This is a genomic window from Vibrio sp. STUT-A11 (genome assembly GCF_026000435.1).
Lineage (GTDB): Bacteria > Pseudomonadota > Gammaproteobacteria > Enterobacterales > Vibrionaceae > Vibrio.
On sequence record NZ_AP026763.1, the window covers coordinates 575,356 to 690,698 of the forward strand.

At 45.7% G+C, this 115,343-nt stretch carries 87 protein-coding genes and 2 tRNA genes (1 of these 89 running past the window's edge); 55 read left to right on the forward strand and 34 right to left on the reverse strand.

Going from position 1 to position 115,343, the window contains the following annotated elements; genetic code table 11:
• Positions 1 to 98: 98 nt before the first annotated feature.
• From pdhR to lpdA, 4 genes are all read left to right on the forward strand, one after another.
• Complete coding sequence (pdhR, locus tag OO774_RS02810; protein ID WP_264904476.1) at positions 99 to 866, forward strand: pyruvate dehydrogenase complex transcriptional repressor PdhR; 768 nt, start codon at positions 99 to 101, stop codon at positions 864 to 866.
• Between the two features lie 49 nt (positions 867 to 915).
• Complete coding sequence (gene aceE, locus OO774_RS02815; protein WP_264904478.1) at positions 916 to 3,576, forward strand: pyruvate dehydrogenase (acetyl-transferring), homodimeric type; 2,661 nt, start codon at positions 916 to 918, stop codon at positions 3,574 to 3,576.
• A gap of 19 nt (positions 3,577 to 3,595) precedes the next feature.
• On the forward strand, positions 3,596 to 5,482 hold the full coding sequence (gene aceF, locus OO774_RS02820; protein ID WP_264904480.1) for a pyruvate dehydrogenase complex dihydrolipoyllysine-residue acetyltransferase: 1,887 nt from the start codon (positions 3,596 to 3,598) through the stop codon (positions 5,480 to 5,482).
• Between the two features lie 277 nt (positions 5,483 to 5,759).
• Positions 5,760 to 7,187: a dihydrolipoyl dehydrogenase gene (lpdA, locus tag OO774_RS02825; protein WP_264904481.1), complete on the forward strand. Its 1,428-nt coding sequence runs from the start codon at positions 5,760 to 5,762 to the stop codon at positions 7,185 to 7,187.
• 376 nt (positions 7,188 to 7,563) lie between these two features.
• Here the strand turns inward: lpdA and OO774_RS02830 are convergent, their stop codons facing one another.
• Positions 7,564 to 8,175, reverse strand: coding sequence for a LuxR/HapR/OpaR family quorum-sensing transcriptional regulator (locus OO774_RS02830; RefSeq protein WP_264904483.1), 612 nt, complete (start codon positions 8,173 to 8,175; stop codon positions 7,564 to 7,566).
• Between the two features lie 318 nt (positions 8,176 to 8,493).
• Between OO774_RS02830 and hpt the strand changes: the two genes are divergently transcribed.
• A complete protein-coding gene (gene hpt, locus OO774_RS02835) occupies positions 8,494 to 9,024 on the forward strand; it encodes a hypoxanthine phosphoribosyltransferase (RefSeq protein WP_014232942.1) in 531 nt (176 codons plus the stop codon).
• Between the two features lie 125 nt (positions 9,025 to 9,149).
• Here hpt and OO774_RS02840 read toward each other — a convergent pair whose 3' ends face one another.
• Entirely contained in the window at positions 9,150 to 10,025 is an 876-nt protein-coding gene (locus tag OO774_RS02840; protein ID WP_264904484.1) for a LysR family transcriptional regulator, read from the reverse strand.
• 99 nt (positions 10,026 to 10,124) lie between these two features.
• Between OO774_RS02840 and OO774_RS02845 the strand changes: the two genes are divergently transcribed.
• Together OO774_RS02845 and OO774_RS02850 are read left to right on the forward strand one after the other, a co-directional pair.
• On the forward strand, positions 10,125 to 11,492 hold the full coding sequence (locus OO774_RS02845) for an NADH-quinone oxidoreductase subunit L (protein ID WP_264904485.1): 1,368 nt from the start codon (positions 10,125 to 10,127) through the stop codon (positions 11,490 to 11,492).
• Positions 11,492 to 13,897, forward strand: a complete 2,406-nt coding sequence (locus tag OO774_RS02850; RefSeq protein ID WP_264904487.1) for a DUF2309 domain-containing protein — start codon at positions 11,492 to 11,494, stop codon at positions 13,895 to 13,897. The genes OO774_RS02845 and OO774_RS02850 overlap by 1 nt, the downstream gene beginning before the upstream one ends.
• A 231-nt stretch (positions 13,898 to 14,128) precedes the next feature.
• On the opposite strand, the gene can is transcribed toward OO774_RS02850, so the two are convergent.
• A complete protein-coding gene (gene can / locus OO774_RS02855) occupies positions 14,129 to 14,797 on the reverse strand; it encodes a carbonate dehydratase (protein ID WP_176291548.1) in 669 nt (222 codons plus the stop codon).
• Between the two features lie 280 nt (positions 14,798 to 15,077).
• On the opposite strand from can, the gene OO774_RS02860 reads away from it, so the two are divergent.
• The 3 genes from OO774_RS02860 (at position 15,078) to OO774_RS02870 (ending at position 18,731) form a co-directional block, all read left to right on the forward strand.
• On the forward strand, positions 15,078 to 16,748 hold the full coding sequence (locus OO774_RS02860) for a SulP family inorganic anion transporter (protein WP_264906048.1): 1,671 nt from the start codon (positions 15,078 to 15,080) through the stop codon (positions 16,746 to 16,748).
• Between the two features lie 291 nt (positions 16,749 to 17,039).
• Positions 17,040 to 17,951, forward strand: a complete 912-nt coding sequence (locus tag OO774_RS02865; protein WP_264904490.1) for an ABC transporter ATP-binding protein — start codon at positions 17,040 to 17,042, stop codon at positions 17,949 to 17,951.
• 9 nt (positions 17,952 to 17,960) lie between these two features.
• On the forward strand, positions 17,961 to 18,731 hold the full coding sequence (locus tag OO774_RS02870; RefSeq protein ID WP_264904491.1) for an ABC transporter permease: 771 nt from the start codon (positions 17,961 to 17,963) through the stop codon (positions 18,729 to 18,731).
• 79 nt (positions 18,732 to 18,810) lie between these two features.
• Here OO774_RS02870 and panC read toward each other — a convergent pair whose 3' ends face one another.
• The 7 genes from panC to sfsA all read right to left on the reverse strand — a co-directional run bounded on the left by panC (position 18,811) and on the right by sfsA (position 24,730).
• Positions 18,811 to 19,713, reverse strand: a complete 903-nt coding sequence (panC, locus tag OO774_RS02875) for a pantoate--beta-alanine ligase (RefSeq protein WP_264904493.1) — start codon at positions 19,711 to 19,713, stop codon at positions 18,811 to 18,813.
• Positions 19,714 to 19,724: 11 nt separating this feature from the next.
• Entirely contained in the window at positions 19,725 to 20,519 is a 795-nt protein-coding gene (gene panB, locus OO774_RS02880) for a 3-methyl-2-oxobutanoate hydroxymethyltransferase (protein WP_264904494.1), read from the reverse strand.
• 24 nt (positions 20,520 to 20,543) lie between these two features.
• Positions 20,544 to 21,029 carry a 2-amino-4-hydroxy-6-hydroxymethyldihydropteridine diphosphokinase gene (gene folK, locus OO774_RS02885; RefSeq protein WP_264904495.1) on the reverse strand — a complete coding sequence of 162 codons (486 nt, stop codon included), beginning with the start codon at positions 21,027 to 21,029 and terminating at the stop codon, positions 20,544 to 20,546.
• Positions 21,026 to 22,390 carry a polynucleotide adenylyltransferase PcnB gene (gene pcnB / locus OO774_RS02890; protein ID WP_264904497.1) on the reverse strand — a complete coding sequence of 455 codons (1,365 nt, stop codon included), beginning with the start codon at positions 22,388 to 22,390 and terminating at the stop codon, positions 21,026 to 21,028. Before pcnB ends, folK begins: the two co-directional genes overlap by 4 nt.
• A gap of 100 nt (positions 22,391 to 22,490) precedes the next feature.
• The gene (gluQRS, locus tag OO774_RS02895; protein WP_264904499.1) at positions 22,491 to 23,354 is read right to left on the reverse strand and encodes a tRNA glutamyl-Q(34) synthetase GluQRS; all 864 of its coding nucleotides are present in this window, start codon (positions 23,352 to 23,354) and stop codon (positions 22,491 to 22,493) included.
• 76 nt (positions 23,355 to 23,430) lie between these two features.
• Positions 23,431 to 23,877: an RNA polymerase-binding protein DksA gene (gene dksA / locus OO774_RS02900; protein WP_264904501.1), complete on the reverse strand. Its 447-nt coding sequence runs from the start codon at positions 23,875 to 23,877 to the stop codon at positions 23,431 to 23,433.
• Between the two features lie 124 nt (positions 23,878 to 24,001).
• Entirely contained in the window at positions 24,002 to 24,730 is a 729-nt protein-coding gene (gene sfsA / locus OO774_RS02905) for a DNA/RNA nuclease SfsA (RefSeq protein WP_264904502.1), read from the reverse strand.
• A 67-nt stretch (positions 24,731 to 24,797) separates the two neighbouring features.
• Here sfsA and hrpB point away from each other — a divergent pair, with 67 nt between their 5' ends.
• The 10 genes from hrpB to OO774_RS02955 all read left to right on the forward strand — a co-directional run bounded on the left by hrpB (position 24,798) and on the right by OO774_RS02955 (position 41,302).
• Entirely contained in the window at positions 24,798 to 27,281 is a 2,484-nt protein-coding gene (gene hrpB, locus OO774_RS02910; RefSeq protein WP_264904503.1) for an ATP-dependent helicase HrpB, read from the forward strand.
• Positions 27,274 to 29,646 (forward strand): penicillin-binding protein 1B, encoded by a 2,373-nt coding sequence (mrcB, locus tag OO774_RS02915; RefSeq protein WP_264904504.1) that lies wholly within the window; start codon positions 27,274 to 27,276, stop codon positions 29,644 to 29,646. Before hrpB ends, mrcB begins: the two co-directional genes overlap by 8 nt.
• A gap of 137 nt (positions 29,647 to 29,783) precedes the next feature.
• Positions 29,784 to 32,102 (forward strand): patatin-like phospholipase family protein, encoded by a 2,319-nt coding sequence (locus OO774_RS02920; protein ID WP_264904506.1) that lies wholly within the window; start codon positions 29,784 to 29,786, stop codon positions 32,100 to 32,102.
• Between the two features lie 267 nt (positions 32,103 to 32,369).
• Positions 32,370 to 34,967, forward strand: a complete 2,598-nt coding sequence (acnB, locus tag OO774_RS02925) for a bifunctional aconitate hydratase 2/2-methylisocitrate dehydratase (protein ID WP_264904508.1) — start codon at positions 32,370 to 32,372, stop codon at positions 34,965 to 34,967.
• 164 nt (positions 34,968 to 35,131) lie between these two features.
• Positions 35,132 to 35,500 carry a YacL family protein gene (locus OO774_RS02930; protein WP_264904509.1) on the forward strand — a complete coding sequence of 123 codons (369 nt, stop codon included), beginning with the start codon at positions 35,132 to 35,134 and terminating at the stop codon, positions 35,498 to 35,500.
• A 189-nt stretch (positions 35,501 to 35,689) separates the two neighbouring features.
• Positions 35,690 to 36,028, forward strand: a complete 339-nt coding sequence (locus tag OO774_RS02935) for a P-II family nitrogen regulator (protein WP_005386570.1) — start codon at positions 35,690 to 35,692, stop codon at positions 36,026 to 36,028.
• Between the two features lie 28 nt (positions 36,029 to 36,056).
• On the forward strand, positions 36,057 to 37,286 hold the full coding sequence (locus tag OO774_RS02940) for an ammonium transporter (protein ID WP_264904565.1): 1,230 nt from the start codon (positions 36,057 to 36,059) through the stop codon (positions 37,284 to 37,286).
• A gap of 154 nt (positions 37,287 to 37,440) precedes the next feature.
• Complete coding sequence (locus OO774_RS02945; RefSeq protein ID WP_264904567.1) at positions 37,441 to 38,454, forward strand: Fe(3+) ABC transporter substrate-binding protein; 1,014 nt, start codon at positions 37,441 to 37,443, stop codon at positions 38,452 to 38,454.
• Between the two features lie 191 nt (positions 38,455 to 38,645).
• Positions 38,646 to 40,271, forward strand: a complete 1,626-nt coding sequence (locus tag OO774_RS02950) for an iron ABC transporter permease (protein WP_264904568.1) — start codon at positions 38,646 to 38,648, stop codon at positions 40,269 to 40,271.
• On the forward strand, positions 40,271 to 41,302 hold the full coding sequence (locus OO774_RS02955; protein ID WP_264904569.1) for an ABC transporter ATP-binding protein: 1,032 nt from the start codon (positions 40,271 to 40,273) through the stop codon (positions 41,300 to 41,302). Before OO774_RS02950 ends, OO774_RS02955 begins: the two co-directional genes overlap by 1 nt.
• 105 nt (positions 41,303 to 41,407) lie before the next feature.
• Here the strand turns inward: OO774_RS02955 and OO774_RS02960 are convergent, their stop codons facing one another.
• From OO774_RS02960 to hemL, 14 genes are all read right to left on the reverse strand, one after another.
• Positions 41,408 to 42,820 carry a phosphoglucomutase/phosphomannomutase family protein gene (locus OO774_RS02960; RefSeq protein WP_264904570.1) on the reverse strand — a complete coding sequence of 471 codons (1,413 nt, stop codon included), beginning with the start codon at positions 42,818 to 42,820 and terminating at the stop codon, positions 41,408 to 41,410.
• A gap of 122 nt (positions 42,821 to 42,942) precedes the next feature.
• Positions 42,943 to 45,351 (reverse strand): N,N'-diacetylchitobiose phosphorylase, encoded by a 2,409-nt coding sequence (locus OO774_RS02965; RefSeq protein WP_264904572.1) that lies wholly within the window; start codon positions 45,349 to 45,351, stop codon positions 42,943 to 42,945.
• 85 nt (positions 45,352 to 45,436) lie between these two features.
• The gene (locus OO774_RS02970; RefSeq protein ID WP_264904573.1) at positions 45,437 to 47,356 is read right to left on the reverse strand and encodes a family 20 glycosylhydrolase; all 1,920 of its coding nucleotides are present in this window, start codon (positions 47,354 to 47,356) and stop codon (positions 45,437 to 45,439) included.
• Positions 47,357 to 47,364: 8 nt separating this feature from the next.
• The gene (locus OO774_RS02975; RefSeq protein ID WP_264904575.1) at positions 47,365 to 48,255 is read right to left on the reverse strand and encodes an N-acetylglucosamine kinase; all 891 of its coding nucleotides are present in this window, start codon (positions 48,253 to 48,255) and stop codon (positions 47,365 to 47,367) included.
• 5 nt (positions 48,256 to 48,260) lie between these two features.
• Positions 48,261 to 49,982 (reverse strand): glycoside hydrolase family 9 protein, encoded by a 1,722-nt coding sequence (locus OO774_RS02980; RefSeq protein WP_264904576.1) that lies wholly within the window; start codon positions 49,980 to 49,982, stop codon positions 48,261 to 48,263.
• 62 nt (positions 49,983 to 50,044) lie between these two features.
• Complete coding sequence (locus tag OO774_RS02985) at positions 50,045 to 51,040, reverse strand: ABC transporter ATP-binding protein (protein WP_264904577.1); 996 nt, start codon at positions 51,038 to 51,040, stop codon at positions 50,045 to 50,047.
• 48 nt (positions 51,041 to 51,088) lie between these two features.
• A complete protein-coding gene (locus tag OO774_RS02990) occupies positions 51,089 to 52,072 on the reverse strand; it encodes an ABC transporter ATP-binding protein (protein WP_264904579.1) in 984 nt (327 codons plus the stop codon).
• A 2-nt stretch (positions 52,073 to 52,074) separates the two neighbouring features.
• Entirely contained in the window at positions 52,075 to 53,100 is a 1,026-nt protein-coding gene (locus OO774_RS02995; protein WP_264904581.1) for an ABC transporter permease, read from the reverse strand.
• A gap of 2 nt (positions 53,101 to 53,102) precedes the next feature.
• A complete protein-coding gene (locus OO774_RS03000; RefSeq protein ID WP_264904583.1) occupies positions 53,103 to 54,089 on the reverse strand; it encodes an ABC transporter permease in 987 nt (328 codons plus the stop codon).
• 135 nt (positions 54,090 to 54,224) lie between these two features.
• The gene (locus OO774_RS03005; RefSeq protein WP_264904585.1) at positions 54,225 to 55,901 is read right to left on the reverse strand and encodes an ABC transporter substrate-binding protein; all 1,677 of its coding nucleotides are present in this window, start codon (positions 55,899 to 55,901) and stop codon (positions 54,225 to 54,227) included.
• Between the two features lie 872 nt (positions 55,902 to 56,773).
• Positions 56,774 to 60,160 carry a response regulator gene (locus OO774_RS03010; protein ID WP_264904586.1) on the reverse strand — a complete coding sequence of 1,129 codons (3,387 nt, stop codon included), beginning with the start codon at positions 60,158 to 60,160 and terminating at the stop codon, positions 56,774 to 56,776.
• 227 nt (positions 60,161 to 60,387) lie between these two features.
• Positions 60,388 to 61,413, reverse strand: a complete 1,026-nt coding sequence (gene rsmC, locus OO774_RS03015) for a 16S rRNA (guanine(1207)-N(2))-methyltransferase RsmC (RefSeq protein ID WP_264904588.1) — start codon at positions 61,411 to 61,413, stop codon at positions 60,388 to 60,390.
• Between the two features lie 76 nt (positions 61,414 to 61,489).
• Entirely contained in the window at positions 61,490 to 62,575 is a 1,086-nt protein-coding gene (locus OO774_RS03020; RefSeq protein ID WP_264906049.1) for an AI-2E family transporter, read from the reverse strand.
• A 342-nt stretch (positions 62,576 to 62,917) separates the two neighbouring features.
• Positions 62,918 to 64,210 (reverse strand): glutamate-1-semialdehyde 2,1-aminomutase, encoded by a 1,293-nt coding sequence (gene hemL, locus OO774_RS03025; RefSeq protein ID WP_264904590.1) that lies wholly within the window; start codon positions 64,208 to 64,210, stop codon positions 62,918 to 62,920.
• A 242-nt stretch (positions 64,211 to 64,452) separates the two neighbouring features.
• Between hemL and erpA the strand changes: the two genes are divergently transcribed.
• The 3 genes from erpA (at position 64,453) to OO774_RS03040 (ending at position 69,209) form a co-directional block, all read left to right on the forward strand.
• Positions 64,453 to 64,794 carry an iron-sulfur cluster insertion protein ErpA gene (erpA, locus tag OO774_RS03030; protein ID WP_014232903.1) on the forward strand — a complete coding sequence of 114 codons (342 nt, stop codon included), beginning with the start codon at positions 64,453 to 64,455 and terminating at the stop codon, positions 64,792 to 64,794.
• A gap of 216 nt (positions 64,795 to 65,010) precedes the next feature.
• Positions 65,011 to 66,093 (forward strand): efflux RND transporter periplasmic adaptor subunit, encoded by a 1,083-nt coding sequence (locus OO774_RS03035; RefSeq protein ID WP_264904592.1) that lies wholly within the window; start codon positions 65,011 to 65,013, stop codon positions 66,091 to 66,093.
• 11 nt (positions 66,094 to 66,104) lie between these two features.
• Positions 66,105 to 69,209: an efflux RND transporter permease subunit gene (locus OO774_RS03040; protein WP_264904593.1), complete on the forward strand. Its 3,105-nt coding sequence runs from the start codon at positions 66,105 to 66,107 to the stop codon at positions 69,207 to 69,209.
• 250 nt (positions 69,210 to 69,459) lie between these two features.
• Here OO774_RS03040 and OO774_RS03045 read toward each other — a convergent pair whose 3' ends face one another.
• Entirely contained in the window at positions 69,460 to 70,752 is a 1,293-nt protein-coding gene (locus OO774_RS03045; RefSeq protein WP_264906050.1) for a peptidoglycan DD-metalloendopeptidase family protein, read from the reverse strand.
• Positions 70,753 to 70,881: 129 nt separating this feature from the next.
• Here OO774_RS03045 and tyrS point away from each other — a divergent pair, with 129 nt between their 5' ends.
• Complete coding sequence (gene tyrS, locus OO774_RS03050; RefSeq protein ID WP_264904594.1) at positions 70,882 to 72,069, forward strand: tyrosine--tRNA ligase; 1,188 nt, start codon at positions 70,882 to 70,884, stop codon at positions 72,067 to 72,069.
• A 90-nt stretch (positions 72,070 to 72,159) separates the two neighbouring features.
• On the opposite strand, the gene dacB is transcribed toward tyrS, so the two are convergent.
• The gene (dacB, locus tag OO774_RS03055) at positions 72,160 to 73,581 is read right to left on the reverse strand and encodes a serine-type D-Ala-D-Ala carboxypeptidase (protein ID WP_264904596.1); all 1,422 of its coding nucleotides are present in this window, start codon (positions 73,579 to 73,581) and stop codon (positions 72,160 to 72,162) included.
• Positions 73,582 to 73,773: 192 nt separating this feature from the next.
• Positions 73,774 to 74,793 carry a porin gene (locus OO774_RS03060; protein ID WP_264904598.1) on the reverse strand — a complete coding sequence of 340 codons (1,020 nt, stop codon included), beginning with the start codon at positions 74,791 to 74,793 and terminating at the stop codon, positions 73,774 to 73,776.
• Between the two features lie 537 nt (positions 74,794 to 75,330).
• Here OO774_RS03060 and greA point away from each other — a divergent pair.
• A complete protein-coding gene (gene greA / locus OO774_RS03065) occupies positions 75,331 to 75,804 on the forward strand; it encodes a transcription elongation factor GreA (RefSeq protein ID WP_264904600.1) in 474 nt (157 codons plus the stop codon).
• Between the two features lie 76 nt (positions 75,805 to 75,880).
• Here greA and yhbY read toward each other — a convergent pair whose 3' ends face one another.
• A complete protein-coding gene (gene yhbY / locus OO774_RS03070; protein ID WP_140121999.1) occupies positions 75,881 to 76,177 on the reverse strand; it encodes a ribosome assembly RNA-binding protein YhbY in 297 nt (98 codons plus the stop codon).
• Positions 76,178 to 76,315: 138 nt separating this feature from the next.
• Here yhbY and rlmE point away from each other — a divergent pair, with 138 nt between their 5' ends.
• From rlmE to nlpI, 15 genes are all read left to right on the forward strand, one after another.
• The gene (gene rlmE, locus OO774_RS03075; RefSeq protein ID WP_264904603.1) at positions 76,316 to 76,945 is read left to right on the forward strand and encodes a 23S rRNA (uridine(2552)-2'-O)-methyltransferase RlmE; all 630 of its coding nucleotides are present in this window, start codon (positions 76,316 to 76,318) and stop codon (positions 76,943 to 76,945) included.
• Between the two features lie 108 nt (positions 76,946 to 77,053).
• Entirely contained in the window at positions 77,054 to 79,033 is a 1,980-nt protein-coding gene (gene ftsH / locus OO774_RS03080) for an ATP-dependent zinc metalloprotease FtsH (protein WP_264904605.1), read from the forward strand.
• A gap of 52 nt (positions 79,034 to 79,085) precedes the next feature.
• Positions 79,086 to 79,919, forward strand: a complete 834-nt coding sequence (folP, locus tag OO774_RS03085; RefSeq protein WP_264904606.1) for a dihydropteroate synthase — start codon at positions 79,086 to 79,088, stop codon at positions 79,917 to 79,919.
• 20 nt (positions 79,920 to 79,939) lie between these two features.
• Positions 79,940 to 81,280 carry a phosphoglucosamine mutase gene (gene glmM / locus OO774_RS03090; RefSeq protein ID WP_264904607.1) on the forward strand — a complete coding sequence of 447 codons (1,341 nt, stop codon included), beginning with the start codon at positions 79,940 to 79,942 and terminating at the stop codon, positions 81,278 to 81,280.
• A 225-nt stretch (positions 81,281 to 81,505) separates the two neighbouring features.
• The gene (gene secG, locus OO774_RS03095; protein WP_264904609.1) at positions 81,506 to 81,844 is read left to right on the forward strand and encodes a preprotein translocase subunit SecG; all 339 of its coding nucleotides are present in this window, start codon (positions 81,506 to 81,508) and stop codon (positions 81,842 to 81,844) included.
• 16 nt (positions 81,845 to 81,860) lie between these two features.
• Positions 81,861 to 81,944 (forward strand) — tRNA-Leu (locus tag OO774_RS03100).
• A gap of 56 nt (positions 81,945 to 82,000) precedes the next feature.
• Positions 82,001 to 82,077, forward strand: a tRNA-Met gene (locus OO774_RS03105).
• Between the two features lie 226 nt (positions 82,078 to 82,303).
• On the forward strand, positions 82,304 to 82,759 hold the full coding sequence (gene rimP, locus OO774_RS03110; protein WP_264904610.1) for a ribosome maturation factor RimP: 456 nt from the start codon (positions 82,304 to 82,306) through the stop codon (positions 82,757 to 82,759).
• A 36-nt stretch (positions 82,760 to 82,795) separates the two neighbouring features.
• Positions 82,796 to 84,283: a transcription termination factor NusA gene (gene nusA / locus OO774_RS03115; RefSeq protein ID WP_264904612.1), complete on the forward strand. Its 1,488-nt coding sequence runs from the start codon at positions 82,796 to 82,798 to the stop codon at positions 84,281 to 84,283.
• Positions 84,284 to 84,303: 20 nt separating this feature from the next.
• Entirely contained in the window at positions 84,304 to 87,021 is a 2,718-nt protein-coding gene (gene infB / locus OO774_RS03120; RefSeq protein WP_264904614.1) for a translation initiation factor IF-2, read from the forward strand.
• Positions 87,022 to 87,135: 114 nt separating this feature from the next.
• Complete coding sequence (rbfA, locus tag OO774_RS03125) at positions 87,136 to 87,531, forward strand: 30S ribosome-binding factor RbfA (protein WP_014232884.1); 396 nt, start codon at positions 87,136 to 87,138, stop codon at positions 87,529 to 87,531.
• Complete coding sequence (gene truB / locus OO774_RS03130) at positions 87,531 to 88,475, forward strand: tRNA pseudouridine(55) synthase TruB (RefSeq protein WP_264904617.1); 945 nt, start codon at positions 87,531 to 87,533, stop codon at positions 88,473 to 88,475. The genes rbfA and truB overlap by 1 nt, the downstream gene beginning before the upstream one ends.
• 148 nt (positions 88,476 to 88,623) lie before the next feature.
• Positions 88,624 to 88,893, forward strand: a complete 270-nt coding sequence (rpsO, locus tag OO774_RS03135; protein WP_005380094.1) for a 30S ribosomal protein S15 — start codon at positions 88,624 to 88,626, stop codon at positions 88,891 to 88,893.
• A 353-nt stretch (positions 88,894 to 89,246) separates the two neighbouring features.
• Complete coding sequence (gene pnp, locus OO774_RS03140; protein WP_264904627.1) at positions 89,247 to 91,382, forward strand: polyribonucleotide nucleotidyltransferase; 2,136 nt, start codon at positions 89,247 to 89,249, stop codon at positions 91,380 to 91,382.
• A 197-nt stretch (positions 91,383 to 91,579) separates the two neighbouring features.
• A complete protein-coding gene (gene nlpI, locus OO774_RS03145; RefSeq protein WP_264904629.1) occupies positions 91,580 to 92,497 on the forward strand; it encodes a lipoprotein NlpI in 918 nt (305 codons plus the stop codon).
• Positions 92,498 to 92,580: 83 nt separating this feature from the next.
• Here nlpI and OO774_RS03150 read toward each other — a convergent pair whose 3' ends face one another.
• The 3 genes from OO774_RS03150 to OO774_RS03160 form a co-directional block, all read right to left on the reverse strand.
• Entirely contained in the window at positions 92,581 to 93,459 is an 879-nt protein-coding gene (locus OO774_RS03150; protein WP_264906052.1) for a U32 family peptidase, read from the reverse strand.
• A 20-nt stretch (positions 93,460 to 93,479) separates the two neighbouring features.
• The gene (locus OO774_RS03155) at positions 93,480 to 94,493 is read right to left on the reverse strand and encodes a peptidase U32 family protein (protein ID WP_264904631.1); all 1,014 of its coding nucleotides are present in this window, start codon (positions 94,491 to 94,493) and stop codon (positions 93,480 to 93,482) included.
• Positions 94,494 to 94,611: 118 nt separating this feature from the next.
• On the reverse strand, positions 94,612 to 96,651 hold the full coding sequence (locus tag OO774_RS03160; RefSeq protein WP_264904632.1) for a bifunctional diguanylate cyclase/phosphodiesterase: 2,040 nt from the start codon (positions 96,649 to 96,651) through the stop codon (positions 94,612 to 94,614).
• A gap of 352 nt (positions 96,652 to 97,003) precedes the next feature.
• Between OO774_RS03160 and OO774_RS03165 the strand changes: the two genes are divergently transcribed.
• The 4 genes from OO774_RS03165 to rimI all read left to right on the forward strand — a co-directional run bounded on the left by OO774_RS03165 (position 97,004) and on the right by rimI (position 99,236).
• Positions 97,004 to 97,531: an SCP2 domain-containing protein gene (locus tag OO774_RS03165; protein WP_264906053.1), complete on the forward strand. Its 528-nt coding sequence runs from the start codon at positions 97,004 to 97,006 to the stop codon at positions 97,529 to 97,531.
• Entirely contained in the window at positions 97,515 to 98,018 is a 504-nt protein-coding gene (locus OO774_RS03170) for an N-acetyltransferase (protein WP_264904634.1), read from the forward strand. Before OO774_RS03165 ends, OO774_RS03170 begins: the two co-directional genes overlap by 17 nt.
• Before the next feature lie 291 nt (positions 98,019 to 98,309).
• Positions 98,310 to 98,708: a DNA polymerase III subunit psi gene (locus OO774_RS03175; protein WP_264904636.1), complete on the forward strand. Its 399-nt coding sequence runs from the start codon at positions 98,310 to 98,312 to the stop codon at positions 98,706 to 98,708.
• A 72-nt stretch (positions 98,709 to 98,780) separates the two neighbouring features.
• Complete coding sequence (rimI, locus tag OO774_RS03180) at positions 98,781 to 99,236, forward strand: ribosomal protein S18-alanine N-acetyltransferase (RefSeq protein WP_264904638.1); 456 nt, start codon at positions 98,781 to 98,783, stop codon at positions 99,234 to 99,236.
• Here the strand turns inward: rimI and OO774_RS03185 are convergent, their stop codons facing one another.
• Complete coding sequence (locus OO774_RS03185; RefSeq protein WP_264904640.1) at positions 99,237 to 99,365, reverse strand: hypothetical protein; 129 nt, start codon at positions 99,363 to 99,365, stop codon at positions 99,237 to 99,239.
• On the opposite strand from OO774_RS03185, the gene prfC reads away from it, so the two are divergent.
• From prfC to deoD, 8 genes are all read left to right on the forward strand, one after another.
• Positions 99,364 to 100,953, forward strand: coding sequence for a peptide chain release factor 3 (gene prfC, locus OO774_RS03190; protein WP_264904642.1), 1,590 nt, complete (start codon positions 99,364 to 99,366; stop codon positions 100,951 to 100,953). The two genes, OO774_RS03185 and prfC, sit on opposite strands and share 2 nt — an antisense overlap.
• A 153-nt stretch (positions 100,954 to 101,106) precedes the next feature.
• The gene (locus tag OO774_RS03195; protein ID WP_264904644.1) at positions 101,107 to 101,304 is read left to right on the forward strand and encodes a DUF5363 domain-containing protein; all 198 of its coding nucleotides are present in this window, start codon (positions 101,107 to 101,109) and stop codon (positions 101,302 to 101,304) included.
• The gene (locus OO774_RS03200) at positions 101,291 to 102,064 is read left to right on the forward strand and encodes a TatD family hydrolase (RefSeq protein WP_264904646.1); all 774 of its coding nucleotides are present in this window, start codon (positions 101,291 to 101,293) and stop codon (positions 102,062 to 102,064) included. Before OO774_RS03195 ends, OO774_RS03200 begins: the two co-directional genes overlap by 14 nt.
• 204 nt (positions 102,065 to 102,268) lie before the next feature.
• Positions 102,269 to 103,552 (forward strand): NupC/NupG family nucleoside CNT transporter, encoded by a 1,284-nt coding sequence (locus tag OO774_RS03205; protein WP_264904648.1) that lies wholly within the window; start codon positions 102,269 to 102,271, stop codon positions 103,550 to 103,552.
• 551 nt (positions 103,553 to 104,103) lie between these two features.
• Positions 104,104 to 104,880, forward strand: a complete 777-nt coding sequence (deoC, locus tag OO774_RS03210) for a deoxyribose-phosphate aldolase (RefSeq protein WP_264904650.1) — start codon at positions 104,104 to 104,106, stop codon at positions 104,878 to 104,880.
• 237 nt (positions 104,881 to 105,117) lie between these two features.
• Positions 105,118 to 106,446, forward strand: a complete 1,329-nt coding sequence (deoA, locus tag OO774_RS03215; RefSeq protein ID WP_264904652.1) for a thymidine phosphorylase — start codon at positions 105,118 to 105,120, stop codon at positions 106,444 to 106,446.
• A gap of 80 nt (positions 106,447 to 106,526) precedes the next feature.
• Positions 106,527 to 107,747 carry a phosphopentomutase gene (locus OO774_RS03220; protein ID WP_264904653.1) on the forward strand — a complete coding sequence of 407 codons (1,221 nt, stop codon included), beginning with the start codon at positions 106,527 to 106,529 and terminating at the stop codon, positions 107,745 to 107,747.
• Between the two features lie 102 nt (positions 107,748 to 107,849).
• The gene (deoD, locus tag OO774_RS03225) at positions 107,850 to 108,569 is read left to right on the forward strand and encodes a purine-nucleoside phosphorylase (RefSeq protein WP_264904654.1); all 720 of its coding nucleotides are present in this window, start codon (positions 107,850 to 107,852) and stop codon (positions 108,567 to 108,569) included.
• A gap of 224 nt (positions 108,570 to 108,793) precedes the next feature.
• Here the strand turns inward: deoD and OO774_RS03230 are convergent, their stop codons facing one another.
• Entirely contained in the window at positions 108,794 to 109,399 is a 606-nt protein-coding gene (locus OO774_RS03230; protein WP_264904655.1) for a YtjB family periplasmic protein, read from the reverse strand.
• A gap of 91 nt (positions 109,400 to 109,490) precedes the next feature.
• Between OO774_RS03230 and serB the strand changes: the two genes are divergently transcribed.
• Positions 109,491 to 110,471, forward strand: coding sequence for a phosphoserine phosphatase (serB, locus tag OO774_RS03235; protein WP_264904657.1), 981 nt, complete (start codon positions 109,491 to 109,493; stop codon positions 110,469 to 110,471).
• A 268-nt stretch (positions 110,472 to 110,739) separates the two neighbouring features.
• Here the strand turns inward: serB and OO774_RS03240 are convergent, their stop codons facing one another.
• The gene (locus OO774_RS03240) at positions 110,740 to 113,088 is read right to left on the reverse strand and encodes a PilZ domain-containing protein (protein ID WP_264904659.1); all 2,349 of its coding nucleotides are present in this window, start codon (positions 113,086 to 113,088) and stop codon (positions 110,740 to 110,742) included.
• A gap of 122 nt (positions 113,089 to 113,210) precedes the next feature.
• Between OO774_RS03240 and radA the strand changes: the two genes are divergently transcribed.
• Positions 113,211 to 114,590 carry a DNA repair protein RadA gene (gene radA / locus OO774_RS03245; RefSeq protein ID WP_264904661.1) on the forward strand — a complete coding sequence of 460 codons (1,380 nt, stop codon included), beginning with the start codon at positions 113,211 to 113,213 and terminating at the stop codon, positions 114,588 to 114,590.
• A gap of 205 nt (positions 114,591 to 114,795) precedes the next feature.
• A protein-coding gene (gene fusA / locus OO774_RS03250; RefSeq protein WP_264904662.1) for an elongation factor G crosses the window boundary here: on the forward strand, positions 114,796 to 115,343 show its beginning. It continues 1,540 nt past the right edge of the window; the window shows 548 of its 2,088 coding nt (coding positions 1-548); it begins with the start codon at positions 114,796 to 114,798; the stop codon falls past the right edge of the window.

Sequence of the window (115,343 nt, forward strand, 5' to 3'; positions counted from 1 at the left end):
ATTTTTGGCTGGACAGTGACGTTTTAATTATGTTAATTTCTGCACCAACTTAAAATTGGTATTACCAATTACCTGCAAGAGTAGAAGAATAATAAATTATGGCTTATCAAAGGATTCGTCAGCCAAAGCTCTCTGATGTTATTGAACAAGAGTTAGAAAGGTTGATTGTGGAAGGAACATTGTCTCCGGGGCAGCAGTTGCCACCAGAGCGCGAACTGGCAAAACAGTTTGATGTTTCTCGTCCGTCGATCCGTGAGGCAATTCAACGCCTTGAAGCTAAGCGTCTTCTTACTCGCCGTCAGGGTGGTGGCACTTTTGTTAGCGACAACATCTGGAAAAGTTTTTCCGATCCTCTGCTAAATTTATTGTCTAGTCACTCTGAAACTCAGCTGGATTTACTGGAAACGCGTCACGCGATGGAAGGTATTGCCGCTTACTTTGCAGCTGTTCGTGGTACCGAAGAAGATTTTGCTCGAATTCAAGCCTGTCTTGAACGAATCAGCCAAGCGCAGTCCAATGATGATGTCGCAGCTGAATCGGCGGAAGTAATGCAGTTCTTAATTGCTTTAACGGAAGCGGCTCACAACGTAGTACTCCTACATATTGTGCGCAGTCTGGCACCTTTGCTTGAGCAAAATATTCTACAGAATTTTAAATTATTGCATCGCCGCCCTGAGGCGGTCGAGAAAGTAAGTAAACACCGAGCTAACATCGTGGATGCGATCGTATCTGGTCAGCCAGAAAAGGCGCGTGAGATGTCACATTCACACTTAGCTTATATTGAAGAAACATTGTTGGATTTGACCAGAGAAGAGTCTCGTCGTGAACGCTCTTTACGTCGAATGCAACAGGGCAATGACTCATAACGACGATTTGCTTGTTTTATAGATCCAACCAACAGAAGGATAGATCGCCATGTCTGATATGAAGCATGACGTAGATGCACTGGAAACTCAAGAATGGCTACAAGCACTTGAGTCAGTTGTACGTGAAGAAGGCGTAGAGCGTGCTCAGTTCCTACTTGAGCAAGTTCTAGATAAAGCACGTCTAGACGGTGTTGACATGCCAACTGGAATCACCACGAACTACATCAACACGATTCCAGCAGATCAAGAACCAGCTTACCCAGGTGACACAACACTTGAGCGTCGTATTCGTTCCATCATTCGCTGGAACGCAATCATGATCGTTCTACGTGCATCGAAGAAAGACCTAGAACTAGGCGGCCACATGGCGTCTTTCCAGTCTTCTGCTGCATTCTACGAAACATGTTTCAACCATTTCTTCCGTGCTCCAAATGAGAAGGATGGTGGCGACCTAGTTTACTACCAAGGTCACATCTCACCAGGTGTCTACTCTCGCGCATTCGTTGAAGGCCGTCTAACTGAAGAGCAGCTAGACAACTTCCGTCAAGAAGTCGATGGTAAAGGTATCCCGTCATACCCGCACCCTAAACTAATGCCTGAATTCTGGCAGTTCCCGACTGTATCTATGGGTCTGGGTCCAATCGCTTCTATCTACCAGGCTCGTTTCCTTAAGTACCTTGAAGGCCGCGGCATGAAAGATACTTCAGAGCAGCGCGTATATGCGTTCCTGGGTGACGGTGAGATGGATGAGCCAGAATCACGTGGTGCGATCTCTTTCGCTGCGCGTGAGAAGTTAGACAACCTATGTTTCCTGATCAACTGTAACCTTCAGCGTCTAGATGGCCCTGTAATGGGTAACGGTAAGATCATTCAAGAACTTGAAGGTCTGTTCAAAGGTGCTGGCTGGAACGTAGTGAAAGTAATCTGGGGTAACAACTGGGATTCACTACTTGCGAAAGACACCACTGGTAAGCTGCTACAGCTTATGAACGAAACGATCGACGGCGACTACCAAACATTTAAATCGAAAGATGGCGCGTACGTACGTGAGCACTTCTTTGGTAAATACCCAGAGACTGCTGCACTAGTAGCAGACATGACTGATGACGAAATCTTCGCACTTAAGCGTGGTGGTCACGACTCTTCTAAGCTATACGCGGCATTCAATAATGCGCAAGAAACTAAAGGCCGTCCAACGGTTATCCTAGCTAAGACTGTTAAAGGTTACGGCATGGGTGAAGCGGCTGAAGGTAAGAACATCGCGCACCAAGTTAAGAAGATGGACATGACTCACGTTCTACACCTACGTGATCGTCTGGGTCTTCAAGACATCCTAACGGATGAAGCGGTTAAAGAGCTTCCGTACCTGAAACTTGAAGAAGGTTCAAAAGAGTACGAATACCTACACGCTCGTCGTAAAGCGCTACACGGTTACACGCCTCAGCGTCTACCAAACTTCACAGAGGAACTGATCGTTCCTGAACTAGAAGAATTCAAGCCTCTACTAGAAGAGCAGAAGCGTGACATTTCTTCTACTATGGCATTCGTACGTTCACTGAACGTTCTGCTTAAGAACAAGAACATTGGTAAGAACATCGTTCCTATCATTGCTGACGAAGCACGTACATTCGGTATGGAAGGTCTATTCCGTCAAATCGGTATTTACAACCCGCACGGCCAGACTTACACACCAGAAGACCGTGGCGTTGTTTCTTACTACAAAGAAGCGACTTCAGGTCAGGTTCTACAAGAAGGTATCAACGAGCTAGGTGCTATGTCTTCATGGGTTGCAGCAGCAACTTCATACTCGACAAACGACCTACCAATGATTCCGTTCTACATCTACTACTCTATGTTCGGTTTCCAACGTGTTGGCGACATGGCGTGGATGGCTGGTGACCAACAAGCACGTGGTTTCCTACTAGGTGCAACTGCTGGTCGTACTACACTGAACGGTGAAGGTCTGCAGCACGAAGATGGTCACTCGCACATCATGGCGGGTACCGTTCCTAACTGTATCTCTTACGATCCGACATTCGCTTACGAAGTAGCGGTAATCATGCAAGACGGTATCCGTCGCATGTACGGTGAGCAAGAGAACGTGTTCTACTACCTAACGCTAATGAACGAGAACTACGCAATGCCAGCAATGCCAGAAGGCGCTGAAGAAGGCATTCGTAAGGGTATCTACAAGCTAGAAACTTACACTGGTTCTAAAGGTAAAGTTCAGCTAATGAGCTCTGGTACTATCATGAACGAAGTACGTAAAGCAGCTCAAATCCTTAGCGATGACTACGGTGTTGCTTCTGACGTTTACTCTGTAACGTCATTCAACGAAGTGACTCGCGACGGTCAAGCGGCTGAGCGTTACAACATGCTACACCCAGAAGCAGAAGCACAAGTACCATACATCCAAACAGTAATGGGTACTGAGCCAGCTATCGCAGCAACTGACTACATGAAGAACTACGCAGAGCAGGTTCGTGCATTCATCCCTGCTGAATCTTTCAAAGTTCTTGGTACTGACGGCTTTGGTCGCTCAGATAGCCGCGAAAACCTACGTCGTCACTTCGAAGTGAACGCAGGTTACGTAGTCGTAGCAGCGCTAACTGAACTAGCGAAACGTGGCGAAGTTGAAAAATCTGTAGTTGTAGAAGCAATTAAGAAATTCGACATCGACACTGAGAAAACAAACCCGCTATACGCTTAATTAAGAAGGTAGATAAGAAATGGCAATCGAAATTAATGTACCAGACATCGGTGCGGATGAGGTTGAAGTTACTGAGATTCTTGTGAGCGTTGGCGACAAGGTTGAAGAAGAGCAGTCTCTGATCACTGTTGAAGGCGATAAAGCTTCTATGGAAGTTCCTGCTTCTCAAGCGGGTATCGTTAAAGAAATCAAAGTTGCAGAAGGCGACAAGGTTTCTACTGGTTCTCTAATCATGATTTTCGAAGCTGAAGGTGCCGCTGCAGAAGCGGCTCCTGCGGCGGCCCCAGCAGTTGAAGCGGCACCTGTAGCAGCTCCTGCAGCGGCAGAACTGAAAGAAGTTCACGTACCAGATATCGGTGGTGACGAAGTTGAAGTTACTGAAATCATGGTAGCAATCGGCGACAGCATCGAAGAAGAGCAATCTCTGATCACTGTAGAAGGCGACAAAGCTTCTATGGAAGTTCCTGCACCATTTGCGGGTACACTGAAAGAGATCAAAGTAGCAGCAGGCGATAAAGTATCGACTGGCTCTCTAATCATGGTATTCGAAACTGCAGGTTCAGGTGCTCCAGCAGCACCAGCAGCAGTTGAAGCTCCTGCGGCAGCAGCTCCAGCAGCGTCTGCGGCAAAAGAAGTTAACGTTCCAGATATCGGTGGCGACGAAGTAGAAGTGACTGAAATCATGGTAGCAGTTGGCGACACAGTGGAAGAAGAGCAATCTCTAATCACTGTAGAAGGCGACAAAGCTTCTATGGAAGTTCCTGCACCATTCGCTGGTACGGTTAAAGAAATCAAGATTGCAGCTGGCGATAAAGTGTCTACTGGCTCTCTAATTATGGTATTCGAAGTGGCTGGCGCAGCGCCTGCTCCAGCGCAAGCAGCAGCACCTGCAGCAGCAGCGGCGGCTCCTAAAGCAGAAGCTCCAGCGGCAGCAGCTCCAGCTCCAGCAGCAACAGGCGATTTCAAAGAGAACGACGAGTACGCTCACGCGTCTCCAGTTGTTCGTCGTCTAGCTCGTGAGTTCGGCGTAAACCTTTCTAAGGTTAAAGGTTCTGGTCGTAAGAGCCGTATCCTGAAAGAAGACGTTCAGAACTACGTGAAAGAAGCGCTTAAGCGTCTAGAGTCTGGTGCAGCAGCATCTGGCAAAGGCGACGGTGCAGCTCTTGGTCTACTACCATGGCCAAAAGTGGACTTCAGCAAGTTCGGTGAGACAGAAGTTCAACCGCTATCTCGCATTAAGAAGATCTCTGGTGCTAACCTACACCGTAACTGGGTAATGATCCCGCACGTTACACAGTGGGATAACGCAGACATCACGGCTCTTGAAGCATTCCGTAAAGAGCAAAATGCGATTGAAGCGAAGAAAGACACCGGCATGAAGATCACGCCACTTGTGTTCATCATGAAAGCGGTCGCTAAAGCACTTGAAGCGTTCCCTGCGTTCAACTCTTCTCTATCAGAAGACGGTGAGAGCCTAATTCTGAAGAAATACGTGAACGTTGGTATCGCGGTAGATACGCCAAACGGTCTGGTTGTTCCTGTATTTAAAGATGTGAACAAGAAAGGCATCTACGAGCTATCTGAAGAGCTAATGGCTGTTTCTAAGAAAGCTCGTGCTGGTAAGCTGACTGCGGCTGACATGCAAGGTGGCTGTTTCACTATCTCTAGCCTTGGCGGCATCGGCGGTACTGCGTTTACTCCAATCGTGAACGCGCCAGAAGTGGGTATCCTGGGTGTATCTAAGTCAGAGATGAAACCGGTATGGAACGGTAAAGAGTTCGAACCGCGTCTACAACTTCCACTGTCTCTATCATACGACCACCGTGTGATCGATGGTGCGGAAGGTGCGCGTTTCATCACTTACCTAAACTCATGTCTATCTGACATTCGTCGTCTGGTTCTTTAATAGAAGTAGATGAATGAGAGGCGGCAATTTAGCCGCCTCTGTTTATAGCGAATAACGAATAAAAATTATCGGCAATTTGGTTGCCTTCCCTATTTAGTTCAGGGTTTTCACAATCGAATTGTTGTCTAGCTCACAGGCTAAATTGATTTACTTTTCACGCCATTAACATCTCTGTAAACTGTTAGCGGTCTGAAAGTCACTGTTTAAAAATCTTACTTAAACAAAAAGAATCAAAAATTACTCAGCCTGTTAGGGATAATGACTACAAGAGGTCAAAATGAGCAAAGAAATTAAAGCCCAAGTTGTTGTACTTGGTTCTGGTCCTGCTGGTTACTCTGCAGCATTCCGTTGTGCGGATCTAGGTCTTGAAACTGTACTAGTTGAACGTTACAGCACTCTTGGCGGTGTGTGTCTGAACGTGGGTTGTATCCCATCTAAAGCACTTCTTCACGTTTCTAAAGTAATCGAAGAAGCAAAAGCAATGGCTGATCACGGCGTTGTATTTGGCGAACCGCAAACTGACATCAACAAAATCCGCATCTGGAAAGAAAAAGTTGTTAACCAACTTACTGGTGGTCTGGGTGGCATGGCTAAGATGCGTAACGTAACAGTTGTTAACGGTTACGGTAAGTTTACTGGTCCTAACTCTATCCTTGTAGAAGGTGAAGGTGAGTCAACGGTTGTTAACTTCGACAACGCAATCGTTGCTGCTGGTTCTCGTCCAATCAAACTGCCATTTATCCCGCATGAAGACCCACGTATTTGGGATTCAACTGACGCTCTTGAACTAAAAGAAGTGCCAGAAAAACTGCTTATCATGGGTGGTGGTATCATCGGTCTAGAAATGGGTACGGTATACCAATCTCTAGGTTCTAAAGTTGAAGTTGTTGAGATGTTTGACCAGGTAATCCCTGCAGCAGACAAAGATATTGTTAAGGTTTACACCAAGCGTATCAAAGACAAGTTCAAGCTAATGCTAGAAACGAAAGTAACAGCAGTTGAAGCGAAAGAAGACGGTATTTACGTTTCAATGGAAGGCAAGAAAGCACCTGCTGAAGCAGAGCGCTACGATGCTGTTCTTGTTGCTATCGGTCGTGTGCCAAACGGTAAGCTAATCGACGGTGAAAAAGCGGGTCTTGAAATCGACGAGCGCGGCTTCATCAACGTTGACAAGCAAATGCGTACTAACGTTCCTCACATTTTCGCGATCGGTGATGTTGTTGGTCAACCGATGCTTGCGCACAAAGGTGTGCATGAAGGTCACGTAGCAGCTGAAGTTATCTCTGGTAAGAAGCACTACTTCGACCCTAAAGTTATCCCTTCAATTGCGTACACTGAGCCAGAAGTGGCTTGGGTTGGTAAGACTGAGAAAGAAGCGAAAGAAGAAGGCATCAAGTACGAAGTGGCAACATTCCCATGGGCAGCATCAGGTCGTGCAATCGCATCTGACTGTTCTGACGGTATGACTAAGCTAATCTTCGACAAAGAAACTCACCGCGTTATCGGTGGTGCTATCGTTGGTACTAACGGTGGTGAACTACTTGGCGAAATCGGTCTTGCGATCGAGATGGGTTGTGATGCAGAAGATATCGCTCTGACTATCCACGCTCACCCAACACTACACGAGTCGGTTGGTCTGGCTGCTGAAGTATTTGAAGGTTCAATCACTGACCTTCCAAACAAAAAAGCAGTTAAGAAGAAGTAAGTTTCTTTACTGAATGAATAATAAAAACCGCTGAACTTTCAGCGGTTTTTTTTGTACGTAAAACTCATGTTTTGTAGTCAAAAAGCCCAGTAGAAGGTCAAGCTAATCGAGAGTATAGCTTTCACCCTATGGTGTCATTCCGAGGAGCCTTAGCGACATCAGGAATCTACTCACTTCAAAAATGGAGCTGAAACGAGCACCTTAAACACCGACACTCTCGGTAAGTAGATCCTGAAACGAGCACCTTAAACACCGACACTCTCGGTAAGTAGATCCTGAATCACGCTCCTTCGTCGCTGTCCAGGATGACGGTAGTGTTACTATGTTGTTTGTAGTTGAACTAGCTGGGCTTAGTTAGTTTTGGTTTAAATCTTTATTAACCGCGCTCGTAGATACAAAGCATATCCAGGTATGAGCTGACCAGGTTTTTCAGCTCATCTTCACCTTTAAAACGGTTTGCTTGTACAAACAGTGAGTAGCAAATGCCGTGGAACAGGTTAGTCAAATGTTCTGGTTGATGCTTGTTGCAAATTTCACCACGCTCAATTGCTTTGATAAACATGTTCTGTACCAACAGCTGATTGGTGCGGTTGGTTGACACGAATAGTGGCCAAACTTCGTCGCGTGTCGATGCGCTCCACTCAAACCATACTTTCAGCCAGTGGCAATCTTGATTGACTAGCTCAATCATCGCGCTAGTGATATTCGCAATATTGTCACGTGCGTGTAGGTCTAAATCAATGTTATCTGACAGGAAGTTTGAGAACTGACGTACTACGTGGTTCAGTACTTCATCGACCAGATCTTCTCGGGTTGGGAAGTAGTTAAAAACGGTTGCAACAGAAACTTGCGCAATTTCAGCGATATCCGCATGACCGCCGCGGCCAATGCCACGGCGCGCAAATACTTCCAACGCGATTTCCATCAGTTGTTGTTTACGCTTAATAGGGGAAAGCCTAGTACGGGCTCTCTTTGCAATTGAGTCCATTATATTTACCTTGCCATTTTCGTTGTATGGGGGGAAATCCCCCTAATTGATTATTTTAATAATTGCTTAAAGCAAGTGATGAGTGTAATGGTGCATATAAGCAAGGTCAACATGTGTTGTGTGATTTGTAGACAGTAATGCTCTGATTGTTGATGCTTTTCGTCAGAATATTGTGAAATTCAAGCTATGCACCCAAAAAATCCTCGCAACGGGTTGTGACTTTCAACGCAATGAGCGTGGTGATACACTACGCGCCGTAAGATTAGGTGATCGTTTGCGCGCGATTGACCTTAACCCACCAAATAAATTGAGCAGAGTATGAAACATACAGTAGAAGTCATGATTTCTGAGGAAGTCGTTCAGGATCGAGTTCGTGAAATAGGCAAGCAAATTACTGAGCGTTACCAAGGTAGCGAAGATCTGGTTTTGGTTGGCTTATTGCGTGGTTCATTTGTTTTTATGGCCGACTTAGCCCGTGCCATTGACCTGACTCATCAAGTCGATTTCATGACGGCTTCAAGCTACGGCAATACGATGGAAAGCTCACGTGATGTTCGTATCCTGAAAGATCTGGATGACGATATCAAAGGCAAAGATGTTTTGCTTGTTGAAGACATTATCGATACCGGTAATACGCTGAACAAGATTCGTGAAATCCTGTCGCTACGTGAGCCAAAATCTATCGCAATCTGTACCTTGTTGGATAAACCATCTCGCCGTGAAGTGAATGTGCCAGTTGACTGGATTGGCTTTGAAATCCCAGATGAGTTTGTGGTTGGTGTAGGTATTGATTACGCTCAGAAATACCGTCACTTACCATTTATCGGTAAAGTTGTGCCTCAAGAGTAATTGATACTCTTAACGTAACCTGAGATTGTTTTAAGCCATCGCCATCAAACCTGTTTTTTAACTACAGTGATATTGAGCGATGGTTTTTCTTAGTTTAAAACAATACGCGATTATATAAATACACCCTAAGACAAAGGCCGAATCAACATATCCAGTTTAGGGTGTACCACTCGCCGCTTGACCGTTACTGCGTAGAAATTCTCGTACACATTTGGTAGCAACATATAGCTTTTTAAAATCCCCTGATCCAACTCATCTTTAACAACTACTTCCGGCATCACCGCCAATGCGCCTGTGTCACGAGTTAATAATCGCAGCATCGCCATATCATCCGATTCAGCAATAATTTCCGGCTGCAGTTGATACTGAGCCGCAAAGGCATCAAACGCTGAACGTAAAGGGTTTTCGCCATATGGCAACACCCAACGCTGATTGCAATAGCTATTACCTAGATCCTGCCCCAACTCCAAACCAGGAGGGCCAATAATCGCTACCGACTGTCTGGCGAGTACACGGCTTTGCCAGTTCTGTTTGTTTGAGCCACGGACGGGAATATTGGTCAGTGCCATATCCAACTGGAGTTCACCAAGCGCAGTTAACAAACCGGTTTGGCTCATGGACTGTAGCGTGTAGCGGCAGTCATCCTGATTGATTAATGGCTGAATAAACTGCTCGATAAAGTTACGCGAAATGGTTGATAAGATCCCGATACGAATCGTTGCTCCGGGAAGAGCTTTCCCACTGGTCAGAAGCTTTTCCAGCTCTTCACCATTTTTGAAAATTTCCTCAGCATAGCTCAGAGCATGATAACCACTTTCAGTAAGCGCTAATGTACGTCCTTTCCTCATGAACAATTCAACATCTAAACTTTGCTCTAATTGTTTGATTTGTGAGGAAAGGGCAGACTGAGAAATATGTAATTTCTGCGCAGTCTGGGTGAGGTTACCCTGCTTAGCCACTTGCCAAAAATAATAAAGATGATGATAGTTGAGTCGATTCATGGTTCTAGAAAAAAGAATGATTTATCAATTATTATATATTTTACTTAAGTGTAACTAACTTTCACAATACTCGTCATATTATTAAATGTGAGGTTGGTCATGTTCTCTGTGTTTTTACTTACACCGCTCAAGCTGATGTTACTCAGTTTGATTGCCATACTCGGATTCACCATCATTCGTTATAGTTGGGTGGCATTTGCTGGTGAAGCGGATCGCGGGCGTTTTCTTCGCGCTTTAATCATGACTATTTGTGCCGTCATTATGGTGGTCATCAGTAATCAGCTGCTTGTATTTTGGACCGCATGGGTTAGCGTAAGCCTTTCTCTTAACCGGTTAATTCTTTTTTATCCGCAGCGTGCTCGTGCACAGCTTGCGGCACACAAAAAATTTCTGCTCGCCCGGTTTAGCGAATTACTTTTAGCTGCGGCATTTGTCCTTTTATACCTTGAGTTCAATACATCATACATCAACGATATCATCGCTCAGGTTTCACTCACTTCAGACAGTGCCAAGCTTGAAGGTGCAGCGATACTGCTGGCTATCGTCGCATTGATTAAGTGTGCGCAGCTTCCTGTTCATGGCTGGCTTATTCAGGTTGTTGAAGCACCAACCCCAGTTTCGGCACTGCTTCACGCCGGCATTGTGAATCTTGGAGGAATATTACTACTCTTCTTCGCCCCTATACTTGCTTCAAGCGCTTTGGCGTGTGGCATTCTGATTGTACTGGCGGGAATCAGCACTGTGATTGCTGGTCTGGTAAGCACCACGCGCATTTCTATTAAAGTAAAACTGGCGTGGTCGACAAGCTCACAAATGGGGCTAATGCTGGTTGAAATAGCGTTAGGTCTTTACGAAATGGCTCTGCTGCACTTATTTGCGCACTCATTTTACAAAGCGTACTCGTTTCTTAATAGCGGCAATACCGTTAACCACTATCTGGCAGCAAAACTGGCTGGCGAGGTAAAACCTCGCGTGCAACATTGGTGTATTGCGCTCACTCTTGCTCTTATCTTGCTTACTATCACTCAGTGGCAATTTTCGGTGATGACCAGCCTGGCAGCAACCATCTTAGTGTGGTTTGCACTTAGCGCGCTAATTTTGCCAAGTGTTACTCGCTGGGACAGAGCTAGTCTGCCACGCATTGTTATTACCCTATGTTTTGCTTCAGCACTACTTACACTTTACACCACAGCCAAACACGCTCTGGCTGAAGTTGTTGGCCTCGGCGCTCCGCTAAATATACTGGCAGACGGATTTGTGGCTGCACTATTCATCTGTTTATTTGCCCTATCAATGGCACTGCAATACTGGCCTCATGTCAGCTGGGTCAAACGTCTGTTTATTTCACTTAACGCTGGGGTTTATCTCGATGAGTGGGCAACTCGCCTGACGTTAAAGTGGTGGCCGAGTCAGTCACTACTTGCCTTACAGAACGCTCAGTGGCAAGAAAAACCGGAGGCTAAATAATGATTGAACAACAACTGCATATGCCATATATCGATATTGCTAAATCCGTATCCGCATCAATCGCGCCGGCCTGGCCACTGGATCAATCTATTGCGGTTAACCCGTGGTGGCCGCAGCGTCATAATTCCATTGAAACAACCTTTGCTGAACAAACGGTTATCACGGGTGAAACCAGCCTGATGCCAAGAGCGTACTATCGTGAATTGTGGAATCAGCAAATTCAGCCTGAACATGTGCATCAGGCTATTGCGCAATCAGACTCTGTACTAACTTATGAGCAAGTTATTGAGGATCTGCAGCGAAACGAACCTAGCCTGATACGCTGGAAAACTCTGGCGATGTTGATGGATGAGGAAATTCCATCAGAACAAGGGCACAGTTGGGCACAGGAAATCGTTCAGCAAGTGAGCCAGTTTATCGCGCTCTATCACCAGTATCCGGACCGCTTTGATGCCGATGGCAAAGATGGCGAGCATCTATATCAAAGCTGGCTGGAAGTAATTTGTCGCGACAAAGGTATGAAAACACTGCTTGGCGTCGACCTGCTGCCCTATTTTCAAAAACTACCCAAATCGCTGCTTGAAGCATTAGGTGCAATCTATAAGACCTGGCAATCTACCTGGCAAACCGAAAGTGGTTGTCGCGCCTTTATGCGCGCTTCACTGCAACAGCTGTCTGGTTGGGCAGGTTGGCAATCATGGCTCGATTGGCAAGCTAACCTCGCACAGAAGCCAAGCAGCTTGTCTCACACTCTGGGCCTAACAACAATTTTGTTGGCATGGGACAAAGTGTTAATGATGTGGCTGGAAGAAACGCATCCACAAACCGCCAAGCGAATTCGTCAAACACTCGGCCATCAGACGAACAATATCGAACAGCTGTATTTTTTAGCCAAACAGCAGTTAGCATCAATGTGGATTTGGCAGCGTGCGCTTGAGCTTAGCGTACAAAATTCGTGGATCCATCAGGTTAGTTCCGTGAAAGAAAGCACCGAAAGTGCTCGCCCACAGTTGCAAGCGGTGTTTTGTATTGATGTTCGTTCTGAGCCAATGCGCCGTGCGTTAGAAGCGCAGGGCAGTGATATTGAAACCGTAGGGTTTGCTGGATTCTTCGGCATTCCTATCGCATATCAGAATCACGACGGCAGTATTTTACGTCCTCAACTGCCAGGCTTATTAGCTCCTGATTTAGTCGCTCAGCAAACTCGCATGCAACCAGAACGTTGGTTGAGACTAACCAAATTAGGTTGGCAAAACAGCCTGGATAAACCCTCGTCGAATTTAGGCATGGTAGAAGCCGGTGGTTTAATCAAGTTAGTCAGTCTGTTTAAACGCGTTGTGATGCAAGAAGGTACTGAAAACCCTGTTAACAAGGATCTTCGCGCCAATGAAACCTGGCAGCTTAAACGCAACCAAACCTTATTAACGACAGCAGAAAAAGCCGAATTAGGCGCTGGTATTTTAACCGCGATGGGCATTGCCAAACGTCTCGCTAACGTCGTGCTGTTAACGGGACACGGTAGTCAAACCTGTAACAACCATACTTCATCAAGTCTGGATTGTGGTGCGTGTGGCGGTCAAAGCGGTGAAGTGAATGTCAAAGTTCTGGCTTCGCTGTTAAACGATGAGCAAGTGCGCCGTGAGATGGAAAACTTTGGAGTAAACATTCCGGCAGACACACAGTTTTATGCAGCGCTGCATAACACCACTACCGACAATTTAACCGTGTTTGACGCGCCAAGTGCTAATTGGCGTAAGACAATTATTGATGCCAGCCACCAGGCTCGCCATGTTCGTGCAGAACAATTTGATGCACCAGTGGCGCCAAGCAAAAGTGACCTTAACCGATTCTTTAAACAGCGAGCAACAAACTGGGCACAAATGAGACCAGAGTGGGGGCTGTGTAATAACGCGGGAGTATTTATTGCCCCGAGGACGCTGACTCGTAATTTAGACTTTGCCGGACGTGCTTTCTTGCATGAGTATCACAGCGAGCAAGATCCTGAATACGTTCAACTGGAAAAAATTCTAACCGCACCGTTACTGGTTATGAACTGGATTAACTTACAATATTACGCTTCAGTTACCACTCCGGAGAAATTTGGCAGCGGTAACAAACTGCTACACAACGTGGTTGGCGGGCATATTGGTGTATTTGAAGGGAACGGTGGCGACCTGAGAATCGGGCTTTCAAAACAATCGGTTTACGATGGTAGCCATTACCGCCATCAGCCAGTCCGCCTCAGCGTATTTATTCAGGCACCCCAATTAGCCATTGAAGCTATCATGGCTCAGCATCAGGATGTGGCATCATTGGTCAATAATGGCTGGCTATTCCTATATCATGTGGATAGCCAGAAGCAAGTCAGCCAGTACCGGGATGGCACCTGGCAAGTTATCACTTAACAATCACTTACTTCTAAGACCTAAATACTAGCCTTATATTAATCTGGAAAATTTGTTGATTGTTCAAAGTCCAATATGATCACTTTTTTAGCTAGGTTGGTATTTGTCTGTATTTAGATTAACGTACGAATAAAAATGCCCACACTATGGGCATTTTGTCTTTAAGCTCTAATTCCCAGGGGGCGTGGGAATTATGAAAAATTTAACAACTAGAACTTAACGATATGAGACTTAACGACAAAGCAATTTATGTTCTGGATTCAGAATCCTTTCCATCGCAGCTTTGTAACTCTCTACTACCGTATCTCTGGAGTGACAACGCACACCTATGTACTCCAGCTTGCCATCATCGATACCGTAAACAACACCGTGTACTTCAATTTCCTGACCGCGTTCCCAGGCATTTTGCAGAATCGTTGAGTTGCTTAGATTATGAACTTGCTCTGCAACGTTGATTTCAGCCAGTTTGTCTGAGCGATCAGCTTCCGGCATTGATTCAATATAACTACGATGTTTGTAGTACAAGTCTCTGATATGCAGAAGCCAGTTGTTAATTAACCCGAGTTGAGGATTATCAATGGAGGCGGTTACACCACCACATCCGTAGTGACCACAAATAATAATATGCTTCACTTTTAATACGTCTACTGCGTATTGAACCACAGATAAACAGTTTAAGTCGGTATGAACAACCAGATTAGCGACATTACGATGAACGAATAGTTCTCCAGAGTACAGACCGGTTAGGCGTTCTGCCGGAACTCGACTGTCAGAACAACCAATCCACAGGAAGTCGGGGTTCTGTCCTTCAGCTAGCTTAGCGAAATATTCAGGGCGTTCAGACTTTATCTCTTCTGACCATTTTGAATTATTTTCAAATAATTGTTTAATTTCCGGCATCTTGTAAATTACTTCCCTTAAAAGACAAAAGCACTGACAGCTCAGCTGTTCGAATATAGCAAGCGATCAAAATTTCAACTATACACAATGTTACAATTTCGGTCCCGTTAATTATTACTCAGACAGGACTCATCTGACGTGTTCTTATCAATAAATTCGTACAATTGAGTCTGTTTATTTATCTACCCTCAAAACACATGAAATGGTTATGGTTTGAGGGAGCGTATCACTGGTTAAAGTGGTGAAGTTTGTTTTGATATTAATGCAAGGGAATTCAGTGTTGTTCGGTAATCGTTTTGAAGATATCAATTTCAAAGGGGACATCTTTGGTGGTGTCACAACCGCCATTATCTCGCTACCTTTGGCTTTAGCATTTGGCGTCGCTTCAGGAGCTGGCGCTGAATCTGGCTTATGGGGCGCGATCATGGTCGGTTTGTTTGCCTCTCTATTTGGTGGGTCTAATACGCTGATATCAGAACCGACCGGGCCGATGACCGTCATCATGACTGCTGTGCTAACGAGTATGATGGTGAAATACCCGGAAACAGGGATGGCCATGACGTTTACTGTCGTCATGATGGCAGGTGCGTTTCAGATTTTGCTGGGGACACTAAAGCTGGGTAAATACGTTACCTTAATGCCTTATAGTGTAATTTCCGGGTTTATGTCGGGGATTGGTGTCATACTGATTATCCTGCAATTATCCCCACTGCTGGGGCATGCTGCGCCTTCAGGTGGTGTATTAGGGACACTTTCTGCATTACCTGAGACCATTTCTAATTTGAAGTTTAGTGAGCTGTTTTTAGGCTTGCTGACGTTAGGTATTCTGTTTTTCTTCCCAAAACAATATCGCAAGTATGTACCTGCTCAGCTGGTGGCACTGGTTGCTGTCACGTTGTTATCCGTGATGGTGTTTGATACGGATGACATTCGTCGTATTGGCGAAATCCCAGCTGGTCTGCCTTCGTTGGTTACGCCGCACATTAACCCGGATATGTTTGTTGAGATGGTTATCGATGCCCTGGTACTGGGGACACTTGGTTGTATTGATACGCTACTCACAGCGGTTATCGGCGACTCATTAACGCGTAAAGAGCATGATTCTGATAAAGAACTGCGTGGTCAGGGTCTGGCGAATATGATTTCCGGATTGTTTGGTGCGCTACCGGGTGCGGGGGCGACGATGGGAACCGTGACCAATATACAGGTCGGTGCGCGCTCACCGTTATCTGGTGTGGTGCGTGCGTTGATGCTGGCATTAGTGGTCTTGGTTGCTGGTGGGTTGACCGAGCCGATTCCAATGGCGGTACTGGCTGGTATTGCCGTGTATGTCGGTTTTAACATTCTTGACTGGAGCTTTATTCAGCGTGCTCACAAAGTCAGCTTTTCAGGCATGGCTGTGATGTACGGGGTGATGCTGTTGACCGTATTCGTCGATCTGATCGTAGCCGTCGGGCTTGGGGTGTTCATTTCCAATATCATTATTATCGAACGCCTGAGCCGTGAGCAGGCACGCCAAGTTAAAGCCATTAGTGATGCTGATGAAGATGATGTGCCTTTAACAGACAGTGAAAGAGGACTATTGGATCGAGCGAATGGTACGGTGCTGTTCTTTTACCTTTCTGGGCCAATGATCTTTAGCGTATCAAAAGCGATTTCTCGTCAGCACTCAAGTATTGCTGATTATGAAGTGATGATCCTGGATCTCACGGATGTACCAATGATTGATGTGACCGTGGGGTTAGCACTGGAAAACGCGATCAAAGATGCTCTGGATGCAAGTTGTGAAGTGTATCTGTTGTGCCCGAATCAACGTACACGTGAACAACTGGAAAAATTCCATGTGATCGATCTGGTGCCCGCAGCCAACATTTATCGATTCCGATATGAAGCATTGAACGCCGCTGTTGCGCATGTTGAGGAAGCGCAATATCAGCGCATTACTGCGTAATTATTTAGCTCTGCTAAGCCGGCTTGGCAGAGCTCTCATCCCACGTCTGGTTTCCCATAGCCGCATTGCCCCAGTTATCTGCCTGTCTAATTCGCAAACACAAACTCGTGATTGATAACCCTTCTAAGTTTATACAAAGGTTTCATTGTAATCATCGTTATTCAACGATAGACTAATAATCCTTCACTGCAGTACCGAAAAGATATTTCAGAGGCATCGGCTCTGAATTGTTCAAATACTCTCACTTGGTATCCGCAATAACGAATTACAACAGACGGCATCAACTACGCTATGTACGCATTAGAAATCGAACAGCTACGTAAAACGTACGCAGGCGGCTTTGAGGCGTTAAAAGGCATCAGTCTACAAGTTAAACAAGGTGACTTTTACGCGCTTCTCGGCCCAAATGGGGCAGGGAAATCAACCACAATCGGTATTATCGCTTCGCTTGTCAATAAAACGTCCGGAACCACCAAAGTCTTTGGTTACGACATCGATACTGATCTTGAATTGGCGAAACAAAATTTAGGCTTGGTTCCTCAGGAGTTTAACTTCAACCAATTTGAATCGGTGGAGCAAATCGTTACTCAGCAAGCCGGTTACTACGGCGTACCAAAAGCGGTTGCAAAAGAGCGTGCACAGAAGTACCTGACTCAACTTGACCTATGGGACAAACGTTCAGAGTCCGCTCGTAATCTATCTGGTGGCATGAAACGTCGACTCATGATTGCCCGAGCGCTAATGCATGAACCAAAATTACTGATCCTCGACGAGCCAACGGCTGGCGTGGATATCGAATTGCGTCGTTCAATGTGGGAGTTCCTTAAAAAGATTAACGCTCAAGGCATCACGATTATTCTGACCACTCACTACCTTGAAGAAGCGGAAATGCTTTGTCGCAACATCGGTATTATTAATCGCGGGGAGCTGATTGAGAACACCACGATGAAAGGCTTGTTATCTAAGCTGCAAGTCGAAACATTTGTGCTCGACGTTGAAAACGAAAGCTGTCTTCAGCCTCTTGATGGCGTCATTTCTCAAACCGTCAAAGACGGCTCGCTGGAAATTGAGCTTGAGAAATCGGAAGGCTTGAACCATGTGTTTACTCAGTTAACTGAGCAAGGCGTAAGAGTGCTATCGATGCGTAATAAGGCTAACCGCTTGGAAGAGTTGTTTGTCCGTATTGTTCGCGAGCAGAGTTAAGGAAACGGTATGTATCATATTTATTGGACTGCTTTTGTCAGTTTGCTGGGTAAAGAGATCAATCGCTTTACGCGTATTTGGGTACAAACCTTAGTTCCGCCAGTGATTACTATGTGCTTATATTTCATCATCTTTGGTAATCTTATTGGTTCGCGTATCGGTCAGATGAACGGATTTAGTTATATGGAATACATTGTTCCTGGCTTAATCATGATGTCGGTCATTACCAACTCATACTCAAACGTCGCTTCGTCATTTTTCAGTGCAAAAATGCAGAAAAATATCGAAGAACTGCTTGTGGCTCCGGTTCCTAACTATGTCATTATTGCAGGTTATGTCATGGGTGGAGTTACCCGAGGCTTGTTGGTTGGCACCTTTGTCACTTTCGTATCGCTATTCTTTGTTGATTTGAATGTGGATCATTGGGGAATTATATTCCTGACCGTATTTATGACTTCGGTTGTGTTTGCGTTAGGTGGATTAATCAATGCCATCTTTGCTAAGACGTTCGATGATATTTCTATTGTCCCTACGTTTGTTCTGACGCCATTAACCTACTTAGGTGGGGTGTTCTATTCGATTAGCCTGCTACCAGAGTTTTGGCAGGGGGTGTCAAAAATCAATCCGATCGTCTATATGGTCAACGCATTCCGTTATGGATTTTTAGGCGTATCGGATGTGGGCATCGTGACATCGTTTAGTGTACTGAGTGTTTTTGTTGTCTTGCTATATGCAGTGGCGCATTACTTAGTGACCAAAGGTAAAGGCTTACGCACCTAACCTATATTTAAACTATATTGTTGAAGTTGCAATAAAAAAGGTCGACTCGAAGTCGACCTTTTCTTTTTACTTTTGCTTACTAGGCATCATTTGAATTGCCATCGCTCGATTCTGAATTATCTTTAGCTTCAACTGCCATATCAACGGTTTGATTGTCGATCAGACGAACATTTCCTAAAAATGCTGACATCAGAATAACGGCTTGTGTGGTGTCTGCGGTGATCGCTTCTAACGTGCGAGTATCACGGATAAATATTTCATCCGGATGCAAACCAGCGGCTCTAAGCTGATCACTTGCATCTTCAATGATTGACGCGTAATCATCACGCCCGCCGCGCATTGCACTGCTGATCCAACGCATGGTACGTGCAAGCACAGGAGCACGCTGACGTTGATCAAGCGTAAGTAGCCCATTGCGAGAGCTCATTGCAAGCCCGTCCATTTCACGAACGGTCGGCACGCCTACGATTTCGATATCCATTGCCAGGTCATCAACCATCTTGCGAATCACGGCAAGTTGCTGGAAGTCTTTTTCGCCGAAACAAGCCAGATCTGGCTGGACAATGTTAAACAACTTATTGACGATAGTCGTTACGCCACGGAAGTGACCCGGGCGAGAGGCACCTTCTAAAGTGGTCGACAGACCCGGTACATCGACAAAAGTCTGTTTATCTAAACCTTCAGGATAGATAATCTCTGGTGTTGGAGTGAACACGAGATCAACCCCTTCAGCAGTGAGTTTGCTGAGGTCTTCATCCATTGTGCGCGGGTAGTTACTTAAATCATCGGCACGTTCAAACTGCATCGGGTTAACAAAGATGCTTACGACAACAACATCAGCATATTCGCGAGCTTTACGAACCAGCGTTAAGTGACCTTCATGAAGATTGCCCATGGTTGGGACAAACGCGATTTTACGCCCTTCACGCTTATAGGTTTTTACCTGTTCACGAACCGCTGAAATTTCCGCAAAAGTTTGCATTCACTTATCCTCTAAGCAATGGTATGAGCGTCGTCTGGGAATACACCGTTTGCAACATCTTCCATGTATTTTGCAACGGCTTTGCGCATATCACCTGTTTCTGCAAGAAAGTTTTTGGAGAATTTAGGCATGTAGTTGGCAGAAATACCAAACATATCATGCATGACTAGAATTTGACCATCAGTCACATTACCCGCTCCGATACCAATAACAGGAACGTCAAGCAATTGCGTGATACGCTCTGCCAAAGCTGCAGGAACACACTCTAGAAGGATAATTTGAGCACCAGCCTCTTGTAGTGCCAATGCGTCTTTGACCATGCGATCGGCGTTTTCCTGGTCTCGGCCCTGTACTTTATAGCCACCAAAGATGTTCACTGACTGAGGTGTCAGACCGAGGTGAGCACACACAGGAACCGCACGCTCAGTGAGCATTTTGACGGTATCAACTAGCCAGTCACCGCCTTCGATCTTAACCATGTTAGCGCCAGCACGCATGATTTTTGCTGCATTTTCGCAGGCTTGTTCTGGCGTTGTGTAGCTCATGAATGGCATGTCAGACATGAGTAAACAGTTTGGGCTACCAGCACGAACGCAACGAGTGTGGTATACGATATCTTCCACAGTGACAGGCAGTGTATCGTTTTCGCCTTGCAGAACCATACCCAGTGAATCACCCACTAGCAGGACTGGCATCTCCTGGCTTTCAAAAAGTTGGGCAAAACTTGCATCGTAAGCTGTTGAAGTAGCAAATTTACGACCTTCTTGTTTGCACTTAATCAGGTCGTTAATGGTCATTTTTTTCATTGTTTTATCCTTACTAGGAGTTGGCTATGACTGCCAAATATTGAGGCCGTTTCTATCTACTTGATTCAGTAACGAAGAGACCTCGGTCCCATCAGGGAGTTGTAAACTTGGTGCAATTTCCGCAAGAGGGTAGAGCACGAACTCGCGTTCTTTCATTCCGTAGTGGGGAATAGTCAGTCTTTCGGAATTAATCACCTCATTGCCGTAAAGTACAATATCGAGATCCAATGTTCTTGGCCCCCAACGTTCATCTTTACGGACACGCCCTTGCTCTTGCTCGATCGCTTGGGTGCGATCAAGCAGTTGCAAAGGCGTCAAATTGGTCTCAATGGCCACGACCGCATTAATGTAATCCGGCTGATTTTGTGGCCCCATTGGCGTGCTGCTGTAAAGCTGCGAAGCTTTGACAAATTTTGATTCAGGCAGTGTTTTTAGCGCTTCGATCGCTTGTTTTGCTTGGCTGACAGGATCAGCCAAGTTGCTGCCTACCGCAATGTACGCTGTGATCATGACTTAGGCTTACTCTTTTTCTTGCGATAGGTTTTACGGCGACGCTGGCCTTTCGGCGCTTGGTCGTCGAGATCGGCAGCCATTGCCTGGCGCATTTCTCGGCCTGCATTTTGAAAAGTTTCCCACCATTTGGCAAGCTTCTCTGTCTCGCCGCCTTCAATTTCGCCACGCATTTCAAGGAAGTCGAATCCCGCACGGAATTTGTTGAGTTCCATAAGGCGTGAGGCGCGTTTGCCGTTGCGTCGTGGCAGGCGTAACTGCAGCTGCCAAATCTCGCGAATAGTCGCAGTGTGACGTCGTGGGATTGCAATAGTGCGAACTTGCTCATCAAGAATGATGTTACTGGCTTCCATGATGGCATCGTAATAACCCAGATGGCGTTGCTCCATCAGTTTCTCGGCGACGGCACACAGTGGATACCACAGCATCGCTGCAAACATAAACGCAGGATTGATGCGTTTACCATCTTCGATTCTCATGTCTGTGGAATCGAGGACCAGATCCAGCATCTGCTCAGTTTGTGAGGAGTAGTCTTCAGTGAAGTGCTCAGCAATGGTCGGGAAAAGCTGTTGGAATAGGTTGTATTCACGCAGCAGGTGGTAGGTTTCTAAACCTTGACCAGACTGCAACAGCTTTAACGACTCTTCGAAAAGTCGCGCGGATGGGATATCACGCAATAGCGTCGACATCTCTTCGATTGGCGCTGCGGTATCTTCTTCGATATCAAAATCAAGCTTTACTGCAAAACGAACAGCACGCAGCATGCGTACCGGATCTTCACGGTAGCGAGTTTCTGGATCACCGATCAGGCGAATCAGACGATCTTCTAAGTCCTCGATACCACGGGCATAATCGTGAATCGAGTAATCAGCGATGTTGTAGTACATCGAGTTGATCGTGAAATCGCGGCGTTCTGCATCTTCATCGATGGTGCCGTACACGTTGTCGCGTAGCAGCATGCCTTCTTTTGATTGCTGAGAAATACTTTTGTTTTTCTGCTCTTGATGGTGGCCACGGAAGGTCGCGACTTCAATGATGTCTCGACCAAACATGATGTGAGCTAAGCGGAAACGACGCCCAATCAAGCGGCAGTTTCTGAATAGCTGTTTGATTTGCTCTGGTGTTGCATTGGTCGCAATATCAAAGTCTTTTGGTCTCTGTCCAAGCAGTAAATCTCGAACCCCGCCACCCACAAGAAAAGCATCGAAACCAGCACCATTAAGGCGGTACAGTACCTTCAGTGCATTGTCACTGATCTGCTTACGCGAAATGTTGTGCTCTTCACGAGTTATTACATTGAGAGCGAGCTCTGGGATTGTGGCAGGTTCGCTTGGTGTATAGTCGTTTGTATTCATGTGCATCTGGCAATAACTGGGTTTAATCCAATTTTGCTTTGGTTAGTTTTGGTGCCCTCGGGCAGATTTGCGGCTAATGATAGCACTACACAGCGCCATTTGAGAATCATGCTGTGATTTCGATCTCTGTTGGTAGCTGTTCTAACTGCCAGTTCTCGCAGCCCCAGCGAAGAATATTCTCAATAGCTGAGGCTCGTATTTCTTCTGGTATATCAAAGCCTAAAAACGTCATCGCTTTTAGTAGTGCAGGCTTCGGATTGTTAATATCAATAGCCGTCGCGTGATTTTGTTTCGACAGTTTATTGCCGTTGTTATCTATCGCCAAGGGTAAGTGCAAGTAACTGACTTCGGGTTGCCCTAGAATTTGGTACAAGCTGATTTGGCGCCCAGTCGGTTCAATTAAATCAGCGCCACGAACCACTTCAGTCACCCCTTGGTCGATATCATCCAATACTACCGCAAGATTATAAGCAAATAATCCATCCCGGCGTTTAATAATGAAATCTTCATTAACCAGCTGCTCAGGAATCTTTATGGTTCCATGTTTCAGGTCGCTGAAACTGGCGATAGGCTTGGTCATTTTTAGGCGTATTGCGCCTTCTTTCAAGTTTTTATCTCGGCAAGTGCCCGGATAAAACCCACCATGCTGCTTAATTTGCTTGCGTGTACACTGGCAATAATACGCGTCACCATTTTCTAGCCAAGTATCTATTTGAGCCTGGTAGAGATGATGACGCTGACTCTGGTAAACCACTTCGCCATCCCAATGTAATTGGTAAGCTTGCAGTGCTTGCAGAATGGCTTGTGTTGCGCCGGGCATTTCCCTTGGAGGATCGAGGTCTTCTATGCGAACTAACCATGCTCCATGGTTGGCTTTTGCCTGAAAATAACTACCAAGGGCGGCGACCAGTGAGCCAAAATGCAGTGGCCCTGAAGGAGATGGGGCGAATCGGCCAACATAGCTTGTCATGGGTGTGAATCTCGAACAGATAAGCCAAAACAAAAAGGGAGCCAGAGCTCCCTTCCATCATCAAAATGCGTGGTGATTAGCCTTGCATCTGCCTTTCTTTGATTTCTGCAAGTGTTTTACAGTCGATACAAAGATCGGCAGTTGGGCGTGCTTCAAGACGGCGAATGCCGATCTCTACGCCACAAGACTCACAAAAGCCGAAGTCATCTTCTTCGATTTTGTCTAACGTCTTTTCAATCTTCTTGATCAAACGGCGCTCACGGTCACGATTACGCAGTTCTAGGCTGAACTCTTCCTCTTGAGAGGCGCGGTCCACTGGATCAGGGAAGTTTGCTGCTTCGTCCTGCATATGGTGAACAGTACGGTCCACTTCAGATCTTAGTTGATCACGCCAAGCCGTTAGGATTTTCGTAAAGTGTTCAACCTGCTCTGGTGACATGTATTCTTCACCAGGTTTTTCCTGATATGGCTCCACGCCTGCAATGGCTAGGATGCCAATCGTTTTTTTCTTTGATTCTGGCATACAGCATCTCCTACTTACACCTAGTCAACTGCTTCGCAGTCTATTTAAGGCGGGTATCTATAGCAAAAAGAGGCGGTGCAGGCAAATACTGATTTGCAATCTTATCGTCAATGTGAAGATAACATCATTTTTTCTCTAAATTGATGAAATCTACAGCGGAAATTAGCGATATGTCAGTACAGCTTAGTTCAGCTTTATAGCAGAGAACTTCGACTCCAGCGTCTTGTGCTTGTTTGAGTAATTGTGAATATTTTGCGTCTATATGGTGTGCCGCAGATACTTTTTCAATACCCGAATGTAAAACAGTAAATAAAAGTATGGCTCTACTTCCATTTTGTGCCATTTCTGTGAGCTCTCTCAGGTGTTTTTGTCCTCGGGTGGTGACAGCATCGGGGAAGTATCCTTGCCCATCTGAGTGAGTTTCATCAAGAAGAGTGACGCTTTTTACCTCTATATAGCACTTTGGTTTATCGCTGGCGCTGAGCAAGATATCAATTCGGCTATTTTCATTACCATATTTCACTTCGGTTTGAAGCGTGTCGTAACCGCAAAGCTCTGAAATAACGTTGTTTTCAATTGCCTCAACCGCGAGTTGGTTGGCACGTGCGGTATTAATACAAATACGGTGGCCGAGATTGGTTTCACTGAGCTCCCAGCTATTAGGGTATTTACGCTTGGGGTTATCGGATGTTGAGTACCAAACTTTGTTACCAGGTGTGGCACAGCCAGTCATCGCGCCTGTGTTGGCACAATGAATGGTGCGAATTTCACCGTTATCAAGCTCAATATCGGCAAGAAAGCGTTTATAGCGTTTGAGTAGAGTCGCTGACTCTAAAGCGGGTTCGAAATGCATTTGCTTATTTAGACGGGCGCGTTTTTATGTACAATGATTACCATCATTACATCACAAGGTATTTCCTTTGTCACAACTGCCGATTGAATCCGTGATGCCTCAGCTACTTGCGGCGGTCGAAAATCAACATCAGGTCATCCTAAAAGCCGCTCCGGGCGCGGGTAAGTCGACTTACTTTCCTCTCCAACTACTTAAGCACCAATTGGTCACTGGCAAAATTATTATGCTGGAGCCAAGACGATTGGCTGCCAGAAATATCGCTCGGTATTTGTCTGAACAACTAGGGGAGCGAGTTGGACAGAGAGTTGGTTATCGTGTTCGCGGCGAGACAAAGGTAAGCGCTGCAACGCAACTGGAGATTGTGACAGAAGGGATCATGACGCGCATGATCCAAAACGACCCTGAACTGGATGGCGTCGATCTACTAATCTTTGATGAATTTCATGAACGTAGTATTCATGCCGATACCGCATTAGCATTCAGTTTAGAAGTTCAGGAAGCGCTGCGTGATGATCTCAAGCTGGTGGTGATGTCGGCAACGCTCGATCAAGATGCTTTGCAAGCGTTGCTACCCGAAGCGAGTTTTATTCAATCAAAAGGGCGCAGTTTTGCTGTTGAAACGCGCTATGCTCCTTTGGCCGTTAATGATCATCTTCCTGTTGTCATGGCCAAAACGATTGAGAGCTTGATCAATAAAGAATCCGGCTCTTTACTGGCTTTTCTTCCCGGTGTGGCGGCGATTAAGCAGGTTGAAGAACGCTTATCGCATTTGCCAACGGAGGTCGAAGTGTGCCCACTATACGGCCAGCTTAGTTTTGCTGAGCAGCAAAAAGCGATCTCTCCGGCGGCAAAGGGTAAACGTAAAGTCGTACTGGCAACCAACATCGCCGAAACCTCCCTGACGATTGAAGGCATTCGCCTTGTTGTGGATTCTGGTTTAGAGCGTATTGCGCGTTTTGATCTAAAAAATGGCCTCACCCGTCTTGAGCAGGTACGTATTGTCCAGTCTTCTGCAATTCAGCGTATGGGGCGAGCAGGCCGAATAGAAGAGGGGATTTGTGTCCGTCTCTATTCTGAAAGTCAGTTCAAACAGCAACCAACGGTGCCACAACCGGAAATTCTGCATTCTGATCTGGCGAGTTTGGTTATGGAGTTAGCGTTCTGGGGCGCGAGCGATATTCAGGACCTAAAATGGCTCAATATTCCCTCTCAAGCTGCATTGAATCAGGCCAAGCAACTGTTAGTTTCACTTGGGCTTTTAACTGAGCAAGGTCAATTGACGGCTGACGGCAGGCAGGCGCATGAGCTCGGTGTTGAGCCTCGCGCTGCGGCTATGTTGATTAAATCTGCGCAGCACAGTGAGAAGATGTTAAATACTGCGCTTGCAGCGGTCGCCCTTATAGAAGAGCCAGAAAGAAACGTCACCAATATTGCTCATAGCTTGCATCGCTGGGTAAAAGGAACACATCCGAAAAGGTCGCTGTTGCTTAAACGCGCGCAATCTTTGTCTAACAAGCTGGATGGTGCCTTTTCCGTTACTGATGTCGATGAGAGTGCGCTGTCACTGGTGTTGAGCCTGGCGTTCCCGGATCGTATTGCTCAGCAACGCATCTCTCACCAACGAAATAAGCAATATGGTCGATTCACGTTATCGAATGGTCATGGTGCGGAATGTCGCCCCGACGATACGTTAGGTGCCAGTGAATATTTAGTCACGATTGATCTTATGCGTTCACATTCCAATTCGAGTCAAATTCATTTGGCGTGTGAATTGGACGTCAACTTACTGCAAACCACGTTTAAGTCGCTATTTTCATCTAAAGAACTGGTGGATTGGGATGAAAAAAGAGGGCGTTTAATCGCGCAGCGGCAACAAAAACTCGGTCAGTTGGTGATAGGGTGTGAGTCGTTACCGAGTCCGGGCAAAGAAAAAATGACACAAGCTTTACTCACTTATGTCCGCCGTCAGGGGGTGAGCAGTTTAAACTGGACGCCAGCAGCAGAAAGCTTGCTTGAGCGCATTCGCTGTGCAATAGAGTGGCTTCCAGAGCAACCTTGGCCAAGTTTTGATGAAGCGAGTTTACTTGAATCGTTAGAAGAGTGGCTAGAACCGTACATGGCGTCCGTCTCGTCGGTAAAAGAGCTGAGTAAGGTCAATCTGACTGAAGCCTTAAATGCGCGTTTAGGCTGGCCGTTAAATCAAAATCTAGATGAGTGGCTACCAGAACACTACCAGCTACCGACCGGAACAAAAAAACGCATTCGATATCAATACGGTCATGAGCCTGTGTTATCAGTCAGAATGCAGGAAGTCTTTGGCGAAAGCACATCGCCAACCGTTGCTTTAGGGCGTAAACCTTTAGTGCTGGAGTTACTTTCTCCAGCGAAGCGTCCACTGCAAGTGACCACCGACCTCGCGGCCTTCTGGAAAGGCAGTTATAAAGACGTGCAAAAAGAGATGAAAGGGCGCTACCCAAAACACGTTTGGCCAGACGATCCTGCAAACCATGTAGCGACAACGAAAACCAAAAGACAATTGAATAATGACTAACAGTAAAAAGCCAAGCACAAAAAAAGCGCCTGCGAAGAAAAAAACAGCAGCGAAAAGTACGGCAACACGTACTAAACGTACTTCGGGTAAAAAGCCGGACAATGGTAAACGTTCGTGGTTGAAAACGTTGTGGTCGTTTGGCTGGAAATCGAGTATTGCGCTGGCTGCGGTATTGTTGTTTATCGGGATCTATTTAGATAGCGTGGTAAAAGAGCGTTTTGATGGCCAGCTATTTGAACTGCCAACCGTTGTTTACGCACGAATCCTGAATTTGAGTCCGGGTGAAAATATCTCTATCAAAGAGCTGCGTAATGAACTAGATGTACTCAGCTATCGAAAGGTGAGCACGCCGCGTTATCCGGGGGAATATTCTTCGTCTTCTACTCGCATTGAATTAATTCGTCGTCCATTTGAATTCGCCGATGGCCCTGAACCAGATCGCCACGTGATGCTGCATTTCTCTGACGGTGGTTTACAGCGCATTCAGTCTTTGGAATCCAGAGGGGATCTTGGCTATTTGCGCCTTGAACCTAAGATGCTGGGTATGCTGGAGAAAGATCAGGATGAGCAACGACTGTTTTTACGCCGAGACCAGTTCCCGGAAATTTTAGTGGATGCGCTACTGGCTACTGAAGATCGAAACTTCTATCAACATGACGGGGTTTCTCCGCTGGCCATTGGGCGCGCGCTTGTGGCTAATATTAAGGCTGGCCGCACGGTCCAGGGCGGCAGTACACTGACTCAGCAGTTGGCGAAAAACCTGTTTTTAACCCGAGACAAAACATTGTGGCGAAAGCTACGTGAAGCCTATATTGCGTTGATTCTGGATTATCGCTACAGCAAAGATCGTATTCTGGAAGCGTATTTAAACGAAGTGTATTTAGGGCAAAGTGGTGGTGAAGCGATCCATGGCTTTGGTTTAGCTTCTCGTTACTACTTTGGCCAGCCGATCAGTGAGCTACGCGTCGATCAACTTGCCATGTTAGTCGGCATGGTCAAAGGGCCGTCTTATTACAACCCTATTCGCTATCCAGAGCGAACCAAAGATCGCCGTGACTTGGTGCTACGTCTGTTAATGCAACAAAATCTACTGACGGCACAAGAATATGATCAAGCAGCCAGTCGTACACTTGATACGCAAAGTAATCCGCGCATTGCCAGTCGTCAGCCTGCCTACTTCCAGCAATTGAATATTGAGCTGAAAGAAAAAGTCGGTGAACGTTTTAAGGCGGAAACGGGGCTGAGAGTCTTCACCTCACTGGATCCGGTTTCACAAAGCAAAATGGAAAAAGCTATCGCGAAAAAGATCCCTGAGTTGGCGAAGCGAGGCGGTAAAGATCTCGAAGCGGCGGCGGTTGCGGTAGACCGTCACAGTGGCGAAATCCGTGCGATGGTTGGTGGGAAACGAACAGGTTATGATGGATTTAACCGAGCGCTTAATGCGAGCCGTCCTATCGGTTCTTTGGTGAAGCCCGCTATTTACCTGACGGCACTTGAGCAACCGGAAAAGTACAATCTGGGTACAACGCTGCATGACACGCCGTTAAGCCTGAAAGGAAGTGAAGGTACGGTTTGGACACCACGTAACTACGATCGTAAATATCGTGGCGATGTTCCACTTTATCTTGCGTTAGCGAAGTCGCTTAATGTACCAACCGTGCGTTTGGGTATGGAGCTAGGCATTCCTGAGGTGACGGATACGTTAGAGCGTTTGGGCGTGAGCAAAAATGAAATCCGCCCAGTGCCTTCAATGTTCCTTGGGGCGTTTTCATTGACGCCGCTTGAGGTAGCTCAGATGTACCAGACTCTGACAAACTCAGGCAAACGAGCCAGATTAACAGCACTTCGCTCAGTCATTGATATGGAAGGAAATGTTCTGTACCAATCACTGCCTCGCTCTTCTCGTGAGGTTGATGAACAAGCGGCTTGGCTCACCACTTACGCGATGAAGCAAGGTGTTGCTCAAGGAACGGGGCGCTATTTGCAGAATCAATTCTCTTGGGCTGCATTGGCTGGCAAAACAGGGACCAGTAATGATACCCGCGACAGTTGGTTTGTGGGCGTAGACGGTCGAGAAGTGACCACTATCTGGCTTGGGCGTGACGACAATAAACCAATCAACCTAACTGGAGCGAGTGGCGCTTTACGCGTGTATGCCGAATATTTGTCTCAGCGCATTCCTGAACGTTTAGCATTACCCTGGCCTCGAGAAGTGACAACGCTGGGGTTCAAACAAACAGCCGAAGGTGGGTTGGAAATGAATTGCCGTAGCGAATATAAACTGCCAGTTTGGGATAAAACCGGTCAGGTAAAGCAGCAGTGTGAGAAAAAGTCTAACTGGCTTAATGATTTATTTAACTGGTAGTATCGCTAAACTGTAAGTATAAACTTGTTTCACTGGCCAATTCTTAGTACATATTAGGGCGAAAAAGCTGGGAAGCTAGGTTCACTACCATTGCCAGCATGCTTTCTGTAGCCAGAATTTCGATAAAGGAAAAGTGCATGTTCAAAAAGTTGTCATTTAGCCCGTTAACTCGCTACTTCGCGCTTTGGCTGAGCTTCTTTTTGATCACTATGCCTTCAGTCTCCCTGGCTCAGAAAGAGACTTCTGCGTCGCGACCTAAAATCGCGGTGGTTCTCGCTGGTGGTGGTGCAAAAGGTGCCGCCCATATAGGCGTGTTGAAAGCACTGGAAGAGATGCACATTCCGGTCGATATCATAACCGGAACGAGCATGGGCGCGTACGTTGGCGGCTTGTATGCGACTGGTATGAGCGCGGATGAGATTGAGAGCTTTATTTACACAGTGGACTGGAACGGCGGTTATCGAGATCGCGTAGACCGAAGCCAGCGTCGAGTTCGCGATAAAGAGTATGAGGACCGTTACCAGATTTACACCGATCTTGGGCTACGCTTGACCGAAGTAAGAGCACCAACCGGTGTGGTGCAAGGACAAAACATGCTGCGTATCCTGCGTGAAAGCACCGGTAATTTGGGGCGTTTTGATTCCTTTGATGAACTCGCCATTCCGTATCGCTCTGTCGCAACGGATATCTTAGACCTTGAAGAAGTCGTCATTGGTAATGGCTACTTGGTGGATGCGATGATGGCCAGTATGTCTGTGCCAGGCGCGCTCCCGCCATATGAGTTAAATGGTCACATGCTGGTGGATGGCGGCGTAGTAAATAACATGCCGGTTGATGTGGCTCGTGCAATGGGTGCAGATGTGGTGATTGCCGTAGATATCAGCACTGATTACAAAACCAAAGAAGACTTTACCGGGTTGTTTACTGTCGCCGATCAGCTTTCCAATTACCTTGTCCGCCGCAGCACTCAGGGGCAGGTGGAAGCGCTTCATGAACAAGATATCTATATTCGTCCCAATGTTGGCCAAATGGAAACCGTTGAGTTTGATAAGATGCCATCGGCGTTTCAGTCAGGGTATGAAATCACTCAAACGATGGCTTCGAAATTAGAAGGTTTGAGTTTATCCAGTGCGGATTACCAAGGTTACATTGAACATAAACAAGAAGTCCGTAAAGGCTTGGTTTATGGTGATGATCGTGTTGTTGATGACGTCGTGATCATCAATAACACTCACTACAGTGATGTACTGTTGACCAACCGTCTGCATTTGGAGACAGGGCGAAAAATCTCCACGCAAGAAATAGAAAAAGCGGTTGAAAACCTCTACGCGCTTGATCGCTTTGAACTGATTACTTACCACTTTGAAGAAGAAAATGGCTCCTCGCGATTAGTTTTTACCGTCAACGAAAAGTCATGGGGCCCGAATTACCTCAACTTTCGATTTTTCCTTGAAGATGATTTTGACACTGACAGCCAATATGGCATTGGCTTGTCGACCAATTTCACCAACCTAAACTCACATGGAGCAGAACTGGCATTTAATGTCGAAATGGGTACGGATAAGCTGATTGAAGCTGAACTGTACTCGCCAGTCATGTCCAGCCAGCAGCTTTTCGTTTCCGGACGCCTGGCCTACAGTAACGAAAGTAGAAACTTACCGCTGAGTGACTTCCAGAACCCAGATATTAGTGCCGTCGATGATTTCCTACCTGTGTCGTACAGCGATTTTACATCAGAGCTTTCTATTGGCCTTCAACCCACGTTATGGCAAGAATTACGGATGGGAGCCCGATACTCAACAGGCAGCATTGAGCTTTCTACATTGGCATCGGCGGGTAATCTGGATTTTGACCGGCTCGGCGTATTTGCGAGTTATCGTTTAGACACGCTTGATGACTTTGCTTTCCCTACTCGTGGTTTATTGGTTGATTTGGAGTATTTGGTTTCTCATGACAAAAGCCCGGAAGGTGATAACTTCTTGGAATCCGAGTCATCAGTCGAGGATACAGTGTATGAAATTTCTGCCCGATTTAAAGGTGCAGTAAGTCATCAGCGTCATACTTTAGTCGGACATGCCGAGTACAGTTTTGTAGAGAGCAAAAACTCAACCATACCACTCGATCCGAGAGAGCTCGGCGGCTTTTTAAACCTTTCGGGGATTCCGAGAAACAGCCTGATTGGTCAGGATTTATTCTTTAGCAGTCTGGTCTACCGCTATAAATGGTTCGATAATGACTTCGGATTGTTCGAAGCTCCGGTATATATAGGGGCTTCCGTAGAGTATGGCGGAGTATGGTCGGATAATGACCTCAATTTAAATGAAGCGCCACTGTATAATGCCGGCTCGGTATTTTTTGGTGTCGATTCCCCAATCGGGCCTATAATGTTGTCTTACGGTCGTACAGAGCAGAACTTGGAGGCTGTGTACTTAATCGTAGGAACCTCGTTTAATTAATTGCTAAAAAAAGGCATAGCCTCAGCATATTTGCTCAAAATTAGCAGAACTTTAGTCGTAAGTTGCTATGTTGGTCAAAATGATGAGATTTTAATTGAAGGTTAAATTTGCTATTATTTGGCCCACAGTTTGGCCTCTACGGCGCTGTTTCTCAATCATAATTGAATGAAAACAAGGGCAATGGAGAGCCAAGTTTCCAAGGATGTTCACTCCTTTACTTTAAAAATAGTAATAATAGAGGAGGAACCGCAATGAGAGGAAAAAGTCGTGCTTGAAGCCTACCGTAAACACGTCGAAGAGCGTGCTGCCGAAGGAGTTGTACCTAAACCACTAGACGCTGAGCAAGTTGCTGGCCTTGTGGAACTTCTTAAAAATCCCCCTCAAGGTGAAGAAGCGTTCCTTCTTGACCTGCTAGAGAACCGAATTCCACCAGGTGTTGATGAAGCCGCTTATGTTAAAGCTGGTTTTCTGACTGCAGTAGCAAAAGGTGAAGTTTCTTCTCCGTTAGTTAGCCGTGAAAAAGCGGCGCAGTTGCTAGGTACTATGCAAGGTGGTTACAACATCGAGCCTCTAGTAGACCTACTGGACGACGATGCTCTAGCGTCAATTTCAGCAAAAGCGCTATCTCATACACTGCTTATGTTTGATGCTTTCTACGATGTGGAAGAGAAAGCAAAAGCAGGCAACGCGCATGCACAACAAGTTCTACAATCTTGGGCTGACGCGGAATGGTTCCAGTCTAAGCCTCAGCTACAAGAAAAAATCACTCTGACTGTATTCAAGGTTACTGGTGAAACTAACACCGATGACTTGTCTCCAGCACCAGACGCTTGGTCTCGCCCTGATATCCCAGTTCACGCATTAGCAATGCTGAAGAACGAGCGCGAAGGCATCAACCCAGATCAACCAGGCAGCATCGGTCCGATCAAACAGATCGAAGAACTGCAATCTAAGGGCCATCAGCTTGTTTACGTTGGTGACGTAGTAGGTACGGGGTCTTCTCGTAAATCGGCAACTAACTCAGTGCTTTGGTTCATGGGTGATGATATCCCTAACGTTCCAAACAAGCGTGCTGGTGGTTATGTTCTAGGTGGCAAAATTGCACCTATCTTCTTCAACACCATGGAAGATGCAGGCGCACTACCAATCGAAGTTGACGTATCTAAACTGAACATGGGCGACGTTATCGACGTTTACCCATTTGAAGGTAAAGTTTGTAGCCACGAAACTGGCGAAACATTGGCTGAGTTTAAGCTAAAAACAGACGTTCTTATCGACGAAGTACGTGCTGGCGGTCGTATCCCACTGATCATCGGTCGTGGTCTGACTGACAAAGCGCGTCAATCTCTAGGTCTAGAGCCTGCAGATTTCTTCCGTAAGCCTGGTGATGTTGCTGATTCAGGCAAAGGTTACTCACTTGCACAGAAGATGGTTGGTAAGGCGTGTGGCGTAGAAGGTGTTCGTCCGGGCACTTACTGTGAGCCTAAGATGACGACGGTTGGTTCTCAGGATACAACAGGTCCTATGACGCGTGACGAGCTTAAAGACCTTGCGTGTCTCGGCTTCTCTGCAGACCTAGTAATGCAGTCTTTCTGTCACACATCGGCGTACCCTAAACCAGTTGACGTAAACACACACCACACACTTCCTGACTTCATCATGAACCGTGGCGGTGTATCTCTACGTCCGGGTGACGGCGTTATCCACTCATGGCTAAACCGTATGCTTCTGCCTGATACAGTAGGTACAGGTGGTGACTCGCATACTCGTTTCCCACTAGGTATCTCATTCCCAGCAGGTTCTGGTCTGGTTGCATTCGCAGCAGCAACAGGCGTTATGCCTCTGGACATGCCAGAGTCAATCTTGGTTCGTTTTAAAGGTGAAATGCAACCAGGTATTACGCTACGTGACCTCGTTCATGCAATCCCTTTGTACGGCATCAAGCAAGGTCTGTTGACGGTTGAGAAAGCAGGTAAAATCAACGAATTCTCTGGCCGTGTTCTAGAAATCGAAGGTGTTGAGCATCTAACGGTTGAGCAAGCGTTTGAACTTTCAGATGCGTCAGCAGAGCGTTCAGCTGCAGGTTGTACCGTTAAGCTGTCTCAAGAGTCAATCGAAGAGTACCTGAACTCGAACATCACGATGCTTAAGTGGATGATCTCGGAAGGTTACGGCGATCGTCGTACTATCGAGCGTCGTATCACTGCGATGCAAGAGTGGTTGGATAACCCAGAGCTGATGGAAGCGGATGCGGATGCGGAATACGCGCACGTAATCGAGATCGATCTAGCGGAAATCAACGAGCCAATCCTATGTGCTCCAAACGATCCTGATGATGCTCGTCTACTCTCTGACGTTCAAGGTACACAAATCGATGAAGTCTTCATCGGTTCATGTATGACTAACATCGGTCACTTCCGCGCTGCAGGTAAACTGCTTGAGCAATGGGGTGGTCAGCTAGATACGCGTCTATGGGTGGCTCCGCCAACTAAGATGGACCGCGATCAGCTAACGGAAGAAGGTTACTACGGTATCTATGGCCGTGCTGGTGTTCGTATCGAAACTCCAGGATGTTCACTATGTATGGGTAACCAGGCGCGCGTAGCAGACAAAGCAACAGTTATGTCTACTTCAACGCGTAACTTCCCGAACCGTCTGGGTACAGGCGCGAATGTTTACCTATCTTCTGCAGAGCTTGCGGCAGTAGGTGCAATTTTAGGTCGTATTCCAACCAAGGAAGAGTATCTGGAGTACGCGGCGAAGATCAACGCGACAGCCGCTGATACCTACCGTTACCTGAACTTCCATAAGATGGATCAGTACACTAAGAAAGCGGATACGGTTATCTTCCAAGAGCCGGCATAAGTACAGCAGCGAAATGCACCAATAATAAGCACCTCGAAAGAGGTGCTTTTTTTATGTCTAATCTATGTGTTGCGGCGCGTTGAAGTTTGGTTGTGCAAGTCATTTGGGGATTCATACCGAATTCGTTATACTCCGCACCAATTTGATACGAAAAGGCAATCTCGATGGAATTTGAATTCATCCGCAATACTTTGATGGGCGAGTACTACGTAAAATGCAGCATGGGGCATGAGATTGTAGGTCGCTGGCTGCAGGAAGAAATTGGTAAAGATCCCGCCAAAATCCATCAAGTCGAAGTGTTGGTTGAACAATCTTTTTCTTCACCTTCTCAAGAACATACTTTAACTGGTACTGAAATTAGCGTGATTATTCATGGTGATGAGGTATTGGTTCAGGAAAACATCTTGTCACATGGCTATGAACAGGAGCTTGAAAGTGAGTTCGAATTCTATGACAGTGAAAGCACGGCTAGCTGTGGTCTTGAAGACTTTGTGACACTTATAGAGCAATGGAAAGATTTCTTGAACATTTAATGCACAGTTTTGGGTAATCAACCTTAGCTTGCTTTAAATTTGGGAAGAAGGCGCACTATTATGGTGCGCCTTTTTTTGTTTATAGCGTCACTAATAGATTATAGTTCTTTTAAATCAGTCACTTAAAAACTTGGCACGTAGATTGGATTATTAGAAGTGTTTCAGAATGAATGCTTCGGAGAGAATTTAATGAAAATAATCAATGCCATTATTAAACCATTTAAGTTAGACGATGTTCGTGAAGCGTTGGCTGACGTCGGCATCGAAGGGATGACAGTATCAGAGGTTAAAGGTTTTGGCCGTCAAAAAGGCCACACCGAGTTGTACCGCGGAGCGGAGTACCAAGTTGACTTTCTACCAAAAGTAAAAATAGAAATCGCAACTCATGCAGACAATGTCGATCGTGTGGTAGAAGCCATCACAAAAGCGGCGCAAACAGGAAAAATTGGTGACGGTAAAATTTTCGTATACGACCTGAATCAAGCTGTTCGCATCCGTACTGGTGAAATGGACGCAGAAGCACTTTAAAAGTATTCAAGGGATTGGAGACACTATTATGGAATTAGCAACAATAGTAACAGAGTTACGTTACGCACTAGACACTTTTTTCTTCCTCATTTCCGGTGCATTGGTCATGTGGATGGCAGCGGGCTTTGCCATGCTTGAAGCTGGCCTCGTTCGCTCTAAAAACACAACAGAAATTTTGACTAAGAACTTTTGCTTGTACGCGATTGCCTGTACGACTTACTTAGTCGTTGGTTACAACATCATGTATGTCGATAATGGCGAAGGTGGTTGGTTGCCATCATTAGGCGCTCTTATTGGTTCTCAAGGTGAGGGTGCAGACCACTCGCTAGAATCTGACTTTTTCTTCCAGGTAGTATTTGTTGCGACAGCGATGTCTGTTGTATCAGGTGCAGTTGCTGAGCGTATGAAGCTATGGTCATTCCTGATCTTCTCTGCAATTCTGACTGCATTTATCTACCCAATGGAAGGTTACTGGACTTGGGGCGGCGGCTTCCTGTCAGCAGCAGGCTTCAGCGACTTTGCTGGCTCAGGTATTGTACACATGGCTGGTGCATCAGCAGCTTTAGCGGGTGTTTTGTTACTTGGCGCTCGTAAAGGTAAATACGGCAAGAATGGTGAAATCCACCCAATCCCAGGTTCAAACATGCCGCTTGCAACACTGGGTACGTTCATTCTATGGTTTGGTTGGTTTGGTTTTAACGGCGGTTCTCAGCTAATGCTCTCTGACTTCGAGAACGCAACAGCAGTAGGTCAAATCTTCCTAAACACCAACGCAGCAGCAGCGGCAGGTGCAATTGCAGCACTATTTGTATGTAAGACAACGTGGGGCAAAGCTGACCTGACTATGATCCTAAACGGTGCATTGGCTGGTTTGGTAGCTATCACTGCAGATCCGCTTTCACCATCACCACTTTACGCTGTTGCCATTGGTGCAGTTGCTGGTGTAATCGTAGTATTTAGTATCATCGGCCTAGACAAGCTTAAGATTGATGATCCAGTTGGTGCGATTTCTGTACACGGTGTGTGTGGTTTCTTTGGCCTAATGGTCGTTCCTCTAAGCAACGGTGACGCGACATTTGGTGCTCAGCTTCTAGGTGCGGCAGTTATCTTTGCTTGGGTATTCGGTGCAAGTCTGGTTGTTTGGGCAATCTTGAAAGCTACTGTTGGCATTCGAGTAAGCGAAGAAGAAGAGATGGAAGGCATGGATATGCACGACTGTGGTGTAGGCGCTTACCCAGAGTTCGTGACAGCGAAGTAAAGTTTACCATGTAGCATGTTGTTACACTTCACATAATAAAAACCTGCCACTAATGGCAGGTTTTTTTGTATCGGTCATTGTTTTACTATTGAAGATAAATATAATAACGCAACTGATAAACGTTATCATTGAGAATACTCTAAAGGATTGATCCATGAAAAAAGTGCTAACTCTTTCTGCTTTAGCTTGTGTGACACTTGCTCCAACAGCAATGGCTGCTGAAGAAGTGAACGTGTATTCATACCGTCAGCCATTCTTGGTTGAACCTATGTTTAACGAGTTTACCAAAGAGACCGGTATCAAAGTAAATGTGAAGTTTGCTAAGACGGGTCTGGCAGAAAAGCTGGTTCAAGAAGGCGAATACAGTCCTGCTGATGTTCTTCTAACTGTTGATATCAGTCGTTTAGCAGAGTTAACGAAAAAAGGCGTGGTTCAGCCAGTAGATAGCCCAGTTCTAGAGAAAAATATCCCAGCGCAGTACCAGGATACAGCAAATGAGTGGTTTGCTCTGACGACCCGTACTCGTAGCGTATATTCCTCTCGTGACCGTGTAGGCAAACTAGGTGAAGACTTCACTTACGCTGACCTGGCTAAACCTGAGTTTAAGGGTAAGATCTGTACTCGTAGTGGTAAGCACCCATACAACGTATCTCTTGTTTCTTCTATGATCGCTCATCAAGGTGAAGCGGCAACAAAAGAATGGCTAGAAGGCGTTAAAGCTAACCTTGCCCGTAAGCCTCAAGGCAATGACCGTGCTCAGGTTAAAGCGATCAAAGAAGGTCTATGTGACGTTTCTCTTGGTAACAGCTACTACCTAGGTAAGATGGTTAATGACAAAGAGCAGAAAGCTTGGGCTGATGCGGTATACATTAACTTCCCTAATCAAGAAACAACAGGTACTCACGTAAACATCTCTGGCATGGCGATGGCGAAATATTCGCCAAACAAAGCGAATGCACTTAAGCTGATGGAATTTTTAGCTGGTGATACTGCACAAAGCATGTACGCAGAAGTGAACTTTGAATACCCAGTGAAAGCTGACGTTAAGCCTTCTGAGCTAGTAGCATCTTGGGGTGAATTTAAAGCAGATACTCTTTCTCTAGATGAGATTGCTGATCACCACGAAGCTGCTATCAAGCTACTAGACGAAGTTAAGTTCGATCTTTAATCGTTCGCTTGATATCAATCGGTGAGAAGTTGAACCACCGATGATAAATTTACAGCCTCAAGTCGCTCTTTTATCAGGGCTACTTGAGGTTGTTTGTTTATAAGGGTATAACTAGCCCTAATTAATTAAAAGGATATGAGATGTATTTGCAGGTGCATTTATCTCTCACTCAGCCTGGCTGTAATTAGGCAATGAAAGAAAAGAATTATATATGGAAAACCAGTAGCGGAGCGTTGGCTTTGCTACTGGTTTTACCGATCTTAGCGATCTTCTACACCGCCGTTGGTGATACGGATGAGCTGTTTGCGCACCTTATGGCGACAGTCATGCCTACCTATATCTATAACACTATTACGCTAACCATAGGTGTGATGGTGTTGTCTCTCGTCTTTGGCATTCCGAGTGCCTGGTTTATGGCGATGTGTAAGCTGCCTACCGAAAAATGGTTGCAGTGGGCACTGGTTTTACCGTTAGCGATGCCGGGATACATCATCGGGTATATTTTTACCGATTGGTTTGATTTTGCCGGTCCGATACAAATCTTTTTACGTGATTTAACTGGGTGGGGCCCCAAAGAGTACTGGTTCCCGGATATTCGTACTTTGCCCGGAGCAACGTTTGTGCTGGCCCTTGTTTTGTATCCATACATCTATCTGCTCTGTCGAGCTGCATTCATGGAACAAAACGTGTCACTGTTGCAAAGTGCGCGTCTTCTTAAGTGCTCACCATGGGAAAGCTTCAGGCGTATTTCTCTTCCTCTGGCTCGTCCTTCAATGGCTGTTGGCTTATCTCTGGTTGCGATGGAGACCATCGGCGACTTTGGCACCGTCAGCTACTTTGCCGTTAATACGTTAACAACCGCGGTATACGATACTTGGCTTGGATACTCTAATCTTAATGCTGCGGCCAAAATTTCCGCCATCATGCTAGTGATCGTCGTGCTGCTATTAAGTACAGAGCGTTACAGCCGAAGAAAGCAGAAACTATTCCAAAGCCAGTTCAATAGCCACGAAGATTTCCGTTATGAATTGACGGGCTGGAAAAAATGGGCAGCACTGATTTGGTGTTGGGGACTGGTTTTAATCGCATTTATCCTGCCGCTAATGCAGTTGGTTGACTATTCAATTACTTACTTCGAGCAAAGTTGGACGCCACAATTCCGTGAATATGCCTGGAATAGTCTGGTTGTATCGGTTATCGCGGCCATCATTGGTGTCGCTGTTGCACTGGTGGTGAATTTTACTTACCGAGTCAATAGCAAGAGAACAACGCTTGCATTTATGCGCTTATCCTCAATGGGCTATGCCGTGCCCGGAACCGTATTGGCGATTGGTGTCATGGTCGCGGTTTTATTTATGGATCACCGAGTCAATGATGTCGCAAAAGTGATGGAGTGGGGCAGACCTGGACTGATTTTCTCAGGCTCTATGTTCGCGTTGATATTTGCTATGGTTGTGCGTTTCTCTGCTGTGGCAATTGGTAGTATCGAGAGCAACTTAAACAAAATCTCCCCTTCCTTGGACATGGCTTCACGTACCATGGGGTGTACACCAAATACCATGCTGTGGCGTGTGCACCTACCACTGGTCAAGCGTGGCGCGCTTATCGCAGCTCTGTTGGTTTTTATCGAATCAATGAAAGAGCTCAATGCGGCGCTTCTTCTGCGTCCGTTTAATTTTGAAACACTGGCAACGTACGTTTATAACTTTGCTTCCGATGAGCATCTAGAGTTGGCTGCTTTACCGGCTGTGTTATTGGTTTTTGTTGGGTTGATCCCACTTGTTGTCGTTAACCGTTCACTGGAGCAAAATCACTAATGAGCTGCGCATTATCAATTAAAAACCTGACCTGCCACTACGATGACCAAACGGTTTTAGAGTCATTATCTCTTGAGGTTGAGCAAGGCCAGATTGTGTGTCTGTTGGGTGCTAGTGGCTGTGGTAAAACGACATTACTGAAAGCGGTAGCGGGATTGCTGCCTTTGTCTTCTGGGCAAATGAGTCTCAATAGCTTGATTATTGATGATGGTGAGAACTGGCTACCGCCAGAGCAGCGGAATATCGGTATGATTTTTCAAGACTACGCGCTATTTCCGCACCTTACTGTGGCTGAGAATATCGCTTTTGGTTTGAAGAATGAAACGGCGCAACAGAAGCTTTTGAAAGTGGAAGAGATGTTGGGGTTGGTTCACTTAAAAGGCTATGGGGATCGCTATCCTCATCAGCTGTCAGGTGGTCAGCAGCAACGTGTGGCTATTGCCCGTTCTTTGGCTTACAAACCTGATTTGCTGTTATTGGATGAGCCGTTTTCCAACATTGATACTCAAGTGCGTCACGAGTTGATTCGCGAGATCCGTAAAATTTTTAAGCAACAAGGTGTAACTGCGATTTTCGTTACTCACAGTCGAGAGGAAGCGTTTGCCTTTTCCGATAAAATGGCTGTGATGAACAATGGTGTTATTGAGCAGTATGGAACAGCTTCAGAGTTGTACTACCAGCCTTCGAGCAAATTTGTCGCTGATTTCCTGGGCGGTGGTAGCTATCTGGCTGCAACCAGAGTGTCAAAAGGCGAGTTTGAGACGCATCTGGGTGTGATAGAAGCAAGTGCTCAACAGGACATTCAATTGCAGGAGGAATGTGCGTTACTACTTCGTCCCCAACATGTTCAGGTTCAGGCCGATGAAGAAAGCGCCGTGAAAGTGCTGGAGCAACACTTTATGGGTGATCACTGCCGCTATGTGATTGATGTCAACGGAGACAGATTGCTGGCTACTTCCGTGCAGGCTTTGAATGTGGGTGACAGCGTTGCAGTAAAAATCGATACTCAGGGTGTATTGGCGTTCGCTTAACGTTTTTATTCCAGAAATAAAAAGGCCCGGCGGTGATGCCGGGCAAGTGTTCCTCTACTTGCGACTTAAGTGACTGCCAGCAACTTTAAGCCAGACAAGTTCAGGTTAAAGAGACAAGAAGCCTTTAAACTGTTGAAGAACACGTTTCGCAGTATCTTTGTCTTCCATCTCGGCAAATATACGCAATAGCGGCTCAGTGCCAGAGAAGCGAGCAATAATCCATCCACCGTTCTTAAAGTAGACTTTTGCGCCGTCTTCGTAGCTGACTTTTTCGATTTCAAATTCAAACTCAGGCAGTTGTTTATCAACATAAATCTTGTTGAATAGCGCTTCTTTTTGCCCAGATTTGAACTTGCAATCACCTTCAGCCATATAGGCATAGCCATACTTACTGTAGATTTCATCTAATAGCTCGGATAGCTTCTTACCAGTAACAGAAATCATTTCTACCAATAAGCTGGAAGCAAACACCCCATCTTTGCCTTTTATATGGCCACGAATGGTTAAACCCCCTGAACTTTCCCCGCCGATCAACGAGTCATCCGCTTCCATTTGAGAGCTGATGTGCTTGAAGCCTACTGGTACCTCAAAGCATTTTTCACCGTGATCTTGTGCGATTTTATCGAGCAGGTGAGTGGTTGCGATGTTACGTACTACTGAGCCTTTCCAGCCTTTGTATTCCAGTAAGTAGTAATACAATAAGATCAGCACTTCGTTGGGATGAATGAAATTCCCTTTTTCATCGATAATGCCCAAACGGTCAGCATCACCATCAGTGCCGATACCAATGTCGTAACCTTGTTCTTCGACTAAGTGCATCAAACGGTAAAGCGTTGCTGCACTTGGTGATGGCATTAAGCCACCAAAATCTGGATTTTTACCATCGTTGATGACATCCACGTCACAACGACCATTGATCAACACAGTCTGTAGCGCATTTTTTGCCACACCAAACATAGGATCGACAAGCACACGGAGGTTAGCTTTTTTGATCGCTTCTATATCGATAAAGTTGATGATTGAATCCACGAATTCGTTCATCGGGTTAATGACTTCAATTAAGTGATCATCGATAGCCTGTTCAAAGTCGACGCTTTTCACATCGCTTGCTGTGAGCGTGGCGATTTGATCTTCAATCTTTTGGGTGATGATTTCATCCGCGTCCCGACCGCCTTCGATAAAGATTTTTATCCCGTTGTAGTCAGCGGGGTTATGTGAAGCAGTGATGCATGCTGAGTAAGCGCAGTTCATCTCCTTGGCTTTGAACATAACGATCGGCGTTGGGACAAACTTATCAATGAAGCTGACGACAATGCCATTTGCTGCCAGTACCTCAGCAAACCAGCGGCCTGCTTTGTCAGAAAGAAAGCGGCGATCATAGCCAATCACAAAGCCGCGTTCCGCGACAGATTCTGCGTTGGTGATGTTTGCGACTGCTTGAGCAACCAAGCGTACATTCTCTTTAGTGAATTCTTCACCAATGAATGCGCGCCAGCCACCTGTACCAAATTTGATCATGATTCGATCCTCAATAAGAACGGTAACGGGCCGTACCTTATTTATTTGCTAGCGAACCGGTGCACTCATTCATCATTAGGTGCACCGGAAAAATTAAAAGGGGAACGTTTTCCCAAAGCGAATTAACCTAAGGTAACGATCACTTCGTTTACCGAGCCTTCAGGTTGTACGGGTACTGATGTTCCATTTACCGCTTCACCGTTCAGAGTGATCGACTTTACGCCTTTACTTACAGCATCTGGGTTTACCACTTTGATGTTGTACGTCGCGCCCAGCCATTGGCGAGTCACTGCAAAACCTGGCCAGTTAGTTGGAATACATGGGTCGATAGTTAATCCATCAAAACCAGCACGAACACCGAGAATGAAGTTTGTGACCGCAAAGTAAGCCCAGCCTGAGGTGCCCGTTAGCCACGGGTGGTTAGCACGACCGTGATCCTGATGATCGCGTCCCATGATGAACTGAACATATGAGTAAGGTTCTGCAACACGTTTTTCGATGATGTCGTTTTGGTTGTATGGGTTGAGTGCATCGTAGAACTTCATTGCACGGTCACCGCGGCCTAGTTTCGCTTCTGCTACCCATGCCCAAGGATTTGGATGTGAGAAAATAGCGCCGTTTTCTTTCACGCCTTGGTATACGCGTGTCACGAATCCGATATCGTCGTTTGGTGTTGCGAATGATGGCGAGTTCAGGTGCAAGCCGTATTCAGAGAACAGGTTCTCATCTACCGCGTCCATTGCCTTTTCGCCACGTTCTTGAGATACCGCTCCAGATAGAACGGCTAGAGTGTTTGACTCAAGGTGTACACGGCCTTCTTTTTGCTGCGCAGTACCGATCTTGTCACCGTTTTTCGTGAGACCACGGATGTACCAACCGCCTTCTTCGTCCCAAAGGTGGGTTTCACATGCTTCACGAACGTTGGCCGCTATCTCTGTATATTTCTCAATGTCAGCCTCTTTACCTAGGAATTTGGCCAGGTCGATGAATTCTTGTAGCGCCCAGAAATGTAGGAAAGACACCATTGATGATTCGCCACCACCTAGGTTGAGACAGTCGTTCCAGTCTGCGCGTAGTCCTTTACAGATCCCTGTCTGGCCCACATATTCAGCAGAGAAGTCTAACGCTGCTTTCATGTGCTCATAAACCGTTGCATCGCCGCCATCTGCGTAAGGGATTACTTCATCAAAGAAGCTGTGCTCGCCTGTTTCCATCACGTATTTACAGATGGTTGGCACTAACCATAGATGATCATCAGAACAGGTGTCCTCAATGCCGTGGATCTTGTCTTCGTCAGACGGAGTCGGAACCACTGTTGGTGACTTAGATGGTTTCACATCTGCTTTCTCTGGATCGAACCAGTCAGGATCAAACAGGTGTAGACCGTAACCTGCTTTAACTTGGCCACGTAGCAGATCGACAATGCGTTTGCGTGTCATTTGTGGGTTTGCATGAGGCACCGAAATCGCATCTTGTGCCGTATCACGGTAGCCAAGGCCCGTACGACCGCCAACTTCGATGAAAGAAGCAAAACGAGACCAAACCACACACGTCTCTGCTTGGTATAGCGTCCAAGCGTTGATCATGGTATCCAGACCTTCGTTTGGCGATGTCACTTGGAATTTGCCACAACGCTCATCCCAGTGTGCTTTGATGCCAGCAAATGCGTTATCTACTTCTGCTAGGTCTTGGTATTTAGTACGTAGACGCTCACCATTGCCTTTACCGATACCTAGGATGTAAGCGAAGCGAACTTCTTCGCCTGGTTGGATGGTGAATTGCTTGTGCAGAGAACCGCAGTGGTTGTAACAGGTTTGTGCAGTGTTAGAGCACTTGCCTTGTTCTACTGCAAGTGGGTTTGCTTCATCACGGTATAGCCCCAGGAAACTGTCACGCTGGCCGTCGTAGGAGTCAGGATCAAACGTAGAAGCTAAGTAATAGAAGCCTTCAAAATCGTTAGTGTTGTAGTACAGGTCGTATTCAATAACGCCTTGCTTGTATTCAGTTCCCGCAGAATACAGAGACATTTGGTGGTTTTGGTTATCCGACTGAATGTGGCTAAATGAGAACTCAACAAATGAGAAAGCGCTGATGGTGCGTGGTTTGTCAGAGGTGTTCTTAATGACGACATCCCAAATTTCCGCATCTTCACCTTTTGGTACGAATAGTGTTTTCGTTGCGGTAATGCCGCTGTATTCGCACTTGAATTTTGAGTACGACAAGCCGTGGCGAACTTCATAGTTCGCTACATCGAGGCTTTTCGCGACTGGCTGCCAAGAGATTGACCAGTAGTCACCCGTTTCATCATCTCTCAGATAAACGTAGTGTCCCGGGCGATCAAACGTCGCATTTGGACGGAATTTGGTCACGCGGTTGTATTCTGGTGAGTTGTAGAATGAGTAGCCACCCGCATTGTGTGAAATGACCGTGCAGAACTTTTCAGTACCTAAATAGTTGGTCCAAGGAGCAGGTACATCTGGACGGGTAATGACATATTCACGATTATCGTTATCGAAATAGCCGTATTTCATTTGTGTCGTTCCTTTTTACAAAGCTGCATGTGCAGCCAAAAATTAAAAAATTCTTGAAAGCGCGATGTCTTAACGTAGCTTTACGTTACTTCCATGGGTGACGGTAATTCACTCCCTGCAGGTCGAGCAGTGGAAGGTGTCCTTTCAAACGTGATAGGTAATCTGTCCAGTTCCGCTGTTGTTTATCGGTCCAGCATGCTTCTGCTAATGCTGTCAGGCGAGGGAATATCATGTAGTCCATGCGTGACTGGTTATTGATAATTTCGCACCAAAGTGCGGCCTGAATACCTCGAATACGTTTTCGAACCGGATCGTCATCTGCCACTTGTGCTAATGGTTCGTAGCTATACGCTGTTTCCAAAGGTATCGGGTTTGCCCAATCTACTCCGGGTTCTTCTGGTGCGTAATCTTGGGTCATATCCAGGTAAGTGGTTTGAGCAGGTTGCAGCACAACATCGAAGCCTTGGCGAGCGCAATTCAGCGCTGCATCTTCACTTAGCCATGAATAGATAACGGTATCTTTGCTGACTTTGTTACCATGCTGAGCTTCTTCCCACCCCAGCATTCGTTTACCAAGCTCGCGAAGTTTGTCTTCTGCATGACGCAAGTAGTGGCCTTGCAGTTCTTTGTAGTCGCTATAGCCTTGTTGCTCCATCAACGCCTGACAGGCTGGGCTTTTCGACCAGACGCCATGGGGGACTTCATCAGCTCCAATGTGGATGTACGGGGCTGGGAATAAAGCGGCGACTTCTTCCAGCACTTTGTCGATAAATTCGTAACTGCCCGGTAGCGCTGGGTTGATCACGTTATCGTTGTAGTGCTGAATACTGCGATACTCAGTGGTATCTTCTGCTTCTACCAGTAGGTGAGGCAGTGACTTAATGGCAGCGCGGCAGTGACCTGGAACATCAATTTCTGGTATGACGGTAATACTGCGCTGCGCCGCATAGGCAACCACTTCTTTTATTTCTTCTTGGGTATAAAACCCGCCATAACGCTGAGACAAATGCGTATATTGTGGCTCAATCGCCTCATCTAGCCCACGCCATGCCCCTATGCTGGTCAGCTCTGGCAGTGATTTAATCTCAATTCGCCAGCCTTCATCATCCGTAAGGTGCCAATGGAAGGTGTTGAATTTGTAGTGTGCCAATTGGTTGATAAGACGTTTTACTTGCTCTACGGAATGAAAGTGGCGTGCACAATCGAGCATCATTCCACGATATTTGAATCGCGGTCTGTCTTTAATTGAGCAACAGACAACTGCCTTATCATGGTCTCCCACACTTCGTTTGATAAGTTGTAGCAAGGTCGCGCTAGCATGCGTGAACCCAGACTTTGAACCTGCCTCAATTTTTATTGATTCTTCAGTCACTTTGAGCTTATAGGCACCTTTGTCTAGGGTCGGGTTACTTTTAAAGATAATCTGACTGTTATTAGATGGTGTAAGCTCAAATTGGTGAATACGTTTTAATTCATCGAGTAACCAATCTTTGGCTGAATTGGCTAAATCGGAGTAAGTACAGATACCAACACGGTTGTGAAGAGAGAAGTAATTATCGCTAACTTCAATTTGGTTTGGCTTAGGTAGTAGAGGCTGAGCATGAATCAGGCTCGGTGGAATTTCACTACGCTCACGGTACGGAGAAGCCAGAACGATAGGTGTTACGTCAACCTCGGCTCGCTGAACTTTACCATTGACGACAAAATCAACCAGAGCTTCATTTAATCCGTCTGAATAGTAGCGAAATGGATTTGAACCAATACTGAACTCACAATAGAAATTGTGATTAGCCTCCAGAACCATACTTTCGGGTTTGAGCGTACAGAAGCTACCAATTTGGTTAAGTACACCGTTAGATACACTGTAAGGTAAAATGTAACGATCGAAAGCAAACGTCAGATGCCAATCATCAAGATCTTGGTCACTTAGGTTATGAAAAGTGAGTCCAAATCGACAATTTTGCTTCAGTTCAGATAGGACAACGAGGTCAACGCGATATTCCATATCGACTCCTATTCTATCGATAGCGTGTAAAGGTTATGTTCAGGCTTGCCAGCGAACATGATGGCGCCTTCAATCGCATCAAACTGAGGTTTTACAATCCATTTCTGAACGGGCGGTGATAGCCAGTGGAGAATACGTTCAGCAATGCTGCCCATTAAACAAATTCGGGTCGCGCCACGCTTGTTAAGTGCCATGAGAAACATTTCTATATCCGAGGCAGTCTGTTTTAGCATTTCAATGGCGAGCGTATCGCCTTGCTGTGCATATTGGAAAATGGCCGGAGAAAACTGTCCGTAATCGCGAGGAAGTGCTTGTTTTGACCAAGCCACCACATTGTCTACGTCGTTTTCGAAGTGCGCCATGATGTGCTGGGCGAGCGGAGTTTTGTCTCGAATATCATCCTCTGCCAGTAAAACCTGCTGAATTAAGCGCAGCCCCATAACCGCTCCGCTACCTTGATCTGAGATTGGGAACTCGCGGCCTCCAACAACATGCTGTTGCAACCCTTTAAGGTAGATACCGCAAGATCCGGTGCCAGCAATCATGATGGCACCGTCTTGCCCATTATGTGCGCCGATGCAGGCACCGTATGCATCGGTGTTTAGTGTCATGCTGGCAAAAGGGTGGGCGAGAGACATAAAAGCATTCCAGGACGCTTTGTGTTCCGCCCCTGCAAGCGCGAGGCCCACATGCATAGACGAAAAATCTTGCTCAGATAACCCGCCTTGTTTCGCTGCCAACGCAATTGCCTCGATGATCGAAGCCATCGCCACTTCAGCACCAAGCATGATGTTTGCGCTGCCAGTTTTCGCTTCACCAAGAAAATTGCCCTCCGCATCTTTAATTCGGGCGCGGCAAGAAGTACCGCCACCATCAATACCGACAAAGTATATCGCCATGGTGATTACTCCTTAACTTCTTGTGGTAGGTGGTGGGCTTGGCTGATGATAGCGAGCAAGTACCACGCACCATGTGGGATCCATTGTTCACCCCAACGCCAGTTTTGCAGGGTGTCGTCTTTCTGTGCTGGTGGATTAAAGGCGATGTCCTCTTCGTCATCAAATCCACCAGTGATGCCATTACAGATGCCACCTTTGGCGTTAAAGAAACCAAACTGTGGAAGGTAGTCTGGGTTATTTTGGCCATGACCGTCGAGCATGCACATATCGTATGGATTCAAGCCCACAATCCAGTTAAGTGCATCTTGCCCGAGACGTACCAGCTGTTGCTGTTTCTCTTTGGATTCAATATACGGCTGGGCAAGGTATGCCATTGCAGCTAATGAACCCAAACGCGCATTTTCTCCTTGCCACCAATAGCCAGATTCGTTGTTGTGGGCAACAAAGAACGCATCGCGTTTCGACTCTTCAACACCTTTGACATATTGACGAGGGTAGCCAAATGGATTGGTGACACGATTGGTGAGCTTCAATTCAAATTCGCATGCCTGGTTGACCGTCTGTTTTGTGGACGCAGCCAACTCGGAGTCGTCTTCGATAGAGAGGTATTCACAAAGAGCAATCACTGGCAATCCAGGTTCCGCTGCATGGAAGTAAGGGCGGCTACCATCTTGGTTAGCTGACCAAAAATGCTTGAATTTTTCATCACTCATTTGTCGTCCAGCCAGGCGTGAAGCCCACAGGCGGCTTTCGTCTAAGTAACGGCTTTGTTTGGTTGTTTTAAACAGTTCAACACTGGCAAGCAAAGCACAGTACTCGTCGATGATATTCTCTTCGCCATCATTGAGATATTGCTTGTTATGTTCCTTTAGGTGCCAGTAGCCATTTTCTGCCGTATTTAGGTATTGCTGTTGATCGAATTCACCATGAACATCTATGCGAGATGCAGTGGCAAGTGCGGCAATCGCGACTCCACCACCTTGTCTAAAGCCTGCCTGATAGTCATCGAACTTGTGACCAAGTTGCGTTTCGAACGCACAGATTTCTCGTTGGGCGGTATCTTTGCTCCATTTATCAAATACCGTCATGTAAAAGAAACCTTTCTCGTTTTGCATGCGAACAAGGAAATCGGCACCATACAGCGCTTCTTCAATGAGGCGTGTGCGGGTGAAAGCAGCGATACTGTCGCTAGCCTGGAGCAGAGAAAGTCCTTTTAGCATGTTCCAAACCACCATAGGGGTTTGTTGTGGGTTAAGGTAGTTTGCGTACGAAAGGTGACTTAGATATTTGCTTACATCTCCAGACGCATCGTACCAACCGCCATGAACATCGGCTGTCTGTTCGGAATTTAATAGCGTAGCCTGACGATCGGCATGATCGAAAATCCCACCGCAGCGCTGAGATTTAAAGTAATGGATCACATCGGATAGTGTGCGATCTAAAAGGAGTTGTTCACCAACTTCGAAGTGAGAAGAACATACGTTATCTAAGCAAAGGTAATAGTGGCCAGGGATCTCAAAGGACGAAAAGTCGATAAGATAAAAATACCCCTGATGCCAATTCGCTACTTTCCCTTGCTTCTGCACCGCAAAGGTAGCAACAGTTTTATCGCTCTTGGCACAAACCAGTGTGGCGGTATCAGAAGATAATTGTGATTGTTCTGTCTGTATTACCGCTTTTTTCGGCCCCAGACGCTCGTAACCAATGTGGTTAGTCAGTAGCAGCATTTAATGTCTCCGCGAAACAAAACAATTGGAAATGGGCCAGTTTTCTCTGGCCCTAGTTATGCTTAGTTCTCAAATAGGTAACAACGGACAAAGTGGTTTTCAGATAGTTGGGTAACGCCTGGTAATTGTTGGCGACACTTATCTGATGCGTGCACACAGCGTCCCGCAAATGGACACCCGACTGATTCTGGCGTCCAGAGTGGGATCTCTCCTTTGTTTCCTTTTAGTTTCTCGTGAATAGACTTCGATGGATCGGGTACGGCAGAAACCAACAATTGAGTGTATGGGTGTTGAGGATCATGAATGATTTCCTCTGTGTCTCCCCACTCCACCATGTGTCCGACGTACATTACTGCCAAATCTTCCGCGATGTAGCGCGCCGTTGCGATATCGTGAGTGATATAAAGCAGAGACATTTGTTTCTCGAACTTCATCTCTTCCATCAGGTTCAGAACACCCGCTCGAATAGAGACGTCCAACATTGAGGTTGGTTCGTCTGCCAATACGACTTCTGCACCAACTGCGATGTTACGAGCTAGGTTTACACGCTGACGCTGACCACCAGAAAGCTGGTGAGGGAACTTTTGCGCGGTCTCTTTAGGCGGTATAAGACCTACTTGTTCCAGCAAGTCATACACGCGTTCTTCCAGTTCTTTCTTGTTGCCCGGTGACACTTTTTTATGGATAAGCAGTGGTCGCGCAATGTGGTGGAAAATGTTGTGTGTCGGGTTTAGTGAGCCAAATGGGTCTTGCCAGACCATTTGTACTCCTTCTCGGTAAGACATTAAATCTTGTCTTGATTGAATATCTTGAATATCACGTCCTTTGTATTCAATGATGCCTTCCGAAGGGGCGTACATTTTCGCAATCATTTTTGCGGTTGTAGATTTACCTGAGCCAGATTCACCTACAACAGACAAGCCGCGACTTTTATACATTTTGAATGATACGTCGTTAATCGCACGCATCTTGGACTGCTTGATAGAATTGCTATTTAGCGGGAAGTCTTTAACGACATTTTTACCCTCGATCAGCAGCTCGCCGAGTTGTTTGCTCATAATTCTCTCCAGTGTAATTTTGTTCGTAGCTAACGTGATTTCGGGACGTTAAACCTTAGCCTGAGCAATGGTTTCGCCATACAAATGGCAGTTTGAGAAACGACTTGGCTCTATCTGACGCAATTGAGTCGGTATTTTCGTGCATGCTTCGTGGACACGGTCACAGCGAGCCTGGAAACGACAGCCTTGCGGAATTTCAAGCAAGTTCAAAGGGTTCCCCGGGATACCCGTTAGTTTGGTCTTTGGACCTGTTAGTGGAGGGAAAGAGCTGCCCAAACCTTTTGTGTATGGGTGGTAAGGACTTTCCAAAATTTGCTTTGAAGGCGCGACTTCAATCAGTTCACCTGAATACATAATTCCGATGCGATCGGAAAACTCAACCATCAACGATAAGTCGTGAGTGATAAACAGAATTGAGAAGCCAAACTCTTCTTTAAGCGCATAAATTTTCTGCAATATTTCACGTTGAACCACAACATCGAGAGCGGTTGTTGGTTCATCCATGATGATCATTTTTGGGTTTAGAGCCAAAGCGATGGCAATCACCAAGCGCTGACGCATGCCACCAGAAAACTGGTGAGGGTAGTCACTAAGTCGGCTAGGATGAATATCGACAATTTCCAGTAAACCTTCTGCGCGTTTCTTGGCTTGTTCACGCGTCAAGTTGGTATGGCGCATAATGACATCGCAGAACTGCTCTTCCATGGTTAGGACAGGGTTCAGGGCATTCATCGCGCTTTGGAATACCATCGACATTTCACTCCAGCGGAATGATTGCATTCGGCTGTCACTGTATTGAAGAATGTCTTCGCCGTTGAAGATGACTTCACCACCTGTAATGAATGCTGGCGGCTTATGCAGACGCATTAGCGAGAAAGCAACGGTTGATTTACCACAGCCAGACTCTCCAGCCAGGCCAAACACTTCGCCAGGGGCGATATCGAAACTAACATTGTTACAAGCACGAACATCGCCAGCATCTGTAATGTAATCTACGCAGAGGTTACGGATAGAAATTAGTGGTGCAGTCATGATTATTTGTCTCCGCTCCATAGTGCATTTTGAGGTGGCATATCTGGTGTGCGTTGTTTCTTATCTTGGTCTGCTAGATTTTTCCAACGCTTCATTCCTTTGTGCGAGCGTAGTTGTGGGTTAGCAATTTCATCAACGGCAAAGTTAAGTAAGGCAAGACCGACAACTAGGAATGTTAATGCAAAACAAGGAGCCAATAGTTCCCACCATGCACCTATAATCATTGAAGATGATGTGTTCACGTTGTACAGCATGATGCCCCAGCTAACAGTGCTAGGATTACCTAAACCTAAGAAGGATAGAGTTGCTTCCGTCATGATAGCCAGCATTACAGAACCAATGAAACTAGCTCCGACGATTGAGATAAGGTTCGGTAAAATTTCGACAAAGATAATTCTAAATGATGATTCACCAAGTACTTCAGCCGCTTTTACAAACTCTTTTTCACGTAGAGAGAGTGTTTGTGAGCGAACAACCCTTGCCCCCCATGCCCAGGAGGTTGCGCCTATTACCAAGGCGATCGTTAACGGTCCCGCAGCACCAATAAAAGCGGCAATGACAAACAGTAATGGCAATTGGGGGATTACCAACATAATGTTCATTGCGGCGGACAATATGTCGTCAACACGTCCACCGAAGTAACCAGCAGTAACACCGATGATGGTTGCTAGCACACACACCATGATACCAGCACCAAACCCTACAGCTAATGACGTACGTGCACCGTAAACCACTTGTGACCATACATCACGTCCCATACGAGTTGTTCCAAGAACGTGATCTGCTTTTTTAGATAGTAGTAATGTACGGCGGCTGTCTGCTAGATTTTGGGCAATCCAACCGTCCGGGTTTGCTTTTGCTGACTTCACTACAAAGCCTGGGTACTCGTGAGGGTTACCTGTACGTTTGTCTGGAGCATGTTTTGTGATAACCGGCGCAAAGATCGCACCTAAAACGAAAATCATGATGATTACAAAACCAACCAGCGCTTTATTGTTATTCGAGAATAAGTTAAATAGTTTTTTCATGTCTATTTGCTCCCTTTACGCAGGCGAGGGTCAAGTGCCACAATAAGCATGTCGGCCAAAAAGTTAAAGAACAGCATAAACATAGTCATAATTAGTAATTGACCCTGTAATACTTGATAGTCACGAGCATGAATTGCATTTAGTAGTACCGTACCAAGTCCTGGGTAGTTGAAGATCATTTCGATAATTAGCTGACCACCGATTGCCATACCAAGTGCCATTGAAAGTGCTGTCACACTCGGTAGCATTGCGTTTCGGGCAGCGTAGTTAAAGACCACGCGGTTCTCGCTTAAACCTTTACCCTTAGCCATGGTGATGTAATCTTCGTTTAGCAGGTTAATCATGTTGTTACGCATGTTGATCAAGAAGCCACCGATCTGGATGATGGTTGCACAAAATAGAGGCAATACAGCATGGTAAGCAACGTCTTTTAAGAATTCCCAGCTTGTCCAATCAGGGGTCAAGCCAGCCGTGTATGCATACGTCGATGGAAACCAATTTAATCCATACGAGAAGGTGAATAACACTAGCATCGCGACGACCACAGGAGGTACAGCTTGTACTACCATCATTCCCGGTGAAATGAACGCGTCGTATTTGCTACCGCGCTTCCACGCAGCGAAGATACCGAGCGTAGAGCCAATACAGAATGCGAGTACTACAGCAGAGCCTGCTAAGAAAAGAGACCAACCAACAGCACCACCCAATACGTCATTTACAGTCTGAGGGAATGTTTGAATTGATATACCTAGGTCCCAAGTAAGAATACCTTTTAGGTAGATGAAATACTGTTCGTAGATTGGTCCGTCAACAAATCCGAGCAATTCTCTCATTGCTGCGATTCGTTCTGGCGTCACCTGTGAATTTGCGTTGGCAAACATCATGGTAACAGGGTCACCAGGCATTGCTCTAGGCAAAATAAAATTGAGTGTTATTGCAAATAAAAGCGCTATCAAATAAAAAGATAACCGGCGAATAAAGAAACCCATAACTCACACCTTAGTCACCCAGTGGCATATTCCACTGGATTTAAGACAAAAAATCCCCTAACGCAAAGCGCCATTTAAAAAGAAATAGGGGGGAGGTGACGGTGCGCAAGGTGCGCACCGTAAATTAGAACCTAATTAAGATTTAGGTTTTAGATCAAGTACTTGAAGTAGACGTTCTTGAGTGTTAGTCATTGGCATCGGACGTCCTTTAGGATTCTCTTCATTCCACCAACCCGTGAAGCGAGCCGTGTTATATTGAGAAGTGTACGCGCCAGACATAACAGGAACAGTTACTTGGTTTTCTGCTATGATGCGTTGGATCTTGTGAGCGATCTTAACTTGCTCATCACGGTCAGCTGTTTTGTAGAAGCCTTCTAGTGCTTTATCAAGTTCTTTGTCGTTCCAGTAATGCAGTGCAAAACGAGGCATACCTTGGCTAGCTTGGAAACGAGAGTGGTAAGCACTATCCCAGTAAGTGTATGGATCCGCACCGTGGAAATAGTTTGTATATGCAACATCATAAGTTGCATCTAGCATCGCTTGGTTGTATACAGAGAAGTCAGGTGTCGCTGCTTTCGCTTTAACCCCCGCTTCTGCTAGCATTTCAACGCCTAGCTGTACAGTGTTGTTAAAGTCAGTCCATCCATTTGGAGACTGGATAGTTAACTCAATCTTCTTACCTGTTGGAGTCTCAACAAAACCATCGCCATCGGTATCAACGAAACCAGCTTCTTTCAGAAGTGTTTTAGCGTTGTCAACGTTGTACGTCATAAATGGCTTGTATTTATTGTACACTTCATTATCAGACCAAGACTCGAATGCAGCGCCAAGACCAGAAGCGTAATCGTTCACCACACCGCCGCCGTAGAATGCGATTTCGATGATAGTTTCGCGGTCGATAGCCATGGAGAATGCACGACGGAAGTCGATGTTATTCACAGCTTCAGCATTGCCAGCATTTGGCGATTTGTAGTTGAATACAAACGCTTGGCTACCACCCGCAGGGTACCAATACTTATTATCTGGGCTTGCAGCAGCGTATGTGCTGTCTACATCAGGAATGAAAGAGTAAGACCAGTCAAATTGACCGCTTAGTACTTGGCCTAGGAACTGTTCGTTACCCGCAACTTGTGGCAGACGTAGACAGTCAACATCTAGGTTATCTGCATCCCAGTAGTTAGGGTTACGACATTGAGTGTAAAGCTGAGGAGTGAAAGTTTCGATCTCAGTAAATGGACCTGTACCTACAGGGTTTTCGTTTGTGAAGCGTGTTGGGTCTTCAACTTTGCTCCAGATGTGTTTAGCAACGATAGATACTTCGTTAATAAGGTATGGAAGATTAGAGTTGGCTTCCGTTAGGTCGAAAGTCACTGTATCGCCAGATGCAGTAATTTTATCTAAGCGTGCATTGATACCAGTACGGTCCAGCTCAGGGTACTTTTTCAGCATGTTGAATGTAAATGCTACATCTTCGGCAGTAAATGCTTCACCATCAGACCATTTAACGCCTTCACGGATAACAAAAGAAACCTGCTTAAGGTCATCTGACATGGTGTAGCTTTTTGCCAAACGTAATACTGGCTCATTCCCTTTTAACTCGTTGAATACAACCAGTGGTTCATAGATGAAGTCTTGAACTGTATCTAGCTGAGTTTGAAGGTAAGGGTTAAAGTTACGAACGAAAGTTGGGAAAAACTTTGGAACCATCGTTAGTTCACTGCGTTCAGCCGCAGTTGCTACCGATGCAAAACCTGTAGTAGCTGTAGCAATAATTGCTGTTGCTAGTGCTGTTTTTTTAATATTGGCAAGCATAGCTGTTCCTTACTGTTTGCTTCATTTCACTATATGGATTTGAATGTCATCAATTGATAAACACTCGCCATGACCCACCTCTAGTGTTTTTGCAACTTAAGCTTTCACCTTCATCACATGTAGAGTGGCCTGTAGGTCTTCGGCAGGAGTAAGAAAACACCTTATCCTGAAAATAATCAAACTCGTATCTCGTTAAAAACGTCAAAAGAGCTGGATATCACGTTATAAACGTCATTTCGTTTGCTTTTGACCCAACTGTGTCTGAAAATCAAAAGTTGATATGCGTCGCAGCTTATATCCTTATGGACATTACGTGTTAGTATTTACTTACTTTGTATTATCTATTTTTAAATGGATCCGATTGTTTTGTCGAGTTGGGAGATCCCGATCACACACGCCATTCTTGTTAATTCATGAGGTGAAATTTAATCTGCCGTTCTGTTGTGATTGACTTCTCAATCTGTGTCATTAGTTTATAAAGTCATGTCCTAAATGATGAAAGTTTCGCCTTTTATTGTTTTCCTTATCGCTCAATATTACTCTTTTTTCACTTCGAAAATAAAGTGTGTTGGCATGCTTTTTATTGTGAAATAAAAACTATGGACATGGCACAGTACTCTGAATTCTTGCCAGGATAATAGCGTCTGCACCGTTAAATTTGGATTCTGTCTACTGAGCTTTATTTAGCTGGAATATTGGCATGATGGTTTTGCAGATGGGATAGATGGCATGCCATTTAAGTCGCACTTACCTTCACTTAGCAATAGGCATTGAACACGGAATAGAAGTATTTCTAAATGTAAAAAGCCTCCAACAATTGGTGTCTAATTGTTGGAGGCTGTTCAAACGGAGCGCTTCATTAGATAACGCTGCTAGCTGGTAAGCAACCTTTGCAGTTTGTCACGCTGTGCTTCAATGTAAGCGCGTTCCGGGCTTTGTTCTTTACAATGCTCGAGTATAAACTCGATAGAGCTTAAAACCGTTCTCCAGCGTGGAGTTTTAGGTAAGGTTTCAATGCGCATGTATTTATCTAAAGTACGGGTTTGTAGCGTACTACGATCAAGATAAACGCGCCAAAGGCCACTTTGCTCGGCAAAGGTAAACTTACTTTCGCCAGTCACGGACTCCCAGTATTCCAAAGCGCGAGTCATTGCTTCGACCAGAACTTCACGCATCACTTCCTGTTTGTCTTTTTTATTGCCTAACGCTTTGTCTGCCAGTCGAGTGAATTCACCTCCAAGCTCTTTAAGCTTCTGTAACTGTTCTTTGTCGCCGTCAAAGGCATAGCGAGAAAGCACCTCTACTGCTGTTTCCAGGTTATGGATACGGGCTGTATTCGCGCCGCCACCCACATTGAATATATACATAACGTCTAAGCCAGAGCCTTCAGGGAGTTTGAGAACATCCGCTTCAATATTTTGACGAATGTCCTCGACATAGATATCAATTTTCCCGCAATAATGTGGCTGTTTAACGGTGAGGAATTTTGGCGCAATTAGCTCATCAGCTGAAGAGCGTTTAATTTGCTCTAAACTACGTTTAAATAACTTACACGCAGCTTCGTTGGCAAAGCGAATACGCTGATCTTCGCGCAAGCAGATGATGGCCTCAGGAGCGGATTCAAGTTGTTCTAGCAGACGACCCTGAGTTTCAAGCAGGCTCGCTTCGACTTCAGCTCGTTGGCGAAGCTCCGACTCAAGTTGCTTATTCTCAATATGACGAATTTCTGCTTTGCTTGCCGTTAAATGGGCCTGAATTCTAGCTGCAAGTTCTTGTTTATTAAAAGGCTTAGATAAGTAATCGTTCGCTCCAGCCTCAAAGCCTCTAACGCGGTCTTCAGTTTGACTAAGTGCTGTTAACATAATAATTGGCAGCTCGGCATGATCATAGATTTTACGCAGTTCACTACATACCTGATAGCCACTCATGCCTGGCATCATGATATCGAGCAGTAACAGTTCCGGTTTTTCTTGTTCGACAAGATCAAGTGTTTCTGGGCCGTCCGAAACAGTTCGTACACGATAGCCTTCTAAACGCAAAAAGCTTTCAAGTACACGCAGGTTGACGGGTTCGTCGTCTGCGACATAAAGCAGTGGGCCATCCGGGTTCTCTGGCAGCGATAGATCATCGCTGTTGTCCAAATTGGTTTCTGGAGCCTGGAAATGCCCACAGGCAGCCAGCGTCTGCGTGGCCAGAATCTCTTCTTCACTGGCGAGAGGTAAAGTGAAGCTGAATGTAGTACCTACCATTGGTTGGCTACTTACATATAAGGAGCCACCCATTAGCTCAATTAACTGGCGGCTAATTGATAAGCCTAATCCAGCACCTTGACGATAGCGACTTTCATCTTGTCCTGCCTGAATTAAAGGCTCAAAGATGTGCTCAAGGTGTTCTGCTGGGATGCCCTGTCCGGTATCGACCACTTGAACGCGGACTAGATCGTCAACGACTCCTGCTGAAATAACGATCTTACCTTCAGATGTGTACTTAATTGCGTTACCTATCAGGTTGTACAGCACCTGTTCAAGTCGTTGTGGATCTGCTGATACTGCTTTGAGATCATTCGGTACCTGATTGATGATCCGAATGGTCTTGTTACCAAGTAAGTGGCCAGACAGCTCCAGTACCAATCGAGTTGAGCTTGCCAAACTGACCGCCGACTTCTGGATGCCCATGCTACCGTAACGCATTTTATGGTAATCCAGTAAGTCGTCGACGAGGTTGGCCAAGCGTTGTCCACTTTTGATAATAATATCAAGCTGATATTTCTGGTTTGCCGGGAGCGCGCCGTTGGCTCCGGAAATTAGAGTTTCCGCAATACCCACCATACCGTGTAAAGGCGTACGCAGTTCATGAGAGGTGGTTGCCAGAAACTCATCTTTTAGCTTGTCTGCGAGTTGTAGCTCGTCATTTTGTTTTTGAATTAAGCGGATGTTGCTTTCCAGCTCTTCATTTTGCTTTTTGATGGTCTGAATTTTTTCACGAATAGAGCGCTGCATCCGCTCGAAACTGCTGGCTAATCGGCCAATTTCATCTTTTCTGATGGTATCGAACGTCGTTTCATCCAGATCGCCTGCTGATACTCGCTCTGCTGCCCAGGTTAATTTGAGTAGTGGGGAAGTAATAAAGTTCGATAGATAGTGTGAGGCAATCACAACCAGTATGATTGCTGTGATCATCGCAATAACGAAGAGTTTTTCCAACTGGTGGATACGAGAAAAAGCGTCTTTCTCCGGTAACTGTACGATCAAGGCCCAGTTTACGCCACGAGTTTTTACTGGCGCATAGGCGGCGATAATAGCTTCATCGAGTCCGTTTGTATAAGTGCCGACGTTTGTTTGACCTGAAAGTGCCTGACTGATGACCTCCATACTATTTTGGATATCATTCAGTTTGGTGTTTATTGTACGAGGTTGTTGATCTCCCCCCACTAGTAAGGTTTCAATCGATGACTCGCGATTTTGGTCAGCTACTAATTTAGTGATACCGTTGTTTGGCAAGCGGAACATGGCGTAGCTGTGTAGGTACCCTTGTTGAACGATTGGTGCACCAAGCCAAGCTACCGGCTTACCCTTTTCAAGTTCAAAATCAGAGACAAGTATTGGCGTGTAGTCTTCGTTAACTTTACGACGCTCGCTGACATCGTCGGCTAAGCGGTGAAATGCCTTACCTAACGCGGAATCTTTATAGCGACCTGTGAGAAGATTGGTGCCGTAATTGTCATCTTTGTTGATTGAGTAGGTAACGTTGCCGTTAATATCGACGAGTAATATGTCATTGAAGTCAGAGCGTTTAAGAAGTTCTAAATAAGCCCAATGATAGCGTTTGTGGAGTAGGCGATAGCGCTCACTGCCAGCATAATTGGATGATTCTGGCAATATTGACGTTTTTGTTTGATCACCACTGCCTTCAATGTAACGTTGCTGTGCATTTTGACGAGACTCCTCAATGTCATTTCCTAACCGACTGAACGCATTGACTAAACCATAAAAACGTCCGCCGCTGGCATAGGCTAATTCCGAGCGGACGAAGCCCATCACTTCGGTTTCGCGTGCTTCAAAGTAGTCAACAATCTGCTGTTGCTTGGTATCTCTTACAGACAAAAGGTGTGACGTGCTCTGTTCTTGCAGATCTTGGCTGTGTGACTGCAGGAAAAAAAACGCAGTAATGGTTAGAGGCGTAAGGCTGAGGACAAGAAACGCAGTCATCAGCGTACTCTGTAGACGCTTAAACTTCTGTTTTTTGTAGAATTTGAACATGGGTAAGGTTGCAACTCGTAAAGGGCAGCAAAAACAATATTGATTGCTACCAAGGTTCTCGTTAAAAACGGATAAGACGTTAAATTCGATAGAAATAACAAAATTAACGAGTTTTTTTTCTTTGACAAGAAAGTTAATTGCAAAGCGTGCAGAGTCACGCAGTTTTTCTTACGATTGATGAAATTTTAGCGGAAAATCGCGCAGGTTGTCGCCTGCGCGGGGGAGGCTTATGGCTTTTTCGCGTAATAAATCGAGAATTTTTTAGTCTTATTTAGCGTCTCATAATTATTGAAAGCGCTTTCAAGAATTGGCGGGTACTTTAAGAAACTGTTCGCCACAATGATCATTTCCCCCTGTTTTTGCAGGTACTGTGGTGCATCACCAAGCAAGGTTTCGGCGGCATTATAATTGGTATCTAGCCCACTATGGAAAGGGGGGTTACTGATGATAAAGCGGTAGTCGTTTGCTGTATCTGAATAAATATCAGAGGCAAATACTTTGCCCTCTAAATCATTGGCTTTTAGTGTTGCTTGGCTGGATGTAATTGCATAGGCGTTGATATCGCACATTTCAATTTCTATTGCAGGGTTGGTTTTCGCCATAAATGCGCCCAGCACACCTGCTCCGCATCCAAAATCAAGCACTTTACCGGACAATGGCGGTAAGGTTTCCAGCAACAGTTGGCTGCCCAAGTCGAACTCGCCATGACTGAATACCCCAGGTAAGCTTTTCACCAGCAGTGATTGGTTTCCAAGGCTGATAGTGTAAGACTTAAACCAGTCGAGCTGATTAAATGGCGCTGGTTGGTTGATACACTGACCCCAGTAAAAAGAGCAACGACGGGCTGAATCGTATTTATTGATCGGACCGTAATCTTTGAACATCTTTTCGATACTCTTTACGCCTGAGCGATTCTCACCAACCACAACGATTTCAGTATCGACACCGAGTTTCGCCATGAGCATGGCCAGTAAGTATTCCGCTTCAGCTTTAGCTTTTGGCCAGTACAGTAACACCATGTCTGCTTGGGTATCGACGTCAAACTCTGAGCCAAAGTGGCTTTTGATCTTGTCAGATGTACGAATTTGACGGTAATAGCTGTAGTTAGAGGTAAAAACTTCAACAGACTCACAGTAGGAGGCCAGCTCAAGAGGGAATAGGTCTTCAACTTCACCAGCAACTAAAACATGCTTTCCATTGAAGTATTCCAGCTGGCGCTGTGCTATTTGGCTTGGAGCGATATAAGCAGACATAAATTTGGTTCGTCAGAAATAATTAGGGCCGGATTTTCTCATAATCCGGCCTAAGCTTGAAGCTATTAACGAGTTGTTAGCTGTTATCTTGATTGGTAAGGAAGTCTTTAAACTCTTCTTCGTAAATATTAAATAACACCATTGTGACAGCAAAAATCAGCGGGCCATAAATCAGACCGATTAAACCAAATAGGTGCAAGCCCCCCAGTAGTGAGAAGAAAATCATTAAGGTATTCATTCCCGCACTGCCTTGCATTAGTAATGGTCGCAACAAGTTATCTATTGAGCCGACAATAACCACACTCCACGCTGTGAGGAAGAGTGCCCAAGTGGTGTCACCGGTTAGGAAAAGGTAAGCTGCCGCCGGTATCCATATTAATGCGGTACCAACAACAGGAATGAATGAGGCAAAGCCCATCATAGTGCCCCAGAATAGTCCCGGGAAACCTGCCAGCCACATGCCAATCCCGCCGGCGAAGCCTTGTGCAATTGCGGTGAGAAACGAGCCCATAACCGCTGACTTTGACACCTGCTCTATTTCAGTCAGGATTTTGTCTTCCTGACTGCGTGAAAGGGGGAGAATATGTCGAATTACGGAAATAATTTTATCGTGGTCACGCAATAAGAAGAACAGGACAAATAACATTAGGAAAAAATCCATTAAGAAATTTGTCGCATCACCGAGAATTTTTGCGCTGATGGTGACCAGATTTGAGCCAAATGAGGTGGCGAATTGGGCGATTTTTGCCGCAATGGCCTGTGGCTCAATTTTATCGAAAGGCAAGTACTCATTAACGAAGGATAATGCTTTGATAACTAAAGGATGTTGGAAAACATCCTGAATGCCACCATTCGTCACCCACTTATAGGTATTTTGTGAAAATAAGGAGCCTTGCTGGACGATCGCAGCAAAAACAAACAGCAGAGGAATCACAATAATAAAGGTCAGTACAACACATGACAGTAACGAAGCCATGTTTCTATGTTTTGGCATCTTTTGCTCAAACCATTCGTGTATAGGGAACATGAGCAATGAAATGATAAAAGCCATGACGATTGAGTTGATGTAAGGCTCGACCAATAAGTAGCAAGCAAAAGCAGCGGCGAGTAGGGCGATCATCAGAACGCGATGACTCGACGTGATTTTCACATTGTTTGGCATAAGATAAGTCCAACTTGCGGGTGACATGTACGGTTTCTAGCTTATAACACGGGCTTTGAACCTTTATTACTGTATGTACTAATTGTCTTATAGCGTAGCGGCATTAGAGCCTAGTAGCATACCTTGTTATAATGACGACAAATCAGTCGGTTATCAATCAGGAGATGTAAAATGGGTTGTTGTAATGGTGATAAGTCATGTCAAAGTGAGAAAAAAGCCAAACGCACTCCGTGGTTAGGTATTGTGATTGGTGTACTCGTTGTCTTAGTTATTTTGAATTGGCGGTAAAAAAGGACCGTGAAGGTCCTTTTGAGATTCGTCGATACTGCCTTTGCAGAATTATTACGCTTCAGCAGCCAGTGTTGCAAAACAGCGATCTGCTGCTTCTAGCGTGGCATCGATTTCTTTGCTGCCGTGAGCCAGAGATGTGAAGCTTGCTTCAAATGCAGAAGGCGCAAGGTAAACGCCATGATCCAGCATCAGGTGGAAGAATCGTTTAAAGCGTTCTACATCACACTTAGTCACATCTTCGTAGGTGGTTACGCTATCTTGATCAGTAAAGAAGAAGCCGAACATGCCACCCACTTGGTTCACCACCAAAGGAATACCGTGCTTTTCTGCCAGCGATTTAAAGCCATCTGCTAGCTGCTTAGTTTTTGAAGCCAGACGCTTTTCGTTACCTTCTTCTTTCAGCAGGCTCAAACTGGCGAATCCCGCCGCCATAGCCACAGGGTTACCAGAAAGTGTACCTGCCTGGTATACAGGACCTGTTGGCGCTACGTATTGCATTACGTCTTTACGACCACCGAAAGCACCAACTGGCATACCACCACCGATTACTTTACCTAGCGTAGTCAGGTCTGGTTTGATGTTGTAGTGTGCTTGAGCACCGCCAAGTGCAACACGGAAGCCTGTCATTACTTCATCAAAAATCAGTAGCGCGCCTTCTTGGTCACAGATTTCGCGCAGGCCTTCATGAAAGCCTTCTACTGGCGGGATACAGTTCATGTTGCCAGCTACAGGCTCAACGATGATACAAGCAATTTCACCTTTGTTTGCAGCAAACAGTTCACGTACTGAATCAAGATCGTTGAATGTTGCTGTCAGAGTGTGTTTGGCAAAGTCTGCAGGGACACCCGGAGAGCTCGGCTGGCCAAGCGTCAGTGCACCTGAGCCCGCTTTTACCAGTAAGCTGTCGGCGTGACCATGGTAGCAGCCTTCAAATTTGATGATTTTGTCGCGGCCAGTGAAACCACGAGCAAGGCGAATCGCACTCATGGTTGCTTCGGTACCAGAGCTAACCATGCGGAGTTGTTCCATCGACGGCACTAGTTCAGAAACCAATTCTGCCATTGAAATTTCTAGCTCAGTTGGCGCTCCAAAGCTGAGACCACGTTGTGCAGCGTCGATCACTGCTTCACGAATTACCGCATGGTTGTGGCCAAGGATCATTGGCCCCCAAGAACCGACGTAATCAATATACGCTTTACCATCGGCGTCAAAAATCAGAGCACCGTCTGCTCGTTCGATAAATAGCGGAGAGCCGCCTACGCCGTTGAATGCACGAACAGGTGAGTTTACACCGCCTGGAATGGTTTTCTGGGCTTTGTCATACAGCTCTGATGATTTGGTCATGGGGTTATCCTCTTCTGATTGCTCGGACCAAGTGGTGCGCATTGTACCTAGCTATAATCAACTTAGAAACGTTTTGCTTAATTTATGTGTTGTTTCGCAATGTAATTTTAACTATCCAATAGAAAGAATCGGCGGTGAATACTTGAACGAGTTGGTCAGGTATTAGATAATCGACCGTAATAAGCACAAATTTGACGTCTTGCTTCAGGCTCGACGCATTACACGAGTGAGAGAGGTTTTTCGTGAGCGAAGTAAACGTACCATTATCTTTTTCTGATGCTGCAGCATCTCGCGTTAAAGCGCTGATTGCAGAAGAAGAAAACCCAGCTTTGAAACTGCGCGTCTACATTACGGGTGGTGGCTGTAGCGGTTTCCAATACGGTTTCACTTTTGATGAGAACGTAAATGATGGTGATACCACCATCGTAAATAGTGGTGTAACACTGGTTGTTGACCCAATGAGCTTGCAATATCTTATCGGTGGTATTGTGGATTACACCGAGGGTTTAGAGGGAGCACGCTTCTTCGTTAATAACCCGAATGCAACGACCACTTGTGGCTGTGGTGCCTCATTTAGCGTTTAATTTCTGAATAGCTATCCGTTAAGTTATTCATAAGGCTGCATTTTTGCAGCCTTTGTTTTATGTATTGATGAATTTCCTGAAATTGCGACGTAGTTAAGAATCCAAGCCGCTATCATTTTCTTTTTAGAAAGTTAATTCGTATTATAAATCATTCAACTAAGATTGATTTATATACTAAATTAATTCTCGCAACATTGCTTATCGCAAGAGATTATTATGGCTAGCTTTCCCTTTACGCGATTTTTCGCTGAACGACCTTATATTGTGTCGTTGCTCATTATTTTATTACTCTCTGCCTGGTTAGGGCTTGGTTTGGTACAAGCCGATGATGTACCGCCACATAACTCATCACAAGATATCCCTTTAGCAAAAGTCTCCTATCAAACTTTTACCGCTCAAAATACTTATAAGACGATTGAGTTATATGGTCGCACTGCACCAGATAGACAGGCGAATCTCGGTGCCGAAATTGCTGGTAAGATCATTGCGCTCAAGGTTGAAAAAGGTGAGTCGGTTAAGCAAGGACAAGTGATCGCGCAAATTGATAAAGGTGATCTCGCTATTCAACTGGAGCGCGCGCGCTCACTGCTCAAAGTTCGTGAAAAAGAATTCAACGCGGCCCAGTCGTTAAAGAATAGAGGCCTGCAAGGGGAGGTCGCGTTTAGTAATGCAGAAGCTTCTTTAATGGAAGCCCGAGCACAAGTAACAAACGCTAAGATCGCATTGAGGAATACCAATGTAGTCGCCCCCTTTAGTGGCATACTCGACCACCTATTTATCGAAACGGGCGATTTTGTCGGTGTTGGCGATCCGGTCGCGACCATTATTGATTTAGCTCACTTAGTGATTGAGGCGGATGTCAGCGAGCGTCACATTCAGGAGTTGTCGCTAAATCAACCTGCAAAAGTGAAGTTTATCTCTGGTGAGACGGCTGAAGGCACGGTGAATTATATTTCGCGAGTGTCGTCATCCGCAACGAACACTTTCCCGATTGAGATCCTATTGCCAAACCCTCAACAGTTGATTCCTGCTGGGATCAGTACCGAGGTTGAATTAAACCTCAAGCAACAATTAGCGATTAAGCTAACCCCAGCGATGCTTGCTCTCAATGACGCTGGCATTTTAGGCGTTAAAACGTTAGAGCATCAAAAGGTCAAATTTATTCCTATTCAGTTAGTTAAAGCTGAGCAGGATGGTGTTTGGCTGACAGGACTGGGGGATAAAGTCGATATTATCACCATTGGTCAAGGTTTTGTGCGTGACGGTGATGAAGTGATTGCCGTTAAACAAGAATTTTAAGTGGGGGTGATATGTTAAGTTTGATCGACGCCGCTTTATCTCGCACGCGTACCATGATGGTGTTGCTGATCTTTGTTCTTATTTCTGGCGTGCTTACCTATCTGACGATTCCGAAAGAATCGAGTCCTGATATCACGATCCCAATTATCTATGTCTCTGTGAGCCACCAAGGCATCTCACCTGCCGATGCTGAGCGTTTGCTCGTTCGTCCGATAGAGCAAGAGCTACGTTCTATCGAAGGGGTAAAAGAGATGACCGCAACCGCGTCTGAAGGGCACGCGTCGGTTGTGCTGGAGTTCAGCGTTGGCGTTGACCTTGACCGAGCCATGGCTGAAGTACGTGACGCCGTTGATCTGGCAAAGCCTAAATTGCCCGCCGATAGTGATGAGCCCACCGTCAATGAAGTCACTTTAGCTTCTGAAGAGCCGGCTTTATCGGTGGTGCTCTACGGTACCGTGCCTGAGAGAACCATCGTACATCTTGCGCGTCAATTACGCGACAAGCTGGAGAGCTATCGACAAATCTTGGAAGTGGATATCGCCGGTGACCGCGAAGATATCGTCGAGATCATCGTCGATCCGCTTTTGATGGAAAGTTATGGACTTGATCAGGCCAATATCTACAACCTGATCGCGTTAAATAACCGTGTGGTGGCGGCAGGTTTTGTTGATACTGGTTACGGCCGGTTTTCGGTCAAAGTGCCGTCGGTATTTGAGTCGCTCAAAGATGTGCTTGAGCTGCCGGTTAAAGTTGAAGGTAAGCAAGTGATTACCTTTGGCGATGTAGCGACAGTCAAGAGCGCATTCCGCGATCCAGAAAGTTATGCAAGATTAGACGGCAAGTCAGCGATTGTGCTCGATGTGAAAAAGCGTGCGGGCGAAAACATCATCGAGACGGTAGAGCTGATCAAAGCGGTGATGACAGAGGCACAAAATCAAGATCAATGGCCGGATAACCTACTGGTGAAATACACCTGGGACCAGTCAGATGACGTGAAAATGATGCTCAACGACCTGCAGAACAATATCTTGTCGGCGATCATTTTGGTCGTAATTGTGATTATCGCGATCCTCGGTGTGCGCACTGCACTATTGGTCGGTATTTCTATTCCGGGGTCATTCTTGACGGGCTTGCTGGTACTGGCCGTGTTTGGTTTGACGGTGAATATCATCGTGTTGTTCTCGCTGATCATGGCGGTCGGTATGCTGGTCGATGGCGCGATTGTGGTTACCGAATTTGCCGATCGGCGTATGCAAGAAGGGACGCCGCGTAAAGAAGCGTATCGGGATGCGGCAAAGCGCATGGCTTGGCCGATAACGGCCTCGACAGCGACGACATTGGCTGCTTTTGCCCCTCTGTTGTTCTGGCCGGATGTTACTGGCGAGTTTATGAAATATCTTCCGTTGACGTTGATCGCGACGCTGGCCGCTTCGTTGGCGATGGCATTGCTGTTTGTTCCTGTGCTGGGTAGTCTTATCGGCAAACCTCAAAATGTCTCTTCTACCCAACGTGAGAAAATGCTTGCGTTGCATGAGGGTGATTATGACAAAGCCACCGGCTTCACTAAGTTATATTACCACACGCTGAAGATCGCTCTGCGTCATCCGTTAAAGATTTTACTTAGTGCAATCTTGCTCTCGGTTGCCGTTGGTTTTACTTATGTTAAAGCGGGATTAGGTGCGGAGTTTTTCCCTGAAGTAGACCCACCATTTTTTACGGTAAAAGTACGCTCCTATGGTGATTTATCTATCGATGAAAAAGACCGAATCATGCGCAATGTTGAATCGGTAATGTTAGGGCATGACGAGTTTGAAAGCGTCTATACCAAAACCGGTGGCGATGATGAGATTGGTTTAATTCAGATCACGCTTGTGGATTGGCAGTATCGCCGTAAGGTAAAAACCATCATCGATGAACTGAAACAGACCACAGACCAATTCGCTGGGGTGGAAATTGAATACAAGTTTCCGGAAGCTGGTCCACCAACTGAGCACGACTTAGTGATTGAAATGTCAGGATCAACGCTAAGTGGTCTGGACGAAGGCGCGAAAATGGTTCGTCATTGGGCGGAGGCTTATCCTGCCTTTACCAATATCAGTGATAACTCAAGTAAAGACGGCATCGACTGGCAGATCGATATTCGCCGTGATGATGCCGCCCGCTTCTTGGCAGATGCAACATTGGTTGGCAACACGGTGCAGTTTGTCACTAATGGCTTAAAATTGGGCGATTACCTACCGGATGATTCGAGCGAGGAAGTCGACATATTGGTTCGCTACCCAGAAGAAAAGCGTGACATTGGCCGCTTTGATCAACTACGAGTTAAAACCGCTGCCGGACTGGTTCCGATTACTAACTTCGCCAGCATTATTCCTGAACACAAACAGGATACGATCCGTCGAGTCGATGGACATAGAGTGATCAGCGTGTTTGCGGATATTAGAGAAGGTTACAACTTGGCGCTTGAATTACCGAAAGTTGAAGAAGCGCTTAAAGAGTTAACCTTGCCAGAGGGAGTCGAGTTTAAAATCCGAGGTCAGAACGAAGAGCAGGAAAATTCCTCTGCGTTCCTGCTCAACGCATTTATCGTGGCGCTGGTCGGTATGGCTCTGATCTTAATTACTCAGTTCAACAGCTTCTACCAAGCGTTTCTTATTCTGAGTGCGGTATTGTTTTCGACGGTTGGTGTGTTTGCTGGCTTGTTGATCTTCCAGAAGCCATTCGGTGTGATCATGTCGGGTATCGGTGTGATTGCTTTGGCGGGGATTGTGGTGAACAACAACATCGTTTTGATAGACACCTACAATCAGCTACTCAAACGCGGGTTGGATAAGCGTGATGCGATACTAAGAACGGGTGTACAGCGCTTGCGTCCAGTACTACTCACTACCGTCACGACGATTCTAGGCTTGTTACCAATGGTGTTGGAAATGAACATTGATTTGATAAACCAGAAAGTTGAATTCGGTGCGCCAAGTACCCAGTGGTGGTCTCAACTAGCAACAGCTGTTTCTGGGGGACTCGCTTTTGCAACACTGCTGACGCTGGTTCTAACGCCTTGCCTACTTATGCTTGGGAAAGAGCATCTATCTGATGAGATAAAGGAAAAGAGGTGACATAATTTGCCTAATGCCAGTCACTTAAGGGTTTCTATAAGGTCATTCCAGCGAGCCTTAGCGAGACTAGGAATCTAGTATCAGTGCGCTGAGAATATAAAGAAATACCTTTGATAACAAAGTACTCGGATAGAAGATCCTGAATCACGCTCCTTCGTCGCGGTTCAGGATGACGGTTGACTGGAGTATTCTGTTTGTTGTTAACGGACTGGCATTAGTCATCACTTGCCTCTTTCCCTGTTCTACTTGCTTATTTCATGGTTAATAGCTCGCTGTAACGATCGAGCTTAGCCATATTGATTTTTGCGTTCGCCAAAAAGGTCTGTCTCGCTTGTCCTGTTAATGATTTTGACTGAGGCAAGTTAACCGTGCGTGGGTTTTTGTGCACTCCATTGACTAGGAACTCGTAATGCAGGTGGGGGCCAGTAACACGTCCTGTACCGCCTAAGGTACCAATGGTTTGGCCCTGTTTAACACGTTGACCTGTTTTAACGGTACGTTTGGTTAGGTGCAAATACTTGGTAATGTAGGTATTACTGTGTTTGATGAACACGTAGTTACCATTAAATTTGTTGTATGACGATTTTTGCACCACACCATCACCGGCAGCCCAAATAGGTGTGCCCACAGGTGCGGCATAATCGGTACCTCGGTGAGGGCGAACTTTACCTGTCACTGGGTGTAGGCGACGAGGGTTAAAGTTGGAGCTTACACGACGAAAATCCAACGGCGCGCGCAAAAAGGCTTTCTTCATTGCCCGGCCATTTTCATCGTAATACTTTCCGGATTTCTCATCCAGAATCGCGGTAAAGGTATCTCCTTGGTTTTTGAAAACGGCCGCGATAATTTTTCCTCGACCAATGACTTCCCCTTCAACCACCTCTTCCTGATACAGCACTCGGAAAGTGTCGTTTTTACGAATATCTAATGCAAAATCGATATCCCAACCAAATATACCGGCTAACTCCATAATCTGGTTCGCGTTCAAACCTGAAGAAATCGCCGCATTCCAAAAATTAGATTTGATGGTCGCTTCGGCGAAATTATATTGATAATCGACCTCTTTTTTATCGATTTCAGATACATAGTTGCCATTTTGTAGCTTGATTCGGAAGGTTTCGAAAGCGTTTAAGGTACGTCGTAATTGAACTAAGTTGTTGTTTTCATCAAAACCGAATTGTAGCCTGTCGCCTGGTCGTAGACGTGTTAACTGCTTTTCCACTTCTTTATCAGAGGAAATCAGCTCATGCAGAACACGTGCAGATAGGCCGACACGGTTAAAGAGAATAGCGGCACTTTCGCCGTTTTTAACGTTGTATGTTTCCCAGCGCAAAACGGACGAGGATGTGGAAGAGGTTCCGTTCAATGTCGTCAATTCCATAGAAATTGGCACAGGATAATATTGCCCCACTTTTAAGCGGCTTTGTTGTGGGTCGAGTTCTTGCGGCTCGGGCAAAAAAAACAGTGCGAAGATGATCAGCGCACTAAAAAAACCGATCAATACTTTGTGCAAGAGTGGAAGTCGGACAAAAATCGAATGCATGACGTACTTGTTTGCTAAATTAAACATAAAAAATGACAGCTACCTAGTCTAACGTGTTTCAAAATGCATCGCTATTCAAGTAATATGTCCAGCTATTATATTTTGCCAAATCTGTGGGAGTGAACAAGAATGGCGAGCATTGAAGCTGCACTAGCCGAGATTAAGCGCGGTGTTGAAGAGCTGATTCCAGAAGAAGAGCTGATCGCAAAACTAAAAGAAGGTCGTCCTCTACGTATTAAGTTGGGCGCGGATCCAACGGCACCTGACATCCACCTGGGCCATACGGTTATTTTCAATAAGCTTCGCTTGTTCCAAGAGTTAGGCCACGAAGTGACGTTTCTGATTGGTGACTTCACTGCAATGGTTGGTGACCCAACTGGTAAAAACTCAACTCGTCCACCGCTTAGCCGTGAAGACGTACTGCGTAATGCTGAAACGTACAAAGAGCAGGTATTTAAAATTTTAGATCCTGCAAAAACTAAGATTCAATTCAACTCAGAGTGGCTATCTGATCTTGGCGCAGAAGGCATGATTCGTCTTGCTGCCAACCAAACGGTTGCTCGTATGTTAGAACGCGATGATTTCAAAAAGCGTTACACCGGTGGTCAGCCAATCGCCATTCACGAGTTCATGTACCCATTGCTGCAGGGCTGGGACTCAGTTGAAATGAAAACGGATGTCGAGCTTGGCGGTACCGACCAGAAGTTCAACTTGCTAATGGGCCGTGAACTACAAAGATCTCACGGTCAGAAGCCTCAGGTTGTTCTAATGATGCCTCTTCTTGTTGGCCTTGATGGCGAGAAGAAGATGTCTAAATCTGCGAACAACTACATTGGTATCAGTGAAGCACCAAGCGAGATGTTTGGTAAGATTATGTCTATCTCTGATGATCTGATGTGGAGTTACTACGAGCTGCTGTCTTTCCGTCCATTAGAAGAGATTGCTCAGTTTAAGGCTGATGTTGATGCTGGTAAGAACCCTCGAGACATCAAAGTGCTACTTGCGAAAGAAATCATCGCACGTTTCCACACTGATGCCGATGCTGATGCCGCAGAGCAAGAGTTCGTCAACCGTTTTGCTAAGAACCAAATCCCTGACGAAATGCCAGAATTTGCATTCGAAGCAGGTCGCCCGGTAAGTAACCTGCTAAAAGAAGCGGGTTTATGCCCATCATCTTCAGATGCGATGCGTATGGTAAAACAGGGCGCCGCTAAGATTGACGGTGAAAAAGTGGCAGACAGCAAGTTCACGCCAGAAGCAGGCACTTACGTATTCCAGGTTGGTAAGCGTAAATTCGCTCGTATTACGATTCAGTAATCACTAACCGTGCAACAAGCAAGAAAGCGCCTATTATGGCGCTTTCATTTTTGAGGAGAGTTAGCTTTAAGAAAAGCTTAACGGCGGGAACTACTTTTTAGGCATCGCCTGACTAAAGTTCACGACATCGTTATAAAAGAGTTTCTCAAAGCTGGTAATCGGGGCGACAGCTGGTTTGCTTCCGTCCCTTTTTTCTGGGAAGTAATCAGAAACAAATTGGACAAAAATGGTGTTCGGTTGGCCATTTTTATCCAGACCATAGCCTGCCATATTATAAGTCCCGTACAGAGAACCACTTTTCGCGATAAGTTGACCTTTAATCGGTGCATTACGCATGCTTTGTCGGTACTGAAGTGTGCCCGACTCCCCCGATTTGGGCATGATTGCGATCAGGTTGAGTTGTTTCTCATTTTTCCAGATATAACGTAGTATCTCAGCCATTTTTGTTGCAGAGAGTCGATTGTTTCTCGAAAGTCCAGACCCATCTTCCAGACGTGCTTGTCGAATATCGATCCCCGTATTGGCGAAAATGATTTGTTTTATTGCTTCAGTACCATTAGTAAAACTGCCGGGTTGAACAAAAAATTTCGCGCCAAGCGTTTTTGTCAGAGTGTCAGCGATCAGATTATCAGAACGCTTTAGCATCTGATCAAGCAAAACAGGCAGGGACTGGGACTGATGCAGAGCGAGTAGTTTGCGCTGTTTCTTCGGCGGGGACCCCACCTTTATTCTGCCTTTCAGTTCAATGTTTAATTGATCGAGCAAAGTGGCAATTTTTTTGCTGGTATACATTTCAGGGTCTTGAACCGCGAACTTTAGAGGTAACGGTTCCTCCCTTGAAACTAGACAACCATTTAGCTCATAACGATTGTCTGGATTGGGCAGAAGATCTAAATCACAGTGCCGACTTTTCTGAACCGCTCGTGTTACCGTCTCTACCGAACTTTTTACATGGATTGGCTGATGCTCGGGGACAAAAACCCGAGTTCCACCATCTTTCTGTGTGTAAATGGATGCTTGTACACAGTTTTTATTTAGTGTGATGGCGGAGGCTGGAGCGCTGTAACAAACACCAAGAATATCCCAAGGCCATCCTACAGCTCGGTTATAACCAGTAAACACACTGTTATCGAGCCACAAATCACCGCCAATGCGTTTTAATCCATTCTTTTTTGCGAGGGTAAGAAGATCTTTGAGATCTTTCGTCTGCAGTGTTGGGTCACCAACAAACGTGATAACCGCATCTGAGCTAGAAGCTTCAAGTCTGGTACGAAATCTAAAATTATCGCCCAGTTCTAACTTGGCCGCTAACGCAGTCACAATCTTTAACGTGCTGGCTGGTGGAAATAGCTGCCCGGTAGGGTGAATACCAGAAAGTTCTGCACTATCAGTGAGTTTCTCAGCAACCAGACTTATTCTCGCGCCCTCTGGTAGCACTTCCTGGTGTGGGTATGCTTGCGTGGCTAACGGGCAAAGCAGAGATAGGAGAAATAGGGAGCAACGTAAACGCATAGAGGTACTATCTGAGGTGAGACATGTAGTTGAGTATACCCAACTTCCCCCAAGATGCTAGGTCGAGTCGAGCTGGTTTTTCGTCGTTTATTAATCAGACAATCATAAGGAAAGGGAGGTCATGACTTTTCATCACAGATAAAAAATGCCCGCAAGATGCGGGCACTTGGTATTCTAGTCGAAAGACAGGAATTAGAAGTCGTAACGTAGACCTAGAGCTAGCTCGTCTTCTGCATCGATCTTAGTTGCCACTGTTTGAGAACCTGTTGAACCAAACTTGTCGCCAGAGTCGATTAGGTTAAAGTTGTATGAAACGTAACCACGGAAGTTAGGCTTGAAGTAGTAAGAAGCATCAACAGCGATGTTGTCTGCAGAAGTCTCGTCGTTCGTTTCTGCGTTGTTGTATGTTGTTGTGAATACAGTTTGACCTAGCGTGTAAGCACCTGCTAGCTCGTAACCTGTGTAATCAACAGTACCAGCAAAGTCATCAGTCATCTTCTCACCGTCAGTGAATACACCAGCGAAGTATAGATCGCCCATAGTGTAAGATGCAGCTAGCATGTACTCGTTAGCTTCGTCTTGGTCTGCGTAACCAGCACCTAGCTCAAGGCCAGTGTTTGCTAGAGCGTAGATTGCAGATAGAGAGTAACCGTCTTGGTCGTTGTCTGAGAAATCGCCGTTAGCGTTTTCAACGCGGTCCGCGAAGCGGTAGCTTGCTTTTACGCTTAGGTTTTCGAATTGGCCTTTGTAAGACATCATGTTGTCTGAACGGTCAGCCACTGCTAGTTTGTCAGCTGCTGAGTTACCGTGGTAACCCATGATATCTGTGAAATCAGTGATAACGCCTAGCGCACCTTCGTTTTTACCGTAAGAGAATTCACCCCAAGCGCCGCCTAGACCAGCATATGCAAGACGAGTGTCTAGAGAGTCCTCACCGCTAATGTCGTTGCCTTCGTCGTCAAAGTCAGCGGTAGTGAATTCACCTTCCCAGAAACCAACGCCGTATAGGTTGTCGCTGACTTGTTGTTTGCCAAGGAAGTTTAGACGGATGCGAGAGTTATCTTGAGCGTCGCCATCTTTCATTGATAGACGTGCTTCAGCGCGGCCACCCATTTCTAGAGAAGTGCCATCTTGGTTGTAAAGTTCAGCTGCGTTTACACCAGTTGCCATTGCTGCTGCAGATACAGAAAGAGCAATTAGAGTCTTTTTCATCTTATTTGTCCTAGTTAGCTGTCCATAATTCATTGTTGTATGGGGGAGAGGTTCTCTCTCACAAGCTATTGGTCTCAAAGAAATGTTGTACACGATGAGTACGTCGGTGTAGGTAAGTCTTTGATTGAACAACTTGCTGGACACGTTTTACCGCTAAAGTTTCCTTGTGAGTTAGTAAAATGATATAAATTTGGATAGTGAACACCGTTCGATTGCGTTTGTTTGTGTTTTATCTTTCTGATAAATAGGTGTTTTTTTGATTTTTACGAACGTAGTGAGTTGATTAGATTTTATGTTTTTTGAGGTTTTTTCTATAATGAACCGTGTTGTTTTTCAGTAAATTACAATAATAACTATACTAAATAGTGACGCACATCATTCTCCTCGAGTTGCATAGCGACACTCGATATCAAATTAGGGTGATTTCGCATCTGAGTTTGTTTAAACTAGGTAAAACACATCTTCAAACGCACTACCCAGTCAACTGACCGGGTAGGGTTTTTTTGTCCAAAACATATTTGGGCATGAGGTTAAATAATGGAAAAAGTTCCAATGACACTACGTGGCGAACAAATGCTACGTAAAGAATTAGATCGTTTACTTAAGCTACGTCCTCAAATTTCAGAGGCGATTGCAGAAGCTCGCGAGCTAGGTGATTTAAAAGAGAATGCTGAATACCACGCCGCGCGTGAAGAACAGGGTATCTGTGAAGCGCAGATCCGCGATATCGAATACAAACTGTCGGTCGCTCAAGTTATTGATGTCACTAAAATGGAAAACACAGGTAAAGTGATTTTTGGCACAACAGTGACTTTGATTGATATTGATACTGACGAAGAGAAGACGTACCAAATTGTCGGCGATGATGAAGCAGACATTAAAGCAGGTCGTATTTCTGTTAGCTCTCCAATTGCTCGTGGCCTGATTGGTAAAATGGAAGGTGACGAGGTGGTTATCGAAACCCCGGGTGGCGCAAAAGATTTTGAAATTGACCGAGTTGAGTATCTGTAATTAGAAAGCGTCACTCTGTCTATAAACGTAAAAAGGTCGCCATTGGCGACCTTTTCTTCAGCAACGTAAGTCGTGATTACTTACGAGGGATTTCGATTTTACGCTCTTCAGATTGGCGATACAGTACAAGTACCTTACCGATAGTCTGAACTTTTTCTGCGCCCGTCTCACGTACGATAGCGTCGATGATTAGCTGTTTAGTCTCACGATCTTCTGATGCAACTTTTATTTTGATCAGTTCGTGATGGTTTAGAGCGATTTCAATTTCTGCTAGCACGGCTTCTGTAAGTCCATTTGCGCCCATTAGCACAACAGGTTTTAAACTGTGAGCCAGGCCTTTTAGGTGCTGCTTTTGTTTGGTGCTTAGGTTCATTACGCGGCCAATTTTCTTTAAACTAAGGGTTGAAAAAAGCTATTTTAACGCCATCTATTGCTGAAGACTATAATTTATTGAGTAATAGGTTACGCCTATTAAAACAATAGCTCCTATTTGTGCCTTGTTAGGATTAAAATGAGTAAACAAAAACATTCAGCGAGTTCTGGTCGTTGGTTGAAAGAACACTTTGATGATAAATACGCGAACGAAGCTCGTAAAAAAGGTTACCGTTCACGTGCTTACTTCAAAATTGATGAAATACAAACCAAAGATAAGCTGTTAAAACCAGGTATGACCGTGGTCGATTTGGGCGCGGCACCAGGTGGTTGGTCCCAGTATGCTGCTAAAATAGTAGGAGATAGTGGACAAATTATTGCGTGTGATTTGTTACCAATGGATCCGATCGCTGGTGTAAGCTTTTTACAAGGTGACTTTCGTGACGATGCGGTATTAGATGCGTTGTTAGAAAGAATCCAGCCATCGATGGTGGATGTAGTAATGTCTGATATGGCACCTAACATTGCTGGTAATAACTCTGTCGATCAACCTAGAGCTATGTATTTAGTTGAATTAGCCTTAGATATGTGTCGACAAGTTCTAGCGCCTAATGGTAGCTTTGTTGCTAAAGTTTTCCAGGGTGAAGGCTTCGATCAGTACGTGAAAGAAGTCCGAGACATGTTTAAAGTCGTAAAAGTCAGAAAACCAGACTCATCGCGAGCTCGCTCTCGAGAGGTCTTTGTAGTAGCCACTGGTTACAAAGGTTAACCATTTTGCTCTATTAAGAGCGTGTTAACACTATGGCTACAGTCAATGAACTGTAGTACCCTACCTTTAATTACAATTAGTTATCGAGAGGCTTACACCTTGAGTGACATGGCAAAAAATTTAATTCTGTGGCTTGTTATCGCTGTCGTATTGATGTCGGTATTCCAGAGCTTTGGCCCTGGGGAAAGTAATGGCAGAACCGTGGATTACACCACGTTTGTACAGGAAGTTGGCCAAGGCCAGATTCAAGAAGCAACTTTTAAAGACGGTGAAATTAGCTTTATTCGTCGTGGCGGTGGGGCCAAAATGGTCACTTACATGCCAGTGTATGATCAAAAGCTTCTAGATGACCTAATTAACCAAAATGTGAAAGTGCAGGGTACACCTCCTGAAGAGCAAAGCTTGCTTGGCACTATCTTTATCTCTTGGTTCCCAATGATCTTACTGATTGGTGTATGGATCTTCTTCATGCGTCAAATGCAAGGTGGTGGCGGCAAAGGCGCCATGTCTTTCGGTAAGAGTAAAGCTCGAATGATGAGCGAAGAGCAGATCAAAACCACGTTTGCAGATGTTGCAGGCTGTGATGAAGCTAAAGAAGACGTAAAAGAGCTGGTTGATTACCTACGTGACCCAAGCCGTTTCCAGAAGTTGGGTGGTAAGATCCCAACAGGTGTTCTTATGGTTGGTCCTCCTGGTACAGGTAAAACCCTGCTTGCTAAAGCGATTGCTGGTGAAGCAAAAGTACCGTTCTTTACTATTTCGGGTTCTGACTTCGTTGAAATGTTCGTTGGTGTGGGTGCATCTCGTGTCCGTGACATGTTCGAACAAGCGAAAAAAGCATCACCTTGTATCATCTTTATCGATGAGATTGATGCGGTTGGTCGCCAACGTGGCGCTGGTGTAGGTGGTGGTCACGATGAGCGTGAGCAAACATTGAACCAAATGCTGGTTGAAATGGATGGTTTCGAAGGTAACGAAGGTATCATCGTTATCGCTGCGACTAACCGTCCAGACGTTCTTGACCCAGCATTGTTACGTCCTGGTCGTTTTGACCGTCAAGTCGTAGTAGGCCTACCAGACGTGCGTGGTCGTGAACAAATCCTTAAAGTTCACATGCGTAAAGTACCTCTGGCGGGTGACGTAGAGCCGTCTTTGATTGCACGTGGTACCCCGGGTTTCTCAGGTGCTGACTTAGCAAACCTAGTCAACGAAGCTGCGCTATTTGCGGCTCGTGGTAATAAACGCAACGTATCAATGGTTGAGTTTGAACTGGCTAAAGACAAAATCATGATGGGTGCAGAACGTCGCTCGATGGTGATGTCAGAAGAGACGAAAGCTTCAACAGCTTACCACGAAGCGGGCCACGCGATTGTTGGTCGTCTAGTTCCTGAGCATGATCCGGTGTATAAGGTATCTATTATTCCTCGTGGTCGTGCGCTAGGTGTGACAATGTACCTACCAGAACAAGACCGTGTGAGCATGTCTCGTCAGCACTTAGAGTCGATGATTTCTAGTCTGTATGGCGGCCGTCTTGCTGAAGAACTGATCTACGGTGCGGATAAAGTCTCAACAGGTGCTTCGAACGACATCGAACGTGCAACAGAGATTGCGCGTAAGATGGTGACGCAATGGGGCTTCTCTGAAAAACTTGGTCCACTATTGTATGCCGAAGATGAAGGTGAAGTATTCCTGGGACGTAGCGTAACTCAGACAAAACATATGTCTGATGATACCGCTAAGTTAATTGATGACGAAGTTCGCCAAATCATCGATCGTAACTACGACCGAGCGAAAAAGATTTTGGAAGACAATATGGATATCATGCATGCGATGAAAGATGCGCTAATGAAGTATGAAACCATAGACGCACACCAAATCGATGACCTCATGGAGCGTAAGTCTGAAATTCGTGAACCTGCTGGCTGGGGGGATAACGCTTCAAACAAACCTCAGGTGGATGATAAACCGCAAGCTGCGCCTGCAGCAAAAGAGGAAGAGAAAAAGGCTGATGCAGATAACGATGCAGAGCAGTCTACTTCCCAAGAAGCGGCTTCAGCTGACGTACCAGAAAAGAAAGATTCTGAATAACTATTGGTGATATTGATAAACCCCGAGTTCGCTCGGGGTTTTTGTATTTATTATGATTATTAAAGCAAAAAACAAATCTCTGGACCTTTCTCGTCCACACGTAATGGCCATCCTCAACGTCACACCAGATTCCTTCTCTGATGGAGGCAAGTTCAACTCTCTAGATTTAGCGCTTGCACGCGTTGAGGAAATGATAAAAGCAGGCGTTAGCATTATCGATGTTGGCGGTGAATCGACCCGACCAGGAGCACCTGAAGTCACTTTGGAAGATGAACTGGAAAGAGTAATTCCCGTCGTCAGAGCGATCAGAGCTCACTACCCAGATGTGTGGATCTCAGTCGATACCAGCAAAGCTGAAGTGATTCGCCAGTCCGTTGAAGCCGGAGCGGATCTGATCAATGACATTCGCTCTCTGACCGAGCCGGGCGCTTTGGAAGTCGCTGCTCAAGCAAACATACCGGTTTGCATCATGCATATGAAAGGTCAACCAAAGACCATGCAGCAGAACCCGCAATATGATGATCTCATGCAGGAAGTGGAGCAGTTTTTAGCTGAGCGAATGGCAGTATGCGAAGCGGCAGGTATTGCTCGTGAAAATATCATTCTTGACCCTGGTTTTGGCTTTGGCAAAACCATAGAACACAATTATCATATGCTGGCTCATCTTGAGAAGTTTCATAAATTTGGTTTACCTATATTAGCTGGCCTATCTCGTAAGTCGATGATTTTCAAATTGTTGGATAAGCCTGCGGCAGAATGCGCAAACGCCAGCGTCGTTTGTGCCACAATTGCAGCGATGAAAGGTGCACAGATCATTCGAGTACACGACTTTGAAGAAACGCTTGAAGCGATGAAAGTTGTTGAGATGACGAAGAACAATATTTAAAAAATAACAAAGGAAAGTTTATGTCTGATAAAAGACGTTACTTTGGTACCGATGGTGTGCGTGGTAAAGTTGGACAATATCCAATCACACCCGATTTCGTACTGAAACTTGGCTGGGCGGCTGGTCGCGTACTAGCGAAACAAGGCACAAAAAAAGTGATTATCGGTAAAGATACTCGCATATCTGGCTACATGTTGGAATCTGCTCTAGAAGCTGGTTTAGCGGCCGCAGGTCTTAAAGCGACGTTTACAGGACCAATGCCAACGCCAGCCGTTGCCTATTTAACCCAAACATTCAGAGCAGAAGCTGGGATTGTGATCTCGGCATCTCATAACCCTTACTACGATAACGGCATCAAGTTTTTCTCTTCTGAAGGCACTAAATTGCCGGACGATATTGAACTTGCGATCGAAGCGGAACTGGATAAAGAGATTGAATGTGTTGAGTCGGCTGAGCTGGGTAAAGCAACGCGTCTAAACGATGCGGCGGGTCGATACATTGAGTTTTGCAAAAGTACGTTCCCTTCTGCGCTGACTCTCTCAAGCCTTAAAATTGTGGTTGACTGTGCACATGGCGCGACTTACCACATCGCTCCTAATGTATTTAAAGAGCTGGGCGCAGAAATTATTGCGATGGGCGTTGAGCCTAATGGCACGAATATCAACGATGAAGTTGGCGCGACGGACGTACGTGCGTTACAAAAGCGTGTGGTAGAAGAGCAAGCGCACTTAGGATTGGCGTTTGATGGCGATGGTGATCGTCTGATCATGGTTGACCATTTAGGTAATAAAGTAGACGGTGACCAAATTGCTTACATCATCGCCAGAGATGCACTACGTCGTGGTGAGCTTAAAGGTGGTGTTGTTGGTACGCTGATGACTAACCTGGGTATGGAAAACGGCCTGAAGCAGTTAGGTATTCCGTTTGTGCGTGCTGCGGTAGGCGACCGCTACGTTATGGAGCAGTTACTTGCGAAAGGTTGGAAGATTGGTGCTGAGAACTCTGGCCATATTATCCTGCTTGATAAAGTCACAACCGGTGATGCAATTGTTGCTGCCTTACAGGTACTTGCTTCAATTATTGGTAGCGATATGTCGTTATACGATCTTTCTCAAGGAATGAAGCTATACCCGCAAGTTCTGGAAAATGTTCGTTTCTCTGGCGATATCAATCCACTAGAAGCAAAAGCCGTATTGGACTCTGTTGCTGAAGTGGAAGCTGAATTAGGCGATAAAGGTCGAGTGTTACTGCGTAAGTCGGGTACAGAGCCACTCATTCGCGTAATGGTCGAAGGCGAAGATGCGGAACTTGTGCAGAGCTCAGCATTGAAGATTGCTGAAGCGGTAAAAGCAAGTTTCTAATCATTGCTTTAACTTATTGAGTGAAAGAAAAGGGTATTTTTTGCCCTTTTTTTGAGCGTTCGGCTCACGGACGTTGTTTTTTTACTAATTTTCCCTTGTCAGCGTTAATGGCTTTCGCTAGTATTGCACCGCCTCCCGTTAGGAGGTCGCTAGCCTTGTTCATTTAATAAGATTGATTATTTTTGGGCGGCGCTGGCTCAACAATTTGGAACATAGGTGGAAAAAATGTTTACAGTTCTACTTGTGATTTACCTGTTGGCGGCGCTTGGTGTGATTGGCCTTGTGTTGATTCAACAAGGTAAAGGCGCAGATATGGGAGCCTCGTTCGGTGCTGGTGCTTCAAACACAGTGTTTGGTGCTAGCGGCTCAGGTAATTTCTTAACCCGAACAACTGCTATTTTAGCAACCGTATTTTTTGTCATTAGCTTGCTACTTGGTCGTATGTCTACGCACAAGACTGAGTCTCAATGGGTAGACCCAACGTTAGGTCAACCAGTTGTTGAACAAGTTAAGGACGCAGCGAGTGAAGTTCCAGCACCTACTGGTGATGAAATTCCTCAATAAGCTGCAAGGTTTTGATGCCGAGATGGTGAAATTGGTAGACACGCTAGCATGAGGTGCTAGTGCCTTTGGTGTGAGGGTTCGAGTCCCTCTCTCGGCACCATGTATTTACAAACTTGTAAATCACTTGTTTGCGAGTATAATGCTCAGCAAGTCGGACGCGGGGTGGAGCAGCTTGGTAGCTCGTCGGGCTCATAACCCGAAGGTCGTCGGTTCAAATCCGGCCCCCGCAACCAATCTCTTTCTTTGAATAAGAAATCGAGATTTGGCAAGTTTGCGTAGTACTAACCACACTACGAGTTAAGAATAGCTTTCTTATCTGTTCTTAACGTATCAGGGTCCAGCAGCATAAAACCCCGACTATCGGGGTTTTTTGTTATCTGAGTTTTTTAAATATCTCAGATTGCTGCTTGGTTTTTTGATTGGGCTCTGAGCCCTTTTTTTGTTTCTGGAGTGGTTTAAATGACTGGTTTAGAAAGACAACTTACTGAAATGCTTGAAGCTCCTGTTGAGGCGTCGGGCTATGAGTTGGTTGGATTAGAATTCATTCGAGCAGGCGCGCACTCAACGCTACGCATCTATATTGACCATGAAAATGGCATTAACGTGGACGACTGTGCAGAAGTTAGTCACCAAGTAAGTGCGGTATTAGACGTTGAAGATCCAATTTCGGTTGCTTACAGCCTAGAAGTGTCTTCTCCAGGTTTAGAAAGACCGCTTTTCAAAGCAGCACATTACGAGCAATTTATTGGTCACGAGGTCAGCATCGTTTTGAAAATGGCTGTAGCAAACCGTCGCAAGTGGAAAGGTATTATCCATGGCGTTGATGGCGAAACAGTGACAGTTACTGTTGATGGCCAGCAAGAAGAGTTTGCTTTAAGTAATATTTCAAAAGCTAACCTGATCCCTAAATTTTAGTTCCCTAAAAAAGTTTAAGCTTAGAGGCTAAATACAATGAGTAAAGAAATTTTAGCGGTAGCAGAAGCGGTATCGAACGAAAAGGCGGTACCTCGTGAGCGTATCTTTGAAGCTCTTGAGATTGCTCTAGCAACTTCTACAAAGAAAAAATACGAAATCGAAATCGACGTACGTGTTGCTATTGACCGTAAAACGGGTGAATTCGTGACTTACCGTCGCTGGTTGGTAGTAGACGATGTTGAAAACCCAACTAAAGAGATCTCTCTAGAAGCTGCACAGTATGAAGACGATTCAGTTGAGCTAGGCGACTACGTAGAAGACGAAATCCAATCAGTGACGTTTGACCGTATTACGACTCAAACGGCTAAGCAAGTGATCGTACAAAAAGTACGTGAAGCTGAGCGTGCACAAATCGTCGAGCAGTTCATCGACAACGAAGGTGATCTCATCACTGGTGTTGTTAAGAAAGTAAACCGCGAAACAATCGTACTTGACCTAGGTAATAACGCAGAAGCGGTAATCCTACGTGATGACCAACTTCCTCGTGAAAACTTCCGTCCGGGTGACCGTGTTCGTGGTCTTCTGTACAAAGTGGCTCCAGAAGCGCGTGGTTTCCAACTGTTCATCACTCGTTCTAAGCCAGAAATGTTGGCAGAACTGTTCCGTGTTGAAGTACCTGAAATCGCTGAAGACATCATCGAACTTAAAGGCGCAGCACGTGATCCTGGTTCTCGTGCGAAGATCGCAGTTAAGACTAACGACAAGCGTATTGACCCTGTTGGTGCGTGTGTTGGTATGCGTGGTGCACGTGTACAAGCGGTTTCTGGCGAGCTTGGTGGTGAGCGTATCGATATCGTACTTTGGGACGATAACCCAGCTCAGTTCGTTATCAACGCAATGGCTCCAGCCGACGTTGCTTCTATCATCGTTGATGAAGACGCGCACGCAATGGACATCGCTGTTGAAGCCGATAACCTAGCGCAAGCTATCGGTCGTAACGGCCAAAACGTTCGCCTAGCCTCTCAACTAACAGGTTGGGAACTGAACGTAATGACAGTGGCTGATCTGCAGAAGAAACACGCTGAAGAGTCACAAGCGTCGATTGAAAACTTCATGAAGTACCTTGATATCGAAGAGGACTTCGCACAACTACTTGTTGAAGAAGGTTTCTCAACATTAGAAGAAGTTGCCTACGTTCCAGTCAACGAACTGCTTGAAATCGATGGCCTGAATGAAGAGCTAATCGAAGAACTTCGTGGTCGTGCGAAAGATGCTCTAACAACGATTGCACTGGCTCAAGAAGAATCTTTCGAAGGCCTTGAGCCAGCAGAAGATCTGCTAGCACTTGAAGGTCTTGAGCGTGAGATGGCATTCAAATTGGCAGCAAAAGGTGTAGCGACACTGGAAGATCTTGCTGACCAAGGCATTGACGATTTAGAAGGTATTGAAGGCCTGACCGAAGAGCGTGCAGGTGAGCTAATTATGGCAGCACGTAACATCTGTTGGTTCGGCGAAGAAGCATAATTCAGCAAGGAGGAAGCGGCATGACACAATTAACAGTTAAAGCACTGAGTGATGAGATTGGTACGCCAGTCGACCGCTTGATTGAACAACTTGCTGACGCTGGCATTAAAAAGGCGAGCTCTGACAATGTTACTGATGAAGAGAAGCAGCAGCTTCTCTCTCATCTGAAAAAAGAACACGGTGATAAATCTGGCGATTCAGAGCCGACACGCCTTACGCTACAGCGTAAAACTCGTAGTACACTTAGTGTAAACGCGGGTGGTGGTAAGAGTAAGAATGTTCAGGTTGAGGTGCGCAAAAAACGTACATACGTGAAGCGCAGCACAATTGAAGATGAAGCGAAACGTGAAGCTGAAGAAGCAGCAAAACGTGAAGCAGAAGAAGCAGCAAAACGCGCAGCTGAAGAAGCCGCAAAGCGTGAAGCTGAAGAAGCTGCAAAACGTGAAGCAGAAGAAGCAGCAAAACGTGAAGCTGAAGAAAAAGCGAAACGTGAAGCTGAAGAAAAGGCGAAACGAGACGTTGATACGAATGCACAACGTGAAGCTGACGAAAAAGCGAAACGTGATGCTGAAGACAAAATTAAGCAAGAAGCAGCGCGAAAAGAGGCCGACGAGCTTAAACGCCGTCAGGAAGAAGAAGCTAAGCGTAAGGCTGAAGAGGAAAGTCAGCGCAAGCTTGAAGAAGCTCGCGAATTGGCTGAAAAGAATAAAGAGCGTTGGTCTGCTGCAGAAGAGAAAAAGGGTGATATGGAAGATACAGATTACCATGTAACGACTTCACAATACGCACGTGAAGCCGAAGATGAAGCAGATCGCAAAGTAGAAGGTGGTCGTCGTAAGAAGAAGAAACCTTCTAACAAAGATGATCAGGCACGTAACGGTAGCCGTAACCGTAGCCAACGTGGTGGTAAAGGCGGCCGTAAGGGCAAGCTAGCTAAGCCAACTTCAATGCAACACGGCTTCGATAAGTCAGCAACCGTTGCTAAACAAGACGTTGTGATCGGCGAGACAATCGTTCTATCTGAACTTGCTAACAAGATGTCGGTTAAAGCGACAGAAGTTATCAAAGTGATGATGAAGATGGGCGCAATGGCGACTATCAACCAGGTTATCGATCAAGAAACAGCACAACTTGTTGCTGAAGAAATGGGCCACAAGGTTGTTCTTCGCAAAGAGAACGAACTGGAAGAAGCAGTACTGTCTGATCGTGACACGAATGCAGAATCGGTTCCTCGTGCACCAGTTGTTACTATCATGGGTCACGTTGATCACGGTAAAACATCAACACTGGATTACATCCGTCGTACGCACGTTGCTTCAGGCGAAGCGGGTGGTATTACACAGCACATCGGTGCATACCACGTTGAAACTGAAAACGGCATGATCACTTTCCTTGATACTCCTGGACACGCGGCGTTTACTGCTATGCGTGCACGTGGTGCTCAAGCGACAGATATCGTTGTTCTAGTTGTAGCTGCAGATGATGGTGTAATGCCTCAAACGGTTGAAGCTATCCAGCACGCGAAAGCGGCAGGTGTTCCTTTGATCGTAGCAGTGAACAAGATCGACAAAGAAGGTGCTAACCCAGACAACGTTAAGAACGAACTGGCACAGTACGATGTTATTCCTGAAGAGTGGGGCGGTGAGAACATTTTCGTTCACATCTCTGCGAAACAAGGAACTAACATTGACGCGCTTCTAGAGTCAATCCTTCTGCAATCTGAAGTTCTAGAACTTACAGCTGTTGCTGAAGGCATGGCGTCAGGCGTAGTGGTAGAATCTCGTCTAGATAAAGGTCGTGGTCCAGTAGCAACAGTACTTGTTCAGGCTGGTACGCTAAACAAAGGCGATATCGTTCTTTGTGGTCAAGAATACGGCCGTGTTCGTGCAATGCGCGATGAACTAGGTCAGGAAATCACAGAAGCTGGTCCGTCAATCCCTGTAGAGATCCTAGGTCTTTCTGGTGTACCTGCTTCAGGTGACGAAGCAACAGTGGTACGTGACGAGCGTAAAGCACGTGAAGTTGCTAACTACCGTGCTGGTAAGTTCCGTGAAGTGAAACTGGCTCGTCAGCAGAAATCTAAACTAGAGAACATGTTCTCTAACATGACTGCTGGTGAAGTTGCTGAACTGAACGTGGTTCTTAAGGCTGACGTACAAGGTTCTGTGGAAGCTATCGCAGACTCACTAGTGAAACTGTCAACTGACGAAGTTAAAGTGAACATCGTTGGTTCTGGTGTTGGTGGTATTACGGAAACTGACGTAGTACTAGCAGAAGCTTCAAACGCAATCATTCTTGGCTTTAACGTACGTGCGGATGCATCAGCTCGTCGTGCCGTTGAAGCAGCAGCGGTTGACCTACGTTACTACTCAATCATTTACCAATTGATTGACGAAGTGAAACAGGCGATGGGCGGTATGCTTGCTCCAGAATTCAAGCAAGAGATCATTGGTCTTGCTGAAGTTCGTGACGTGTTTAAGTCACCGAAACTGGGCGCAATTGCCGGCTGTATGGTTACTGAAGGTCTTATTAAGCGTAACAACCCAATCCGCGTACTGCGTGATAACGTTGTTATCTACGAAGGTGAACTAGAGTCACTACGTCGCTTTAAAGATGACGTTCAAGAAGTTAAGAATGGCTACGAGTGTGGTATCGGCGTTAAGAACTACAACGATGTTCGCGTTGGCGACCAAATCGAAGTATTCGAAATCGTTGAAATCAAACGTACTCTAGACTAATTGACTAAGATTACTCGTATTATCTTTGATAGATAAGTAGTAATTGGTTGTTGAATACACCATGGGGGGCTGGCTTAGACCAACCCCCCATTCTTTCTATATAAGAGAAAAGATATGTCAAAAGAATTTAGCCGCACGCAGCGCGTTTCACAACAGCTGCAAAAAGAACTTGCCATGATCCTTCAACGTGAAGTTCGTGACTCACGTCTGGGTATGGTTACTATCTCAGATGTTGAAGTATCGCGTGATCTTGCCTACGCAAAAGTATTTGTTACTTTCCTATGTGTTGGTGAGCAAACACCTGAATCATGTCTGGCTGCGCTACGTGAGCATGAAGTGCATATTCGCATGATGCTAGGTAAGCGTATTCGTCTGCGTCTTACTCCAGAAATTCGTTTCCACTACGACAATACTCTTGTTGAAGGTATGCGCATGTCTAACCTTGTGTCTGAAGTGGTGAGTGCAGACAAGCAGAAGCAAAAAGATTCTGGTCGTGAGGACGAAGAATAATGGCTCGTCGTCGTAAAGGTCGTCCAATCAATGGCGTTATCCTGTTAGATAAACCGACAGGTATCTCATCTAATGATGCGTTGCAAAAAGTTAAGCGCATTTACTTCGCTGAAAAAGCGGGTCATACGGGTGCATTGGATCCTCTAGCGACGGGCATGTTGCCGATCTGTTTGGGAGAGGCAACAAAGTTTTCTCAGTTCCTATTGGATTCAGACAAACGCTACCGTGTGATTGCGAAACTGGGTGAGCGTACCAACACATCAGATTCTGATGGTGAAGTGGTAGAAACTCGTCCGGTTGATGTGGATCTTGCCAAGCTTGAAGCGTGCATTGACAAATTCCGTGGTGAATCGGATCAAGTGCCTTCAATGTTTTCAGCGTTGAAATACCAAGGTAAACCGCTGTACGAGTATGCTCGTAAGGGCATAGAAGTACCTCGTGAGTCGCGTAAGATTACGGTTTACGAAATCATTCTTCATCGTTTTGAAGGGGATGAAGTCGAGATGGAAGTACACTGCTCAAAAGGTACTTACATCCGTACTATCGTCGATGACCTTGGGGAAATGCTAGGCTGTGGTGCTCATGTCACCATGCTGCGTCGTACTGGTGTTGCTAAGTACCCATATGAGAAGATGGTGACGCTTGAGCAACTTAATGAGTTACTTGAGCAAGCACACCGTCAAGAGGTCGCGCCTCGTGAACTTCTCGATCCGCTACTTATGCCTATGGACACAGCAGTAGAAGACTTACCAGAAGTAAACCTGATTCCAGAGCTAGCAGATATGGTTCAACATGGCCAGCCAGTTCAGGTAAGTGGCGCGCCTACAGAAGGCTCTCTTCGCCTTACTATGGGAGAAGAACGCTTATTTATCGGCGTTGGTGAGATGAATAACGACGGAAAAATCGCACCAAAACGTTTGGTGGTTTTCCGCGACGAAGAGTAATCTTGCAGGATTCCAAAAATACCGGCACTAAGGCCGGTATTTTTTATTGCGTGAATGCAGAAACTTCCCTATAATTCGCGCTTCTCGTGTCGGCTGAATCAGAGATTGGCTGGCACAAATATTAACTTACTCTTATTAGGAGAGAATTATGTCTCTGAATGCAGAAACTAAAGCAGCAATCGTTGCAGAATACGCTCAAGGTGAAGGCGATACTGGTTCACCAGAAGTTCAAGTAGCTCTACTTACCGCTTCTATCAACCACCTACAAGGTCACTTCAAAGCGCACAAAGGCGATCACCACAGCCGTCGTGGTCTTCTTCGTATGGTTTCTCGTCGTCGTAAGCTTCTAGATTACCTAAAAGGTAAAAATCTAGCTCGCTACCAAGACCTAATCAAGCGTCTAGGCCTACGTCGCTAATCAGCGACTGCATAGCAGTTTGTCTAAAAAGGGGCTTTATGCCCCTTTTTTGTTGCCCGTTACTTATTTTGACTGCGATAGCTTAGCCAAATCATCCTTAAGCCGTTATAATACTGGCGGCTTAATCTTTTGCTACGGTTCTGGATAAGTGAATGACCACTGTATAGAACAGTACATCAGATTTTTCACTAAACTCATTGCATTACAGTCAACCTCGTCGACCAAAAGGTCGCGGCTATTAAAAGGAAATTTGTTTGAATTTCTTTTCACTAGTCGCGATTCGTAATGCCTTGAGTGTTTATTAACACACCTAAGCGGCTGATTGTCAGCGCGTTTAGAAACAAGGAATAACAATGTTCGAAAAACCAGTTGTTAAAACGTTCCAGTACGGTAACCACACGGTTACTCTAGAAACTGGCGTTATTGCACGTCAAGCTACAGCAGCAGTTATGGTTACAATGGACGATACAGCCGTATTCGTTTCAGTTGTAGGTAAGAAAGAAGCCGTTGCTGGTCAAGACTTCTTCCCTCTAACAGTAAACTACCAAGAGCGTACTTACGCGGCAGGTAAAATCCCAGGTGGTTTCTTCAAGCGTGAAGGTCGTCCATCTGAAGGCGAAACGCTAACAGCTCGTCTAATCGACCGTCCAATCCGCCCACTATTCCCGGATTCATTCAAGAACGAAGTGCAAGTTATTGCGACGGTTGTGTCTGTAAACCCAGACGTTCAACCAGATATCCCAACCATGATTGGTACTTCTGCGGCACTAGCTATCTCTGGTATCCCATTCAACGGTCCTATCGGTGCAGCACGTGTTGGTCACATTGACGGTCAACTTGTTCTTAACCCAAGCCAAACAGAGCTAGATGCATCTCGTCTGGATCTTGTTGTTGCAGGTACAGAATCTGCGGTACTAATGGTTGAGTCAGAAGCTGACAACCTAACTGAAGAAGAAATGCTAGCGGCGGTTGTTTACGGTCACGATCAACAACAAGTTGTTATCAACGCAATCAACGAGTTCAAAGCTGAAGTTGCTACTCCTGCTTGGGATTGGGTTGCTCCTGAAGAGAACACAGCACTTAACAACAAGATTGCTGAACTAGCAGAAGCGAAGCTTGTTGAGGCTTACCAAATTACTGAGAAGATGGCTCGTTACGACCGTATCCACGCGATCGCAGCAGAAGTTAACGAAGTGCTACTTGCTGAAGATCCAGAAGCGGACACGAAAGAAATCCACACTATCTTCCATGACCTAGAGAAGACAGTTGTACGTCGTAGCATCATCGCGGGTAACCCACGTATCGATGGTCGTGAGAAAGATATGGTTCGTGCGCTAGACGTACGTACTGGTATTCTTCCACGTACTCATGGTAGCGCGCTATTCACTCGTGGTGAAACTCAGGCTATCGTTACAGCAACTCTTGGTACGCAGCGTGACGCGCAAATCATTGATGAGCTGACAGGTGAGCGTAAAGATCACTTCCTACTACACTACAACTTCCCTCCATACTGTGTAGGTGAAACTGGTTTTGTAGGTTCTCCAAAGCGTCGTGAAATCGGCCACGGTAAACTGGCTAAGCGTGGTATTGCTGCAGTAATGCCATCTGTAGATGAGTTCCCATACACAGTTCGTGTAGTATCAGAAATCACAGAATCTAACGGTTCTTCTTCAATGGCTTCTGTATGTGGTACGTCTCTAGCGCTTATGGATGCGGGTGTGCCAATCAAAGCGTCTGTTGCAGGTATCGCAATGGGTCTTGTGAAAGAAGGCGACGACTTCGTGGTTCTTTCTGACATTCTGGGTGACGAAGACCACCTAGGTGACATGGACTTTAAAGTAGCAGGTACTCAATCTGGTATCACTGCACTTCAAATGGACATCAAGATCGAAGGTATCACTAAAGAGATCATGCAAATTGCGCTTAACCAAGCTCAAGGCGCACGTAAGCACATCCTATCTGTAATGGATGAAGCTATCTCTGGTGCTCGTGATGATATCTCTGAATTTGCTCCTCGTATCCATACGATGAAGATCAGTGCTGAGAAGATCAAAGACGTTATCGGTAAAGGTGGTGCTGTTATCCGTGCTCTAACTGAAGAGACTGGTACAACTATCGAAATCGAAGACGACGGCACAATCAAGATTGCTGCAACGGAAGGTACCGCTGCGAAAGAAGCGATCCGCCGTATTGAAGAGATCACTGCTGAAGTTGAAGTAGGCCGTATCTACACGGGTAAAGTCGCACGTCTTGCTGACTTTGGTGCATTTGTTACTATCCTTCCAGGTAAAGATGGCCTAGTACACATTTCTCAAATCGCAGAAAAACGTGTTGAGAAAGTGTCAGACTACCTAACTGAAGGTCAGGAAGTTCAAGTTAAAGTTCTTGAAATCGACCGTCAGGGCCGTGTACGTCTAAGCATGAAAGAAGCAGTAGAAAAGCCAGCTGAAGAAGCAGCGGCTGAAGCGCCTGCAGCTAAAGACGAGTAATCCAATACTCGACTTTCGGTCTTTTATTAGCTTAAGGGCCTGAAAGCATGCTATAAAAGGGGAGCATTTTTGCTCCCTTTTTTTGTTTTGTTTCGAAGAGTTTACCCTCAGGTGAGGCAAATTATTCTACTATTGCATATAAAGATAAGGCATTAAGAGAAACAGATTCGGAGCAGTCCAAACAGGAGTATCAATTAGTGAAATGGTTTCAAACCGCAAGTTTATGTGTTGCTATCGTGCTGACCGGTTGCGCAAATACTTCTCAGCAATCGACCCAGAAGTGGGTTTACCCACCAATGGCGGTCCCTCTGCAGCCTAGTGTACAGCAAGAAGTTCAAATTGCGCGTTTATCTCAGCTTCTACAACGTCCTGATCTCAGTGATGAAGTTCGTGCCAAAATGCACTACGAACGCGGCAATTACTACGACAGTGTCGGCCTACGTGATCTTGCCCGTTTGGATTTCAACCAATCTTTACAATTGAACCCGGCTCAACCGGATATTTTCAATCTACTAGGGGTGTATTTTACTCAGGTTGGCGAATTTGATGCGGCTTATGAGGCTTTTGATTCGACCTTAGAACTGGCCCCTGATAATACCTATGCGGAAAGAAATCGTGCTATCGCGTTGTACTATGGTGGACGGATTGAACTCGCTCTAGAAGACATGAATAAGCACTATGAAGAGATGCCAAGCGATCCATTCCGTGCGTTGTGGCTCTACATCATTGAATCCGAGCAGGATCAACAACAAGCAAAAGCAAACCTGAAGAAGCACTATCAACGAGATCGCAGTCAAGAATGGGGATGGGTCTTGGTTGCGATAATGCTGCGTGACGTCTCAGACGAGCAGGCGCTAAAAATGATCATGGATGGCACAAGAGAAAATTACCGCCTTGCTGAGCGACTTACTGAAACTTATTTCTACCTTGGGAAACGTCATCAACTTGAAGGTGACGTTGCTGGTGCTATTTCACTGTATAAGCTGGCGATATCCTTCAACGTTTATGATTACGTAGAGCACCGATATTCATTTATTGAGCTAGCGCAGATTTATGAACAGTTACAGCAGGACAGGATGGCTAAGCTGAAAGCCGAGCAACAGCAAGAGAATTAGTCTAAAGCTGCCCACACAGTAAATGCCGTTCGCGATTGAACGAACGGCTTTAAGGCGTCAATCTCGCTTGGTTACTTCTAGAACTAGATATTTTTCACGTCCAGACCTGCCAATTGGTGCCAGTAACCATTGCATTGACGACTTTCGAGTTTCCGAGGATTTTCGCCTTTTTCATTAGCGCGAAATTGCTCTAATTCCGATAAGGTGCTTATACCAAGTGGGCTAAGTCGTACTACATCCACCAATCCTTGCATGCCAGGTAAGTCATTGATTAAGTTGTAGCAGTAACCAGATTGAGTTTGGATACCATTAAGGTTGAACACTTCTTGGCCTTCCTGGCTGCTGACTTGAATGCCTGTTGGGTACTTGATGCAGCACGTCTCGCAATCGTCTTTTGCACGGTTCTCTGCACGAGCCGTAAAGCAGCGCGCAGAGTAGGCTAATGGCAGATAGCCATGACTGAACACTTCCACTTCAAACTTATTGCGGATACCAAGGCTCTCACATTGCGCTAATGTATCACCTAACCAATCACGCGACAGTTCAACGGGCATACACCAGCGAGTCATCCCTTGTTTGAGAAATAGGTTCAGGGTATGGGCATTGTAGGTATTTATTGCCGGGCCAACGACAAATGGCACTCGGTGCTCTGCTGCGAGCTGAACCGCTGAAACATCATTGGCTTCGATGGCGAAATCACCATTATCGATGTACTTCTTCATGATGTTGACTTCACTTGGAGCTTCTAGCAAAGCCATGGTTGAGAGCACGACCTGTTTACCGGCTGCTGAGAGGTCTTTCGCGATCTCAAACCAATGGGCTGGTTTCATCTCTCGACGTTTAGAGCAGACACTCTCCCCTAAATAAATGATGTCCGCGGTACTCTCTTTTGCTTGCTGATAGAAGGCTTCTACATCTTGTTTGGGCCAGAAATAGAGCAATGGACCCAGTGCGTATTTCATTGAATTATCCATCTTAACCCCTATTGCCATTGACGGTGATAAGCACCTAAAGTGGTTTGTGTGCCTTCAGAAACATTGGCCAGTGCCGCATTCCAGGCCGCTTCCACTTGGTAAGCTTCAGGGTTGGCCTGGTAGCGATCAATCGCCGCTCGCCAGGTGCGAGTCACTTGTTCCACATAAGCTGGGCTGCGCTGACGGCCTTCGATTTTCACCGATGCTACGTTAGCGGCAAAAAGTTCAGGAAGCATCGAAAGGGTATTTAAGCTCGTAGGCTCTTCCAGTGCGTGGTAGCGTTTTATTTCACCTTCGATCTCAGCCTCAAAACGGCCCTTACATAAGGTCGGATAACCGGCATTTTCACCGTCACTGTAACGATCGATCAGAATGTTGTTGAGTCGGGACTCCAATCCTTGCTCGGTCTCTTGCCAGCGCACGTACTTAGCCGGAGAACAAGCGCCTACCGTGTTTGGTGATTCACCAGTCATGTAAGACGACAGATAACAACGGCCTTCAGACATGATGCACAAACTACCAAAGGCGAACACCTCCAGTTCTACATCACTGGTGATATTGCGCGACAACTGTTTAACCTGATGAATAGACAGCACTCGTGGCAGTACGACACGTTTAACGTTGAAATTCTGTTTATAGAACTCAATGGCTGCGACATTGGTGGCAGAGGCTTGTACTGAGAGATGAAGTTCTAACTCTGGGTATTTTCGAGCGGCATACTCCAATACCGCAATGTCTGCGACGATCAGAGCATCAACACCTAATGAGGCGGCGTTGTCTACGGCATTTGTCCAGCGTTCAAATCCATTAGGGTGGGCAAATGTGTTGAGTGCTACGTGGATTTTTTTATCGCGGTCGTGAACGTATTGCACCGCTTTCTCTAGCTTCTTGCCATGAAAGTTTAACCCAGCAAAGTGACGTGCATTGGTATCGTCTTTAAAACCGATGTATACGGCATCTGCACCACAATCAATCGCTGTCTTTAATGCAGGCAGGTTGCCTGCAGGACACAAGAGTTCCATATGCTCATAATCATTGAGAAAAAGGTGTCCGCATTTTATGAAGAAATATGAATAGCAAAATTGACCTAAGTTAGGTTTAGCTCAATAAACTCAATATTTACTCTTTGGGAGTAACGAGTCAGTTCTTGTGACGACGGTTTTGCACAAAGAGCTCTTCAATTTCGTGTTTCGGCTGTGGTCGATAAAAGTGGAAGCCCTGAATAGAATGACATTGCAGGTTTGAAAGCAACGTCGCTTGCTGATGGGTTTCGACCCCTTCCGCAACCACGGATAAATCGAGTGATTTACCTAAATTGATAATGTTTTCGATCACGGTCACTTGCTTAGGTAGGGTGTCAATATCACTAATAAAAGCGCGGTCGATTTTTAGCTCATCAATGGGGAAGCGGGCTAAGTAAGAGAGAGACGAATAGCCAGTTCCAAAGTCATCAATAGACAAGGCAAACCCCAGTTTTTTGATGGCGTTTAGCATTTGCAGTGTATGTTCACTGTCGCTCATTACCGCACTTTCTGTAAGCTCAAAGGTAATACAACTTGGGTCGAGGTCGGTAGTACGTAGTAACTTTTCCATAAAGTCGATCAGTTGTGGGTTGCCAAACTGCTCGGGCGATAAGTTAATCGCGACGCGCCCTGGCAAAACGCTTTGCTGCTTCCAGCGTTTTACTGTATTGAAAACATCACGCATTACCACTCGTCCCAGGTGCTCGATCAATCCAGCTCGCTCGGCAACGGGAATGAATGCACCAGGGCTAATGTAGCCTTCTACAGGGTGTTTCCAGCGTACCAAGGCTTCCGCACCGTTGATACTGAAATCACGCGCGTTTACTTTTGGCTGATACCACACTTCCAAACCATTTTGCTGCAGTGCTTTTTGTAGCTCAATTTCCAGCCATAAACGCATTCGTGCTTCTTTATTCATCTGATCGTTAAATTTGATCAGGCGGTTTCGCCCCCGATCTTTCGCCTCGTACATAGCAGTATCGGCGTTTTGCAGCAGAATTCGGGCATCTTGGCCATCCTCTGGATAGCGAACGCTACCAATAGAGCAAGCAAGCCGTTTACTAAAGTGATGCAAGTCGAAAGGTTGGTTGATTAGAGAAATAATCCTATCCGAGAGGATTTCAGCCATCCGAGCATTTTCTGGCTCAGGTAACAAAATACCGAATTCATCACTGCCAAGGTGACCAATGATTGCCTGACTTGGCAATAAACGCTTTAGACGTGCTGAGACTTCTTGAATTACTTTGTCACCAATATGATGACCAAGTGAGTCATTGATATTTTTGAAATTATCAATATCCAGATAGAAGAGCAGTAGTGGCGTCTTCTTTTTGAGCAGTTGTTCCAGGCGTTTAGTAAAACCAAAACGATTGTACAATTTGGTCAGTGAATCAATATTTGCGTCTTCGCCCGATGCCGTTGATAAATGCTTTGGCGCATTGTCGGCATCTTGAATCAGAATAATTTGTGATGCACTACCCAATATGGCAGCTGAATCCGCATGAAGTTGTACTTTGCGCTCAAACCCACATCGCGCGCTGGTTAAGCAAACAAAAGGCTTGTCAGAAATCAGGGTACTTAAAGGGTGACCGAAGACTTTTTTGGTAGTTTCATCAATGAACAAGCGGCTAAGCTTTTCCCCAAGCAGATCGTGAGGCGAGTTTATCCCGAGTAATCTAGCCGAAGCCGGGTTTGCCGAAATGATGACATCTTCTTCGATAAGCAATAAACCATCGGGTAAAAGTTGGGTTAATTTGGCAAACTTGCTTTCTGACTCTTCTAGTGAGCGAGCAAGGATTTGTTTCTCTGAGGTATCGACAGCATGAAAAACCACAAACCGGATATCACTGTCTTCATAAACGGGTGACAAACTAAAATGAAGGCTGGACTCTAGGTCGGTTTCATCCAGAGTAATCTCTGCTTCTACATGTGAACCATCGAACGCACGTTGATAATAAGGGGCGAGTTTTTTGTAGAACTGCTCTCCTAAAACATGAACGTCGTTGAGTCCTATGAGCTCTTCATTACTCAATCCGGCGATATCACAATAGCGCTCATTCACCATTCGATAATTATGTTTCTTATCAAGGATGGCGAAAAAGAAAGGGCTATTTGAGGTTAGCGTGGCAAACCAATGTTGTAATTGCTGGGAAGGCATTAGGTTGTTACCGATCTCCGATGAGCCAGATTATTCATCCGCTTTAAACGTACTAGTTGAGAAAGTTCGCGCCGGTGAAGTTCAATGCATGAGTCTACCACAACTTGTTAAGTCATTGACTTGTTTGAATTGCGTTGCTAACAATCACCAAAATACGGCCGGTCACTATAACTTTGAAAATAGAGTTATTAAAGCGTTTATCTCATTGTTCACATCAATAATACACGTAAGGTCAAAAAATGAAGCATTTAAGGGCAAATGAAAACAAACTGTTTATTGATGCATAACAGGTATCAGATTCACACTATTACGTAAGATGGTTGCCCTGATGATAAAGTAACGGATAATGAACGTGTTAAACAAGATTCGCAGTCAACTAGTCAAAAACGCAGCCAATATCTTGCGCTCTCCAGTCCAGTTATTACCGCAAGCGGTGCAGAAAAAGGCCTTACTTGAAGGTCTGAACATGGTATTCAAAGAGGCGCTGGAAGATGGCGATTTTGAGTTCCTGCAAGATAAGTGGTTAAAAGTTGCGATTAAAGACTTGAACTTAGCCTGGTACATCAGCTATCAAGATGAAAACTTGCTTGTTGCTGAAAAACCAGTTCAGGAAGATGTGAGTTTTAGTGGTAATCTAAACGACCTAGTATTAATTGCGGGTCGTAAAGAAGACCCTGACACGCTGTTCTTCCAACGTCGTCTTTCGATTGAAGGAGACACTGAGCTTGGCTTAGAAGTGAAAAACTTAATGGACAGTGTGGACTTAGAGCAGTTACCAAAAGCCATGCAAGTCGCTCTGAACCAATTGGCAGACTTTGTCCAAAAAGGGGTTCAGCAGCCTGCACAACAACCCGGAGTAGCGAATGCTTATTCGAACTGAAGCCCCTGCGGACATTCTTACCATTGACCGCTTATTGAAACACGCTTTTCCAACTGACGCGGAGGCTAATTTAGTGATGCGTTTACGTGAAAATGGCAAGCTGACTTTGTCATTGGTGGCGTGTACGGATGAAGGGGAAGTGATTGGTCATGCTTTATTTAGCCCAGTTACCTTAAATAGTGAAGATCTGTCATGGCAAGGACTGGCGCCATTAGCGGTACACGAAGACTATCGACGCCAAGGCATTGGAGCTGAATTGATTAAAGAAGGCTTCGACTCTTTACGCGATTTTGGTTATCCGGTTTGTGTTGTGCTCGGCTCGCCAGATTACTACGCTCGTCAGGGCTTTAGATCTTGTGATGACTTAGGATTTGAATGTGCATGGGAAGTACCTCAAGGTGCATTCCGTATTGCTGAAATCGTTGAAGGTCAATGTGCGGGGCGTTCTGGTCGCATTGATTATTCGCCTGAGTTCGACGAGTTATAAGTACCAAGACAAGATACAACTTAGAAAGCAGTCAGTGGAAAACCTCTGGCTGCTTTTTGTTTTAACATACTTTCATTTCTCATTGGTGAGCGTCATTTTAACGAGCCTAGGAATCAAATAGCTGCGCGCACAAAGTTTTAGTCATAACGAATTCGGACATTAGATTCTGAATCACGCTCCTTCGTCGCTGTCCAGAATGACGGGGCTACTGCTCTCCAGTTGCAGCAATAGTAAATTGGGTATCGTCACTATAATTTGATAGTATTGCCTGGTTCAAACAGGTGACGAAAAATGTCGATTAACGAGAAACAGTACTTACATGAAATGGGAATCAGCACTTGGGAGTTGATTCATCCAGATAGGTTAGCGGGCTATCAATCACCAGTGATTGATCTGCCAAGTGCTTGCAAGCTTCTACTGGTTTCCCCAACCTGTCCTGTGAATGAGTCAGCCATCCTATTCGAGAAAATACTCAAGAGTATGAAATTAACTCTCGATCAAGCCATGCATCTGGAACCTGAACGATTTCCTTTACTAGGTGAGCATCAGTTGGAATGGGTATGGTTCTCCGGGTGTGATGTGAATGAGAGTCCAAACATCAAGCAACTCACTTCACCATTACTTCAGGACATTGATGGGAACAACGAACAAAAAAGAGCACTTTGGCAGCAAATTTGTTCTTATTCGTAATGCTGATAAAAGCCCTGGTATGCGATACGAATCTAAGGCGTATCGCAGGCTAAGCGTTAAATAGGTTAAATAATGACGATTGAAATTATTCCGATGTGTGAAGCGCATTTGGAACAAGTTTGGCAAATCGAACAGCAAGCACATTCTCACCCTTGGGCTGAGTCATTAGTTCGTGACTTATCAAGCCGAGGTGCTTGTCACCATGTGATGGTAGAAGGTGACTCGGTCCTTGGTTATTTTTATGCTCAGAACATTGTCGGAGAAGTAACACTGCTGAATATTGCCGTCGATCCTTCGCAACAAGGCAAAGGCCATGGCCAAAAATTGCTGGATGCATTTCTACATCACTGTGAGCAAGTCAAAGCAGAAAGTGCTTGGCTGGAAGTGAGAGAAAGTAACCACGCTGCCATCCATATTTATGAACAAGCGGGTTTTAATGAATTGGACCGCCGCTATAACTATTACCCGGCCAAAACAGGTAATGGAAAAGAAGACGCGATTATCATGAGTTACCTCTTCTTTCATTAGTTACCAGCACACTTCATTAGGGAAGTTGCCCCACAAGCAATAATAAGCGAGAATACCGCGCAAAATTGAATCTAAAATGTGTGTTTGCTTTTCAGCAAGCATGCAGACATCAAAGAAGACCAGTTTCATGTCAAATACACCTTTTCTAGGCGAAGTGTCTAAACGTAGAACATTCGCTATTATTTCTCACCCGGATGCGGGTAAAACAACCATTACCGAAAAAGTACTTTTATTCGGAAACGCTATCCAAAAAGCAGGTACCGTTAAAGGTCGTGGTAATGCTCAGCATGCTAAATCTGACTGGATGGAAATGGAAAAGGAACGTGGTATCTCGGTAACCACTTCTGTGATGCAGTTTCCTTACAACGATTGTCTGGTTAACCTGCTAGATACTCCGGGACACGAAGACTTCTCTGAAGATACGTACCGTACATTAACAGCGGTTGACTCTTGTTTGATGGTTATCGATGCGGCGAAAGGTGTCGAGGATCGTACTCGTAAATTGATGGAAGTTACGCGTCTGCGAGATACACCAATCGTCACCTTCATGAACAAACTTGACCGTGATGTTCGTGATCCAATGGAAGTATTGGACGAAGTAGAAAACGAACTGGGTATGATGTGTGCGCCAATTACCTGGCCGATCGGCTGTGGTAAAGAGTTTAAAGGTGTGTACCACATTCACCGTGACGAGACGATTCTTTATGAATCTGGCCATGGGCATGAGATTCAGGAAGTACGCATCATCAAAGGCTTGGATAACCCTGAACTGGATGAACAAGTCGGTGCGGATCTGGCAGAAAGCGTACGTGAAGAGCTTGAGCTAGTGATGGGGGCATGTCCAGAGTTTGACTTGGAAATGTTCTTAACGGGTGACCTTACGCCAGTTTACTTCGGTACTGCATTGGGCAACTTCGGTGTGGACCACATGCTAGATGGTTTGACTGAGTGGGCGCCTGCGCCGAAAACTCGTCAAGCGGTTGAGCGTGATGTAGAAGCAACAGAAGATAAATTCTCTGGTTTCGTGTTTAAGATCCAGGCAAACATGGATCCAAAACACCGCGACCGTATCGCATTTATGCGTATTGTATCGGGTACTTACACGCAAGGCATGAAGATGAACCATGTTCGTCTTGGTAAGCAAGTAAGCATTTCCGATGCGGTAACCTTCATGGCTGGTGACCGTGCACGTGCAGAACACGCTTACGCGGGCGACATCATTGGTTTACACAACCACGGTACTATCCAGATTGGTGATACTTTCACGCAAGGTGAATCACTTAAGTTCTCTGGTATTCCGAACTTTGCACCAGAACTGTTCCGTCGTATTCGCCTGAAAGATCCATTGAAGCAGAAGCAGTTGCTGAAAGGTCTGGTTCAGTTGTCTGAAGAAGGTGCGGTACAGGTGTTCCGTCCACTACAAAACAACGATCTAATCGTTGGTGCGGTTGGTGTGCTTCAGTTTGACGTGGTTGTAGCTCGTCTGAAGTCTGAGTACAACGTGGAAGCGATTTACGAAGGCGTAAACGTCGCAACGGCTCGTTGGGTAGAGTGTGACGACGCGAAGAAACTGGATGAGTTCCAGCGTAAGAACCAGACTAATTTAGCGCTCGATGGTGGTGACAACTTAACTTACATCGCGCCGACAATGGTTAACCTGAATCTGGCGAAAGAACGCTTCCCGGATGTTGATTTCCGCGCGACTCGTGAGCACTAATCGACGTTAATTAAAGCCCACTTACACCGTGACTGGATTTTGAAACGCCCTTGGCTATAGACTTAGTCAAGGGCGTTTTTATATCAGCAGAAATGATGTGGATTGGACGATATCCATTACAGTTAATAAGTGATTAGAGGTAGCGGAGTAAAAATGAATTGGTTGAAAAAAGCAATCAAGCGCTACGACGATTGGTGTAAAGAGATGGGGCTCACTCCTGACCAAAAACGCAGCTGTGTGCCTTATCGACAGGATCCTGTGCATCAGAGTGAGGAGCCAAACGGTGAGGCGCAAAATGCAGCGCCTAAATCTACCGAGAGCAATAAAAAGTCTCAAGATGAAGCTCTTTGATACCCACTGTCATTTTGATTTTGATGAGTTTCAGGATGATTTTGAGCACAACCTGACTCTGGCTCAAGAAATTGGGGTTAGCAGAATCCTGATCCCGTCAGTCGGCCCTTCAAACTGGTCACGCATTCAAACCCTAGCCCAGCGATATTCCCAGTTATACTACGCGCTCGGGTTCCATCCGTATTTTCTTGAAGAACACTTTGAGCAGCACCTTGCTGAACTGGAAGATTATCTCAAACAAAAAGCGTCACAGTGTGTTGCAATAGGAGAGTGCGGATTAGACTTTGCGATTGACGTCGATCCTCAATTGCAAGAAAAGGCTCTTGAAACTCAATTCGAGCTTGCCAGGCATTTCGAGCTTCCGGTCATTTTACATAGCCGAAAAGCGCACAATCGGCTGATACAAATGGTTAAAGCGGCGAAGTTGCCTAAAGGTGGTGTCGTGCATGCTTTTGCCGGGAGCTATCAGCAAGCGATGGAGTGGGTCAGATTAGGTTTTTTCATCGGTGTGGGGGGAACGATCACCTACCCAAGAGCCCAAAAAACTCGCGACGCAATTCAAAAATTAGCCCTTGAAAACTTAGTAATTGAAACAGATGCTCCAGATATGCCTATACTTGGATATCAGGGGCAACCAAATCATCCGGCGAAACTCATTCACGTATTGAATATGCTCGTAGAGTTGCGTAGAGGAGAAAAGCAATCGATTGCGTCTCAACTATGGAAAAATAGCAATTTCGCCTTCTCAATATGTGAATAAAATTCAAAGAAAGTGTTCATGTTCGAAAACGTTTGCCATTTTATTGTGAGTTCTATCACAAAGATTATTGAATCAATCATGAATCTTATGGGAAAGTGTGAGGACGGCATTACTTTAATTGATGATGCATGAGTATAATTGCCCCGCTTTTATAGCTCCATTTTGTTACACGCCAATAAATAACTTATAAGGAAGTCATAAACTATGAGCCTGTTTATGAGCCTGGTTGGTATGGTAGTGCTAATTGCAATTGCATTCGCATTCTCATCTAACCGCAAAGCTATCAACTTAAGAACTGTGGGTGGTGCATTCGCTATCCAATTCGCATTAGGTGCATTTGTTCTTTATGTACCTTGGGGCCGTGATCTACTGAACGGTTTCTCTAGTGGTGTATCTAACGTTATCAACTACGGTAACGATGGTTCATCATTCCTATTCGGTGGTCTTGTGTCTGACAAGATGTTCGAAGTATTCGGTGGCGGTGGTTTCGTCTTCGCGTTCCGTGTTCTTCCTACACTGATCTTCTTCTCTGCTCTGATCTCAGTTCTGTACTACATTGGCGTTATGCAATGGGTTATCAAGATTCTTGGTGGCGCACTACAGAAAGCACTTGGTACTTCTCGTGCAGAATCAATGTCAGCAGCAGCTAACATTTTCGTAGGTCAAACTGAAGCGCCACTTGTGGTTCGTCCATTCGTTCCTAAAATGACTCAATCAGAGCTATTCGCGGTAATGTGTGGTGGTCTGGCTTCTGTTGCTGGTGGTGTACTAGCGGGTTACGCATCAATGGGTGTGCCTCTAGAGTACCTAGTTGCGGCATCATTCATGGCGGCACCTGGTGGTCTACTATTCGCTAAGATTCTTCACCCTGAGACAGATCAGCCTCATGAAAGCATCGAAGAAGCAATGGACGGCGGTGACGACAAACCTGTCAACGTAATCGATGCAGCAGCAGGCGGTGCGGCTTCTGGTCTACAACTAGCACTAAACGTAGGTGCAATGCTAATCGCATTCGTAGGTCTGATTGCTCTTATCAACGGTATGCTAGGTGGCATCGGCGGTTGGTTCGGTATGCCTGAGCTAACTCTTGAGCTAATCCTGGGTTACGCGTTCTCTCCACTAGCATTCCTAATCGGTGTTCCATGGGCTGAAGCAGTAACTGCTGGTTCATTCATCGGTCAGAAAATTGTAGTGAACGAATTCGTTGCATACTTGAACTTCACGCCTTACATCGGTGAAAACGCTCAAGTAATCGCAGCAACTGGCGAAGTAATGTCTGAGAAGACTACGGCTATCATCTCATTTGCACTGTGTGGTTTCGCGAACCTTTCTTCTATCGCGATCCTACTAGGTGGTCTGGGTGGTCTAGCGCCAAGCCGTCGTCCAGATATCGCTCGCATGGGTGTTAAAGCAGTACTAGCTGGTACGTTGTCTAACCTAATGGCAGCGACAATTGCAGGCTTCTGCTTAAGCCTTGCAGCTCTATAATTTAGTACTGGTTTTTAGTATATAGACGCCATATTAAATCACGCCCTGTAGCAAGAAATTGCTGCGGGGCTTTTTTCGTTTTCAGGGCTAGAAATTTTTTAGTGCAGTCAAAGGTAAGGTGTCTTAGCTGGCCAACTAGAGAATAGAAATCTGGAAATTTTGAGATACAAACCGTTTGCGCTCTATTTGGTGCTACAGTTTTGCGATGAATATCTATAATGTAGACATCACAAGGTGGATACGACCTAATCGATGGGTAAATGAATTACCCTGAAATATTAGATCTCAACGGCATTTTGCTGGGGAGATATGATATTAAAGACACCGCAATCATAGATTGTTGTGCCATAGACCAAATTGGTACTGTGCGGTGACAAGGATAGCAATTGGCATAAGAAATTTTCGCTGTTTATGCCGAGTCTTCATGGAACCAAGTCCGTTCATAAATAGACTACTGAGCCATTTTTACATAATCTCTCCTCGTTGATTATAGTTAGAGGTGCGATGTAAGGCTGAGTAGTGAAATTTTTGAATATTGATCGGAGATAGAAATGAGCGATTTAAAAGCAGCAGCACTACGTGCACTAAAACTTATGGATCTAACTACGCTGAATGATGACGACACTGATGCAAAAGTGATCTCACTATGTCATGACGCGAAAACAGCAGTAGGCAACACAGCTGCAATCTGTATTTACCCTCGCTTTATTCCTATTGCTAAGAAGACACTTCGTGAGCAAGGTACGCCAGAAGTTCGCATTGCAACAGTAACGAACTTCCCACACGGTAACGACGATATTGAAATCGCAGTTGCTGAAACAAAAGCAGCGGTTGCTTACGGTGCAGACGAAGTTGACGTAGTGTTCCCATACCGTGCACTAATGGCGGGTGATGAGAAAGTGGGCTTTGAACTGGTTAAGCAATGTAAACAAGCTTGTGGTGACATTCTTCTTAAAGTGATCATCGAAACGGGTGAACTAAAAGAAGAAGCACTAATCAAGAAAGCTTCACAAATCTGTATCGAAGCGGGTGCAGACTTTATTAAAACGTCAACAGGTAAAGTGCCTGTGAACGCAACACCAGAATACGCACGAATGATGCTAGAAGTTATTCGTGATATGGGTGTAGCGGAAACCGTTGGTTTCAAACCTGCTGGTGGTGTACGTACTGCAGAAGACGCAGCGGCTTACCTGGCAATGGCAGATGAAATCTTAGGTGATAACTGGGTTGATGCTCGTCATTACCGTTTCGGTGCATCAAGCCTGCTAACTAACCTGTTAAATACATTAGAAGTAACAGACGAAACTGCTGATCCAACAGCGTACTAACATACCCGTCATATTTGACGCTGCAGCGTTGTTGACTGTGTAAGTTCACCCTAATCACATAGAAAACCTATGCTCATAGGGCTGAACTTACTTGTCGCCTAGCTGCAACGCCAACTATTTAGGGTATGACGAATAAAAACTTAACGTCTGTTTTAAATTTAGGGTGGTGGAACATCGCCCTCCGTTTTACCTCTGTCCTACTTTGACCACAGCTTTCATCGAGCTAGGGAGGCACTAATGTATTTACCACAAGAAATCATTCGTAAAAAACGCGACGGCGAAGTTCTTTCTGCTGACGAAATCAACTTCTTTATTCAAGGCGTAGCAAATAACACAGTATCTGAAGGTCAGATCGCGGCATTTGCTATGACTATTTTCTTCAATGAAATGACCATGGATGAGCGTATTGCCCTGACGTGTGCAATGCGTGATTCAGGCATGGTTATCGACTGGAGCCACATGAATTTTGGCGGTCCTATTGTCGATAAGCACTCTACAGGTGGCGTGGGTGATGTAACCTCTCTCATGCTTGGCCCAATGGTGGCAGCGTGTGGTGGTTTCGTGCCAATGATCTCAGGCCGTGGGCTTGGTCATACTGGCGGTACGCTGGATAAATTAGAGTCAATCCCAGGCTATAACATCACGCCAACCAACGACGTTTTTGGTCAAGTTACCAAAGACGCTGGCGTTGCGATTATCGGTCAAACTGGTGATTTGGCACCAGCCGATAAGCGTGTGTACGCAACCCGAGATATCACGGCTACCGTTGATAACATCTCGCTAATTACAGCGTCCATTCTTTCTAAGAAATTGGCGGCGGGCTTGGAATCTCTTGTGATGGACGTAAAAGTTGGTTCGGGTGCATTCATGCCAACTTATGAGGCATCAGAAGAGCTAGCAAAATCTATTGTGGCGGTAGCAAATGGCGCTGGCACAAAAACAACAGCAATCCTGACAGACATGAACCAGGTATTAGCCTCTTCAGCTGGTAATGCGGTTGAAGTGCGTGAAGCGGTGCGTTTCCTGACTGGTGAATACCGAAACCCACGTCTGCTTGAAGTGACCATGGCGTCATGTGCGGAAATGTTAGTGCTGGGTAAGCTGGCTGAAAATACACAAGACGCGCGTGCGAAACTGATGGAAGTGCTCGACAACGGTAAAGCGGCTGAATGTTTCGGCAAGATGGTTGCCGGTCTTGGCGGCCCAGCCGACTTCGTAGAAAACTACGACAACTACCTGGAAAAAGCACAGATCATTAAGCCAGTCTATGCGACAGAAACGGGCATTATCTCTGCTATGGACACGCGTGCTATCGGCATGGCTGTGGTTGCTATGGGTGGTGGGCGCCGCGTTGCAACCGATGAAATCGACTATGCGGTTGGTTTTGATGAGTTCATCCGTCTGGGTGAAGTCGCTGATAGCGATAAACCTCTAGCAGTCATTCACGCTCGCAGTGAAGAGCAGTGGGAAGAAGCAGCAAAAGCACTACGCAGTGCCATCAAAGTGGGTGGTGAATACACACCAACTCCAGAGGTTTACCGTCAAATTCGTGCAGAAGACATCTAGGTCAAAAACCTAACAGATTAGTAATTACATAAGGCCTACTCAACCATAATTATTCGCCGAGTGGGTCTAAGGAACGAGCAATGAAAAGAGCATTTATTTTAGTACTAGACTCATTCGGTATCGGCGCAACTGCGGATGCGAAAGACTTTGGTGATGTAGGTTCAGACACATTAGGTCATATTGCGGATCAGTGTGAACAAGGCTTAGCTGATAACGACAAGCGTCAAGGCGCACTTCGTCTTCCAAACCTGTCTAAACTTGGTTTGGCGATGGCACATAAAGAATCAACGGGTCGTTTTGCTCCTGGTCTGGACGCAGAGGCGGAAATCATCGGTGCTTATGGTCACGCTGCTGAGCTTTCTTCTGGTAAAGATACGCCTTCCGGGCACTGGGAAATTGCAGGTGTACCAGTTCTGTTTGACTGGGGTTACTTTACGGACAAAACCAACAGCTTCCCTGAAGAGTTGACAAATCGCATTCTTGAGCGTGCTGGCTTAGATGGCTACTTAGGTAACTGCCATGCTTCAGGCACACAAGTACTGGATGATTTGGGTGAAGAGCACATGAAGACCGGTCTGCCAATCTTCTACACATCTGCAGACTCTGTATTCCAAATCGCCTGTCACGAAGAGACATTTGGCCTGGATCGTCTGTTAGAGCTTTGCCAAATCGCTCGTGAAGAGCTAGAAGATTACAACATTGGCCGTGTCATTGCGCGTCCATTTATTGGCCCGGGTAAAGGTCAATTTGAACGCACAGGTAACCGTCGTGATCTATCTGTTGAGCCACCATCAGCAACCGTTCTACAGAAGCTAGTAGAAGAGAAGCAAGGTGATGTGGTTTCTATCGGCAAGATTGCAGACATCTACGCAAACTGCGGTATCACTAAGAAAGTAAAAGCAACGGGTATCCCTGCGTTGTTCGAAGCGACACTCGAGCAAATCAAAGAAGCGGGTGATAACACTATCGTATTCACAAACTTTGTTGATTTCGACTCGGCATACGGCCACCGCCGTGATGTGGCGGGTTACGCTGCGGCACTTGAGTATTTTGATGGTCGCATCAACGAAGTACTAGAGCTGATGGGTGAAGATGATGTGCTTATCCTGACTGCCGACCACGGCTGTGATCCAACATGGCCAGGTACTGATCATACTCGTGAACACATTCCAGTACTGGTTTACGGTCAAAAGGTGCCAGCTGGCTCTCTTGGTTGCCGTGACACGTTCGCAGATATCGGCCAAACGTTGGCAAGCTACTTCGGTACATCACCAATGGATTACGGTAAGAACTTCCTATAATTAGGAGTTTGAAAACTGGGAGCTTAACGCTCCTAGTTTTATGTTTGCAGCATAAAAATGTTGCGTGTCGGAAAACGCTAGAGAAAGGTTAAGGAGAAAAAAATGGCAACTCCACATATCAATGCTGAAATGGGTGCATTCGCAGACGTAGTACTGATGCCGGGTGACCCGCTACGTGCAAAATACATTGCAGAAACCTTCCTTGAAGACGTCGTTCAAGTGTGTGACGTTCGTAATATGTTCGGTTATACAGGCACATACAAAGGTCGCAAAATCTCTGTAATGGGCCACGGTATGGGCATCCCATCATGTTCGATCTACGCAACGGAACTTATCAAAGACTTCGGTGTGAAAAAGATTATCCGCGTTGGCAGTTGCGGTGCGGTGAATGAATACATCAAAGTACGTGATGTTGTGATCGGTATGGGCGCGTGTACGGATTCAAAAGTAAACCGCATCCGTTTTAAAGGTCATGACTTCGCTGCCATTGCTGACTACAAAATGGTTCGTGCAGCAGAAGACGCAGCAAAAGCACGCGGCATTGATGTGAAAGTGGGTAACCTATTCTCAGCAGAACTTTTCTACACGCCAGATCCAGAAATGTTCGATGTAATGGACAAGTACGGCATCGTTGGGGTTGAAATGGAAGCGGCCGGCATTTACGGCGTAGCAGCAGAATACGGCGCAAAAGCGCTAACGATTTGTACGGTTTCAGACCACATCAAAACCGGCGAACAAACGACATCTGATGAACGTCAAACCACGTTCAACGACATGATGCTGATTGCACTGGATTCGGTATTGCTAGGTGATAAAGAGTAATTTTACTCACATTTGTTATTCCAGCGAGCCATAGCGAGACTAAGAATCTAATAGCAGCGCGCTGAGAAGTTCTGGGTATCGTTGCAGCAACAGCGTGCCTGGTGAGTAGATCCTGAATCACGCTCCTTCGTCGCTGTTCAGGAAGACGAGGTAGGTGAGAAATGCCGTTCGCGACGAGCGGCATTGATTTTTATATCAGAAATGTGTGTAAAGGAAACGTCACCTTACTTAGTGAGCAGAAGGTTTTCTGCCTTCTTTCTGCGAATGGGTTGCCTGCGCAAAATCATAATGAACAGTACGCCACAGACAAAACTCATCAGAACCATCATGTACATGTAGCGATCACTTTTACGATAGTGGTGGTCAGAAATTGCGGTCACACGACCTGTTTCGAACGTCACGCGGACAAAGCCGACAACCGAACCGTCAGCAATGACAGGTTCAACCAGTTGTTGGCGACCAATAGAAGCGGTTGCTAATGGGGTATCTAAACCCATTACTTCTCGTACTGATAACGCATCTTCACTAGAAGCCAGACGCACACCTCGTGCATCATAAATGGTCGCATCAAATACCAGACGATCTTGTGCGAGCTGATTAGACAACTGCAATAATCGCTCCTGATCATTGTTCATAATCATTTCACTGGCAGACAAAGATGCCTGTGAGATCAAAACCTTGGTGAGTGTCTCAAGCTGATGCGCTTGAATTCTCTCGTTACCCTTACTGATTACCACACTGTTTTTGATCGTGAAAAATAACATCACACACAGTAGTATTAGCGCCAGAATTCGCAGGGCATTCCTTACTGAAAACAAGGATTCACTCATGCTCTTTACTCATCCATTTAAAATAAAACAAAGACTTGCCTTTTTAGTTTGTTGAGGTAACGTTTTAGCAAAGTCATCAAGGATTATATACATGGACGCGTCAAAAAGCTTGCCTATAAGAAAACATACGACACTTTTAAATCGATTGCCCGAAACTCGCTTTGCTTCGCAATTGGATAGAGCCAAAGCGAATTGGATTGTTTTTTCTACTTACCTTTCACCGCGTCATTTTGAAGACATTGACTTTTTTACTGGTTTTTACAACCCGGTCTTAGAAACATGGAAAGTGGGCCAGTACGAAGTCGCATTGATGTCAGGCGAACTTACGCCTCAGCACGAAACCATTTTAAAAAGCCTTAACATAGATTATGCGTCACTAAATGAAGTACCTGACTTGTCAACCACAGGGCTTATTGTGTTTGATATGGACTCGACAGCCATTCAAATTGAGTGCATTGATGAGATCGCGAAATTAGCCGGAGTTGGCGAAGAAGTCGCTGAAGTTACTGAACGTGCGATGCAAGGTGAACTGGATTTTGAACAGAGCCTTCGTCAACGAGTCGGTAAACTAAAAGGTGCTGATGAGTCGATTCTGGAACAAGTCCGCTCACAGCTGCCATTCATGCAAGATTTTGAAGCACTGATTGCGACAATGAAAGCGCTAGGCTGGAAAACCGCGATTGCTTCTGGTGGTTTCGACTACTTCTCTGACTATATCAAAGAAAAAGTAGATTTAGATTTCGCTCGCTCGAACAAACTGGAAATCATCAACGGAAAAATGACGGGTAAAGTGCTTGGTGATGTCGTCAACGCGCAAGTGAAGTCAGACATCTTGGTTGAATTGGCGGATGAGTACGAAATCGAGCAACATAATACGGTTGCGGTCGGTGACGGCGCGAATGACTTGGTGATGATGTCTGCAGCAGGTCTTGGTATTGCTTACCACGCAAAATCTAAAGTACAGGCGCAAGCTCAAGCGAATATTCGCTACACTGGGTTAGGCGGCGTTCTTTGCATCTTGTCTGGGGCGCTGGTTAAACAACAGAAAATTAGCTGGAAGTCCAAGCCGTAGAAATTCATCCAGATTGAACTGTGCCGGTCATTCTTAACAGCGCCTCAAAGGGCAAGTGCCGTTCGTTTAGCAGCTAACGGTATGTTTAAACCTCCAGTCATCCTGAACAACGACGAAGGAGTGTGATTCAGGATCTAATTTCCTTGCACTTTATGGCAGAAATTATTTCATTAACTGCTTAGCGCGCTGATATTAGATTCCTAGTCTCGCTGGAATGACACGGATAAATTCGTTAAGCTATTAACACCGCCGAACAAGGCGGTGTATTTTATTCGGTGAGTTCTAGCCTTACCAGTACTTCTTCCGTGATATCTTCAAACTCACTGTACCCGATAAGTGAAGTGAGCTCCTTTTCTAGTTTACTTGCCTGATGGACACTAAACTGAGTCAACTCACCTAAATCTCTTTGTAGTAGAGAGGTCATAGGCTCAAAAATGGGCGCGGTAGAGAGGCGAAGGACATAGAAATCGCCCATCATGCGCGCTTTTTTTATAAACTGAATTCGTTCTTTTAGGTTACTAAAATCCTGATGTAGCTTGGATTCAATACCTGTCACCATGTTACCAATTTTTGCTACGCTGAGGTAAATGTCCTCGTGTTTCTCCTGCGCGCCCTCTACACGCTTGATTAGATCTGCGATCAGAGTGCTCGTGCGGCCTTTAAATATAGGCTCCAGCGATAGCTTTTGGCTATGACCTATCTGAGCAAAAATCTCAACATATTTAGGCAAGGGGTGGTTTACACCAATAACGGGTGTGTTAAATGCACCCGTTGACGTTTTACTAATGAAAATAGGGGAACTTAAGCTTCTGGAAAGCAGCACACTATGTAATCTCTCTAGTAGCTTATGGCTTGGTAGCACATCTTCCTGTTGAAGCAGCTTGTTTTTATTATGTTCGATGACTTTATTGAGAAACGCGATCACACGGCGTGCTGTGCTGTTTTGACCGATAACCAATTGAACTCTATGACCATCTGGGCTGACTCGTACGACGCGGTAAGGCACTGCGGATAACGGCAAGTTACCGTCGTACAACTGTAATTCATGAAAGTTAATGGTGACCTCTTGCCCAGTACGTAAAGTGGCAGGGTTTTCTAGCCGAATTCCGAGTCCTCGCTTCGAAATGTCAACACTGTGTCCCGTACTACTTAATTGTCCCGTTATTAACGCTAATGGCGTTTTAAATCGATAACGAGGCTCTTTGCGTCGAGATTGAGCATCAAAATAAATGCCTTTTGGGTTGCCCGTTATTCGTCGCGGATGCCGAAACGCATTTAAGGTGTTTGAAGGTACACGAGGCTTTTCTGTTAACAGATAGTCTTGTCCTGATTTCTCATCCGAGATTTCTTGCAAAATCCCCACGTGAGTGAGTAATTGCGATGTTTGTGCTAACTCCGATGAAAAAGAGGCGAGCTCTTCTTTTTCCTGTTCGGACAGCTCAAAGATAGATACTCGAAACACTCGCCAGCTGTTTCGTTTTGCCCCTAAATGCCAGAACAATTGGCGCTGTTCTCTGCTTGCTTCAGGTCTCAGCATCGAATAGAAATACGTTTTGTTGTCGTGCTCGTGCGTAAATGAATAGAGAACGTTGGTCGTACCTCTTACTCCGGGTGTAATCAGCGAGGTCATTCTTTCTTTATGGAACAGGGAGCCAAAAACTTGTTGGTTACGTTCATCGTGCCAGTATTGCCATAGCTTTTGGTTATTCGGTGTCAGCATGGCAAGTTTTAGCTCACTGCCTTGAAAGAACAGTGGTAAGTTGCTGGTGTGCTTCAAAGCCAAATGCTCATAACCGCGAGTACGAGCCCGAATGACTTTATCCTGATTGTCATGACGTGTACGTTTCGCGTCACTGTTTAGCACTTCATCAATCACTCTGTCGATAATATTGGTTTCAGTGAGCAGCGTGGTTCTCAGATAGCGAATTGCATCATTTTCGTAGCAATCTTCGACAGCCAAAATCCGATAAGTCAGGGGCTTTTCAATACCGGCTAATTGAGATTGACTGGCAAAATCAGTAAACGTAACCTCAATGATTTCGCCAAGGTTGTATTTAAATGCGCTGGGTACTTTGAATTTAGCGCCAGAGCAGGAAAGATCGATGCTCAAGCCGTGGAGGAGCTGGCCTTTTGATCGGTGTATCTCAACTTGCGACTGGACTTTTAAACGCTTTTCTTGCCGTTTTAAGTTAAAGCCTAATTGAACGGGCGCGGCCAAAAATGGGTTTTTACTCTCTGATAGAGATGGATGATTTTCTTCGGCTGAATATTTTCCCATCACACGAAAATTGTTCCGGGTGCTAATAAGCGTTTCCCAGACCCCTTCGGTATAGCCGCCATACTTTCTGATGCTTTTGTGATAGGCATTAAAGGCAACATCATCTAACCAGTGTGGAATACCATCGAAAATGTACTTTCTGCATTCCCCGTTAACACGACCACGCAGATCAATGCTTTTTTTGCATGGTGCCATCAATCGGTTTAATTCTATCTTGACCAGGATTTTGGCCGAAGGCGGCGCTTCCTCGGTTAGTTGACCAAGGACAATATCAAAGTCTACAGAACCATAGACCGGGATGAGCCGTTCCGCGAGCGAGAGAATTTCAGATTGCAGCATTATTTCTGTTAAAGTATGTCGTTATTTGAATTGTATCGGCTAAGCACAGTAAAACTTGAGTAACTCCATATCAGGTTTGAGTGGGCAGTGGTTGGGCACATTTGTTGAAGAATTGAGGCATCATGGCGAAAGCAAAACGAGCATATGTTTGTAATGATTGCGGCGCAGACTTTCCGCGTTGGCAAGGACAATGTAATGCGTGTGGGTCGTGGAACACGATAACTGAAGTACGCATCGCAGCATCGCCAACGGTGGCTCGCAATGAGCGTTTGTCCGGCTACGCTGGCTCTGCTACTGAGGCTCAGGTTCAAACGCTGTCAGAAATCGACTTACAAGAAGTGCCGCGTTTTACCAGTGGTTTTAAAGAGCTAGACCGTGTACTCGGTGGCGGTGTGGTTCCCGGCGCTGCAATATTGATTGGTGGTAACCCTGGTGCAGGCAAGTCGACACTACTTTTGCAAACTATGTGTGTGCTATCAGGGCAAATGCCGACGTTATATGTGACGGGGGAAGAATCGCTGCAACAGGTGGCGATGCGAGCTTCTCGTCTCGGTTTGCCAAAAGAACACCTGAAGATGTTATCCGAAACAAACGTGGATAAGATCTGTCAAATTGCTGAAAAAGAGCAACCTCGCATTATGGTGATTGACTCGATTCAGGTGATGCACGTTTCTGATGTTCAGTCATCGCCAGGCAGTGTCGCGCAGGTTCGTGAATCCGCAACCGCGCTGACGAGGTACGCAAAACAGAACAATGTTGCGGTATTTATCGTGGGTCACGTAACGAAAGATGGTACGCTTGCTGGCCCGAAAGTCCTTGAACACATCATTGACTGTTCAGTTTTGCTTGATGGTGGCACAGATAGCCGGTTCCGTACGTTGCGCAGCCACAAAAACCGTTTTGGCGCAGTGAATGAACTTGGTGTATTTGCGATGACAGGCCAGGGGCTCAAAGAAGTCAGCAACCCATCGGCGATTTTCCTTTCCCGTGGTGAAGAAGAGACGTCAGGTTCTTCGGTTATGGTGGTGTGGGAAGGGACTCGTCCTCTACTGGTCGAGATACAAGCCCTGGTTGATTACTCACAGCTAGCCAACCCACGCCGAGTTGCAGTGGGTCTGGAGCAAAACCGCCTGTCTTTACTATTAGCTGTGCTGCATAAACACGGCGGATTACAAATGGCGGACCAAGACGTGTTTGTTAATGTCGTCGGTGGTGTGAAAGTGACCGAGACCAGCGCCGATCTTGCGTTAGTTATGGCGTTACTTTCGAGCTTTCGTGATCGTGCTCTGCCCAAAGATGTGGTTATCTTTGGTGAGGTTGGCTTAGCGGGTGAAATTCGTCCTGTGCCGAGCGGGCAGGAGCGATTAAATGAAGCGTTTAAGCACGGCTTTAAAAAAGCCATTGTTCCGGCTGCGAATATGCCCAAAGGCGGTATTTCGGGCATGCAAATACACGGGGTTAAGAAGTTATCAGAGGCAATCGAAGCATTTGATGAGTTATAGAACGCTAAAATAAGCGTTACAAATATGTAAAATCCATTTTCAAAAACAGTCAATAAAGCACATAAATCGTAATATTTGGCTATCCTTTGAGGATGGAAAATTTACGTTAAAAATATTTTTCGTCCATCTGCACGCAAGGGTATCAGTCTTGACAGATTGTGTTATACTCTGCGCGCAATTTATACCTTATAAACAGAGTAAGACAATGGCAGATTTATCAAAGTACAGAAACATTGGTATTTTCGCGCACGTTGATGCGGGTAAAACTACCACCACTGAGCGTATCCTTAAGCTTACTGGTAAAATCCACAAGTCGGGTGAGACGCATGATGGCGAATCAACGACAGACTTCATGGAGCAGGAAGCTGAGCGTGGTATTACAATCCAGTCTGCAGCGGTAACTTGTGAGTGGAATGGCCACCGCCTAAACGTTATCGATACTCCGGGACACGTTGACTTTACCGTAGAAGTATACCGTTCACTAAAAGTACTAGATGGTGGTATCGGTGTATTCTGTGGTTCTGGTGGTGTTGAGCCTCAGTCAGAGACTAACTGGCGTTACGCGAACGAATCAGAAGTATCTCGTCTGATCTTCGTTAACAAACTGGACCGTATGGGTGCAGACTTCTACAACGTAGTTGACCAAGTTAAAAACGTACTAGCGGCTAACCCACTAGTTATGGTTCTTCCAATCGGTCGTGAAGATGACTTCATTGGTGTTGTTGATCTGCTATCTCGTAAAGCATACGTATG

Bases quoted from the DNA above. Each gene is read 5' to 3' on its own strand.
- OO774_RS03010 (WP_264904586.1), bottom strand. From the start codon at position 60,160: ATGTTCAAATTCTACAAAAAACAGAAGTTTAAGCGTCTACAGAGTACG.
- yhbY (WP_140121999.1), bottom strand. From the start codon at position 76,177: ATGAACCTAAGCACCAAACAAAAGCAGCACCTAAAAGGCCTGGCTCAC.
- gluQRS (WP_264904499.1), bottom strand. From the start codon at position 23,354: ATGACAAGCTATGTTGGCCGATTCGCCCCATCTCCTTCAGGGCCACTG.
- OO774_RS03150 (WP_264906052.1), bottom strand. From the start codon at position 93,459: ATGAAATACGCACTGGGTCCATTGCTCTATTTCTGGCCCAAACAAGAT.
- tyrS (WP_264904594.1), top strand. From the start codon at position 70,882: ATGGCGAGCATTGAAGCTGCACTAGCCGAGATTAAGCGCGGTGTTGAA.
- OO774_RS03020 (WP_264906049.1), bottom strand. From the start codon at position 62,575: ATGCCAAACAATGTGAAAATCACGTCGAGTCATCGCGTTCTGATGATC.
- folK (WP_264904495.1), bottom strand. From the start codon at position 21,029: ATGATCACAGCGTACATTGCGGTAGGCAGCAACTTGGCTGATCCTGTC.
- OO774_RS03175 (WP_264904636.1), top strand. From the start codon at position 98,310: ATGTCGATTAACGAGAAACAGTACTTACATGAAATGGGAATCAGCACT.
- ftsH (WP_264904605.1), top strand. From the start codon at position 77,054: ATGGCAAAAAATTTAATTCTGTGGCTTGTTATCGCTGTCGTATTGATG.
- OO774_RS02995 (WP_264904581.1), bottom strand. From the start codon at position 53,100: ATGAAAAAACTATTTAACTTATTCTCGAATAACAATAAAGCGCTGGTT.
- OO774_RS03045 (WP_264906050.1), bottom strand. From the start codon at position 70,752: ATGCATTCGATTTTTGTCCGACTTCCACTCTTGCACAAAGTATTGATC.
- OO774_RS02940 (WP_264904565.1), top strand. From the start codon at position 36,057: ATGGAATTAGCAACAATAGTAACAGAGTTACGTTACGCACTAGACACT.
- rimI (WP_264904638.1), top strand. From the start codon at position 98,781: ATGACGATTGAAATTATTCCGATGTGTGAAGCGCATTTGGAACAAGTT.
- OO774_RS03040 (WP_264904593.1), top strand. From the start codon at position 66,105: ATGTTAAGTTTGATCGACGCCGCTTTATCTCGCACGCGTACCATGATG.
- pcnB (WP_264904497.1), bottom strand. From the start codon at position 22,390: ATGCACATGAATACAAACGACTATACACCAAGCGAACCTGCCACAATC.
- prfC (WP_264904642.1), top strand. From the start codon at position 99,364: ATGTCAAATACACCTTTTCTAGGCGAAGTGTCTAAACGTAGAACATTC.
- rsmC (WP_264904588.1), bottom strand. From the start codon at position 61,413: ATGTCTGCTTATATCGCTCCAAGCCAAATAGCACAGCGCCAGCTGGAA.
- OO774_RS03005 (WP_264904585.1), bottom strand. From the start codon at position 55,901: ATGCTTGCCAATATTAAAAAAACAGCACTAGCAACAGCAATTATTGCT.
- panB (WP_264904494.1), bottom strand. From the start codon at position 20,519: ATGAAAAAAATGACCATTAACGACCTGATTAAGTGCAAACAAGAAGGT.
- OO774_RS03220 (WP_264904653.1), top strand. From the start codon at position 106,527: ATGAAAAGAGCATTTATTTTAGTACTAGACTCATTCGGTATCGGCGCA.
- OO774_RS03205 (WP_264904648.1), top strand. From the start codon at position 102,269: ATGAGCCTGTTTATGAGCCTGGTTGGTATGGTAGTGCTAATTGCAATT.
- OO774_RS03000 (WP_264904583.1), bottom strand. From the start codon at position 54,089: ATGGGTTTCTTTATTCGCCGGTTATCTTTTTATTTGATAGCGCTTTTA.
- rimP (WP_264904610.1), top strand. From the start codon at position 82,304: ATGACTGGTTTAGAAAGACAACTTACTGAAATGCTTGAAGCTCCTGTT.
- can (WP_176291548.1), bottom strand. From the start codon at position 14,797: ATGCCGGAAATTAAACAATTATTTGAAAATAATTCAAAATGGTCAGAA.
- rpsO (WP_005380094.1), top strand. From the start codon at position 88,624: ATGTCTCTGAATGCAGAAACTAAAGCAGCAATCGTTGCAGAATACGCT.
- glmM (WP_264904607.1), top strand. From the start codon at position 79,940: ATGTCTGATAAAAGACGTTACTTTGGTACCGATGGTGTGCGTGGTAAA.
- OO774_RS03035 (WP_264904592.1), top strand. From the start codon at position 65,011: ATGGCTAGCTTTCCCTTTACGCGATTTTTCGCTGAACGACCTTATATT.
- OO774_RS02960 (WP_264904570.1), bottom strand. From the start codon at position 42,820: ATGATCAAATTTGGTACAGGTGGCTGGCGCGCATTCATTGGTGAAGAA.
- hemL (WP_264904590.1), bottom strand. From the start codon at position 64,210: ATGACCAAATCATCAGAGCTGTATGACAAAGCCCAGAAAACCATTCCA.
- rlmE (WP_264904603.1), top strand. From the start codon at position 76,316: ATGAGTAAACAAAAACATTCAGCGAGTTCTGGTCGTTGGTTGAAAGAA.
- OO774_RS02950 (WP_264904568.1), top strand. From the start codon at position 38,646: ATGAAAGAAAAGAATTATATATGGAAAACCAGTAGCGGAGCGTTGGCT.
- folP (WP_264904606.1), top strand. From the start codon at position 79,086: ATGATTATTAAAGCAAAAAACAAATCTCTGGACCTTTCTCGTCCACAC.
- lpdA (WP_264904481.1), top strand. From the start codon at position 5,760: ATGAGCAAAGAAATTAAAGCCCAAGTTGTTGTACTTGGTTCTGGTCCT.
- dacB (WP_264904596.1), bottom strand. From the start codon at position 73,581: ATGCGTTTACGTTGCTCCCTATTTCTCCTATCTCTGCTTTGCCCGTTA.
- pdhR (WP_264904476.1), top strand. From the start codon at position 99: ATGGCTTATCAAAGGATTCGTCAGCCAAAGCTCTCTGATGTTATTGAA.
- OO774_RS02870 (WP_264904491.1), top strand. From the start codon at position 17,961: ATGTATCATATTTATTGGACTGCTTTTGTCAGTTTGCTGGGTAAAGAG.
- radA (WP_264904661.1), top strand. From the start codon at position 113,211: ATGGCGAAAGCAAAACGAGCATATGTTTGTAATGATTGCGGCGCAGAC.
- OO774_RS02975 (WP_264904575.1), bottom strand. From the start codon at position 48,255: ATGGCGATATACTTTGTCGGTATTGATGGTGGCGGTACTTCTTGCCGC.
- OO774_RS02935 (WP_005386570.1), top strand. From the start codon at position 35,690: ATGAAAATAATCAATGCCATTATTAAACCATTTAAGTTAGACGATGTT.
- rbfA (WP_014232884.1), top strand. From the start codon at position 87,136: ATGTCAAAAGAATTTAGCCGCACGCAGCGCGTTTCACAACAGCTGCAA.
- OO774_RS02930 (WP_264904509.1), top strand. From the start codon at position 35,132: ATGGAATTTGAATTCATCCGCAATACTTTGATGGGCGAGTACTACGTA.
- OO774_RS03155 (WP_264904631.1), bottom strand. From the start codon at position 94,493: ATGGAACTCTTGTGTCCTGCAGGCAACCTGCCTGCATTAAAGACAGCG.
- serB (WP_264904657.1), top strand. From the start codon at position 109,491: ATGGACGCGTCAAAAAGCTTGCCTATAAGAAAACATACGACACTTTTA.
- secG (WP_264904609.1), top strand. From the start codon at position 81,506: ATGTTTACAGTTCTACTTGTGATTTACCTGTTGGCGGCGCTTGGTGTG.
- deoC (WP_264904650.1), top strand. From the start codon at position 104,104: ATGAGCGATTTAAAAGCAGCAGCACTACGTGCACTAAAACTTATGGAT.
- aceE (WP_264904478.1), top strand. From the start codon at position 916: ATGTCTGATATGAAGCATGACGTAGATGCACTGGAAACTCAAGAATGG.
- panC (WP_264904493.1), bottom strand. From the start codon at position 19,713: ATGCAAACTTTTGCGGAAATTTCAGCGGTTCGTGAACAGGTAAAAACC.
- OO774_RS02985 (WP_264904577.1), bottom strand. From the start codon at position 51,040: ATGAGCAAACAACTCGGCGAGCTGCTGATCGAGGGTAAAAATGTCGTT.
- OO774_RS02920 (WP_264904506.1), top strand. From the start codon at position 29,784: ATGTTCAAAAAGTTGTCATTTAGCCCGTTAACTCGCTACTTCGCGCTT.
- OO774_RS02945 (WP_264904567.1), top strand. From the start codon at position 37,441: ATGAAAAAAGTGCTAACTCTTTCTGCTTTAGCTTGTGTGACACTTGCT.
- OO774_RS02850 (WP_264904487.1), top strand. From the start codon at position 11,492: ATGATTGAACAACAACTGCATATGCCATATATCGATATTGCTAAATCC.
- deoD (WP_264904654.1), top strand. From the start codon at position 107,850: ATGGCAACTCCACATATCAATGCTGAAATGGGTGCATTCGCAGACGTA.
- greA (WP_264904600.1), top strand. From the start codon at position 75,331: ATGGAAAAAGTTCCAATGACACTACGTGGCGAACAAATGCTACGTAAA.
- hpt (WP_014232942.1), top strand. From the start codon at position 8,494: ATGAAACATACAGTAGAAGTCATGATTTCTGAGGAAGTCGTTCAGGAT.
- truB (WP_264904617.1), top strand. From the start codon at position 87,531: ATGGCTCGTCGTCGTAAAGGTCGTCCAATCAATGGCGTTATCCTGTTA.
- dksA (WP_264904501.1), bottom strand. From the start codon at position 23,877: ATGCCAGAATCAAAGAAAAAAACGATTGGCATCCTAGCCATTGCAGGC.
- OO774_RS02840 (WP_264904484.1), bottom strand. From the start codon at position 10,025: ATGAATCGACTCAACTATCATCATCTTTATTATTTTTGGCAAGTGGCT.
- nusA (WP_264904612.1), top strand. From the start codon at position 82,796: ATGAGTAAAGAAATTTTAGCGGTAGCAGAAGCGGTATCGAACGAAAAG.
- OO774_RS02980 (WP_264904576.1), bottom strand. From the start codon at position 49,982: ATGCTGCTACTGACTAACCACATTGGTTACGAGCGTCTGGGGCCGAAA.
- OO774_RS03060 (WP_264904598.1), bottom strand. From the start codon at position 74,793: ATGAAAAAGACTCTAATTGCTCTTTCTGTATCTGCAGCAGCAATGGCA.
- OO774_RS02830 (WP_264904483.1), bottom strand. From the start codon at position 8,175: ATGGACTCAATTGCAAAGAGAGCCCGTACTAGGCTTTCCCCTATTAAG.
- OO774_RS03195 (WP_264904644.1), top strand. From the start codon at position 101,107: ATGAATTGGTTGAAAAAAGCAATCAAGCGCTACGACGATTGGTGTAAA.
- OO774_RS02970 (WP_264904573.1), bottom strand. From the start codon at position 47,356: ATGGAATATCGCGTTGACCTCGTTGTCCTATCTGAACTGAAGCAAAAT.
- OO774_RS03185 (WP_264904640.1), bottom strand. From the start codon at position 99,365: ATGAAACTGGTCTTCTTTGATGTCTGCATGCTTGCTGAAAAGCAAACA.
- infB (WP_264904614.1), top strand. From the start codon at position 84,304: ATGACACAATTAACAGTTAAAGCACTGAGTGATGAGATTGGTACGCCA.
- OO774_RS03170 (WP_264904634.1), top strand. From the start codon at position 97,515: ATGCTTATTCGAACTGAAGCCCCTGCGGACATTCTTACCATTGACCGC.
- OO774_RS02865 (WP_264904490.1), top strand. From the start codon at position 17,040: ATGTACGCATTAGAAATCGAACAGCTACGTAAAACGTACGCAGGCGGC.
- mrcB (WP_264904504.1), top strand. From the start codon at position 27,274: ATGACTAACAGTAAAAAGCCAAGCACAAAAAAAGCGCCTGCGAAGAAA.
- sfsA (WP_264904502.1), bottom strand. From the start codon at position 24,730: ATGCATTTCGAACCCGCTTTAGAGTCAGCGACTCTACTCAAACGCTAT.
- OO774_RS03230 (WP_264904655.1), bottom strand. From the start codon at position 109,399: ATGAGTGAATCCTTGTTTTCAGTAAGGAATGCCCTGCGAATTCTGGCG.
- deoA (WP_264904652.1), top strand. From the start codon at position 105,118: ATGTATTTACCACAAGAAATCATTCGTAAAAAACGCGACGGCGAAGTT.
- OO774_RS02845 (WP_264904485.1), top strand. From the start codon at position 10,125: ATGTTCTCTGTGTTTTTACTTACACCGCTCAAGCTGATGTTACTCAGT.
- aceF (WP_264904480.1), top strand. From the start codon at position 3,596: ATGGCAATCGAAATTAATGTACCAGACATCGGTGCGGATGAGGTTGAA.
- pnp (WP_264904627.1), top strand. From the start codon at position 89,247: ATGTTCGAAAAACCAGTTGTTAAAACGTTCCAGTACGGTAACCACACG.
- OO774_RS03240 (WP_264904659.1), bottom strand. From the start codon at position 113,088: ATGCTGCAATCTGAAATTCTCTCGCTCGCGGAACGGCTCATCCCGGTC.
- OO774_RS02965 (WP_264904572.1), bottom strand. From the start codon at position 45,351: ATGAAATACGGCTATTTCGATAACGATAATCGTGAATATGTCATTACC.
- OO774_RS03160 (WP_264904632.1), bottom strand. From the start codon at position 96,651: ATGCCTTCCCAGCAATTACAACATTGGTTTGCCACGCTAACCTCAAAT.
- OO774_RS02955 (WP_264904569.1), top strand. From the start codon at position 40,271: ATGAGCTGCGCATTATCAATTAAAAACCTGACCTGCCACTACGATGAC.
- OO774_RS03200 (WP_264904646.1), top strand. From the start codon at position 101,291: ATGAAGCTCTTTGATACCCACTGTCATTTTGATTTTGATGAGTTTCAG.
- OO774_RS02990 (WP_264904579.1), bottom strand. From the start codon at position 52,072: ATGACTGCACCACTAATTTCTATCCGTAACCTCTGCGTAGATTACATT.